This window comes from Brevibacterium album DSM 18261 (genome assembly GCF_000426445.1).
Classification (GTDB): Bacteria; Actinomycetota; Actinomycetes; order Actinomycetales; family Brevibacteriaceae; genus Brevibacterium; species Brevibacterium album.
Map to the genome: position 1 here is coordinate 1 of NZ_AUFJ01000012.1, position 115,343 is coordinate 115,343.

Here is a 115,343-nt window from a genome sequence, read left to right on the forward strand (position 1 = left end):
CTGATCGAGGAACCCACACCCTGGGCCTGGCACAACCGCCACGCCGTTCTGACAGCCATCGGGAAGCCCGCCTCAGCGGCCTCATCGGCCAGATAGCGGTACCCGAATTCCGGATCCTCGGCATGCGCGTCGATAAGCGCGTTGATCCGATACGCCTCTTGCACCTCGGAATCAGTGATGGGGTGGGCCAGCCACCTGTAGTAGGGCTGGCGAGCGATCTTGAGAACCCTGCACGTCACCGTCACGGGGATACCCGCGGCGGCGAGATCGGCCACGAGCGGGTACGTCATTTTGACTGGATCTGAGCCTGTCCGAAGTAGGCAGCGGCCCGGCGCATCACTTCCAGTTCCTGTTCCAGGACGCGGTTGCGGCGGCGGAGTTCACGCAGCTCGGTCTTCTCATCCGTGCTCGGTCCCGGGGTCCGGTCGGTGGGATTGCCGGCATCGAGATCGGCTTGGCGCAGCCATTTGCGGATGGTCGTGCAGGCCGAAGTCCTTCGCGACCTGGGCCAGTGTGGTGTGGGAGTCCCGGTTGCGAGCGACGTTGATCACGTCATCGCGGAACTCTTTGGGGTAGGGCTTGGGCATGTGACTATCCTTCCAGGCCCGCCACTGGCGAGCCAGATCAGTTGTCACCCCCTATTGCATCAGCCCCCTGGTCCGGGACGGCCAGAACACGGAACGGTCGTCGAGTCGACGTAATCGCTCGTGCTGTGGCAAGCCTTCGAACGCGTCTACACGTACCTGGGGTTCGACGCTGTTGGTGATGAGCACTTTAAGAACCTCGTCCTTGCCCGGATCGTCGAACCGACATCGAAGACGGAAGCGATCCGCGTGATGGAAGACCTTGGTATCACTGCGCCGAGTCTGCGCACGATCACCCGTACCCTTCAACGCATCGAGGCCAACGGCGTCCGTGACCTGGTGTCCCAGGCCTGTTTCGACTACGCAGCAGCCACCGGCGGACTCGCGCTCGTGCTCTACGACGTGACGACCTTGTACTTCGAAGCAGATGACGAGGACGGGCTGCGGAAAGCCGGGATGAGCAAGGAACGGAAAGTCGACCCCCAGGTCACCATGGGCCTGCTGGTCGACCGGTCGGGGTCCCCGCTGGAAATCCAGTGCTTCGAGGGCAACAAAGCTGAAACGAAGACTCTGGTCCCAGTGGTGACCGCGTTCATGGAGCGACACAGCATTGATGACCTCGTCATCGTCGCTGATGTCGGGATGCTCTCAGCTGCGAATCTGCTGGCGTTGGAAGACGCAGGGCAGAGGTTCATCGTCGGGTCCCGCATCACGAAAGCGCCGTATGACCTAGCGGACCGGTTCGAGAAGAAGGGCACCTACTTCGAAGACGGCGAGATCGCTGAGTCGACCCGTGTGATGGGCACCGGCGCGCAAGCCCGGTCCCGCAGGATCGTGTATCAGTACTCGTTCACGCGGGCGAAGCGGGATGACCGGAACATCAACAAGATGATCGAGAAGGCCGAGAAAACCGCCTCGGGGCAGCGGCCGATGAAGAAGGACCGGTTCGTGTCGCTGAAAGGCAAGCAGCCCTCGGTGGACTGGGCGCTGGTCGAGCGAGCCCGGCAGTTGACGGGGATCAAGGGCTACGTCACGAACATTCCGCTGTCGCTGATGAGTGGTCACGCGGTCGTGGCGGCTTATCACGATCTGTGGACGGTAGAGCAGTCATTTCTAATATCGAAGTTAGATCTGAAAGCGCGTCCGATCTTTCACCGCACGCGGGACTCGATCGAGGCGCACCTGGCGATCGTGTTCGCTGCCCTGGCGGTATCCCGCGTGGTTCAGGCGCGGACGGGAGTGAGCATCAAGAAGTTCCGGACGAGGCTGGCGCCTCTGCGATCGGTGGTGTTGCGTACCGGCGAGCAGCGGCACACGATCCATCCAGTCATTCCCGACGAAGCCACCGAGATGCTACAGAACCTCCCTGGGGAGGGTGTGCACTAAAGTGGCGCAACTCAGGTCCGCGAACCTATCGACAACCTCACGTCCTCATGCAGCTAGATCGAACGCTGGGTGCGGGACCTGTCTGGACCCTCATCCAGTAACATACAGACATGCCGTTCAGTAATCGCGCCCGCGTCTGGAGCACCCTCGCAACGTCAATTCCGGCCCTCCCAGGTGGATCTCAAGCGCAGTTTCCAACTTTACTTAATCTACTCACTCAAGTGCGTGATGGTACGGACGTTGACCTGATCCAGAATCCTGGAGACGCGGATAAATTACAGAAGCAAATCGGGACACTGAAATTCACTAAACGCGAGGGTGAACGTCTTGTGCTCACCGAAAGTGGGAGTTCGTGGCTTCGCGATGCATCTAGAGAGAAACTCGCGAATGTTTTTCACGAGAAGTATACATTCTTCGGGGAAGTGGTTGATTTTCTTGCAAGGGGAGCTGCTGGAGCGGAGGCGCTTCGCGCGTACGCTGCTGACGAATTCTATGCTGGGTGGACGTCACTCGATCAAGTCCGCCGTCGACTTGCTTGGCTGAGGTCATTTGCTCTGGTCGAGGAGGGTGCGCATCGCACGTATTTCGCTACGAAGTTGGGCGTCGCCTGGTTGAAGGAAATTGAGGTGCTTTCCCATGCCCCGAATATGGTGAGCGATGTCGAATTTATTGAAGCCCCACCCCTTCTTTCTGCGGCCATGATGAGCCTATCCCATGAGCGCAGAGTGTTGTCATGGGATTATCTTCCGAAAAGCCCGGTCGAAGCCGTATCTACCTTACTTGTCGTGATCGATAAACCTCGGAATAAGAATGATGTCATCGCTACTGTCGCTAGGGAACTCGAGATTTCAGACAGTTCCGCAAAGATGTTTATTGACGGTGTGGGCCGCTTGGGCTTGTTTGAGTATGTTAGCAAGCTTGAAATCCGTGTGACGCCGCTAGGAACTGAATGGTTGGCTTCTGGGTCCCCACTCAATCTCGTTCGGCTTCTGCACTGTCGTTTCTTGGGGCTTGGTGAATCGCTATCCGTAATCGACGACGAACCGCGTACGGTCGGCGAGATACATCGCGACCTCTATCAAGGGGTCGAGAACTCGCCGAATCAGAGCCGCACCACTTCGATTTTCAGGCTGTTTAACGAAGCAGGAGCTGTCGCGCGCGTTGGGCCAACCCGCTATGTGCGCACCGACCTCGGGCGTGCTCTCGCCGACGAGTTGCCTATGTCCATGTTTGGTGGTTCGGCGTCCAGCGGGGCCAATCATGCTTCGACGGAAAAACAACAGACAGGTTCCGTTGATGCTGTAGTCCAAGAGCTAGTCGCTGCCTCTCGCGACGCCTCGAACCCGGCGCGTTTCGAGGCGGCGTGCGCCAGTGCATTCGAATTGCTCGACGTGTCAGCAGAACATCTCGGCGGGCGGGGGCGAACGGATGTTCTGGTGACAATCTGGTCGAACCTTCAGCTCGTAGGGCGAGCGATCGTGGATGCGAAGGCAGCTTCAGGGCAGCTGAATGAGCGATCTGTAAATTTCGAGGCACTCAAGGAGCACGCCCACAAGGCAAAAGCAGACCTAATAGCGGTGGTGGCGCCGACATATGACGGCACTGGCCGTATTCGTGAGTGGGCGGCCTCAAATGGAGTTGTATTACTTACTGCTGACGAGCTGGGTAGACTTATTCAAAGTCATCAGACTTATCCGTTCTCGGCCATTGACATCCGTGATTTACTTACTGTGGACGGTCACGCCGACGCGGTTGCTCGTCAAGAGTCGAATATGGCGTATCTCGAGCTCATTGCCAGCGTCGTGGGTGAGCTCGTGCAGGAAGAAGATGAACCTGTCTCCGCGCGTGACATCGCACGCCTCCTCCGGCGTGGAGGACAGAGTGTGACTGATGGCGACGTGTCGGTGATCCTCGAGTTTCTCGCTCTGCCGCAGGTCTCTGCTGTCGAAGGCGGGCGGCAGAAGGGTTACACTCTGCCCTCGTCACTTGGTGTGGCTGCGAAGAAACTTCGTGCGGTAGCGAACGTACTCGACGAGGCTTCGCAGTGACACGCCAGACGGTGGATATGTAGGTCATCAGCGGAACCGCTTCATGGGCACCGCGGAGCGCGAAGTTCTACGGAATGCTGACTTCACGGCTTGGCAAGTTGTCAATATCTGGGTTGCTGGAGCTCCTTCGTTTGTGGTCCCGGCCGTGGTGCAGCGACTGCTCGTATTGAGGCACATGCAGGTGAGATGAACGCACTCGTGCTCAGCTAATGCAGTAAGGGAAGTAGGGATTTGGCCTCGCCTTACAGGCTCATTAGAGACCCACATAGGTTACTCACCAAGATCCGCCGTCAGCCCCTACTCTCGTACCAAATGAACCGCCCGGTTCCCTGTAAACACAAGGGAATCCGCGAGTTCCCGAGACGATCGACGGAGACCGGCAATCGGCCGGATCCTCCAAGGGGTCGTAGGTTCAGATCCTGTGAGCCTGACCGATGTGGTGTAGCGCGACATGGTTCCGGCTGTGTCGTGCGGCGGGTTCCCACCGTCATCCTCAGACAGCAAGCATGAATCTCATCTGCGGTAACGAGAACTGGTTGACGCATCCTGATGTCACACACACCACTCGTGCTCTCCCCCCACCCCTCTCGCCAGTGCCTCTCACGTCCGCCCCACGCGATACCCTGAGAGCCGCGTCGAGAGCGAGTGGGTGAGTCCGGACAGACCTCACGAGAGACCTCTCGACAGGACGACACCTGCGTGCACAAGGGAGGGACCACCGGTTGAGCGAGTCAGGTCAGTGGCAGAAGTCCGATGCGGGTCTGCGGACGCCGCCGCAGGACGTTGAGGCCGAGCAGAGCGTGCTGGGCGGGATGCTGCTGTCCAAGGACGCCATCGCGGACGTCGTGGAGACCCTCAAGCCCGAGGACTTCTACAAGCCCGCCCATGAGACCATCTACTCCGCCATCCTCGACCTCTACTCCAAGGGCGAGCCCGCGGATGCGGTGACGGCCTCGGCGGCGCTGCAGAAGTCCGGTGACCTGGCCCGGGTGGGCGGTGCGCCCTATCTCCACACCCTCATCGCCTCCGTGCCCACTGCCGCCAACGCCGGCTTCTACGCCCGCATCGTCGCGGAGACCGCCCTCCTGCGGAAGCTCGTCGAGGCCGGCACCCGCATCGTGCAGATGGGCTTCGACGCGGAGGGCGATGCTGAGGAGATCGTCAACACCGCCCAGGCCGAGATCTTCCAGGTCACCGAGCGCCGCACCACCGAGGACTACGAGCAGCTCTCCGTCGTCGTCGACCGCGTGGTGGACAATATCGAGAAGCTCAGCGATCAGGCCGACGGCCCCGCCGGCATCCCCACCGGCTTCGCCGAGTTCGACTACCTCACCAACGGCCTTCACCCCGGCCAGATGATCGTCATCGCTGCCCGCCCCGGCATGGGCAAGTCCACGCTCGCGCTCGACTTCGTCCGCTCCGCCGCCATCCAGAGCAACCGCGCCACCGTCTTCTTCTCCCTCGAGATGAGCGCGGACGAACTCGCCATGCGCCTGCTCAGCGCCGAGACCGGCATCCCCCTCCAGAGCCTCCGCCGAGGCGAGCTCTCCTCCCCGGACTGGACCACCGTGGCCTCCACGATGGGCCGCATCCACGAGGCCCCGCTGTTCCTCGACGACTCGCCCAACATGGCGCTCACCGAGATCCGCGCGAAGTGCCGCCGCCTCAAGCAGCAGCACAACCTGCAGATGGTGGTCGTCGACTACCTCCAGCTCATGTCCTCGGGCAAGCGCGTCGAGTCCCGCCAGCAGGAGGTCTCCGAGTTCTCGCGCTCCCTCAAGCTCCTGGCCAAGGAGCTCGAGGTGCCCGTCATCGCCCTCTCGCAGCTCAACCGCTCCTCCGAGCAGCGCACGGACAAGCGCCCCATGATCTCCGACCTCCGCGAGTCCGGCTCCATCGAGCAGGACGCGGACATGGTCCTCCTCATCCACCGCGAGGACATGTACGACAAGGAGCATCCGCGCGCCGGCGAGGCCGACATCATCGTCGCCAAGCACCGCGCCGGCCCCACCGGCGACATCCCCGTCGCCTTCCAGGGCGCCAAGTCCCGCTTCGTCGACATGCCGAGGTGAGCGCGCTCAGCCCTCGCGGCTGAGGCGCCGCCACATCGTCCCGGCCTCCACCACAGCGCTCGCAGCGTGGCCGGAATGCGCTGCGCCAGAGCATCAGCGCATACGGCGGGGCGGTCCTCTCACCAAGGAAGTGCCTGAGCCCCGGTGTTCCTGCGTGTGTCGCTCCTGCGACAGCGCGCTTACCTCGGCCGGCGCGCTCAGAGGAACGGGATCGCGATGCGCGGGTGGAAGACGCGTCCGCTCGCAGCCCTCACTGCCCCGAGGATCATGAAGACCAGCGTGGTGATCCCTCCCCCGATCACGCCCACACCGAGCAGAATCCCCGAGGTGATGGGCACCCAGACCAGCGGATCCTCCGCACGGATGACGCCGCCGTCCCCGGTCAGCGCGAACAGAAGCCCGAAATGCAGCGCGATGGTGACCACACAGATGAGCCCCCACGTCAGCAGCCAGTTGAGCGCATGCCTGCTGTTGGCCTCGGCGGGGCCGCCGATACGTCTGGCCGAGCCGCGGAGCGAGAACTCGACGATGACGACGGCCGCCCAGCTGAGCACGGGAACGGGCACGCACAGGATGAGGTACATGAGCCAGTACTTCGCCCCCGTGTCCGGTCTGGGGAAGGGCGCTCCGTGGCCGGGTCGTGGCGGCATTTGCGGATGAGGCGCAGGCCCCCTCCGATGCGGAGGCGGCACAGGACCGGAACCGGACGCATTGCTCACACCGCACACCCTAACGCCCGCCTCTCACACCCGCCCCGCCCGCAGGCGAGCCCCGCCCCCACACCCGCCGCGTCCTCACGCGAGCCCCACACCGCCCCCGGCCCTCATTTCATCCCCGACCGCACGAACGCCGCCACCACGTGCTTCTGCAGGAAGATGTACAGCAGGAACACCGGCAGACACGCCATACCGGCGGCCGCCATCACCGCGCCCCAGTTGTTCCCCTCGGCCGTGAGGAACGATCGGATGCCCACCTGGATGAGCGCATCCGACTGCCTGAGGATCAGCGACGGCCACAGGTAGTCGTTCCACGCTGAGATGAACAGCATGATCGACAGCGCCGAGAGCGCCGGCTTCATGTTCGGGACCACCACGCTCCACAGCGCCTGCCAGGAGTTCCGGCCGTCGATCTGCGCCGCGTCCAGCAGCTCGGACGGGAACGCCCGCATGTGCTGCAGCAGGAGCAACACCCCGAACGCGGACACGAGATTGGGCACCACCACTCCCGCCACCGTGTTGAGCAGACCCAGCTGCGAGACCATGAGGTAGTTGGGGATCATCGTGATCTGGAACGGCACCAGCCACGAGCCCACGAACAGGAACGACGCCACTGACTTCCCGGGGAAGTCGAACCGCGCGAACGCATAGCTCGCGACGATCGACGTCAGCAGCTGGAACACCGTGAGCAGGAACGCCATCACCAGGGTGTTCCACATCATCGCGAGGATCGGGATCTGCTCCGTCACGTCGATGAAGTTCTGCACGCTCAGCGGCCACGGGAAGGGACTCTGCGACAGCTGGTCCTCCGGCCGGCGGAACGCCGTGGCGAACAGCCAGTAGACCGGGAAGACCGAGCACACCGCCGCGACCGTGAGCACCACATGGCCTAGCGCGATCCCACCGGAGCGCCGCGCCCCCACCGGCAGATCCGAGTCGGCCCGTCTGCGGCGGGGTGTGCCTCCTCCCGATCCGGCAGAGCCCGCGCCCGAGGCCTCGGCCGGGTCCTCGGAGGAGCACGGACCCAGCACGGACGGCCGCGAATGGGTGCGCGCGGTGGCCCGGGAATCGGACGGGACGGAGGCATCGATGACGAACGCCATGGCTGTTCCTTTCGTGGCGGCCCGGAGCGCAGCGCGCTGCGCTCCGGGCTCGTGTGCGGCGGGAATTCTCGTGGACGTAGCCGTCCTGGAACCTCAGTCGTCGTAGAAGCTGAAGCGCTCGGTCAGACGCAGATAGAGCACGGCGATCGCACCGAACGCGAGGAAGAACAGCACCCCCGCCGCCGAGGACAGCCCGGCATCGAAGTTCTGGAAGCCGAACTGATAGAGCAGGTAGTAGATGTTCGTCGTGCTGTTCGACGGCCCGCCCTGCGTGAGGACGTCGATGAGGGGATACGTCCACTGCGCGGCCAGCAGCACCGTCATCAGGCCCAGGAACACGAGAGTGGGCGAGAGCAGCGGCAACGTGATCCGCCGGACCACCGTCAGCGCGCCGGCGCCGTCTAGCCCTGCCGCCTGTCCGTACTCCGGGCTGATCCCTGCGATCCCCGCGGACACCACGAGCACCCCGAAGCCGAGCATCTGCCAGCCCACCATCGCGATGATCGCCCAGATCGCGAGGTCCGGGTCGCGGAAGACGTTGCCCAGCTCGATCCCGGCCAGGCTCGCGACCTCCGGGACGGCCCCTCCGGTGGGTGCGAACAGCCAGCGCCACACCGCCGCCGTCGCAACGGGGGTGAAGAGGAACGGCACGAAGATCAGCGCCTGGTAGAAGGTCTTCCATCGTCCCCGCACCTGCTGCGACAGCAGCGCGATCAGCACCGGCAGCACGAGCGAGAACACCGCGAACGCCGCCGTGTACACCACCGTGTTCCACACCGCCCGCTGCATCTCCGGCAGCGTGACGACGTCCCTGAAGTTGTCCAGGCCCACGAACTCCCGCGGCGAGGTGGGCAGCATGTTCCAGTCGTACACGGAGAGCTCGAAGGTCTGCGCCAGCGGCCAGTACGTCCACATCACCAGCATCGAGAGGGCGGGGAGGAGATACAGATAGGGCGCCGACCGCTGCAGCGGAGACCTCCGCGAGCGGTGGGCGAGTCCGGCCTCGGTCCTGCGCGTGAGCCGCGAGCGCGTCTTCCCCGCACCTTTCGCCGCCGAGGCGCCCGCCGGCGTGGCGGCGGGCGCCTCGGCGGCGGAGCGCACGGGCCCCGCCACGGTCACGAACATCAGCGTCCGGCCCCTGCGAGAGCCTCGGCGTCCTCAGTGCGGTTGGCGGTCTCGACCATCGCAGCCTGCTCCGCCGCTGACTTCTCCATGAACGACTGCAGGATCTCCGGAGTCATCTCGTACACCGTCGGATAGGCACCGATCGGGACGACGGTGTGGAGCACGCGGTCGGGGTAGACGCTCACGAGGTTGTAGCCCTGCGCCCCGTCCATTCCGCGGGCGGCCGGGTGCCTCACCTGGATGTCCTGGGTGTAGCAGGTCGCCGAGGCGACGGAGACCGGGATGCCGCCGGCGAAGGTCGAGGTCGTGCTGTAGTGGAGATGGCCGCCCAGGACGCCCCGGACGTCGGTGCCCTCGATCACCTCCGCCAGGCGGTGCTGCTCCTTGAGCTCGACGAGGGGGAGCAGGCCCAGCATGCTGGGCACCGGCGGGTGGTGCAGACCGATGAGGGTGCCGTGCTCCGCGGGGGAGGCGAGCTCCTCGGCCAGCCACTCGAGCTGCGCGTCGGTGAGCTCCCCGTGGTGGCGACCAGGCACCGTCGAGTCCAGCGCGATGACGCGCAGACCGGCCACGTCGAAGACCCGGTCCACCGGTTCCTGCGTGGGATCGAGGTCGAGGAGGCCCGAGCGGAACTCCGGACGCGCGTCGTGGTTGCCCATGATCCAGATGAGCTCCGCTCCGTAGTCGGCGCACACCGGCTCCACGAGTGCGCGCAGGCGGCGGTAGGCATCGGGCTGACCCGCGTCCGCGAGATCGCCGGTGAAGACGAGAGCGTCCGGTGCGATGGAGGACTTCCTCAGCCCGTCGAACAGCCGCGCCAGATTGGCATCCGAATCGACCTTGTCATGGAGGAGCGCATCGTCCTCGACGAAGTGCGTGTCGGAGATGTGCAGGATCGTGTGGCTGGGCTCGGGGTGCTGCGGGGTGTGCTGGTCGAACATGGCGGTGACTCCCGTTCTGCTGTGGTGAAGGATGGTGACAGTGGGCGCGATCAGTGCACGAGCGCGCCGCGCGCGGCGTCGAGGGCCTCCGGGCCGAACCCGTGCGTCTCCAGATAACCGGCCGCACCGCCGAACTCCTCGTCGATGCGGTCGAGCAGCGAGGCGATGAGGGCGCCGGGCTCTGCGTCGCGATCCCCACGATGTCCACGCCCGCGGCCTCGGCCGCTGCGATGTCCCGGCCCGCGAGCGCCTGCTGCGCCCACGCGCCGGCGAGATTGGCCGCAGTGGCCGCGTAGTCGGCGACCACGGCCTCCCTCCGCACTCCGACCGCGTCGAGGAGGAGGGCGGCGAGGACGCCGGTGCGATCCTTGCCCGCGGTGCAGTGGAAGACCACGGGACCGGGGGAGAGGACCACGTGGCCGGCGGCGAGGGCGAGCTGGGTGCCGCGGGTCTCGATCATCATCCGGTAGATTTCCGCGAGATCGAGCGTCGCGTCGGGCGCCAGCTGGGCCTCGACCGCAGCGGCGGCGAACACGGGCGCGTGGACGACCTCGACCTCGGCGCGGTCGAGGGCGCTGGGCATCTGCGCGAGCTCCCCGTCGTGGCGGAGATCGACGATCCGCCGGACCCCGAGGGCGCGCAGATGCGCCCGCCCCGCATCGTCGAGCAGGTGAAGGGCATCGGAGCGGAACACGCGGCCGGTGCGCACGGTGCCTCCGCCGGTGAGCGGCAGTCCGCCCAGATCGCGGAAGTTGTGCGTGCCCACGACAGGCAGCGGCGGACGGGTGCCGAGAGCGGTGTCTGCAGTCATGTCCGATCTCATTCCTCGATGAGCGCCTGGGAGCGCTCGGCGGCCTCGGGCAGCGTGGTCCCGGCGTCCTCGCCCTGGAAGACGGCGTCCTGGATCGCGGTGTCCAGCAGCCGGTCGACCTCCTGGAACTGCTCTCCCGGATACGCCTTCGCGGGAACGAGCCTGTCCAGCTGCTCGAGGTTGGGGGTGACGAGCGGGTTCTCCTCGACCCACGAGTGGAGGGGGCCGCCGGCCTCGGTCATGGTGGACCTCAGCGGGAGGTAGCCGATCTCGGTGGTGATCACCTCGTAGGCGCGCGGTGAGGTCATGAACTGCATGAACTCCCAGGCGGCCGCCTGCTTCTCGGGCTCCTGGGCGAGGATGACGAGCGCCGAGCCGGAATTGGTGGGTGCGGTCTCCTGCTCCCCGAACTGCGGCATGTGATCCGTGCCCAGCGTCCAGCCGCCCGCCTCGGCGCCCTGCATGAACGTGGACTGGAGCGCCGAGGTCGTCAGCTGGAATGCCGCGGTCCCTCCGCGGCCGAAGGTGTCGTACTGGCTCATCTCGTCCTCATTGCTGAGGACGCCCGCCTTGTACATGTCCTGGAAGACCTCGACGGTCTCCACGGCCTCGGGCGAGCCGAACTCGATCTCCGAGCGGTCCTCGGAGATGACGTCCGCGCCGTTGGAGAAGAACAGCCCCTGCATGCACCAGCTGCCGCCTGTGACGACGCAGGGGACGTTGAGCGCGGGCTCGCCGGTCTCCTCGGAGACCTGCTCCGCGAGCGCTGCGACGGAGTCCCAGGTGGAGTAGTCGGCCGCGGCCGGATCGATGCCGGCCTCCTCCAACACGGTCTCGTTGATCCACAGCACGGGCGTCGAGAAGACATAGGGCATACCGGTCGTCCGCCCGTCGATGTCCGCGAGGACGCGAGCGCGTTCGTGGAAGGGGTATTCGCCGCCGAAGTGCTCTGCGAGCGCCTCCTCGCCCACGAGCTCGGTGAGATTCGCCGCCTGGAGGCCGGACTGGGCGAAGTCCAGCTGCCCGAAGCCGAACTGGCCCACATCGGGCGGTGAGCCGGCGAGCAGTTGCTGCTGGGCGGACGACACGATGTTCGCGACCTCGACGCCCTGGCCGGTGACGCTGATGTGAGGGTGTTCGGCCTCGAACTCCTCGATGAGGCCGGTGATGGCGTCGTCCCACATGCCGCCGCCGTTGAGGTTGTACGACTCGAAGACGATCTCGATCTGCTCGTCCCCGGAGAGCTCGGGGAGCGTGCCGCTCGCCGAGGTCTCGCCCCCGGTGTCCGCGGCGCCGGCGGTGACGCAGGCGGAGAGCAGGAGCGCCGAGGCGGCGGCGAGGGAGGCTGCGGGGGCGAGACGGCCGGGGCCGGGAAGGCGGCGGGGACTGCAGCGGCGGATGAGGGGGATGTGCATGCGCGGTTCCTCTGGGTGACGTGACGAAGGAGAGGGAGGGGATGAGGGGGTGCGATCAGGCGACGGGCGCCTCGGCCCCGGCGCGGGCCGGCAGCGCGGCGCCCTCGCCCCGAGCCGGCAGCGCGGCCGATGGGGCGGGGTCTGCGACGGTCTCCGGGTCCGGGGAGTCGGGGATCCACTCCATGCGGCGGCCGGTCTCGCGGTCGAAGACGTGCAGATGACGGAGGTCGAGCCCCAGCTGCACCGTGTCGCCGGGTTCGACGCCTGCACACCTGCTGCGGCGGACGCAGACCTCTGCGCCGGGGGTGTGGCCGTAGACGATGGTCTCGTGGCCCAGCTGCTCCGCATTGGACACCTGGAGCGGGAACGACACGGCGGGTGCCGCCTCTCCCGGCTCGAGGATGCGCAGGTGCTCGGGACGGGCGCCCAGGAGCACATCCGCGTCCGGCGTGGATCCGGGCCAGAGGTCCGCGGAGAAGCTGCCGCCGTGGGCGCGGACCGCACCGTCCGCCGTCGTGATCTGGGCGGGCAGGAGGTTCATGGCTGGCGAGCCGATGAACGTGGCCACGAACGTGGACGCGGGCGTGTCGTAGACCTCGAGCGGCGTTCCCGCCTGCTCTATCGCGCCGTTGTTGAGGACGACGATCCTGGTCGCCATCGTCATCGCCTCGACCTGGTCGTGCGTGACGTAGACGAAGGTGGAGCCGAGCCGCCGGTGGAGCCCGGTGAGCTCCTGCCGGGTCTGCGTCCGCAGGGCGGCATCGAGGTTGGACAGCGGCTCGTCCATGAGGAAGGCCTTGGGCTCGCGCACCAGTGCCCGGCCCACGGCCACGCGCTGGCGCTGACCGCCGGAGAGCTCCTTGGGCCTGCGTTCGAGCAGATGGTCGATCTCGAGTGAGGCCGCGACCTCGCGGATGCGGGCTCGCGACTCCTCCCTGCTCGGTCGGCTGCCGTCGGCCCTGCGCGCCTGGCTCAGCGGGAACTCGAGGTTCCGGTGCACGGTGAGGTGCGGGTACAGGGCGTAGCTCTGGAACACCATCGCGATGTCGCGCTTCTTGGACGCGAGGTCGGTGATGTCCTTCCCGTCGAGCTCGATCGTGCCGGAGGTCGGCTCCAGGAGACCCGCGATCATCCGCAGGAGAGTCGTCTTGCCGCAGCCCGAAGGCCCCAGCAGGACGCAGAAGTCGCCGTCGGCGATCTCGAGGTCGATGCCCCTCACCGCCAGCGAGCCCTTGAAGGCCCTGGTCAGATTCGTGATGGAGATGGCTGCCACGATTCACCTCAGTCCGCGGAATGGCATTACACGGAAGATTGTGAAGGTGAAACGTTAATCCACAGCGACGGCGGGGCGAACAGGACGATGGGCCGAGGCGAACCCGAGGGGAGCTCGGCCCTCAGCCGCCGGTGAGCCCGCCTGCGTCGCCGAACTGCTCATCCGTCATGGCCGCGACCGTCTCGATCATGCGATCGGAGACGGCGGTGTTGCCCTGGACCCGCTCCATGACTGCGGTGTGCAGCGCTCCCAGGAGGACGATCTGGACGATGTTGCTGCCCACGCGGTCCTCCTTCCACTGTCCGTAGGTGGCGCCGGTCACGAGGGCGATGTCCGCGACCTCGGCGAGCGGGGTCCGGGCGTACGCGGTCAGGCCCACCACGGCGGCGCCGGCGTCCCTGGCGCCGCGCGCGATCGTCAGTGTGAGGGCGTTCGACCCGCTCTCGCTGATGACGAGGCACGCATCGCCGGGGCGCAGGCCGTTGGCGGCGAGCAGCTGGAGCATGGCGTCCGCGGGAGCCTCGCAGACCCGCTCCGAGGCGAGGAACCGCACCGCGAGTCCCTGGGCGACGGGGCCGGAGCCGCCGGTGCCGGCGATGAGCAGGCGCCGCGCGCCCGACAGCGCCGTGACGGCCTGGTCGAAGGCGTCGAAGTCGACGGTGCCGTAGGCCTCCGCGAGCGCCTGGGCGGCATTGTCGAACGCGGACCGGACAGTCCCGCGGTCGCCCGCCTCCGTCTGGGAGCGCTGGTCGGACGAGCGGGATCCCATCTCGCGCGCCAGGAGGAGCCGGAGGTGCTGATAGCCCCGGAACCCCAGGTTCTGACACGTGCGGCTCACTGTCGCCGCAGAGGTGCCGGCACGTGCCGCCATCGCCGCCGTCGAGGCGTCGAGCACGGATTCCGGGCTGTTCACGAACTCTGCGGCGACCCGCTGTTCGCTGGGGATGAGCGAGGGGAGGATGGATCTGATGTGGCCGAGCGTGCCGCCGCTCGCCTGCCCGTGCGGAATCGTCATGCGGCGGTTCTACCATGCCCAGGTTGCGTGCAGTGGCTTCGCGCACCTCTCGTCCCTCCGGGTTCCCCTCGCAATCCCCGCGCCTCCCGCCCCTACCGAACCTACAGGGTCGCAATATATGCGCTGACGCTTATCCTGGGAGGACAGGTGGGTGTGCCGCAGAGCACAGCCGTGTGTGAGAACGGAAGGACCGCATGCCGATCTACGAGTTCCGCTGCGAGAACGCGCATCGCCACGACCACACCCTTCCCATGAGCCGCTCGGACAGCACCCTCGCGTGCCCGGAGTGCGGGGCGGAGTCCCGCCGCCTCATGAGCGCGCCCCGCTTGGGCAGGCTCGGCTCCGCCGAGGCGAAGCTCATCGCCCGCACGGAGTCCACGGCCCAGACTCCCGGCGTCGTCAGCAGCGTCCCCGGCGCGGGGAGCCGCAGGCCCACCACGACCACCCGCGATCCGCGCCACGCGAAGCTTCCGCGTCCCTGACGCGGAACCCCGGCGGTCCCGCGCAGAGGGGCCGCCTCTCATGTGAGGAGAGAAGATGCCCCAGAACGTATTTCCCCTCGATTCCTCCGCCCCCTTCACCGAGCAGCAGATCCTCGGCCACAACCGCTGGCACCCGGACATCCCGCCGGCGGTCACCGTGAAGCCCGGCGACACCTTCCGCGTGGACTGCCGCGAATGGTTCGACGGCTACATCAGGAACGACGATTCGGCCGAGGACATCGCCACGGCACCCCTGCACACCGTCCACACCCTCTCCGGTCCGTTCCGCATCGAGGGTGCGCAGCCCGGGGACCTCCTCGTCGTGGACATCCTCGACGTCGGCCCCATCCCGCAGGAAGACTCGGGCCCGCTGGCCGGCCAGGGCTGGGGCTACACCGGCATCTTCGCCAAGCGCAACGGCGGCAGCTTCCTCACCGATCAGTTCCCGGACGCCTACAAGGCCGTGTGGGACTTCAGCGGGGACAGGGCCACCTCCCGCCACGTGCCCGGCGTCGAATTCACCGGCATGATCCACCCCGGCCTCATGGGCACCGCCCCTTCGCCGGAGCTGCTGAAGAAGTGGAACGCGCGCGAGGCCGCTCTCATCGCGACGGACCCGCACCGCGTGCCCGCGCTCGCCCTGCCGCCGGAGCCCGAGGGCGCCATTCTCGGAGGCGTGCCCGAGGCCGAGGCCGCCCGCGTGGCAGGAGAGGCCGCCCGCACCGCGCCTCCGCGGGAGAACGGCGGCAATCAGGACATCAAGAACCTCACGAAGGGCACCCGCGTCTTCTACCCCGTGTTCGTGGAAGGGGCGAACTTCTCCGTGGGCGACCTCCACTTCTCCCAGGGCGACGGCGAGATCACCTTCTGCGGCGGCATCGAGATGGGCGGCTTCATCGACTTCCACGTGGACGTCATCAAGGGCGGCATGGAGAAGTACAACGTCACGGAGAACGCGATCTTCATGCCGGGCAACACCGCGCCCCAGCACAGCCAGTGGCTCTCGTTCTCCGGCACCTCGGTCACCCTCGACGGCGAACAGCGCTATCTCGACTCGCACCTCGCCTACCAGCGCGCATGCCTCCACGCCATCGACTACCTCTCGACCTTCGGCTGGTCTAAGGAGCAGGCCTACCTGCTGCTGGGCGCGGCACCCGTCGAGGGCCGCTTCTCCGGCGTGGTGGACATCCCCAACGCCTGCGCGACCGTCTACCTCCCGCTCGACATCTTCGACATCGACATCCGGCCGGGCGCGGGCGAGGTGCCGCGCATCGACCCGGGCATCGGCGCGCCTCGGGCGAGTGTGAGCTGAGCGGCGCGGACGGAATTCGGCCTCGGCGCGAACCGGCTGGGTGCTGAACCCACGGGGAGCCCGAGGCCGGCGCGCGCGGCCTGAGCGGCGCGGGCCGCTGAGCGGCGGGACGCACCCGCCGCTCAGCCGCTCCCTGCCACCCTGTCGTCTCGTGCTGCTCCCCGCCCTTCCGCCGCACTCCTGTTAGTCTGCGACTGAGTGAACGATTGATAGGTGCCGGTGCCGCGAGCCCCTCCACCGCGCAGCGCCGGTCCTGCACGTATGCAACGAAGGAGTTGTCGTGGACCTCGAATTCCGCCTCGCCCGCACCCATCTGCCCATCGCGGGCCTCTTCCGCCATGCCCACGAGGTGCCCGACGCCCTGGCGCTCACGGACGATCGCCTCACCGCCGACGGCTCGCCGGCACCGGATGCGCAGCGCCTCACCTACGGCGAGCTCCTGGAGCGGGTGAAGGCGGCAGCAGGACGTTTGGCACAGGCCGGGGTGGAGCGCGGCGACCGCGTGGCTCTCGTGGCCGGCAACTGCGTCGAGTACCCGATCATCACGAACGCCGCCAACTACCTCGGCGCCATCATCGTGCCCGTGAACTTCCGGCTCGCGGCCGGGGAGATCGCCTACATCCTCGGCCACAGCGATCCGAAGGCCGTCGTGGTCGACGAGGAGCGCGAGGCGGTGACCCGCGAGTCGACGGAGTCCCTCGATGTCGCCGTCCTGGGGCTCGCGCAGACCGCGGCACCGGCGGAGGACGGTGCCGCCTTCCCCGATCCCGTCCTCTGCTCGCTCGAGGACGACCAGGCCATCATGTACACCTCGGGGACGACCGGCCGCCCCAAGGGCGCCGTCCTCACCTACTCGAACTTCCTCTCGACCACCATGCGCTCCTCGGCATCCTGGGCGTACCACCCCGAGCGCGACAGCGTGCTCGTGGCCTCGCCGATGTTCCACATCGCCGCATTCAACGTCATGACGACCACGCTCGCGAACGCCTGCACGTGCGTCATCGTGCCCTCGACGGGCTTCGACGCCGGCCACCTCCTCGACGTCATGGCCGCCCACGGCGTCTCGCGGACCTTCATGGTCCCCGCGCAGTGGCAGCTCATGGCCGATGAGCAGCGGAGGTCCCCGCGGGACGTCGACCTCCGGTTCTGGTCGTGGGGCGCGGCACCCGCCACCGAATCGCTGCTCACCCTGCTGCGCGAGACCTTCCCCGAGGCCGGCAGCCAGGCCGCCTTCGGCCAGACGGAGACGACCGCCTCCGGGGTCTCGCTGGGGCACGAGGACTCCCTGCGCAAGCTCGGCTCTGTGGGCCGGCCCGACCGCTCCTACTCCATCCGGGTGGTCGACGCGAAGATGAACGACGTGGCACCCGGCGAGGTCGGGGAGATCGTGTACCGCGGGCCGGGCGTCATGGACCGCTTCTGGAACGACGAGGCCGCCACGGAGGAGGCCTTCCGCGGCGGCTGGTTCCACTCCGGGGACCTGGTGCGCCGGGACGAGGAGGGCTTCATCTACGTGGTGGACCGGGTCAAGGACATGATCATCTCCGGCGGCGAGAACATCTACTGCGCCGAGGTGGAGAACGTCCTCGCCTGGCATCCGCAGGTCGCCGAGGTGGCGGTGGTCGGCCGCAAGGATCCCCAGTGGGGCGAGGTCCCCGTGGCGATCGTCGTGCCGGCGTCCGACGAGGAGCCGCCCACGCTCGAGGACCTGCGCGCGTTCGCCGACGGGAAGCTCGCCCGCTACAAGCTGCCCAAGGCGATCAGAGTCGTCGACGCCTTCCCGCGCTCCGGCACCGGCAAGGTGCAGAAGACGGTCCTGCGCGAGACCGTCTGAGCCGAGGGCCCTGAGCGGGGAGCCTCGCGGCTCCCCGCCGCCGTCAGCTGCTGGTCGAGTAGACGGTGCGCGAGCCGCTCACGGCGCGGTCGCTGCGGCGCCTGCGGGTCTCGGCGCTCGTGCCGCGCGCATCCGCGCGGCCGCGGCCGCCCTGAGAGCCGCGGCTGCTCTGGGAGCTCCGGCTGCCCTGACCTGCGCGGGTGCTCTGGTCCGTACGACCGCCCTCACCGCTGCGGCTGCTGCGGGCGGGCTGGGCGCCGCGTGCGCCTCGGCCGGAGTTCCCCTGACCGCCCTGAGCGCGTCCGCCCTGAGCCCGGTCACCCTGCACCTGACCGCCACGGCCTCCGCGGCCGCCTCGGCGCGAGCGGCTCCGGCCGGAGGACTGGCCGCCCTGGCCCCGGCTGCCTGCCTGACTGCGGCCCGCCTGGCCGCGGCCGGACTGCTGCTGCGGCTCCTCCTTGGGCGCCGGCTCCACGTACGGCGCGATATCGCCCACGAGGTCCACGACCGCCGCGGACTCGGCCGTCACCGTCACAGGTGAGGCCTTGATGGCGGCCTTCCGGAGCAGCACCTGCGTGTCCTTGCGCTGCTCGGGCAGCATGACGGTGACGACGTCGCCGGAGCTGCCGGCGCGGGCGGTGCGCCCGGAGCGGTGGAGGTAGGCCTTGTGCTCGGCGGGCGGGTCGACGTGGACCACCAGCTCGACGCCGTCCACGTGCACACCGCGCGCGGCGACGTCCGTCGCGACCAGCACGCGCACGTCGCCGCCGCTGAAGGCCGCGAGGTTGCGGTCGCGCTGTGCCTGCGAGAGGTTCCCCTGCAGGTCCACGGCCGGGACGCCCTGCGCCGTGAGCTGGCGCGCGAAGCGCTTGGCCTGGTGCTTGGTGCGCGTGAACAGGATGCGGCGCCCCGTGCCGGAGGCGAGCCGGTGCACGAGGTCCTTCTTGTCCTCGTCGCGCACCTCGAACACGTGGTGGGTCATCGCCGCGACATGGGACGTGGGATCGTCCACGGAGTGGAGCACCTCGTTGTGGAGGAAGCGGCGCACCAGCTTGTCCACGCCGTTGTCCAGCGTCGCGGAGAAGAACATGCGCTGGCCGCCGGCCGGGGTCTTCTGCAGGATGCGGGTGACGCCGGGCAGGAAGCCCAGATCGGCCATGTGATCAGCCTCGTCGAGCACCGTGACCTCGATGCCGTCGAGCGTGAGCAGGCCCTGCTGGAGCAGGTCCTCGAGCCGGCCGGGGCAGGCGACGACGATGTCGACGCCCGCGTTGAGCGCGTTCTCCTGGCGCTTCTGGTTCACGCCGCCGTAGATCGTCGTGGTGCGCATGCCGCAGGCCTCGGCCAGCGGGGTGACGACGTTCGCGATCTGGGTGGCGAGCTCGCGGGTGGGCGCGAGCACGAGGGCGCGGGGCCGCCTGGGCTGCCGCGCTCCGGACTCTGCGGATTCGTCCAGCCGCGCGACGAGGGGGATGGAGAAGGCCAGCGTCTTGCCCGAGCCGGTCTTCCCCCGGCCCAGCACATCGCGGCCGGAGAGGGTGTCGGGCAGGGTGTCCTGCTGGATGGGGAAGGCCTCGGTCTTGCCGTCGGCACGCAGGGTCTCTGCGAGGACGGCGGGGACGCCGAGGGCTGCGAACGTGGTCGGTGCAGTCTGTGAGGGTGCTATGGGAGAGCCTTTCAACGTGCCGGAGCACGGACTCGCACAGCGTTGCGCAATGAGCGCCGCGCGGCGGGAGAGCCGTTTCCCGGCAGGGGGCGGGGGCACCGGGCGGCGCCCTCGATCGCCGAGAGGAAATGGCTTCGGAAACATGAACCGGGAGTCGACACGGTTGCTGAGACGAGGCGTCCTGACGACGCAGGGAACCCGTCGCCGGGTTCGCAAGTGGGTCCAGTCTACAGGCTGTGCGGCTCAGACCCCGAACGCGGGCGGATAGGCGATCGCACCGCGGGGTGCGGGCCGGTCCGGGTGCAGGAGCAGGGCCATGAACGCCTCGTCCGGGACCTCGAACGGCGCCGTGACCCCCAGGCCCGAGGCGGGCCGGAACCCGAACCGCGGATAGTACTCCGCATGCCCCAGGACCACCACGAGGTTCTCGCCCTGCTCCGCCGCCGCGGCCAGTCCCGCGCGGATCGCAGCGCTGCCTGCCCCCGATCGCTGGCGCTCCGGCAGGACGGCGCAGGGCGCCAGGGCCAGCGCCGGCTCCCCGCCCACGGTGCAGCGGGTGAGGAGCGCGTGCCCCGCGACGGCCCCGGTCTTGTCCAGCGCGACGGTCGAGAGGCCCTCGATCCACGCCGAGGCGTCGGCCCGGAGCGCGTCCACGAGGTCCGCCTCCTCCGCGGAGGGGAAGGCGGCGAGGTTCACCGCGCGCACGGCGGCGATGTCGTCCGGCGTCTCGGTTCGGGTGGTCCAGGTGCTCATGCTGATGCGTCCTCTCCACGGGGCGGGTCGTCGGCGTCCCGTGCCTCGGCACGCACTGCTCCCAGCGCCTCGTGCTCTTTGCTCCGCGCCTCGGCGCGCACTGTGCTCAGCTCTCCGTCCAGTGCAGTCTGCCAGGCGCGCAGGATGCGCTCCATCTCCGCACGGTCCCCCGCGGAGAGCGCGCTGATGAGTTCCGCCTCGTTGTCCATGTGCGCCGTGAACGCCGCGTCGATGAGTTCACGGCCCGCGGGGGTGAGGCGGGCGATCTTCGCCCGCCCGTCCTCGGCGGAGACCTCCCGCACCACGAGCCCCCTGCGCTCGAGGGCATCGAGCCGCTTGGTCAGACCGCCGGTGGTGACGACGGTGGCGCGCGCAAGCTCTGCGGGCTGGCGCGCATAGGGCGTCCCGGCCCGCCGCAGCGCGCAGAGCACGTCGAACTCCCCCTCGCTCAGGCTGTGCCGCCGATAGACCTCGACCAGACGCGCCGTGAGCGTGTTCGCGACACGGTGCAGGCGGGCGATGGCGGCCTGGGGCGCGAGGTCCACATCCGGCCGCTCGCGGCGCCATTCCGCCTGGATCCGGTCGACATGGTCCTCGCCGGCAGGACCGCCGGCAGAAGGGCCGGAGCTGGTGTCGGAGCTGTGGGAGGAGGCCATGGTCACAGAATATTCGCTTTCCCGGAAGCGCAAAAAGCTTCCAGGGAAGCTAATATCGCTTCTATGGAAGCTAAATACATGAGGGACGTGCTCCTCACGTCCCTCGCCCCGGTGGCGTGGGGCTCCACCTACTTCGTCACCCGGCACTGGCTGCCGGCGGACATGCCGCTGACGGGATCCGCACTCCGGGCTCTGCCTGCCGGTCTCCTCCTCCTGCTGTGCGTGCGCCAGCTGCCTCGGGGGTCGTGGTGGTGGCGCACCGCGGTGATCTCGACGCTCTCGATCGGGGGCTTCTTCGTCCTGGTCTACGTCGCAGGCACCCGCCTGCCCTCCGGGGTCGCGGCGACCCTCATGGCCTGCTCCGCGCTCGCGACGACGGCACTGGCCCGTCTCCTGCTGGGGGGAGCGGACCTCGGCCATGCGCTGGGCGGGCGCGCTGCTGGGTCTGCTCGGCGTGGCGCTCCTGGTCAACGGTGCTGCGGGTGGTCTCGACACCGGGGGTGTGGTCGCGTCCCTCCTGGCGATGGCCTCGTCCTCGCTGGGGTTCGTCCTCACCAAGCGCTGGCGGCCGCCCGTCTCCCCCTTCGTCTTCACCTCCTGGCAGTTGAGCGCAGCCGGACTCCTCCTCGTGCCTGCAGCCCTCCTGGTGGAGGGCGTGCCGAGGCCACTCGCCGACACCGAGCTGGCCGCCTTCGCCTATGTGGGGCTCATCGCCACCGCGATGGCCTACATCGCCTGGTTCAGCGGGCTCGCACGCCTGCCGGCGGGCACCGTGGGCATCGTGGGGCTGCTCAACCCGCTCACCGGCGCGCTGCTCGGACTCGCGGCGGCGGGTGAGAGGCTGAGCGCACCGCAGTGGGCAGGAGCGCTGCTCATCGTCGGCGGAGTCGCGCTCGGGCTCGTGGTGCAACGGCCGTCCGCCGAGGGAGGCTCCGCGAGCCGGGCACGCGTGTGAGCCGCAAGGGCCCGCGAACTGCGTATTCTCGCACCGCCCTGCGCCCGTGTCGTCACCCGTACGGAGTATCTCCGAGCGGAACGACGACAGGGGCGCGAGCCTGTATAACGCTCTCATTGCTTTTCTGCCCGGAAATGCTGTGAACAGGGGAAATGCCGGAATCGGCGAGGAGCCCGGCCCTACTATGAGCTGAGCTCGGCCGCCGTCCGCTCCATGCGTCCGGCGGTCCTGTGAGCCCGAGGTGCGGTGACCTGCTCTCCTCACCCGGCTCCCGATGGCTCCGGCCGATTCCGGTTTCCGTCGGTTCTGGCAGTCCTTCAGCTCCACCCGACCGCCGGCTCTGCGTGACCGTGAGCCACTGATGACTCTCGCACCCGATGAAAGGGGCCCGCACGTGCAGACTTTCCGCCGGGTGATCCTGCCGATCGCCTACCTCCTCGTCCTCGTGGTCATCGCGGTGTCGCTCGCCTGGCTCGCATTCAGGCCGAGCGCCGATCCGAGCGCTTCCGAGGAGTTCCCCACCGGGGAGCTCCTGGGGACGGAGACGATGGTGGAGAGGGGCACCATCGAGTCCCGGCTCACGGCCTCCGGAACCATCGCCGTCGTCGACCCCGTGCCGGTGAAGGCCACCCACTCCGGGACCGTCAACCACATCTGGGCCACCCCGGGCCAGGAGGTCCTCCAGGGGGCCCAGCTGTTCCAGATCCGGGTGGAGGGCGAGGAGGCGGAGCCATCGGCCGAGGGTTCGGCAGGGGGAGGACCCGGCGCGGGCGGGGCCGAGGAGGGCGCGGAGGCAGCGGATGCGGCACCGGTGCCTCGGGCGCGGCCCAGCTACCACACGGTCGTGGCGCCGGCCGACGGCACCGTGGACTCCTTCTCCCTCGAGGTGGGCGACGAGGTCGCCAAGGGCGACGAGGCCCTCACCCTCTCCAAGCGCGACTACAGCGCGGTGGCGGACATCCCGCCGGTGGATCTCTACCGCCTGGAGACGATCCCGGAGGAGGCCGAGATCACCATCACCGGCGGTCCTGCGCCCTTCGACTGCACAGGCCTGCGCCTCGTGGAGGCCGGTGCCTCGCCCGCGGGCGGAGGCGGAGGCGGGAACCAGGGCGAGGTCGATCCCTTCACGGGAGAGGCGTCGGCACCCGAGTCCGCGGGCAGCACGCAGCTGCGGTGCGCCGTGCCGGAGAAGGTGAAGGTCTACAACGGCCTGGACATGACGCTGAGCGTGGATTCCGGCACCGTCGAGGACGTGCTGGTGGTGCCCGTGACCGCGGTCCGCGGTCTGGGCGAGGACGCCGTCGTCTGGACGCTCGACGAGAACGGGGAGCCGCAGGAGCGCGAGGTGACGATGGGCCTCAGTGACGGTGTGCAGGCCGAGGTGCGCGAGGGCCTGGAGGAAGGCGAGATGATCCTCGAGTACGTGCCGGGCACCGAGCCGGAGGAGGACATGGGCTTCGGGGAAGAGGAGATGATGTGGTGAGTGCTCCGCTCCTCCGCCTCGAGGGCGTGGCGCGCCATGTGACGCTGCCGGACGGTGGTGACCTGCAGATCCTCCGCAGCGTGGATCTCACGGTCGAGGAGGGCGACCACGTGGGGATCGTGGGCCGCTCCGGCACCGGCAAGTCCACCCTGCTGAACATCCTGGGGCTGCTCGACCGGCCCACCGCGGGCACCGTGGAGCTCGACGGGGTCTCGGCAGCCACGCTCTCCGCCCGCCGTGCCGCCCAGGTGCGGGGGAGGCAGATCGGGTTCGTGTTCCAGCAGTTCAACCTGCTGCCCGGGCGCACCGCCCTGGAGAACGTGGCCCATCCGCTGCTCTACGGCACGGCCGCCGAGGTCCGCACCCGCAAGCGCCGCGCGCTCGAGGTGCTCGAGCGCCTGGGGCTGGCCCACCGCGCGGCGCAGCTGCCGGGGCGGTTGTCCGGCGGTGAGCAGCAGCGCGTCGCGATCGCCCGTGCCCTGGTGCGCAGGCCGCGGCTGCTGCTGGCCGATGAGCCCACCGGTGCGCTCGATGTGGAGACCGGTGCCGTGGTCATGGACCTCCTCGCGGAGACCGCAGCGGAGTCCTCCGCCGCGCTCATCACCATCACCCACGATGCCGCCATCGCCTCCCGCGCGAACCGGCGCTTCACGCTGGAAGGCGGTGAGCTCCGATGACGGGTGCTCTCCTGGGGTCGCTCATCGAGGCGTGGCAGGAGCTGCGGATCCACAAGCTGCGCGTCCTGCTCTCGCTCGTGGGCGTGGCAGTGGCCGTCGCCTCGCTGACGATGGTGGTGGCCATGTCCACCCTGGTGCAGGACAACTTCCGGGTGAACTACGAGCAGATGGGCGGGCGCGACGCCACCCTGCAGCTCCAGCCCACGGGCGGCGACCTCGGCACGGACCCGCGGAAGCTGCGCGAGGCGGCGGATCCGGTGCTCGAGGAGTTCGGGATCGGTCACTCGTCCGTGCGCGGAATCCTCGATGCGACGATGGAATCGGAGACGGGCAGGCAGTACGTCAGCGGTTCGCTGGTCGAGCGGGACTGGCAGACCATCCACAGCGTGGGGCTGGTGGCCGGTCGCTGGTTCTCCCCCGGTGAGGAGCAGAACCTCGCCCCCTCCGCCGTCGTCAACGAGAACGTCCTCGAGTGGGCGGGGAGGACGCGAGCGGATCTGCCGTTCTCCCTGAGCCTCAGCCCTGACGGCGGAGACGACCCCGTGACGGTGACCGTGGTGGGCGTGACTCCCGGGAACGACTACGACAGCGGCGAGGCCTACATGCTGGCGGGCTCGCCGTCCCTGCTGCAGCTCTCGGATCCGGGGCTGGGACTCGTCATGGAGGCATGGGTGCCGTCCGAGATCTCCGAGGAGCTCAGCACTCAGCTCGGCAGTCGCCTGTCGACGGCGACGGGTGAGAGCTGGGACGTGTGGCGAGTGGACATGTTCCAGGAGGGCGGGGACCCGCTCGTGACTCTGCGCCTGGCACTGCTGGGCATCGCGGGGCTCATCCTCTTCCTGGGGGTGCTGGGGCTGGTGAACATCGCCCTCGTGACGGTGCAGCAGCGGGTGCGCGAGATCGGCATCCGCCGCAGCTTCGGCGCCACCGGTGCACGCGTGTTCTTCTCCGTGCTCATGGAGTCCGTGGTCGCCACCAGCATCGCCGGTGTCGTGGGCATCGCGGTGTCCGTGCTCGCCCTGCGCTCGCCCCAGGTCCTCTCCTTCGTCTCCGAGGGCATGAATGTGACGCCCAGCTTCCCGGTCTCCGCCGCCCTGGTGGGCTTCCTCGTGGCGGTGCTCTCCGGCGCCCTCGCGGGGTTCGTCCCGGCGCTCATCGCCACCCGCGCCCGGATCGTCGACGCGATCCGGACGTAGGGGCTGGCCCCCGGGGGGCAGGGGTGCTCCGGGGCTGTGGCGGCAGGGGTGCGCTGGAGCAGGGGCGCCGTGGAGCAGGGGCGCCCCAGGCTTCAGCTCAGGGAGTCGAGCGCGGTGTTGGCACCGCACAGCACTGCGCACACACGGTCTTCCGGGCCGATCCCGGTGCCTGTGACCTCAGTGGCCCGGCGTGTGCTCTCAGCAGTGAGCCATGCGCTCCCAGCGGCCCGGCCTGCGCCTCCCGCGGCGATCCCCGCCAGCGCTGTCGCAGCGGCGTGTTCGACCACCACACGGTGCTCGGTCCAGAGCGCGCGGCGTGCCGCGATGATCGAGGCATCGTCCACGAGGACGGAGACTGCGTGCGGCTGCTGGGCCTCGGCCAGTGCGGCCGCGGCGATGCGGCGCGCCCCGAGTGAGTCCGCGGCCACGGAGTCCACCGTCACGTCGACCGGAGCCCCGGCCGCGAGCGCGGCATTCAGCGCGCGGCAGTTCTCCGGCTCCACTGCGACGACCCGCAGCCCCCGCCGGCGTGCGGCGGCCGAGACTCCTGCGAACAGGCCTCCACCGCCCACCGACACGGCTATCACCGTGGTGTCCGGGCGCGCTTCCAGGATCTCCTCGACGAGCGTGCCCGCTCCCGCCTGGATGAGGGGGTGATCGTAGGCGTGGGACATGAGAGCGCCCGAGTCCTCCGCGAAGACTGCGCAGGCCTGTGCCGCGTCCGCGTATTCCGTGCCCTGCAGGCGGACCTCGGCACCGTACGCCCGCAGCCGCTCCACCTTGGGTGCGGGTGCTGTCTCCGGGAGGAACACGGTGGCCCGCGCGCCCACACGCTGCGCCGCCCATGCGCAGGCCACCCCCGCATTGCCGCCGGAGGCGATCGTGACACCGGAATCCGGCAGACTGCCGGAGTCGATGTGCGCGCCGAGGAAGTTGAGCGCGCCCCGCGCCTTGAATGTGCCCGTGTGCTGCATGAATTCCAGTGCGAAGGACACGGTGGCGCCATCGGGCGTCGTGAGCGCATCGCCGGTCACGGACACTCTGCGCGTCTGTCCGGTGAGGCGCTGCCGTGCCTGATCGATGAGCGCCGGGTCGAGAAGACCCGGGAGCGCCGGGACCGGCTGCGTGAGCGCTGCGTCTGATCGTGTGGGGTCTGCGTCGCCTGCCATGAGGCCTCACACTGCCGCTGTCTCGCCTGCTTGTCCAGTGGTGTCTCGGATGGCTGTCCAGGGCTCTCCCGTGTGCCTGTCCGGCGGTGCCGGCCCGGTGAGGGTCTGCCGTTCGAGGGTCGCGGTTCCCGATGCTCTGCGTGCGGGCATGCGCGGCCGTCATAGCGGTGTTCATCGTCATCACGACGCCCATCAGAACGGCGGGCGCTCCGGTGGCAGCCCGGGAGCGGGCGATCCCAGCGGAGGGTTCCACGGCGGCGGCAGCTCCCGTGACGCCGGCCATGCGTCTGCGGGCCTGGCTCGCGGCTTCTCCTCTGCGACGAGCGCAAGGATGTGGTCGGCCACGGGTGCGGGCGGCAGCCCCGCGGTGCGGCCCCACACCGTGAGCAGCGCGAGATAGCGCTCGTAGTCCGCAGCATTCGGCGGGGAGAGCGGGAAGCGGATGCGGTCGGCCTCCGGAGTGGTCGGGGACCAGCCCGATGCCCACGAGAGCTCTTCGCTCAGGTCGGGTTCGTATTCCGCCCCGCAGGCATACGCGGCCTCCCGTCGCGCGTCCTCCTGCCGGAGCAGCCGCTCGCGCGTCTCGCGGTCGATCCGGTTCGCGTGGTCCGCCAGCCATCTGGCGATCCGACTGTCCAGCACGGGAGTCACGATCCGGGCGCCCTCCGCCTCCGTGGCGAAGTTCAGCCACTTCGTGAAGAACGACGGGCCGAGGCCCCGGATGTGCCCGCATGGCTCCTCCGGGTCAGAGTGATGGTGGCACTGCGTCATCTGGACGAATCCCGCGGCCGGACCGTCCTCCACCGCGACTCGCACCGATTCCCGCAGTCGGTCCTCGACGAGCGGATCCACGGCATCACGGCCGAGCCTCTCCTGCGCTGTGACGATCATGAGCGCCCGGTGAGGTCCGTAGCCGGGCTTCGGGCCGTACGCCCACACGAGCATGACGACGAATGCGCCGAGGGCATCATGGGGCCACAGATGCGCGAACCGATCGAGAGCGGACTTCCGGTCGATCCGCTCGGGGAGTTCCGTGACCACCCGGCTCAGCCAGGGGATGCCGCTGAGCTTCCGCCGCCACTGCGTGCGCGGGACGCTGAAGTCCCGCTGCGGCGGGAGCGGTCCGTGCATGTGCTCCGTGAGCTCCACTGGCGGCGCGGGGAACTCGGCAGAGACCCCGCCTTCCGCTTCATCTGCGAGGCAGGCGGCCTCATCCGAGGGCGAGCCTGCTGTGTTCGTGAGCTGATGCGACATGATGAGTCCCTCCCGCGCCCCGTGACCCTCGCAGAGCTCCGGGACTGCATCGTCCCTGTCTCCACTGCCGCAGATGCGCAGATGCGATATGGATGTTCGCCTGTGTTATAGGGAATCTATGGACATGAGGGGCGAGTGTCCATAGGCTTTCGCCGTTTGTGACGCACAGTGGTCAGATGCGATGCTCGGTGCCGGTCTGTGACATATCGCGGTCGGGCCCAGGCCGGCAGATGCCGCGCCCAGCCTCCATCGGCGACCCGCGCACGCAGGGCCCATGCATGCTGCGGTCAGGGGCGGGTCAGCGGACCTCGATGCCGCGACCGCGCAGCTCGTCGGGGGTCCTGGGGGTGAGCAGCCAGTCCCGGAACTCGGCCTGCGGCTCGATCCGATCGCGTGCCTCCAGCCAGGACTCGCCCACCGCGTAGAAGCGCATGCCGTGAGGAGCGAGCTGCCGTTCCAGGGTCTCCGCACGGGCTCCGGGCAGCACCTCGCAGAGGATGTCGGGGGCGAACCGCGTGAGGAACTCCTGCCCGTATCCGAACACGTCCGTCTCCCCGCCCTCCACGTCGATCTTCATGACGATGCCGCCGGCTGCCTTGTCGCCTGCGGCCTCGCCACCGGCCGGCTCGCCGGCGGTTCCCGTGGCACCGATCGCCCCCTTGGCGGAACTGCTCGCATCAGCAGGCACGGGACCGGAGTGCGCCTCGGCGGCGCCTGTCACCTCCGCGGCCTCGCCCGTGAGCGAATCGAGCGAGACGAACCCCACGTCCACGCCGTTGTCGAAGTCCATCTCCTGCGAGTAGAAGGAGGGCAGCGCCGGCCCCCGATCCGCGGCCGGCATGCGCATGGTGGCATCCGGATCGCCCACGCCCGTCCCGCGCACCTGGACGCGTCCCTGGAGGCCGTTGCGCACCACGTTCGCCTCCAGCATCCGCACCACCGGCGGGACGATGTCGAAGGCGAGCACCCGCAGGCGAGGATTCGCCGCTGCCGCCGCCAGGCTGAACACGCCCGTGTACGCCCCGATGTCCAGCAGCAGGCGCGCGTCCTGGGCCAGACGCGTCACCAGCTCCAGGGCGAAGCTGTCGCGCGGATCGGGCCGCGTTCCCCCGCCCCAGTACAGCTCCTTGGCGACCTCGCAGCGGTCGGGGCGGAGCATGGTGAACTCGGCTCCGGCGGCGCGTCCCCGCACCTCGCGCAGTCCGCTCGGGGCGGGCAGGCGGCGGACGGAGAGCCCCAGGACCCTCGGTGCGAACGCCCGCATGAGCCCGTGCAGCGGCGGCAGGCTCAGGGCGATCTTGACGTGCTTCTTCGCGCCGTACCAGCCCTGCCTGCGCAGTCGCCGGGTCTGTTCGGAGACGGTCACGGGGGAGTCCCTTCTCGGGGCCGCTGTGTCCCGCACCACCCTAGCGGGAGGGGCGGGGCGGAGTCGGGGGTGGGTGCGGTGCTGCGCGTTCGCAGCCGAGGCCCGCACACGCTAGATTGCTTGCTGAACCGGCAAAGCCGGACGCAGAGGAGGGGCGGCGTGACGGAGCAGGAGCAGTCGGCGGCCGCCTCGGTCCAGGCACGCGACCCCTCGGAAACCGCCGCCGAGGTGCTGGCCGGCGCGGGCTCCGCGCTCCGGGGGCACCGGCGCAGGCTCGGGCTCAGCCTCACACAGGTCTCCCTGTCCACGGGGATCTCCGTCAGCACGCTCTCCCGCCTGGAGACCGGGGAGCGGACGCCGGGGCTGAACCATCTGGTGACGCTCGCCTCGGTCTATGGCACCGGACTCGACGAGCTCGTCGGTGCGCGGCTCTCGCACGATCCGCGTCTCCGGTTCGACCTGGTGGAGAAGCACGGCCGCACGATCATGCCGCTGTCGCAGACTCCGGGCGGGCTCTCCGCGGCGAAGACCCTCATCCACCCGCTGCCGGGCGGCCCGCCCGAACCCCTCCCGCACACCCACGGAGAGGAGCCGGGTGACCGCTCCTGGGAGTACGAGTCCGAGATGATGCGCAGGCACCGAGGGTACGTCTGGGTGCTCGTGCTCTCCGGCAGGCTCCGGCTGCTGCTGGGCAGCCACGACCTCGTGCTGCGACCCGGTGAAGCCGCCGAGTTCGACACCCGAGTGGCCCATTGGCTGGGACCTGCCGATGCCGCCCCGGTCGAGACCCTCACCGTCCACGGCGATGAAGGTCAGCGGATCCGTGTGCGAGCACGTCCGCGGGAGCGGTGAGGCGGCGGTTCTGTGAGCTCAGCGGCGCTGTGGGCCCGCTCGCCCGGCGCAGCTTGTCGCCCGCCCCCGCAGCTCCTCGCCTGCCCGGCCCAGCCCCTCGCATCCTCCCCGTCATTCCTCCGCGAAGCGCAGATAGCCCCGGTCGATCTGCCGCTGGGCACGAGCGATCGTGTGGGAGCCGTAGGTGCCGGCGGAGCGGACCTCGCTCAGGGCGTCCTGCTGAGCCTCGAGGATGAGCTGTTCGAGCTCGCGGACCTGCTGCAGATAGGTGCTGCGCTCCTCGGCGTGCTCGGTGTCGGTGAGCGAGCTGTGCAGGCGTTCGCGCATCCTCGCCGTCTTCTCGATGACGGCCGGGTCGAAGGGCGTGCCGTCGTGCCGGCGGACGTCCGGGTTGTCCAGCACCTGTTCTGCGGCCGCATCGCCGAGTTCGCTCATGAGCAGGGCGAGTTCGCGCTTCGCGTGCTCCGCGTCCGTGCCGCGGATGCCCAGGAGCCGAATGAGCGCGGGCAGCGTGCCGCCCTGGCCCACGAGCGTCACGAGTGCCACGACGAAGGCGATGAGGATGAGCTGCGTGCGGTAGGGGAAGGTGAGGGGCAGTGACTGCGCCGCGGCGAGGGTGACGACGCCGCGCATGCCGGACCAGGCGAGGACGGCCCCGCCCTTCCAGCCGAGCCCCTGCGAGGCGTAGAACCGGGCATCGGCGTGCCGGCGCCGCAGGCGGCGGAGTTCGCGCTGTGTGCGGGCGTCGGTCTGACTGGGCGTCCCTGTCTGACTGCGCGTTCCCGTCTGTGTGCGGTTCCCGGCCGCCTGCTCGCGGGAGCCCTCGTCTGCGGCGCTGTCGAGGAGCTGGCCGAACTGCTCCTTCCGCGCCTTCCCCGCCCGCTGCTGCCTCCGCGCGGCGAGCACCACTGGCACGACGAAGGCAGTGCGGACGGCGATGAGCACAGCTGTCACCAGCAGGCCCACCCAGATCGCGGTCCAGACGGACAGGCCCACATCCTCCACGTCCGTGACCAGGTGCATGAGCTGCAGGCCCATGAGGAGGAAGACGCCGTTCTCCAGGAGCATCTGCACCGTCAGCCAGTTGGTGCGTTCGGAGTTCCTGTCCTGGGCGGTGAACTTCCGGGCGCTCTTGGCCCCTGTGATGAGACCCGCCGCGACGACGGCGATGACGCCGGAGGCGCCCAGCTCCTCGGAGGGGAGGAAAGCGATGAACGGCACGGCGAAGGAGATCGCGGTGGTGAGCGCCGGCTGATTGATCCTGGACCGGACCCAGACGGAGACCAGGCCCACAGCGGCACCCACGAGGATCGCGACGACGACGGCATAGGCGAAATCGCCCAGCGCGTGCCAGAACGAGAAGGTCCCCGCCGTCGCCGCGACCGCGGTCCGGAGCAGCACGAGCGCGGTGGCGTCGTTGACGAGTCCCTCGCCCTCGAGCAGGGTCAGCAGGCGAGGCGGCAGGCCGAGCTTCTTGCCGATCGCGGTGGCGGCCACCGCATCGGGCGGGCTCACCACCGCTCCGACCGCCACGGCCGCGGCGAAGCTCAGCTGCGGGAAGACCCACCACAGGAGCAGCCCGGCCCCGAACGCGGAGACGAGCACGAGCACCACCGACAGCGCGCTGATGGTGCCGAGATCGCGCCGGAAGTCCATCACCGGCATGTTCACCGCCGCGGAGTACAGCAGCGGCGGCAGGATCACCGTGAGGATGAGCTCGGGCGCCGGCTTGACGGCCGGGATGCCCGGGATCATGCTGAGCACGAGTCCCACCACGACCAGCAGGATGGGTGCGGCCACCCCGAGCTTCTGCGCGAAGTAGGACACCCCCACGATGACGAGCACCGCCGCGATCGCCAGCAGCTCCAGTTCCTCAAGTCCCATGGCTCGCCCCGTCCGTGTCTCGATGCTCCGTGCGCGTTGTCCTGGGTTCCGATTATCCGCCGAGGCGGGGGTCGGTTGCGATCAGGTGGGGCGGCGCTCGGGAGGAGGTTGGGACCGGCGGCGCTCGGGAGAGGGCTCGTCCCCGGGGCCAGGCCTCGTCCCCAGGGCACCGGTGCGCTGCCGAGCTTTCGGTTCGCCATCGAGGTCCGGACCTGCTGCCGAAGTCGTCCGTCGCAGAGGCCTCAGTCCGCTGTCCCGAGGCCTTTGCCGAGGCCTCTGCCGAGGTCCCTGGCGCGGTCCCCGTCGAGGTCTGTGAGGGGTTCGCCGTCACGCCTTCCGCCGAGGCTGCGCGGCAGGCCCATGAGCGCTGCGCGGAAGCGCGAGTGGAAGACGGGTTTCCGGGAGCGGTCGATGTGTGCCGGTGGCGTCCATGCAGGCAGGCCGCGGATGAGCTGACCCGTCCAGCCGGAGCGTTCGAACCAGCGGTGGTGGAAAGGACAGATGAGGGTGAGGTTGCCGATCTCCGTCGGGCCGCCCTCGGAGTAGCGCACGATGTGGTGGGCCTCGCACCACGCGGCCGGAGCGTCGCAGTCGGGGAAGGTGCAGCCCTGGTCGCGCGCGGTGAGGATCGCGATCTGGCTGCGGGTGGCGAACCGGCCCCGGGACCGGACCGCGACCGTGCGGCCGCGGCCGTCGGTGATGTGCGCGAACATCTGGATCGCGTCCGACCAGCCGCTCAGCTGCGCAGGGGTCGTGGTGCCGCCGGTCTGGGTGGAGAGGGGCTGATGAGGACGCGCGAGCTCCTGTGCGGTGGCGGAGACGACGAGCGCGTGGTCGGCGCCGTGCAGCACCCGCTCACGACCGAGGCAGCGGAGGAGGAACCCCAGCCGGTCGTGGCGCTGCCTTCCGGGGGAATGCGAATCGGGCTCCGGTGTGACTGTGCTGCGTGTGCCGTCCTCGCGCACGCCGGGATTGCGGCTGCCCACGACGACAGGCTGGGTGGCGACCTCCTCCGGTGGACACGGCGGCATCCCGTCCGGTGGGAGCGTGGTGTGCGGAGGCGCAGGCCCACCACGCGGGGCTTCCGCTCCCGCTGTGAGTTCCGGCCCCGGGTTCGGTGGGAGATCGGCGTCCGGTGGAGGACCCGTGCGCGGTGGCGGGGTGAACACTGTCGGTGGGGTCGGTGAAGCCGGTGAATTTGGGGGAGCCGGTGAAGCCGATGAATCCGGGGGTGGCTCCGGTCCGGCGTCGTGATCCGCGGCCGCGCGGCCCACCGTCTTCTCCCAGAGCACGGTGGAGGCGGAGCCGGAGGTGCTGGACCGGGCCTCCGCGAGAAGCTCGAATGCCGCGTCCGAGATGCGCGCGCTGATGGGAACCGGCCATCCGTCGTCGCCCATGAGGTAGAGGCGGTCGTCCTCCATGAGCGTGCCCTCGCCCGTGGCGGCACCGCTCACCACCGTGCGGCCCTCGGAGTCGACCGTCACCCGGGTGCGCTCCCAGACGGCCTCGCTGATGCGGGGCAGAGCATCTGCGTGTTCGGGGCTCGGCTGGACAGGCATGTCCTGGTCCGGGGCCTTCTGGGCGGAGGATCCGCCGGTCGGTGAGGCGCCCGTGTTCGCCGTCGGATCGGCAGAGCCGGCACCGAGACAATCCGGGGAGCCCTCGAGCCCGGTTGCGCTCCCTTCCGGAGCGGCAGCATCTCCCGAGGCGGCGGTATGCGGCCTGATCCGCACCTCGGCGTCGGTGTCCCGCATGCGGGCGTACAGCAGCGAGTACAGGGTGGTGCCGGTGGGGCAGTCGAGGAGGCCGGAGAGCCTCCAGTCGCCGTTCACCTTCTGGTTGAGGGTGATGTGGTGCTTGTGCGGCTCCGGTGTGAACTGCGGCGGTGTTCCGTCCGGGTCGATGGTCTGGACGATCCGACCTGCGAGCTTGGGGATGTCCCTGAGGCGCAGCGTCGGGGCCAGTTCGACGAGGGTGGCCTCCACCCGGCCCCCGTACTCGGCTCTGATCTGCGGCGGGAGATCCTCCACCGCATCGCAGAGGACCCGGGCCTCATCGGCGGAGATGCGTGCGGCCGCCAGGTTCTCGGCGATGAGGGGGCGCACGGGCACCTGTCGCTCCCCGAGGAGCGTGGCCCTCTCGCCCAGGAGCCGGCCGAGGCGGACCCGTCTGCGCGCCTCGTGCACCGTGATGCGGAACTCGCCCTGGAGCAGCTGCTCCGTGGTCCGGTAGCCGTGATCGGTGGCGGTGCCGGAGCGGTCGAAGGCGGCGATGAGGTCGGTGCTGAGGGCGTCGATGTGCCGCCGCGCGGCCTCCAGCGCACGGAGGGACGACAGCTGCTCCTGTGGGGCCAGGGCGCCCGCGTCGAGGCGGTCCCCGGCGGACTCGGCCATGTCCAGGAGGGTGAGTGCGGGACTGTCGCAGGCCTCCAGCGCCTCACGGTCGTGCTGTGCGAAGGGAACCTTGAAAGCGGGCTCCTCGCACCCTTCGGGCGGCGGGTCTGAGGGCGGGAGTTCGACTGTCACTGCATTCACCTCCCTGTGCGACGGTGCACTCGGAGTGGATGTTCTGCTGCTGCATATAGTATATGTGTTCTAATGTTAGAACGCAAGATTGGACCGTGTGATGAATTTTCACGGGTCTTGAACGTTTTGATGAAGAAACCTGCATGATGCTGTGCTTCGGTGCAAACCCTGGTCCCGCCCCGACAGCTCAGCTCAGGCCCAGCACCACCGTGGCGATCGTGAAGTAGATGATGAGGCCGGTGGCATCGCAGAAGGTGGAGATGAAGGGGTTGGAGAAGACGGCGGGGTCCGCGCCCACCTTCTTCGCGATGATGGGCATGAGGCCGCCCACGCAGGCGGCCATGACGCAGATGGACAGCAGCGTCAGCCCCATGACCGTGCCTATGGCCCAGCCGTAGACCAGTCCCGCGACCGTGAGGCCGAGGACTCCCAGCACGGAGCCCAGCACCAGACCCACCCGCAGCTCCCGCCAGATGACCTTGCCGAGATCGCGCACCCGCACCTCACCCACGGCGAGGGCCCGGGTGACGGTCGTCGCCGCCTGGTTGCCGGTGTTGCCGCCGGTGCCGGTGAGCAGCGGGATGAAGAGGGCGAGCACCACCACCTGGTCGAGCTTGGACTCGAAGATCTCGAGCACCTGGACGGTGAGGATCGCGGAGACCGCGAGGACGAGCAGCCACACGATGCGGCTGCGCACGATCCGCAGGATGGAGCTCGAGAGATAGGACCGGTCGAGGGGTTCGGCGCCGCCGGAGCGCGCGGCGTCCTCGGCGTCCTCCTCGTCGATGATGTCGAGCACATCGTCCATCGTGAGGATGCCCAGCAGCCGCTCCTCATCGTCCGTCACGGGCATGGCGATGAGGCGGTGTGACAGGAAGTCGCGCGAGGCGACCTCCCGGTCCGTGAGCGCGTGCGTGCTCGTGGCCTCGCGGGTGAGCTCGGCGAGGGGACGGTCCGGAGCCGCCGCGAGGAGCGAGCGCAGGGAGACGACCCCCTCGAGGACGCGGCCGGGGCCCACGACCGGCAGCAGGTAGACCGTCTCCGGCTCGTCGATGTGCGCGCGCACGGTCTCCAGTGCGGTGCGGGCGTCCCAGTCGCGGTGGAGGCTGAGCACCTCCGGCGACATGTAGCGGCCGATCGAGTCCTTCGGATAGCCGAGGACGGTGGCCGTCATCTCCCGTTCGGCGGGATCGAGGCCCAGCATGAGCTTCTTCACGAGGGAGGCGGGCAGCTCGCCGAACACCTCGGCGCGGTCGTCCGGGTCGAGCGCGTCGATGATGTGGGCGACCTCCGCCCCGCGCAGCGTGTGCAGGAGCTCTGCCTGGTAGCTGGGGGTCAGTGCCTCGAAGACGGCCAGCGCGGTGTCCTTGCCGAGTGCGCGGAAGAGGACGGCGGCCCGCACCGGGGGAATCGCGCCGACCATGCGGGTGAGCTCGGGGCGCGGGGTCTCCTCCGCGAGGTGTGCGATCTCGTCGAGCGCGCGTGCGTCCAGCGTGCCCGCGAGCAGGTCCTCGAGCCTGACGGTGGGCGCGCTGGTCTGCGTGTCCTCGGCCATGGCCGATGCCTCCTCGGTTCCCGCGGACGTCCCCGCCGAGCCTATCCCGCGCGCTCGGGCTGCGGGTTCGCGGGCGTGCAGGCAGCCGGGCAGTCGGGCAGCTGCGTGGGTGCGCTGGCAGCCGGCCTGGCGGGGCCGTTGCGCTCTCAGCCGCTCCGATCCACGCCGTGCCCGCGGCCGGGCTCACCGCCGAGGCCAGCCTCGGGCGCAGACTCCGCTCCGGTCCCTGGTTGAGCTCCGGCTCCGGCCCCACCCCCGGCTTCTGCCACGCGCTCGCCCTGTGCCCCGGCCTCCGTCAGATCCTGGCGCGTGCTGCCGTAGTAGGCGGACAGGCCGCGGTACTGGGGTGAGACGAACGCCAGCAGGACCACGAGCAGCATGATGAGGCCGGCGCCCATGAACATCAGCGCCATGCCGCGTGCGGAGCCCTCGCCCAGCAGCCAGCCCAGCGCCTCCCGGCCCGCCTCCGAATCGACCCAGGGGATGACCGTCTGCTGGGCGATGATGCCCACGAAGAAGGCGCTCACCGGGCTGGCGGCCGTCTCGACGCTCTGCGCGAGGCCGAACACGCGACCCTGCCGGTGGAAGGGGACGACGCGCTGGAGGATGGTCTGCTCGGAGGCCTCGGCGGCGGGCATGAGCGCCATGAAGACGAACATCCCCACGGCGAACAGCCACCACCACTCGCGGATCGTGAAGCCCATCCCGATGCCCGCGACCAGCAGGTTCACGAAGAGGAGCGTTCGGACGGGGTTGGCTCCCAGGCCGGTCCTCGCGACGATGCCGCCGCCCACCACGAAGCCCAGGCTCGTCACCCCCAGCACGATGCCCCACAGCTGCGGGGAGAACAGCTCGAGCCCGTACGGGTCCATGAGCGCCATGAACGTGCCGCCGATGAAGTTGTTGAAGCACGCGAACAGGATGAGCGCCGTCAGGCCCGGGATCGCCCGGATCGTCCGGATCGAGCCGGCGAGGTCCAGCTTGGAGACCCGCCCGGGTGCGGCTGCGGGGCCGGGGAGGGGTGCGGCGGTGGCCTCGGAGGCAGTGAGGGGAGCGGGCACGGGCACCGCCGAGGCGGACTCTCCCATGGCGCCCTTCCTCCCCGCGGCAGTCTCTGCCTCTCCAAGTGCCGCAGTGCCCTCTGCAGATGCCGCAGCGCGCTCTCCAAGTGCTGCTGCACCCGCGCCGCCGATGGCGCCTGCGGAGCCGTCCTCAGGGGAGCCTGCCTCAGCACCTCCGCCCACTGCGGCGCTCGCCTCGGTGCGCCCCGCGGCACTCGCCCCGGTGTCCGCCCCGGTGCCCACTGCCGTGCCCGCCCCGGCGTGCCCCTCGGCGCCCGCCCCGGTGTCCTCACCCATGCCCTCCTCCCCACCCGCCTCGGCGGCGATGGCCTCCTGCACCTCGGCGGCGGTGACGATCCTCTCCTCCGGGATGCGGATGGGCAGGAGGTGGATGAGGGCGACGGCGGTGAGCGCGGTCGCGATGCCCAGCGTGGGGCCCATGCCCAGGTAGCCGATGCTGAGTCCGGAGAACACGCTCGTGATGAAGAAGGCGAGGCCCTGGACCATCCCCACGAGGCCGTTGGCCTTGTCGCGCTCGCCCTCCGGGACCAGGAGGGTGACGGTGGTGGAGAGGGCGATGTTGCGCATCTGCTCCACGACGGAGCCGCCCAGGATGATCATCGCGAACAGCCAGAAGGAGGGACTCGTGAGGCTGACGAGCGCGCCGTGGTCGGAGACGAGCCAGACGCCGCACGCCAGCAGGTAGGCCAGCAGGGTGATGACCGCGGCGAGCAGCATGACCCGCTTCTTGCGGTTGTGGTCGACGATCATGCCGAACACCAGCGAGAACACGGACACGAGACCCATGTAGCCGGCCCCGATCACGGCGGAGACCGCTACGTTCCGCGTCTCGAGGTAGACCCAGAAGGTGAGTGCGAACCACAGATAGGAGGTGGTCATGTTCGCGAGCGCGGTGTTCGCGACGACGTGGTGGAACGGCTTCACGGAGCGTCCTTCGGCCGGGCGCGTCTCCGTCCGGCGGGTGCCGGTCGGCGCGGTCGGCGCTCATCGGTGCCGGAACGGATCGCTGAGCGGGGACGGCGCAGGCTGGACGGAGCCCGAGGCGGGAGCGGGGTGACGCGGTGATCATGCCCCCGCGCGGAGTTCGCGCGGGGGTGGAAGACGATCATAACCGCAGCGAGGGCGGTTCCGGGAGGGGTGCGGGCGGGTCAGCCGCTGCCGGCCCGCGGCTCGGACTACGCCGAACCCGCCTCTGCGGTCTCCTGCTGCGCCAGCTTCGCACGGCGGTTGCCGAAGCTGATGAGGAACGAGCCGATGATCGCGGCGATGAACGATCCTGCGAGCACGCCGATCTTCACGTGCTCGTCGGCCACGCTCGCGGAGCCGTAGGCGAGTTCGCCCACGAGCAGGGACACGGTGAAGCCGATGCCGGCGATGAAGGACATGCCGGTGAGGTCCGCCCAGCGCAGCTCCGGGTCCAGGCGCATGGCGGGGAGGCGGCTGAGCAGGAAGGTCGTGCCGAGGATGCCGATCGGCTTGCCCAGCACCAGGCCGGCGACGATGCCCAGCGTGATGGGATCGGCGAAGGCGTTGCGGAGGCCCTCCAGCCCGCCGACCGTCACACCCGCGGAGAAGAACGCGAAGACGGGGACGGCGAAGGCCACGGACACGATGCCGCACTTGTCCGCGAAGTGTCCGGCCATGCCCTCGTAGACGGGTACGCCGTCGGAGTCCGTCGAGACGTGCACGCGCGTGCGGGGCGTGGGGTGCACCGGCACGGTGAAGCCCAGCAGCACACCGGCGACGGTCGCGTGGATGCCGGCGGCGTGCACGAGCGCCCAGGTGAGGACGGCGAGCGGGATGAGGATCCACCAGGAGCGGACGCCGCGCTGCACGAGGACGGCGAAGGCCGCCAGCGGGATGAGCGCGAGCGCGAAGAAGACGAGGTCGAGGTCGGCGGTGTAGAAGACGGCGATGATCGTGATCGCGATGAGGTCGTCGACGATCGCGAGGGTGAGCAGGAAGACGCGCAGCGCCGGCGGCAGGAACCGGCCGACCACGGCGAGGACCGCGACGGCGAAGGCGATGTCCGTCGCGGTGGGGATGGCCCAGCCGTGGAGGGCATCGGGCCCCGCGTTCATGTTCACGAGGGCGAAGATGACCGCCGGGACGGCCACGCCGCCCACCGCTGCGGCGATGGGCAGGGCCGCGCGCCGCGGATTGCGCAGGCGGCCGGCGACGAACTCCTCCTTGAGCTCGAGGCCCACCACGAAGAAGAAGATCGCGAGGAGGCCGTCGGCCGCCCATGCCCCGATCGAGAGGTCGAGGTAGAGCGAGGAGGGGCCGATGACGGAGTCGCGGACGGTGGTGTACCAGTCGGCAAGGGGCGTGTTCGCGAGGATGAGGGCTGCGGCCGTTGCCGCGAGCAGCAGTGCGCCGCCGAAGGCGTCCGAGTGCAGAGTCTTCCGGATGCCCAGCCACATCTGGGGAGGCACGCGGCGCGCACGCGGGGAGCGCGTGGGGGAGTGGGGCGGGAAGCCCTGGACCGCCTCGGGCGCGGCTGCCTCGGTGCCGACCGAGGAGGAGGCGGCTGCCGAGGAGGCGGGATTCTGCTGGTGAGACGACGGGTTCGACACGATGGGAGCCTTCAGGGGGAGGGGACGGCTGGGAGCGGCTGCGCATCCGGGGGTCCGTGCGCTCGCGGCATCTGTCTGCGATGCGGGCGATCTGCGGAGGGCCGGTGCGCCTCAGGCCGTTAGCGGCGGGCAGCCGGCGATCTCCCCGTGCGCATTGGTGCCCCACGAGCTGATCCACCCGTTGGTGCCCGGGTGCCGGTTCTGCAGCAGCGGGCGCATGGCCGCGGCGGAGACCAGCCGGCGCGGACGGCGCGCACGGGCATGAGGGTGGGAGGGCATGGAGCGATTCTAGGTGACCGGCGTCTCGATCGCGAAGCGGCGCGGGTCCGGGGCCGGACTCAGCCGGGTGCGCCCAGCCGGAGCTCCCGGTCAGCGAGCTCCTCGACCTCGGCGGGGTCATGGCTCACCAGCACGCATGTGCGGTCCGCGAGGTGGGCGGCCAGCAGCGCGCGGATCGCGGGGGCCGAGTCCCGGTCGAGTGCGGCGCTCGGCTCGTCGAGGAGGATCGCCTCCGGGTCCGAGGCGAGCGCCCGGGCCAGCGCCACCCGCGCCCGCTGCCCGCCGGAGAGCGCGGTGGGGTGGGTGCGCGCGAGGCGGCCGATGCCGAGGTCGGCGAGCATCGCATGTGCCCGGTCTCTGGCCTCGGCGCCGGTGATGCCCGCGCTCCGGAGGCCGAAGGCCACATTGCTCGCCGCCGTGAGATGGGGGAAGAGATGCGGTTCCTGGAGCAGGAGCGCGATGCCTCGGCGGTGGGGCGGGACGTCGACGTCGGTGGTGGACGCGTGCTCGCCCGTGGCCGTGAGCACGCGCTCGCCCAGTTCCACCCGGGCGTGGGCGGGGACGAGCAGGCCTGCGAGCACGGCGAGCGTCGTGGACTTCCCGGAGCCGTTGGGGCCGGTGAGAGCCAGGGTCTCGCCGCGGCGGACCTCCAGGGAGACGGAGACTCCGCGTTCCGGGACGCGGAAGCGCGCACTGAGCTGCACGGGCGGCGGGGGCATGGGCGCGCCTCCCGGGGGTGTGCCTGGCCCGGTGCCTCGGGAGACGCTGCGCCCGCTGGTTCGCCACGCAGCCCGGTGGGAGGCTCCGCCCGGTGGCTCGCACCGCTGCCCGGGGGCGACCGTGTCCGGAGGCTCGCCCGGCGTCATGCCTGGTGACATGCCTCGCGCCTCGAGCGCGGCCTCATCGGGCACCTCGCGCGGCGCTCCATCCGAAGCCCTGTTCGGCATCCCATGCGCGCCGACGCCCCCTCGGAGCAGCGCGGCGGAGGGGCGGGGCGCATGGGCCCGGCTGCGGGGCAGGGAGTAGACGGCGACGACCACGAGGAGCGCGATCGCGACGAGCAGCATCGAGACGGCGACGGCGGCCTCGGGGTCCGTCTCCCGGGCCAGATAGATCTCCAGCGGCAGAGTGCGGGTGGTGCCGGCGAGCGAGCCGGCGAAGGTGAGCGTGGCACCGAACTCACCCAGCGCTCTGGCGAAGGCCAGCACGGCCGCCGAGGCGATCGCGGGCGCCAGCAGCGGCAGGGTGACGGTGGCGAAGGTGCGGGCGGGGCCGGCGCCCAGCGCTGCGGCGGCCGTCTCGACGCCCGTCCCGTGTGTGCGCGTGGCGGCCTCGACGCCCATGACCACGAAGGGGAGGGAGACGAAGGTCTGGGCGCACACGACGGCCGCGGTGGTGAACGCGATGTCGATGCCCGTGGCTGCGAGGGGTGCGGCGAGCAGTCCCGTGCGACCGAAGGTCGCGAGCAGCGCGAGGCCGCCCACGACCGGCGGCAGGACGACCGGCAGCAGGACGAGGGCCCTGAGGACCCGCCGTCCGGGAAATGTGCGGCGGGCGAGCAGCATCCCGAGCGGTACGCCCAGCAGGACGCAGATCGCGGTGGCCGCGAGTGCGGTCCGGACCGAGAGGCTCAGGGCGGTGAGCGAGTCCTCGCCGGTGACGAGGTCGAGGAAGTCCGTCCACGGCACGCGGGCGGCGAGGCCCGCGAGGGGGAGGAGCACCACGAGCGCGCCGAGGCCGGCGAGCGGCAGGAGGAGGGCGGGGACGCCCGGCTTCCGCTCACGTGTGCGAGGTGTGCCCATGCCGGTGCTCCTCTCTCCGGTCTTTCCGGTGCGGGGTGGCGTGCAGTGGTTCTGAGGCTCTGAGGTTCTGACGTGCGGGAGGTCTGACGTCCGGCGGACGGGGCGTGTCCCCGTGCGCGTCAGGGCGTGGTGAATCCGGCCTCCTCGAAGACCTCCCGGTTCTCCTCCGCGAGCACGAAGTCCGTGAACGTCGCCGCGAGCTGCGGTGAGGCGGCCTCGGCGACGGGGGCGATGGGATAGGTGTTGACGGCCTCCTGGGCCTCGGGGAAGGCGATGCCCTCGACGGCCTCGGAGCCGGCGGCGTCCGTGCGGTAGACGAGACCGGCGTCGGCCTGGGCGCTGGCCACCTTGCCCAGCACGTCTGTGACCTGGGGCTCCTCGCTCACCGGAGTGAGTTCGACGCCTGCGGCCGCCGCGACTCTCTCCGCGGCGGCCCCGCACGGCACCTGGGGTGCGCAGACGACGACGTCGAACTCGGGGTCGCCGAGGTCCTGCAGGGATGTGATGCCCTGCGGGTTGCCCGCGGGCACCGCGATCTCGAGGACATTGGCGACGAATGGGACGGGCTCCCCCTCGACGAGGGCCTCGTCGACGAGGCGCTGCATCGTGCGCTCGTCCGCAGTGGCGATGACATCGGCCGGGGCGCCCTCCGCGATCTGGGTGACGAGATCGGAGGAGCCCGCGAAGCTGAGCCGCACCTCCACCCCCTCGTGCTGCTCCGCGAAGGCGTCTGCGAGCTGCTCGAAGGTGTCGGTCAGCGAGGCGGCGGCGAAGACCGTGAGGGTCGTCTCCTCCTGGCCGTCCGCTCCCGAGGGGTCGTCCGCGCCGCTGTCCGTCCCGCTGCCCGTGGCATCCCCGCAGGCCGCGAGCATGAGGGATGCGGAGATTCCTGCGGCCAGCACGGCGGCTGGGCGGTGACGGAGCATGGCGGGTCCTCGGTGTCGGGGCCGGTGGTCGGGGCCTGTGCGCACGAGCCTACTGGGCCGGGAGGGCGAGGACTGAGACACCGGAGGGGCGAGGGGCTGAGGAGGGAGAGCCGAAGGAGGTTGGGGAGGCGGGGGCTCCGCGCGAGGGGCGGGCCCGCCGTCTGAGCGGCCGCCTCACCATTCCAGCGGCAGGAAGGGAACCCGCTCACCCGCCCGGACGGCCCGCGAGGGGAGGACGATCCACCCCTCCGCGCACGTGAGCCCGCGCATCATATTGGGTCCGGCGTGGGTGCACGGCTCCCAGGCGGGCTCATCCTGTGCAGACCTGCAACCGAGTGAGCGCTTTCCGTCGCTTTCGGCACCGGAATCCGACACGAAGTGCTCACTTCGCGGATTGTCCGGGACTGCCGGCACGAGGCGCTCGGCCTTCTGCGCTGGGGAGTCGACGCCGAGCGGGACGGTGAGCAGCACCTCGGGCGGCAGACCTCGCATTCCCCGGAGCAGCGCCCGTCCGGCCACGCGCATCGCGGCCATGGCCGCCAGCGGATTGCCGGGGAGGCCGAGAGCGGGCACGAGGCGCCCTTCTGCTGTGCGCAGTGCGGCGAGGAGGGTGGGGTGTCCGGGGCGCATGTCGAGCTCCGGGAACACGATGCGGCCTCCCGTCTCCTGTGCGAGGGCGGTGAGCTCTGCGCGGATGTGGTCGGCCGCGGATCTGCCGGTCCCTCCCGTCGTGACGATCATGTCCGTGCCGGATGCGAGCATGTGGCTGAGGGCGTCTCGTGTGGTCGCGGCATCGTCGCCGATCCGCACCGCGTCGAGGATGTCCGCCCCTGCGAGGGAGAGGAGGTGGGGCAGCTGGACGGAGAAGGCATCGCGCACGGTGCCGCGCACGGGCAGGCCCGAGGCGACCACCTCGTCCCCCGTGTACAGGAGCGAGACGCGGGGAGGTGAGGCGACGAGGACGGAATCGCGTCCGCAGATCGCCGCCATCGCGAGGAGCGGGGGTGTGAGGGCGGTTCCGGCGGGGGCGATGAGAGCGCCGGAAGGGGCTTCGCCTCCGGCGGGTCGGATGTGCCTGCCGGGTTCGAGCTCGGAGAGTGGGGCTCCGGGAGCGAGCGCAAGGGTCCGGTCTGGGGCTGAGTCGCCTGCCGTGGGCGTGGGACCGGTGTGCGCCGAATCGCTCACCTGTGCGTATTCGCTGCGGATGATGCCGGTTGCGCCATGGGGTACGGCGCGACCGGTCACGACGGGACAGGCGCGTCCGGGGGCGAGGGAGTGCTCGCTGCCGGTCCAGTCCTCGAGGACCCATTCCCCCGGGGTCGGTTCTCCCGATGCGGCCTCTCGCGTGGTGGGAGGAGTGCCCGCGGGCTCATGTGCGGCATAGGCGAAGCCGTCCATCGCTGACGAGGGGTAATGGGGAACAGGGAGGGGCGTGCGAAGCTCCTCCGCGAGGATGCAGCCGGCGGCCTCATCCAGCGGCACGGCCTCGTGCGGAGCGGGCCCGGCAGCCTCACGGCCGAGGGCGTAGGACAGCGCCATCGCCGTGCACCAGTCGGGCAGGCGTCCGTGACTGTGCGCGCGGGACCGGCCGGACGGATGACCGGGCGCGCGGCCGGCCTCGTTGCTCATTCCCTCATCCGCCCGCGAACGGCGGGAGCACGTCCACCCGCATGCCGCCGCGCACGAGGTCGTCCTCCGCGACGAGCGCGGTGCCGTCGGCGAGCAGAGTGCTCTGGGCGAGGACGCGCTCGAGATCGGGCTCGCCGGCCGGCGGCTGGGGGTGGAGCGAGACGAGGAGCGCGGCGAACTGCTCGCGTGTGAGCTCGTCGAAGGGCAGCGGCACGTTCTCCGCCTTCACATGCCCCGCGGCCGCGCGCGCCGCCGCGAAATAGCGGACCTCGACGGTGGCTCCGGTGCTGCCTCCCGCAGCGGACGTACGACTCATGCCCCACTCTCTCCTTCCTGTTCGCTCACACAGTCTCATCGCCCGCACAGCGCTCGCTCCCGGGATGCAGCCGCCGTCCGGCCCCAGGCGCGCCCGGGATCAGCCGCCTATCGCGCTCATGCTCCGGTCCGGCTGCACATAGTCCTCGCTGTCGAGCCCCACGTGATCCATGCCGTGGGCCTTGGGCTTGAGCCACATCGCCTGCTGCCAGAGCCTGCCCACCTCCTCGTCATCGGCGCCCGAGCGCATGGCGGCGGAGAGGTCGAACTCCTCGTGCGAGAAGAGGCAGGACCTCACCTTGCCCTCCGCCGTGACGCGGGTGCGCGTGCAGGCGGAGCAGAACGGCTCCGTCACGGAGGCGATGACGCCCACTCGGCCCAGCACCGGGGGCTCCGAGCCTGCGCTGGTGCAGGTGGATGCGGGTGCAGCAGCCTCGTCATCGGTCGAGACATCCTTGCCATCGGTCGAGCCGGCATCGCCAGCATCCGTTCCGGCAGGGGCAGTGCCGTGGGGCAGCACGCGCCAGCGCTCGGCCGGCGCTCCGGCCCGGGGCAGGTCGTCTGGGACGAGGTCCCAGTGCTCCGCGAGCTGTGCGCGCACCTCGGCGGCGGTGACCATGCCCTCACGGGTCCAGCCGTGGTCGCCGTCCAGGGGCATCTGCTCGATGAAGCGCAGCTCGAGGCCCCGCTCCAGACAGAAGGCGAGCAGCTCGGGGGCCTGGTCGTCATTGGCCCCGCGCATGAGCACGGCGTTGATCTTCACCGGCCGCAGGCCTGCGGCGAGGGCAGCGTCGATGCCCGCGAGCACACCGGCGAGGCGGTCGCGGCGGGCGAGGGCGGCGAAGGTCTCCGCGTCGATGGTGTCGAGCGAGACGTTGATGCGAGTCAGCCCGGCGTCCCTGAGCGCCTGCGCCCGGCGGTCGAGGCCGATCCCGTTGGTGGTGAGCGCGATGGGGAGCTCGGGGTGCCGTGCGCGCACGCCGGCGATGATCTCCTCGAGGTCGCGCCGGATGAGCGGCTCCCCGCCCGTGAGGCGCAGATCGCGGACGCCGTGCACCCGGACGGCGATGCCGACCAGGCGGATCACCTCGTCCGCGGTGAGGAGGGAGGACTGCGGCATCCAGTCCATCCCCTCGGCGGGCATGCAGTAGGTGCAGCGCAGATTGCACTTGTCCGTGAGCGAGATGCGCAGATCCGTGCCCAGCCGCCCGAATCGGTCGCGGAGCCCGGGCGCTGCCGGCGCATCGGCGGCACGGCGATCGAGCTCTGCCTGCGTGTCCGCCGCGGAGCGCGCGTACGCGGCCGCAGCCGTCTCCGGGCTCTCGCCGTGCGGAGCCCGGAGGGTGGGCATACCGAGACGTATCTGCATCGTCACCAGTCTAGGCCAGGGGGTGCGGCGTCCGCTTCCTGCCCGCCCCGTGCCGAAGACCCCTCTTCGAGGGTCGCGCGGAGTCGTGCGAGGTCCTCGGGGGTGTCGATATCCGCGAGTCGGCCCGGCTCCGCGGCGACGGCTACGGGCGCGGCGCCCTCCCACAGCAGCCGCACGGGGCGGTCGGCCGTCTCACCGACGCTCCGGACGCGATCCCGCAGCAGCCGCGCCGGCCAGGCCGCGCACAGATGCTGGAAGCGTCCCCACTCGTCGCAGCTGACGGCGGGCGCACCCGCGGCCGCGCTCGCAGCCGCCAGTGCCCGCAGGTGCGCGGGGTCGAGGAGGGGGATGTCGCCGGCGAGGACGAACACGGTGTCTGCCTCGCTCGCCTGCGCCTCTGCGGCCTGCGCACCCGTTGCCTGCGCTTCTGCGGCCTGCGGCTCCTGCGCCTCTGCGGCCTCCATCTCCGCGACGGCGGCGGCCAGTCCTGCCAGCGGGCCGCCGAAGCGCGGAGATTCGACCGCCACGTGCACCGTCGCGCGCTCTGCGGGGGAGAGCCCCTCCGGCGAACCGGCCACCCAGACCTCGGCCTGCGCGCTGACGGCGCGGACGGCGGCGAGGATGCGCGAGACCACGGAGACCCCGGCGAGCTCGACGGCTGGTTTGTGGATGCCGCCCAGCCGGCGCGACCGTCCTCCCGTGAGGATCACGGCGCTGATTCCCATGCCCCGATGGTAGCTCCCGGACGCGCAGCCTCCGGTGGGATCCCGTGCGCGGCGGAATGCGAGCCTGCGGGACACGGCGGGCTCGCCAGGCCCGGCCGAGTCCAGCCCGGCCGAGTCCAGCCCGGCCGAGTCCGGTCCGCGAGGATCCGCTCGGACTGTGACCGGTGTGACAAACAGGTGCGGCGGCCGTATGGTCGAGCCCGCCCCTGTCCCCTCGCAGAACTGCTGGCTATGGATCTGACCTTCAAGCTCATCGCCGTCGCGGTCTACTTCGCGGCCATGATCGGCATCGGCCTCTACGCCTATCGCAAAACGACCGACGGCGACGATTACATGCTCGGCGGGAGGCAGCTCCACCCCTTCACCGCGGCACTGTCCGCAGGCGCCTCGGACATGTCCGGCTGGCTCATGATGGGCCTGCCCGGGGCGCTCTACCTCTCCGGCCTCGTCGAGGCGTGGATGGCGATCGGGCTGACGGTGGGTGCGGCCGTCAACTGGTGGCTCGTGGCACCGCGCCTGCGGCAGTACACGCAGGTGGCGCAGAACTCGATCACCGTCCCCAGCTTCTTCGAGAACCGCCTGTTCGACCGCACGCGCATGCTGCGGATCGCCGCCGGCATCGTGATCCTCGTGTTCTTCACGTTCTACGTGTCCTCCGGGATGGTCGCGGGCGGCGTGTTCTTCCAGTCCACCTTCGGCGGCTCCTATGTCGTCGGCATGCTGCTGGTGGGCGGCGTGACGGTGCTCTACACGCTGTTCGGCGGGTTCCTCGGCGCGAGCTACACGGATGTGGTGCAGGGGCTCATCATGCTGGTGTCCCTGCTGCTGGTGCCCGTCATCGCCTGCCTCGCGGTGGGCGGACCGGCGGAGATGTTCGCGACCGTCGCGCAGGTGAATCCGGACTTCGCGAGCATGACCTCGGGCACGAGCGCCATCGCGATCGTCTCCGGCCTGGCCTGGGGCGTGGGCTACTTCGGTCAGCCCCACATCATCGTGCGCTTCATGGCGCTGCGGTCGGCGCGCGACGCGAAGTACGGCATGGGCGTGGGTGTGGCCTGGATGGCGCTGTGCGTGGTGGGCGCGATCTTCACCGCCATCGCGGGCGTCGCGTACTTCCGGCAGAACCCGGACATGACGCTCACAGACCCCGAGGCCGTCTTCCTCGACCTCTCCCAGATCCTGTTCCACCCGCTGCTGGGCGGGTTCGTCCTCGCCGCGGTCCTGGCCGCCATCATGTCGACGGTGTCCTCGCAGCTCATCGTCACGAGCTCCGCGCTCGTCGAGGACCTGCTGGGCGTCTCCGGGAAGAAGCGGAGCGCGCGGAGCGAGCTGTGGCTCGGGCGGATCGGCGTGCTCGTCGTCGCGGTGATCGCGGGCGCGCTCGCGGTGCAGCGCAACGACACGATCCTCGATCTCGTGGGCTTCGCGTGGGCGGGCTTCGGCGCGGCCTTCGGGCCCATCGTCCTGCTGTCGCTGTTCTGGCGCCGTCTCACGGCGATGGGCGCGCTCGCGGGCATGGTGAGCGGCGCGGTCGTCGCCTTCGTCTGGGGCCAGTGGCAGCCCGATGTGGCTCTCGGCCTCCTGCCCGAGCACCTCTACGAGATCGTCCCCGGCTTCCTCGTCTGCCTGATCCTCGCGGTGGTCGTGAGCTTCGTGACGCCGCAGCCTCCGGCGCAGGCGAAGGAGGAGTTCGAGGAGACCGTCCGCGCGGTGAAGACCGGCTGAGCGTGCACCTCCCCGCCGCTCTTCGTCCCCTCCCTCACCACCCTCCCCACTCCTCGAGTGAGCGGTTTCTGTTGGATTTCGAGTGTGAATCCGACAGAAGTCGCTCACTCGGCGATCTGTGGGGCGGAGGCGCGGCTGGGCCTGGGAGACGGGCCCGAGGCCGCGAGCGGGATGCGGGATGCTCAGCAGTGCGGCCGGCAGTGCTCAGTAGAGTGGCCGGCATGACGACCGGCGATCCGCACCCCGCCCCGCAGCAGTCCGAGGACCGTGCCGCGCCTGCGATCACCGGCGGGCACGAGGCTCCCAGCGACCGGTGGCAGGCTCCCGCCTGCGAGCGCGAGGCCCTCAGTGACCGGCACGAAGCCTTCGCCGACTGGCGCGAGGCCAGGAGCATGGATGAGCACATCGCGGAGATCGTGCGAGTGCTGTCCGTGCGCGAGCTCGGCACCGAGACGATTCCGGCGGAGCGGGCGGGCGGGCGCGTCCTCGCCGCCGAACTCCTCGCCCCGCTCAGCCTGCCGCCCTTCGACAATTCCCAGATGGACGGCTTCGCGGTGCGTGCCGCGGACACGCCGGGGCGCTTCGCGGTCGAGGGGATGATCGCCGCGGGCCACCCCGGCTCATATGGTGAGGGCGGTTCGGCAGCACGGGCGTCGGGCGGGGGGCCTGGGTGCGATGCAGGCAGCGAGGCCCGGCCGGACCTGCCCCTCGCCACCCCGATCATGACGGGGGCTCCCGTGCCTCCTGATGCGGACGCGGTGGTGCCGGTCGAGGAGACGGAGGGCTTCGGTGCGCCCGTGATCACGGTGGGCGAGGTGGAACCGGGTCGCTTCGTGCGGCCGGCAGGCAGCGACATCGCCGCGGGCGAGGTCGCCCTGGAGGCAGGCGCTGTGCTCCACCCCGCGGCCCTCGGGCTGCTGTCGGCCCTGGGGCTGACGGAGGTCGTGGTGCGCCGCAGGCCCCGCGTCCTGCTGGTGGCCGGCGGCGATGAGGTTGCAGCTCCCGGCGAGCCGCTGCGGCCCGGGCAGATCTACGACGCGAACACCGCGCTCATGCGCGTTGTGGTGGAGGAGGCCGGGGCGGAGACGGCGGGCGCGCTCACTGTCGACGACACCGTGGACGATTTCCGCGCCGCCCTCACCCGCGCCGTCCGGACGCTCGCGCCGGACCTCGTCGTCACCAGCGGCGGGATCAGTGCGGGGGAGTTCGAGGTGGTGAGGCTGGCGCTGGCCTCGGGAGCGGAGCTGGGGGAGGGGATCGTCGCCGAGGCCGGCTTCGGGTCGGTCCGCATGCAGCCGGGCGGCCCCCAGGGCCTCGGGGTGCTGCGTGTGGGGCCGGTCGAGCGCCGCAGGGGCGACGCCCGGAGTGCGGGCGGCGCGGCGGAGGCGGAAGGTGCCGGGAGTGCGCACGGCGCGGAGGACCGCAGTGAGGCTGCCTGCCGCGTCCCTGTCGTGTGCTTCCCGGGCAATCCGGTGAGCACGTGGACGAGCGCGCAGCTGCTCCTGCGCGAGGCCATGGCGACCGCATGGGGTGTGGGCCGGCCGCTGTCGCGCGTGGCCGCCGTGCTGGAGGAGGATGTGCCCTCCCTGTCGTCCAAGACTCAGGTGCGCCGCGCGATGGTGACGCAGGGCGGGGCTGCTCCGGCCGCCCCGGCGGCCGAGCTCCGCGTGCGCGCACTGCCCGGCTCGAGCTCCCACCTGCTGGCCCGTGCCGTCGAGGCGAACGCCTTCCTCGTGGTTCCCGCAGGGGGCGGTGTGGTTCCGGCAGGCTCGGTGCTCGAAGCCGTGCTGCTCACGGCACTCTGAGCCCCGGGGCCCGCCGCCCTCGCCGGGTCCCATCACGCCCTCCGGACGTCGCCGCCCTCGCCTGGCCCCGACGACGACGCCCACTTCTCTCTCATACGCCCAGCCATTCCGCAGAACTGCTGGGCGTATGAGAGAGGAGTGGGCGTCATGAGCGGCTCGGATGGGTGTGCGCGGGAAGCGGGGACGAAACCCGCGCCCCCAGCACACTCACCCCGTGAAGAGGCCCGCCGCCGTCGTGGCGGTCGTGATGACGCCATAGGCCAGTGCGGCGGCGACGATCACCGCGAGCACGCAGGCGACGACGGTGTGGACGCCGCCGGAGGTCGCCTTCACGTGGCCGTTCTCGCGCGCATCGGAGGCCTCGGAGGCGGATTCGCGGTCGGCCTTCGCGGTGGCGGCGACGACCTCGGGATCCTCGTGGTGCCTCTCGTCGACCTTCCTGATGAGGAGGTTGGAGACGAGGCCCACCGCGAGCACGCCCACCATGATGAAGAGGGAGAGGCGGTAGAGCTCGAAGCCCTCCTGGCCTGCCGCGCGCTGGGACTCGACGACGGAGTTCACGATGAGCGGTCCGGCCACGCCGGCCGCGGACCACGCCGTGAGGAGGCGGCCGTGGATGGCGCCCACCTGGTACACGCCGAAGAGGTCCTTGAGATAGGCGGGCACGGTGGCGAAGCCGCCGCCGTAGAAGGAGAGGATGACGAGCGCGGAGATCACGAACAGCGCCAGCGACTGCGAGCCCAGGGTCGCGAGCAGGAGGTAGAGCAGCAGGCCCACGCCCAGGTAGAGGATGTAGGTGTTCTTGCGGCCGATGTAGTCCGAGACCGAGGACCACACGAAGCGGCCGCCCATGTTGAAGATCGAGAGCAGGCCCACGAAGCCGCCCGCGGCCACCGCGGTGATCGCGAAGGAGGACTGGATCATGGGGGAGGCGGACTCGAGGATGCCGATGCCGGCCGTGACGTTGGTGAAGAGGACGACCCAGAGCAGCCAGAACTGCGGGGTGCGGACCGCGGACCGCACGGAGACATCGCCCTCGGTCTGCATGGGCTTGGTCTTCGCCGTGCTCGGATCGTAGCCCGCGGGCTTCCAGTCCGGATGGGGCAGGCGGATGACGAAGGCGCCCAGCGCGATGATCACGAGGTAGATGACGGCCAGCGTGAGGAAGGTCTGCGAGACGCCGTCGGCCAGGTTCTCGTCACCGCCGCCGAAGAACGACATGAGGGCGTTCGAGGCCGGGCTCGCGATGAGCGCACCGCCGCCGAAGCCCATGATCGCGAGGCCGGTGGCGAGGCCGGGGCGGTCCGGGAACCACTTCATGAGGGTGGACACCGGCGAGATGTAGCCGATCCCGAGGCCGATCCCGCCGATGAACCCGTAGCCCACGTAGACGAGCCAGAGCTGCCCCGTGGAGATGCCGAGCGTGGCGACGAAGAAGCCCACGACCCAGAAGCCGCCGGCGACGACCATGGACTTCCGGGGGCCGGCCTTCTCCACCCAGGAGCCTGCGACCGCCGACGAGATGCCGAGCATGGCGATGGCCAGCGAGAAGATCCAGCCGATGGCGACATCGCCGCCCTCGCCCATCTCGAAGTGCTCGGCCAGCGGGTTCTTGAACACCGAGAAGGCGTAGGCCTGCCCGATGCTGAGGTGGATCGCCAGGGCCGCGGGCGGAATGAGCCAGCGGTTGAACTTCACCGGCGCGATGATCGCGTCACGGTCGAGGACTGACATCGAGGAGGGCTCCTTCGGGGGTGGTTCGGGAGATCAGGGCGGCGCTGAAACGACAGGTTGACTTGTCTCATAGGGCCTCAGGGACCGATGCCGCTTTCGGCGCAGACTCTACCGCCCGCCTGGGCATATGCATAGAAGTGGCTGGTAGTCTGTGGGCATGGCGAGGTTCAGTCCTTTGGAGTGGCCGGTGTTCCGGCAGCTCCGCTCTGGTGATGTCACGGGTCGCGGCCCCTCGGTGACCTCCGCGAAGACGCGTGCGGTCACCCCGCGGACCTCCACGGCCGACCGCGTGGTCCAGTCGGTGTGCCCCTACTGCGCCGTGGGCTGCGGTCAGCGGGTCTTCGTCAAGGACGAGAAGGTCGTGCAGATCGAGGGCGATCCCGATTCGCCCATCTCGCGCGGTCGCCTCTGCCCCAAGGGTGCGGCGAGCGAGCAGCTGGTGAACGCCGCCGGCCGCGTGACCGAGGTGCTCTATCGCGCGCCGAAGGCCAAGGACTGGCAGAAGCTCGACCTGAGCACCGCCCTCGACATGATCGCGGAGCGCTTCATCGAGGCCCGGCGCAACCACTGGGAGGACGCGGACGAGGAGGGCCGCCCCCTGCGGCGGACGATGGGCATCGCCAGCCTGGGCGGTGCGACCATCGACAACGAGGAGAACTACCTCGCGAAGAAGCTCTTCACGGCGGCCGGGGCCATACAGATCGAGAACCAGGCCCGCATTTGACACTCCGCCACGGTTCCCAGTCTGGGAACCTCGTTCGGGCGCGGCGGCGCCACACAGCCGGTCCAGGACATGGCGAATGCGGACTGCATCGTCATCCAGGGATCGAACATGGCCGAGTGCCATCCCGTGGGCTTCCAGTGGGTCACTGAGGCCAAGGCGCGGGGTGCCAGGGTCATCCATGTCGACCCCCGCTTCACCCGCACCACCGCGGTGGCGGACAAGCACGTCCCGATCCGGGCGGGCTCCGACATCGTGCTCCTGGGCGCGCTCATCAACCGGATCCTGAGCGAGGGGCTGCACTTCGCCGAGTACGTGCGCGCCTACACGAACGCCGCGAACCTCATCTGCGAGGAGTACATCGACGCCGAGGACCTCGAGGGGCTCTTCTCCGGCTACGACCCGACCACGAACGCCTATGACAACTCGACCTGGTCCTACCGGACGGACGAGGACGGGCGGCCGCTGACGGACCCCACGCTGGAGGATCCCGGCTGCGTCTTCCAGATCCTCAAGCGGCACTACGCCCGCTACACCCCGGAGCTCGTCGAGGAGAGCTGCGGGATCAGCCCGGAGGACTTCGAGTACCTGCTCCGCTCCGTCACGGAGAACTCCGGCCGCGAGCGGACCACGTGCTTCGCCTATGCGGTGGGCTGGACACAGCACACGCTGGGTGCGCAGTTCATCCGCACGGCCTCGATCCTTCAGCTGCTCCTGGGGAACATGGGGCGTCCGGGCGGCGGCATCATGGCACTGCGGGGGCACGCGACCATCCAGGGCTCCACGGACATCCCGACCCTGTTCAACCTGCTGCCCGGCTACCTCCCCATGCCCAAGGCCGGGACGCACGACACGCTCGACGACTTCATCGCCGCGGTGGGCACCCCGGAGACGCACAAGGGCTTCTGGGCCAAGGGCCGCGCCTATGCCGTGAGCCTCCTCAAGGCGTGGTGGGGCGAGGCTGCCACGGAGGAGAACGACTGGGCGTACGACTACCTGCCGAGGCTCACGGGTGCCCACGGCACGTACCAGACGGCTGTGCGGATGCTCGACGGCGGTGTGGACGGCTACTTCCTCCTGGGGCAGAACCCCGCGGTGGGATCGGCCAACGGGCGCATGCAGCGGATGGCGATGAGCCACCTCAAATGGCTCGTCGTCCGGGACTTCAGCCTCATCGAGTCCGCCACGTGGTGGAAGAGCGGCCCGGAGATCGAGACCGGCGAGCTGCGGACCGAGGACATCGACACCGAGGTGTTCTTCCTGCCCGCGGCCAACCACACGGAGAAGGCGGGCAGCTTCACGCAGACCCAGCGCCTCGTCCAGTGGCGGCACAAGGCGGTGAACCCTCCGGGTGAGGCGCAGAGCGAGCTCGAGTTCTTCTTCGAGCTGGGCAATCGCGTGCGCGAGCTGCTGCGGGACTCCGACGATCCGCGCGACCGCCCGTTACTGGACCTCACGTGGGACTACCCCCTCGACGAGGACGGCGAGATCGACGCCGAGGCGGTGCTGAAGGAGATCAACGGCTTCCACGTGGGCGGCGGGCGGGACGGCGAGCCCCTCTCGGCCTTCACGGAGATGGCCGATGACGGCACCACCGCCGGCGGCTGCTGGATCTATGCCGGCGTCTATGCGGGCAGCCGGAACATGGCCGCCCGCAGGAAGCCCGGCCGTGAGCAGGACGAGACCGCCGCCGAATGGGCATGGGCCTGGCCGGCCAACCGCCGGATCCTCTACAACCGGGCCTCGGCCGATCCGGACGGGCGTCCGTGGTCCGAGCGCAAGAAGCTGGTCTGGTGGGACGAGGAGGCCGGTCGCTGGGTCGGCGGCGACGTGCCGGACTTCCCGGTCGACCGCGCTCCCTCCTCGCGCTCGGCCACGGTCTTCGGCGGGCCCGCGCATCTGGACGGGGACGACCCATTCATCATGCAGGCCGACGGCAAGGGCTGGCTGTTCGCGCCCAGCGGCATGGTCGACGGCCCGCTGCCCACCCACTACGAGCCGCAGGAGTCCACCTTCCCGAACCCGCTCTACGCGCAGCAGAACAGCCCTTCGCGGCTCACGCTGCCGCGGGAGGACAATCTGTCGGCGGCCGGGGCCGGCTCTCCGGGCTCGGACGCGTACCCGTACGTCTTCACGACCTACCGCCTCACCGAGCACCACACTGCCGGCGGCATGTCGCGGTGGCTGCCGTACCTCTCCGAGCTCCAGCCGGAGATGTTCTGCGAGGTGTCGCCGGAGCTCGCCGAGGAGGTGGGCCTCGAGCCCTACGGCTGGGCGACGCTCGTGTCGCCTCGTGCTGCGATCGAGGCCCGTGTGCTCGTGACCCGGCGGATGACCCCGCTGACCATCGGGGGCAGGACCGTGCACCAGATCGGCCTGCCCTACCACTGGGGGGTGGGCGGCGATGCGGCCGTGGTGGAAGGCGATTCCGCGAACGACCTGCTCGGGATCACGATGGATCCCAATGTGAACATCCAGGCGAGCAAGTACGTCGCGGGCACAGTGCTGCCGGGGCGCCGTCCGCGCGGTGCGGAGCTCGTGGACTTCGTCGAGAAGCACCAGCGCAACGCCGGTCTCACGGTGGACTCCGGCAACCAGCACGAGACGGTGTCGGCCGAGGCCGTCGAGAGGTCCTTCGCCGTCGGCATCGCCACGGCGGAGAGCAAGCACGGCGGTCGTGCGGGCGATTCGGCCGTCGGCGCCACGCCGGGGCGCGCGGAGTCGGGGCGCGGGGAGACCGCGGATGCCGGATCCTCGGGGGCCCTGCCCACGGAGGTGCAGGCCTCCGAGGCCCCGCCCTCCGAGGGCTCGGCGGAGACCCCCGAGGAGCTCGAGCGGGCGCACGATCGCGCGCAGCCGCTCACCGGCCCGGGGGTGCCCAGCGCCGAGGACATGACCGGGGAGAACCCGGAGGCCTCGGAGCCCAGCGGCGCGGACAAGGGCGGAAGGGACGAGAACCGGGACCGTCCGGCCCCCGAGGAGCCCAACCGCGGGACCGGCAGCGAGGAGCGGACCGAGGGAGAGAGCGGCGAGCAGGCGGACGGCGCCGGGGGATCCGGAGCCGACAAGCAGGAGGACGGGACCGATCGCATGGACGAGGAGGACTGATGTCGACACCGACCATCGGCGGCGATCGCATTGCTGACACACCTGCCGCGGACGAGTCCTTCCGGGGTCTGCACTGGGGTGCGCAGGAACGGGACCGCAAGGGCTTCTTCACGGACACCTCGATCTGCATCGGCTGCAAGGCCTGCGAGGTCGCGTGCAAGGAGTGGAACCGGAACCCCCAGGACGGCACGTTCGAGCTGCTGGGCTCCTCCTACGACAACACCGGCGGGCTGGGTGCCAACACCTGGCGCCACGTCGCATTCATCGAGCAGGACGGGGAGCGGATCGAGCGCGCCCGCGAGTCCGGGCGGAGGCTCGTGAGCCTGGGGATGCCCTCCATCCGCACACGGGAGCCCGAGGCGACCCTCGCCTCGGGCGCGGGCTGCGGCACCGGGGCCTGCGGCGCGGGTGCTGCGGGCTCAGGCGGATGCGGTGGGGGCTGCGGCTGCGCCTCCAGCGACTCGCCTCCGCGGGGCGAGGGCATACCGCCCACGACCGCGACTGTGGGCGGGGAGGCCGACACCGGCCTCGGCGGCCCGCTGGGCGGTCTGCTGGAAGGGGGCGGCTCGGGTCCCGTGGGGCTGGCGGGATCGCTCGCCTCCACCGGCCTGGCCGAGCCCTCCGATCTCAGCGGAGCCGATACGGCCCCGCCGGACACCCCCGACTTCCGCTGGCTCATGTCTTCGGACGTGTGCAAGCACTGCACGCACGCCGGCTGCCTGGACGTGTGTCCCACGGGTGCGCTGTTCCGCACGGAGTTCGGCACCGTGGTGGTGCAGGAGGACGTGTGCAACGGCTGCGGCACGTGTGTGGCCGGGTGTCCGTTCGGCGTGATCGAGCGGCGCGATGACGGCACCATCAACACGCCCACGCAGCGTGACCGCAAGGCCGCGGAGATGGACGTGCCCAACCGCGGCACCGCGAACAAGTGCACGCTCTGCTACGACCGCCTGGTCGAGGGGCAGACGCCCGCGTGCGCGCAGACGTGCCCCACGACGTCGATCAAGTTCGGCGGCCGTGAGGAGATGGTGGACACCGCCCGGGCGCGGGTGAGGGAGCTCCACGCGAAGGGGCTCACCGAGGCGCGCCTCTACGGGGCCAATCCGGAGGACGGCGTGGGCGGCACGGGCTCCGTGTTCCTGCTCCTGGACGAGCCGGAGGTCTACGGGCTGCCGCCGGATCCGCGCGTCGCCACGAAGGACCTTCCGGGGATGTTCGCCACCGCCGGCATCGCCGCCCTCGGCATGGTCGCGGCGGCCGGACTCGCGTTCCTGGGAGGCCGTCGCTGATGAGCGTGTCCGAGTTCGATTCCTACCGTCCGCCCGAGCCCGCAGGTGGCAGGAAGAAGCGTCGCCGAGGCGGGGGCGCGTCCTCCGGGGCCGGCAGTGCCGCGGGTGCGCAGGGCGGTGCCGATGCGCAGGCGGGCGGCCAGCGCTCTGCGGGCGGGCGCGGCCGCGGCTGGGCGAACCGCGGTGCCGAGGGCAACCGCGAGATGCCGATGGTCGAGGACGTCGAGTTCACCTCGTACTACGGCCGCCCGATCGTCAAGGCGCCGCCGTGGGGCGATGAGATCTCCGCGTACCTCTTCCTGGGCGGTCTGGCCGGCGGTTCCACGCTGCTGGCGCTGGGCGCGCATCTCACCGACCGTCCCGTCATGCGCATGACTGCGCGCTTCACGGCGCTGGGGGCCACGGCCCTCGGCGGTCTGGCCCTCATCGAGGACCTGGGCAGGCCCGAGCGCTTCCTCAACATGATGCGGACGGTGAAGGTGACCTCGCCCATGAGCCTGGGCACGTGGATCCTGTCCGGCTTCGGCGCGGGTGCGGGCACGACCGCGGTCATCGAGGTCGACAGGCTCACGGGTGAGCGGCTGCCGCTGGGGCCGCTGCGGCGCGTGCTGCACGCGCTGGAGACCCCGGCGGCGATCGAGTCCGCGCTCTTCGCGGCGCCGCTGGCCGCGTACACGGGCGTGCTGCTGGGCGCGACGGCGGTCCCCACCTGGAACGCGGCCGGGCGGAACGGGCTGCCGCTCGTGTTCGTCTCCTCGGCCTCGGTCGCCGCGGGAGGGGCGGCGATGATGACCGCTCCCGTGCGCGAGGCCGGCCCGGCCCGGCTCATGGCGCTCGCCGGGGCGGCGGGCGATGTCGTGGCGATGGGCGCGATGAAGAAGCGGATGCACCCCGTCGAGGTCGAGCCCATGGAGACGGGGGAGCCCGGGCGCAAGCTCCACCGCGCGGAGCGGCTGCTGCTCGCCGGAGCCGTGGGTGCGGCCGCCGTCGAGGTGGGCGCCCGGCTGCTGCGGCGGAAGCTGGACGGCGCAGGCGGCACGTCTGCGGCGAGCACGTCTGCGGCGGGGGCGGGCGCTGCCGCCGCCGCGCATGCGGTGGCCGGAGCTGCCGCGTCAGCCGTGTCGAAGGGGGCGGGTGCAGGCCGCCTCGGAGGGCTCCTGCGGCCGGGCTGGAAGACGCGGACGGTGCTGCGCGCGGCCTCCGTGGTGAGCGGAGCGGCGCTCGCGGCGGCATCGGCGTACACGCGCTTCGGCGTGTTGGAGGCGGGCATCGAGTCGACGAAGGATCCGCGCCACGTGGTCGAACCGCAGCGGGCCCGGCTCGAGGCCCGCAGGGCCCGGGGCATCACGCACGACTCGATCACGACCGCCGGCTGAGGGACTTCCTCTCCCCCTTCTCGAGTGAGCGGTTTCTGCGGTTCCGCCAGCGGTGGAACACCAGAGACCGCTCACTCGAGGGGCGGGTGCTCAGCGCCGTGCGCCGTCCCCGGTGTACTCACCCGCACGGGCGACCGTCCTGCCCGCCTTGAATACCTGCCAGCGCTCCGGCACCTTCGCGAGGGCTTCGGCCACCGAGCGCGCCTCCACGAGTGTGAGGTCCGCCGGCCGTCCTGCCTCCAGGCCGTAGTCGTCGAGACCCAACACCCGGGCGGCGTTCGTCGTGACGGCGTCGAGCGCGAGTGCGAGCTCGCTGTCCGCACGGCCCTCGTTGCGGTAGGCCAGCAGCATCGCACGCCGCAGCATGTCCCCGTCCCCGAAGGGCCCCCAGAGGTCGTTGATCCCGTCGGTGCCCGCGGCGACGAGCACCCCGGCCTCGGCGCAGGCCCGCAGAGGCGGGACGGGGGAGTCGTAGACGGCTGCGTTGACGAGTGCGATGCCGGCCTCGGCGAACCTCTCGAGCAGCCTGGCCTGCGTGGGCGGATGGGCGATGCCGAACGCGTGCGAGATCACCACCCTGCCGTGGAGGTCGAAGTCCTCCGTCATGTCTGCGATGAGGCTCATCTCCCACGCGCCGAGGGTCCCATCGTCGTGGAGGTGGATGTCCACCCTGGTGCCGGTGGAGGCCGCGAGGTCGAAGATCGCTGCGAGGTGGGCATTGGGCGCGTCGTCGAAGCCGGCGGGGTCCAAGCCGCCCACGGCGGCCGCACCGGCTGCCACGGCGTCGCGGAGCAGGTCTAGAGTGCCGGGATTGGTGATGAGGCCGCCCTGAGGGAAGGCCACCTGCTCGATGTCGACGGCATGGGCGTATCTCTCGGCCACCTCGGCGACGGCGGCGATGCCGCGGATGCCCACGCCCGGATCGACATCGGTGTGAGTGCGGATGTGCGCCGTCCCCGCCGCGACCATGGTCTCCACGAGGGCGGAGATGTACTGCGTCGAGGGCAGGCCCAGCGCGTCGCGCTCACGGCGTTCGTGGGCGATCCGCTCGGCGACGGACTCGGCCTGGATCGCGGAGACCCATGGGCCCCCGAAGAGCGTCTTGTCGATGTGCGCATGGGCGTTGACGAGCCCCGGGAGCACGAGCCGCCCCCCGGCATCGACGATCTCGTCGGCGGACGGGCCCGTGGCGGACTGCGCCGCGTCCGATCCCTCCTCCAGCGCGGCGATCCTGCCGTTCTCCAGCACGAGTGTGACGGGTGCTGCCCTGCCCGGCAGGACTGCATTGGTGATCCTCGTCCGCATGGGGTCCTCGTTCCTCCTGATCGGGTTCTCCGGGTCCGGTGGTCGGGCCCTTCGGGTGCACAGTGCGCGGTTCACATGTCGATGAAGATCTCGGCGAGCGAGGCTGCCGCGACGATGGTGCAGGTGAAGGTCAGCACTGCGGCGATGACGATCTTCCAGCTGAGCTGTGTGAACGCCTTGCGGTCTCTGCCCATGTTCATGCCGATGATGGCCAGCTGGGGCAGGCCGACCAGAAGGACGTCGAGGCCCTGGACCAGATGGGCGATCCCGCCGGCGACAGGGGAGATCGGAGTGGTGACGATCGTTGCGAGGGTGAGCACCCAGACGGTGGCGGGGATGGCGCGGACCCTCTTGGAGAGGAGGATCGCGATCCATGTCATGGCCAGCAGCACGATCATGCCGCCCGCGTCGCGCATGTGGAAGCTGCCTGTGCCGAGCCAGTTGAGCAGGAGACCGGCGACGCCGGCGAAGAGGTATGCGGTGACGGCCGGGCGCCAGCCCTGCGGTGTGGGAGGATCCTGCGGCGCGTCGGCATCCGGCTCGGCGGCGCCGATCCTGTCCTGCTTCTCCGCGAGCTTCACCCGCACGGAGGCGTCGCCTTCGGGAACGAGCCCCTTCGCCACCAGGCGCGCCTCTTCCACCTCGGCGGCCGGACGGCGGAAGACCCGGCACCAGAAGAGATAGAGCCTGCGGGCGACGGGAAGTCCGATGAAGACTCCGGCGTAGAAGCCCACGATGTTCGTCACGAGGTTCGACAGCGCCGCCAGGGCCATGATCTCCGAGGCCATATCGGGGTAGAGGAGGCTCAGGGCCCCCACGCCGCCGAGCATCATCGACGTCGAGCCGACGCCGAGTGCGAGCGCCAGTGACAGGGGGTGGTACCAGTCCATGCCGCCGAGCAGGCCGGTGATGAGGGACATGAAGACCGCGCCGAACATCGAGCCGATGAGCCACACGCCGAAGACGCCCCGGTACTCGGGTGCCGAGGTCCCGAAGCGGTCGATCGCATAGGCGAGGTAGGACTCGCGGTCGATGGCCCACGTGGCGCCGATGGCAGCACGCCCCATGCCCATGAGGACGGCGATGGGCAGGGCGAGGATGATCGTGCCGAAGAGCTGGCCGACCTCCTGCATCAGCAGTGCGGGGCCGACCTCCTCGACCATCCCGAGCGACGGTCCGATCCCCGTGCCCAGGAGCGCGAGGAAGAGGACCATGCCGACGGGAACCAGGGCCTCCCCCGCCGAGCGGGTGCTGCCGCGGAGGGGGAACCACTTCTGCAGGCCGACGAAGGCTCCCAGGACCACCACCCAGACGATGGGGAAGAGGACGATGGCGGCGGGGCCGACGCGGAAGGAGTGCTCGCCGATCGCGACGGCGATGCCGCTCACGAGGGTGCTGACCAGGATCGTGACGATCCAGTCCCGCGGGCTGATCGCGGCCGGGGACTTCGCGCTGGGTTCGGCCGAGGGGGCTGTTTCGCTCATCTGGGATACCAATCCGTGATCTTGAACACTATTCGAGGAACAGTAGGGTTCGGGGATGGAGGGTGTCAAGGCGTATATCAACAGGCGAATGGTGGACTGGATGTGATTCCCGGCACTCCCACTCCGGCGGTTCGTGGTATACAAGTTCGTATGCAGAGAGCAGTGAGAGCAAGATTCGTCCTGGCGCACGAGGCAGGCGCCCACCACTGGATCGAGAACGGCTGGGTCGCCTTCTCCGGCAGCGTCATCACGCAGGTCGGCAGCGGTGAGCCTCCCGCAGGTGCGCAGGTGCTGGATCTCGGCGATTCGGTCCTCACCCCCGGTCTCATCGACCTGGACGCGCTCGTGGACATCGATCACCTGATCCTCGACGCGCACCACGATCCGGCACATGCGCGCGAGCTCGTGGGTTCGGTCGAGTACTGGGGCGGAAGCCCGCGTGACGTGCTGGACGCGGAGCAGCGTCACACCCTCCGGAAGTTCGGACTCGCCGAGCTCGCACTGCACGGCATCACGACCTACATGCCCATCGCCTCCGAGATCCACCTGGGCTGGAACGAGTCGGCCGACGAGATGCGCGCGCTGGCCGAGCTCACGGAGGAATGGGGGCTGCGCGGATACCTGGGCCCCTCCTACCGGTCTGCCGTGGGGGCCGTGGCGGACGGCGAGCGCACCTTCGTCGAGCGTCCAGAGGAAGGCGAGAGAGGACTGGACCAGGCCCTTGCGTTCGCGGACGAGATGCTCGCACGAGACAGCGATCTGGTCCGCCCGGTGCTGCTGCCCTGCCGCATCGAGACCATCACCCCGGCGCTCATGGAGCGCACTGCCGAGGAGTCCGCGCGGCGCGGACTCCTCGTGCGCCTCCATTCCCTGCAGCAGCCGTGGGAGCGCGCGGTGATCCTCGAACGCCACGGCATCACGCCCCTGGATCTCATCGAACGCACAGGTCTGCTCAACGAGAGGCTCCTCGTTCCGCACGCGCTGTGGACGGACCGGCATCCCCAGCTCTCCGGTGAGGAGGGGGTCGACCTGGGGCGCCTGGCCGCCGCCGGCGTCAGCGTGGTCCACTGCCCGCTGACAACCTTCAGGTACGGCGATGTGCTCACGACCTTCAACGACCTGCGCGATGCGGGCATCACCATGGCGCTGGGAACGGACTCGTTCCCTCCGGACCTCATCCGAGGGATGGATGTGGGGCTCCACTCGGCCCGGGTGTGCCACGGCCACGGCGCCGCCGAGCTCAGCGGTTACATGGAGGCCGCGACGACCGGCGGTGCCGCCGCTCTCAGGCGGCCGGACCTCGGTCGGCTCGAGGAGGGCGCTGCTGCGGACATGACCGCATTCTCGCTGCAGGACTTCCGCGACGGCGTGATCGAGGATCCGCTGCGCACCCTCGTGCTGAACGGCACCGCGCGGAACGCCACGGACACCTTCGTCGGGGGTCGCCACGTCGTGCAGGACGGTAGGATCCCGGGAGTGGACCTCGACGCTCTCCGCCAGGAGGCGCAGGAGGTCTTCGCCCTCCTGCGGGCGGGGTACACGAGACGGGATGCCCGGGGCCGTCGGCAGGACGTGCTCTTCCCGCCCACCTTCCCCGTCCGGCGGGGCGAGGCGTTCGGGGGCGCCTGAGTGCGCGGCAGAGACCTGAGGCGCGGGCGCGACGCCCGGACTGAGAGGACGAATCGGCATGGCGCCTGAGACCGGCAGGGCGACGCCGCTGGCGCACGCGACCGAGGCCGCGATCCGCGAGGGCATCATCCAGGGCAGGTACGCGCCGGGAGCCCGGCTGCGTGAACGCGAGCTCTCGGAGGAGCTGGGAGTCTCCCGTCTGCCCGTGCGCGAGGCCCTGCGGAACCTCCGCTACGACGGGTTCATCACGACCACTGCGCACAAGGGCGCCACGGTCAGGACGATGTCCGCCGAGGCCGTCGACGAGCTGTTCGATCTCCGGGTCCGCCTGGAGCCCTTCGCCGCGGAGGAGGCCGCTCGCCGGCACGCCGAGGGTCTCGTCCACGAGGGCCTGGCAGAGGCGATCGCGGGGGCTGATGCGGCGACCCAGGAGGGATCGCTCGAAGGCATCCTCCTGAGCACGGCGCACTTCCACGCACAGATCATCGATGCGGCACGCCATGAGCTCCTCGCTGAGCTCATGGCGCCGATCCTGGGACGCACGCGCTGGCTGTTCGCCATGACGACCTTCCGAGACCCCCACCCGGAGCTCCAGGCGCACTACGAGATCTACCACGCCATCTGCGACGGCGAACCTGCACTCGCGGGGATGAGGATGGCGGCGCACATCGAGGCGGGACGCAGACCGTCTCTGCGGGCGGTGCAGGGTTCTGCCGCCGCCCGCGCTGTGCCGCAGGCGCCGAAGGACGGCCCTGCACCAGACGGAGGAGACCGGGAGAGATGACCGATTTCGCACAGACCCTCACGCACGAACTCGACGGCCTGCTCCGGAGCGACGATCTCCTGCTGGAGCGCAGGTACCCCGGCGGTGCTCCTGCGCGGCAGCCGCTCCACACCGTCTACGTGCCGGCGGACGAATACACGCGCGACCTCCCGGAGCGCTGGGGCGCCCGGGCGCTCGATGCCCTCGACGCGCACGGCAGCGACCTCGGGCGGCTGGCGCGCCTCCTCGACCTCGACGCCGGCACCCTTGAAGAGCTCATGCCGCGGGTGCGCCGCAAGCTGGAGGCGGACCCGATCGAGGACCTCAGGATCGACTTCGAGGACGGCTACGGGAACCGCTCGGACGCGGAGGAGGACGCAGCCGTGGACTCCGCCGCCGCGGAGCTCCTGGCCGCGGTCGAGGGCCCGGGCCCGGGGCCGGGGTCCTTCGGCATCCGCTTCAAGAGCCTCGAGCGCCCCACCCGCGCACGGGGGATCCGCACTCTCGTGCGCTGGGCCGACCGGCTCGCCGGCACGCAGGCGGGCGGCCGCGGGCTGCTCGTGACGCTGCCCAAGGTGCTCTCCGTGGCGCAGGTGGAGGCCATGGTCAGGGCGTGCGAGGCCTTGGAGTCCAAGCACGGGACCGCCCTGGGGCCCATTCGGTTCGAGGTGCAGGTCGAGACGCCCCAGTCCGTGCTCGGCGCGGACGGCACCGCACTCGTCGCGCGGATGATCCACGCCTCCGAGGGCAGGTGCACGGGCCTGCACTTCGGCACCTACGACTACTCCGCGGCGTGCGGCATCGCCGCTGAGCACCAGTCGATGGACCACCCCGCGGCGGACCATGCGAAGGCGGTCATGCAGGCGGCTGCGGCCGGAACGGGCGTGCTGCTGTCCGACGGTTCGACCAACATCGTGCCCGCGGGGTCCGAGGAGCAGGTGCACCGCGCCTGGGCGGTCCACGCGAGACTGGTCCGGCGCGCGTTCGAGCGCGGCTACTCCCAGGGGTGGGATCTGCACCCGGCCCAGCTGCCCACGCGCTATCTGATGGCCCATTCCTTCCACCGGAAGGAGTTCGCCGCTGCGGCAGGCCGCCTCTCGTCCTACCTGGGGCGGGCCGCGACTGCGGACCGGATGGAGGAGCCGGCAACGGCACGGGCGCTCGCGGGCTGCGTGCTGCGCGGCGTGCAGTGCGGGGCGGTGGACCCGGAGGAGGTGCACGCGGAGATCGGCATCGGCATCGAAGAGCTCACATCTCTTGCCCACCGCCCCGGCCCACCCTCCTGACGGGGGCGGTGTCCGCGGGCAGCGCTGCGCATGTCCGCGGCGAGCGCGACACCGCTGCGGACATGCGCTTCCCTCCCGTCCGGGGCTGTCCGCGGCGGGCTTCAGAGATCGAGTGCCGCGTGGCGGTTGACGTCCTTGTAGAGCAGATAGCTGAAGGGGCCGGGGCCGCCCGCGTAGCAGGCCTGCGGGCAGAAGGCGCGCAGCCACATGAAGTCGCCCTCCGCGACCTCGACCCAGTCCCGGTTGAGCAGGTAGACGGCCTTGCCCTCGAGGACGAACAGCCCGTGCTCCATCACGTGCGTCTCGGGGAAGGGGATCGATGCTCCCGGCTGCAGTGTCACGATGTTCACGTGCATGTCGTGGCGCAGATCGTCCGGGTCCGCGAACCGCCGAGTGGTCCATGCTCCGTCCGTGCCGGGCATGGAGACCGGCTCGACCTCCTCGGCGGAGGTGACGAAGGACTCCGGCACGCCGATGCCGTCCGCGGGCCGATACCGTCGGCGGATCCAGTGAAACGAAGCCGGCCCGTCGCTTTCGTTGCGCAGGGTCCACTCCGCGCCGGGTGCGAGGAAGGCGTAGCCTCCCGGTGCCAGTGAGTGCTCGGCGCCGTCGAGAGTGAGGGTGAGGCGGCCTCCCACCGCGAACAGCACGCCCTCTGCCCCTGCGTCGGGTTCAGGGGCGGTGCTGCCGCCGCCCGGCCCGACCTCGACGAGATACTGGGCGAACGTCTCCGCGAACCCGGACAGCGGCCGGGCGAGGACCCAGGCACGCGTGCCCTTCCACTGCGGCAGCAGACTCGCGGTGATGTCGCTCATGGTGCGTGCGGGGAGCACAGCGTAGGCGTCCGTGAAGACGGCGCGGTCCGTCGTCAGCTCGGACTGGGCCGGCAGGCCCCCGCGCGGGGTGTGGTAGCTCATGGCTCTCCTCTCCACAGGAGCCGGCCGGCCGGCCGGCTGAAGTCGATCTCCTCCCCGGCGAGCAGGGTCCGGCGCACCGCACCGTGCAGGGTGCTGCCTGCGTACGGGGTGACGGGGTGGCGGTGCTCGAGGCGAGCCGGATCGACCGTGAGCGCGGCATCGGGCGAGAAGATCACCAGGTCCGCGGCACCGCCCACCCGGATCCGCCCCTTCTCGCTCAGCCCGGCCACGTCCGCCGGACCGGCGGTCATCCAGGAGACGACCGTCTCGAGCGGCACCCCGCGGCGCCGCGCCTCCGTCCAGACGACGGGCAGGCCCAGCTGCAGGGAGGCGACCCCGCCCCAGGCGGCCCCGAAATCCCCGGACTCCACGTGCTTGAGTTCGGCCGTCGAGGGGGAGTGGTCCGTGACCACGCAGTCGATCACACCCTCGAGCAGGCCCTGCCACAGCCGGTCCTGGTTGGAGCGGTCGCGGATGGGCGGGCAGCACTTGTGGGAGGTGGCGCCCTCGGGCACGGCGTCCGCGGACAGCGTCAGGTAGTGCGGACACGTCTCCACCGTGAGCCGTATGCCTTCCGCTCGCGCCGCCGCGATGAGAGGCAGGGAGTCGGCGGCGGACAGGTGGAGGATGTGGACCCGGGCGCCGGTCTCGCGCGCTGCGTCGATCACCTGGGCGACGGCGCGGGTCTCGGCTTCCGGCGGGCGGGAGGCGAGGAATCCTTCGTAGCCGCGGCCGGAGGGTGCACCGGAGACGGAGCCGGGGTCCTCGGCATGGACGATCATGAGTCCGTCGAAGGAGGCGACCTCCGCCAGGGCGGTTCTGAGCTCGCCCGCGCCGAGGGGCGGGAACTCGTCCACGCCGGAGGGGAGGGTGAAGCACTTGAAGCCGAACACCCTTGCTGCGTGCAGTTCCCGCAGGTCGCCGAGATTGTCCGGGACGGCGCCGCCCCAGAACCCGATGTCCACATATCTGCTCCCCGTGGAGGCTGCGACCTTCGCGGACAGGCCGGAGACGCTCGTCGTGGGCGGGATCGAGTTCAGAGGCATGTCGATCACGGTGGTGACACCTCCGCGCGCCGCTGCCCGCGTGGCGGTGTCGAAGCCCTCCCACTCGGTGCGCCCCGGGTCGTTGATGTGCACATGGGAGTCGACAAGACCCGGGAGGAGCACCTCGTCCTGGTCCAGCTCGATCTCGCGCGCTCCGGTGAGACCGGCGCCCAGGGGCGCCACCGCGGCGATGCGTCCGCCGCTCACCCCCACCTCGGCCGGATCGAACCCCTGAGGGCCGTGCACCCGCTGGCCGCGCAGCACGAGGTCGTGGTCGGGGGTCATCGGTTCCTCCAGGCTGCCGAGCGGCTCTTCGGTATCATTTCTACCAGACGTCATACCTTTCGCCTCGGTGTGGATGCCCCTCTGCGGGGCGACGGGGCGCTGCAGTCAGGAGCTGATGACGGTGCCACAGGTCTCTGCGGTGCAGCGTGCGATCGATGCCATCCGCGAGCGGATCGGGTCGGGGGAATGGGCCACGGGCACGCGACTTCCCTCGGAGACCGAACTCTCCTCCCTGCTGGGAATCAGCAGGTCGCCTCTGCGTGAAGCGGTGCGGGCGCTCGTCCACACGGGCCTCCTGTCAGTGCGTCGCGGAGACGGCACCTATGTGACCGCGACGGACGAGATCTCCGCGGTACTCACCCATCGGGCTCTGGACAGCCGCGTCGCCGACGTCATCGAGGTGAGGGCGGGGCTGGACGCGGTGTGCGCGGGATTGGCGGCACAGCGGCGCACCGCAGGTGATCTCGAAGCGCTCGCCGGGGCGCTCGCACAGCGCAGGGCAGCCGCGGAGGACGGAGACCGCGGGGCCTTCGCGGAGGCGGACGCCCGGTTCCATCTGCTGGTGGCCCAGGCGGCGCACAATCCGCTGCTCAGCGCCGTGTACAGCGGTCTCGTGGGGGCCCTCGTCCGCTCGGTCGACAGTGAGCTGTCCCTCGAACACGCGGTGAGGGACCGCGGTCAGGACCACGATGCCCTGCTGAATGCCATCGAGGCCTGCGACGCGGCGAGGGCCGAGGTCGTGGCGCTGGAGATCCTCCGCGACCAGGGGAGGGCTGCGGAAAGCCCGGAGTGAGACGGCCGCCCTCGGGGTGTCTGGGGTGCGGCGCACGACTCGATCACGACTGCCGGCTGACGGGGTGCGGCAGAGCCGATGATCGGCCGACGGGGTTCGTCCATCGCGATGGTTCTCCGTTATGGGCTGGGCTGTTGTGCACGCGGTTTCGGCGTGGCGGGGCAGAGGCTCGGCCGGTGACGTCCGCCGTGTGTGGGAAACGAGAGGGTCCTTCCCCTGAGTGCCCTGCAGACCGAGTGCCCCTCCTCCGAGGACTTGAAGAAAAACTAGGGCCCCTGGTTTTCTTCCTGACTCGTGGATGCCCCACTGCCTCCAGCGACCGGCCGCCCCTGGTGATCGACTGCCTTCGACGACCGGCGATGCCCGGAGAGCGCAGTCTGCTCCGCCGGCTGCGTGCTCCACATATGCTTGGAGGCCCGGACGTGGAAGTCCGCGCCTCCACCCGAGCACCCGAGTGAGAAGAGAGTGCGTATGCCTGTGGACGATCGGTGGTCAACTGACGTTTCACGGGTGTCCGGCGAGCTCGGGGCCTTCGAGGTGCGGGCGGGCAGGCGGATGTCGGGCACCTGGATGTTCCGGGTTCCCGCAGTGCTCGTGCCCCAGCCGGAGGAGCCGCTCACCGATTCCGAGGGTGCGATCTGCGAGCTGGACGCTCCGTGCGGCAGCTGGGCGGGGCCTCGCGCAGACGATGATCACTGTGTGCCCGCCTGGGGGTTCGTCAGGAGGGCAGTGCAGATCGAATCGGCCGCTCGTCATCTGGTCGGGAGCGCCACCGGGATCCCCGAGGAGGAGATCAGCATCCGGCTGCAGTTCGATCTCCCAGACCGCATGGCCGACGCACTGCAGGCGGCCACGGTGCTGGAGAGCGAGGGCCGGGAGCTGCTGGCCGAATCCGCACGTCTGCGCCGAGAGTGCGCGGGGGAGATGTGCCGCGACGGTCTCACTCATGCTGAGATCGGGCTGATGATGGGCATATCCGCGCAGCGCGTGCAGCAGCTGACCCCGTCGAAGCGCGCGCTCGCCGAGGAGCAGGCCCGTGAACGCGCACGGCTCGAACGCGTTCGCGTGGACGCCGCGCGGCGGAACTGGGCGGCCTCGCGGAGGAGGTCGCGCGACGGCGGAGCGGAGTTCCGCCCTGGGACTTCCGGCTCCGCGGCGCTCGGCTGACCGCGTTCAGCGCACCGTGATGCCGCTGCCGGCGACTGTCTCGCCGATCACGGGATGGCCGGGCACCTCGCCCACCACCAGCAGGCCGCCGGAGGTCTGAGCATCGGCGAGGAAGAGAAGATCGTCCTCCGTGATGCCGGTTCCCGCGGTGAGATGCGGCCGCACCCAGTCGAGGTTGCGGCGGGTGCCGCCGGAGACGAAGCCGTCGCGCAGCGCTTCGGCTGCGCCCTCGACCATGGGCACTGCCGCACGGTCGATCACCGCTCCCACGCCCGAGGCGCGCATCATCTTGTGGAGGTGGCCCAGCAGCCCGAAGCCGGTGACGTCCGTGGCCGCGCGCGCTCCGGCCTCCAGCGCGGCGTGCGAGGCCGCGCGGTTGAGCTGCGTCATCGTCGCGACAGCGGACTCGAACACCTCACCGGTCGCTTTGTGGCGGTTGTTGAGCAGGCCCACGCCGAGGGGTTTCGTGAGGGTGAGGGGGAGCCCTGCCTCGGCGGAGTCGTTGCGCAGCAGGCGCGCGGGGTCGGCGGTGCCGGTCACGGCCATGCCGTACTTGGGCTCGGGATCGTCCACCGAGTGCCCGCCGATCACGGGGCAGCCGGCCTCCTGCGCCACCTCGAGGCCGCCGCGCAGCACCTCGCTCAGCAGCTCCATGGGCAGCACCTCGCGGGGCCAGCCCACGAGGTTGATCGCGACGACGGGAGTGCCGCCCATCGCGTACACATCGGACAGTGCATTGGCCGCTGCGATGCGTCCCCAGTCGAAGGCGCTGTCGACGACGGGGGTGAAGAAGTCGGCGGTGGAGAGCACGGCGAGATCGTTCCGCACCTGGACGGCGGCCGCATCGTCGCCGTCGTCCAGGCCCACCAGGACGGAGCCGAAGCTCTGCCCGGCGAGCGCCGCGACGGCGTCCTCGAGTTCGCCCGGCGGGATCTTGCAGGCGCAGCCGCCGCCGTGCGCCATGGCGGTGAGGCGCGGCGCGGGGGCCGAGGCCGCGGGAGAGCCTGCAGATGTCGGAGGCGTGGCGCTGGGGATGCCGGAGGTGCTCATGCCGCCGAGTCTAGGGCCCGGGGCAAGCGGCGTTCCGGGGCACCGCTCTGCCACCCCTTGTGCGGCCGGCCGGCCCGTCGTACGGGAACGGGCAGCGGCACAAGGGGTGGGAAACGTGTCAGTTGCGCAGCCCCGATCTGCACAGTCCCGTCACCTCCGCGGACCCAGCTCCTCCGTGAAGCACTCCGCGAGGGTGGGATGGGCGAATTCGAAGCCGGCATCCAGCAGTGCGGCGGGGACCGCGTGCTGACCGGCGAATGCGAGCTCATCCGCGCCCTCATCGCCCAGCAGCAGCGCCGGGCCGGCCTTCGGCACGGGCAGGACGGCGGGCCGGTGCAGATGGCGGCCCAGCTCCTCGGCCCACTCCCTCTGGCGGACGATGCCCGGAGCCACGGCGTTGACGGGGCCTGCGAGCGCGGCATCGGTGAGGGCGCGAGCATAGACGCGGACGAGGTCGTCGTGGCTGATCCAGGGGAACCACTGCTCGCCCGAGCCGAGGGGACCGCCCGCGGCCGCCAGGTAGAGGGGCAGCTGCATCCTCAGCAGGCCGCCCAGGCTGCTCATCACCAGACCCGTGCGGACGGACACTCTCCGCACTCCCAGGCCTTCGACGCGGGCGGCCTCGGCCTCCCAGTCCGCGCAGACCTCGGCGAGGAAGCCCTGACCCGGTGCGGCGTCCTCCGCGACGGGCTCGCGCCGATCCGCTCCGTACCAGCCGACCGCCGAGGCGCAGACGAACGCCTCGGGCCGTTCCTCTGCGGGCAGACCCGCGATCGTGTCGACCAGCAGGCGGGTCGAATCGATGCGTGAGGAGCGGATCTCCCGCTTCGCGGTCTCCGTGAGCCTGCCGCCGATGCTCCGGCCCGCGAGGTGCACCACGACGTCCGCCCAGATCAGATCCTCGCTCTGCACGAGTCCCAGGGAGGGCTCCCAGGTGGATTCGGTGAGGGGGAGGGCGTCGAAGGCGGGAGCGTCGGAGTGCTGTGGGGCACTCGATGCTCCGGTCCCGCCGTCCGTGCCCGAGGCTCCGGCCGGGCCGTCGTCGGTGTCATGGCCGCCGTCGTCGCCGCGGGCGTCCTCCCGGCCCAGTCCGGTGCGCGGAGGCCTGCGCACGAGGGCCCGCACACGGTGACCGCCGGCTGTGAGAAGCGCGCTCAGCTGGGTTCCGACGAGGCCCGAGGCGCCGGTGATCAGCACATTCAGCGTGCGGGTGCCGCCCGTGACGGGGGCGTCGATGCTGCGGAGGAACGCGAACTCCTGCTCCAGACGCCGGGTTCGGGCCGCGAAGGTCTGCTCCAGAGTGGTGCGGACGCGGTCCTCCACTCCGCCGCTCACCGACTGCGCGGTCCGGGAGAGCCCGGGGATGCGGGAGGCGAAGCGCTCGAGGCCGGCCGCGAGATCGGAGCCGAAGGCACGGGCGTCGAAGCTGCGAAGGTCGTCGAAGACATCGGTCCAATGAGCGCCACGGGAATCCCGCCCGGCGCCCGGACCCGTGCCGGGGGCGTCTGCCGCGCCCGGGCTGCCGGCGGAATCAGAGCCCGCAGGACGCTTCCCATAGGTGCGGGGGACGTCGAGGACTGTGACCTCGGTGTCGTCGGTCGCGGATCCGTCGCTCGCAGATGCATCCGCAGGTGCGCCTGAGGCCCGGTCCTCCGCACCCGCACTGCCGCGGAGGGAGAAGTCGAGGGTGTCCTCGATCTCCGTGCGCTGTATTGCGTCGTTCCCGTCTCCGAGCGTGCCGTCCGGGCTGTCAGCAGGCGCGGGGGCGTCGGCAACCCCGGCGGGGGTGTCCGCAATCCCGGCGGTGCCGTCAGCAGCTCCGGCGGTGTCGTCTGCAATCCTGGCGGTGCCAGCAATCCCGGCGGTGCCCTCCGTGGCCGGGACGGCGCGGAACACGTGACGGTGCTCGAAGGCGGAGAAGGGGCTCAGTGCGGAAGGGACCATGCGGTCGCCGAACCCGGCCTCGGCGCCCGCGGAGGCGTGTGCCCGGGACCGGTCCTGCGCCTCGGCGGGTCGAGTGACGGCGGAGTCTCCGTGGCCGGCAGCAGTCTGCCCGTCGGACGGTGCCGCGGACTGTGCGAAGGGCGGGAGGCCCGGCAGTGCGAAGTGCTCCGCTGTCCAGGGCACCCGCACCGCGCCCGAGGTGCCGGGAGCGCTGATCCGCATCTCGGCGCGGCTGCCCGGGCGGGTGGGATCGCCCTCCCGCACGACCTCCTGCGCCCAGTGCGGGGAGAGGCGGGTGAGCGCGCCGGGCAGACTGTGCCAGCGCACCACCTGGTCGAGGGGAGCGTCGATGGTCTCACGGTTGTGGAAGCGGGCCATGTGTGCCTCCGGGGAATCGGTGTCGGACGGACCGGGACTCCTGCTGGGTGGTGCTCCGCTCACACTATTCGCCCGTCCTGTGAGGTGTCTGCTCCGAGAAGGCTGCTCCGTGGGGGGCACTGGGCTTGTGAGAGCTGAGCCTGTGAGGGCTGAGCCGTGTTCCCCACCCGCATCGTTGCTGGTAGATTCTGCCGCGGAGGCGTCCGGGTCCTGGTGGGCCCCCCGGTCTTCAAAACCGGTGAAGCCCAGCATCTGGGCTTGGCGGGTTCGATTCCCGTCCGCCTCCGCCACCAGCTGTGCAGGGCCGCGAAGTGAGCGCTTTCTGCTGATCCGAAGAGGTCAGAACGGCAGAAAGCGCTCACTTCGCGTCTGGATGGCAGAGTGTGCTCACCGGGTCATGCAGTGCGCGGGAGCACCTGCGCCGCCGTCCCGCCCGAGCACACTGCCCTCCCGTCCCATCGCCGCCCCGTCCGCGCAGGAGGAACCATGGATCCCCGCCGCCGCATCCCGCGCACCGATGCGCTGCTCGCACGTCCCCGCGTGGCCGCGGCCGCGGAGGCGCTGGGGGCGGGCGTGGTGAAGGGCCTCGTCCGCGCCGTGCAGGATCGCGCCCGCAGTGGTGAGATCGCGCCCGAGGCCGTCGAGGCGGAGCTCCTCACCGCGCTGGACGCCCGGCGGCCGGCCTCGCTCACGCCCGTCATCAATGCCACCGGCGTCATCGTGCACACCAATCTGGGCCGCGCGTCGCTGTCCGAGGCCGCCCGCGCCGCCGTCGCGGAGGCCTCCGGGTACACGGACCTCGAGTTCGACCTCGCCACGGGCAAGCGCGGACGCCGGGGGACGGGCGTGCGCGCCGCGCTCCTCGAGGCGTGCCCCGAGGCTGAGGACGCACTCGTCGTCAACAACGGCGCCGCGGCGCTCCTGCTCGCGGTCACCGCCCTCGCGGGCCGGGCCGCAGACACCCGTTTCTCCGCGCAGACGCCCAGGGCCACTCCGCCGTACGGCTCACCCGCCCCGCGCTCGCACGGTTCGCCCAGTCCCCGTTCCGAACCGAGCGAGGTCCTCCTCTCGCGGGGGGAGTTCGTGGAGATCGGCGCGGGCTTCCGGCTGAGCGACCTCATGGAGTCCGCCGGCGCCCGGCTGCGCGAGGTGGGCACCACCAACCGCACGCACGTGGACGACTACGCCCGCGCCCTGAGCCCTGCCACCGGCTGCGTCCTCAAGGTCCACACCTCGAACTTCCGCGTGGAGGGCTTCACCGCCGAGGCCGATCTCGCCGAGCTCAGCGCGCTCGCCCACGCGCACGGCGTCCCCCTCGTGGTGGATCTGGGCAGCGGGCTGCTCGAGCCCGAAGCCGTGCTGCCCGGTGAACCCGATGCCGCAACGGCCCTGGCCGCCGGTGCGGACCTCGTGATCGCCTCGGGCGACAAGCTCCTGGGCGGTCCCCAGGCGGGCATTCTGCTCGGCCGCGCCGAGGTGGTCGCCGCCCTCGGCCGGCACCCTCTGGCCCGCGCGCTGCGGGCCGACAAACTCGCGCTCGCCGCCCTCGAAGCCACCGTCACCGCAGGTGAAGCTCCTGTCACCCGGGCTCTGCGCGCGGATCCCGAACTCCTCCGCGAGCGGACCCTGGCGCTGGCGCGGGAGCTCGCCGCCGCGGTGCCCGCAGCGCCCCAGCAGTCCTCCATCGTCGTCCCCCATGACGGCCGGGTGGGCGGCGGAGGCGGCACCGGAGTGCCGCTGCCGGGCTGGGCGCTGGCCCTGCCCGAGGCCGTCGCCGGTCCTCTGCGCACCGGCACCCCCGCAGTGGTCGGCCGCATGCACGAGGGCAGGTGCCTCATCGACCTCCGCTGCGTCCCGGAATCGCAGGACGGCGAACTGCTCCGCGCACTCATCGCGGCCCTCGACGCGACGGGCTCCGCAGGAGGTCTGCGATGACCCCGGGCACGGCTGCGGGCCGCACCGCCCCGCGCACGCCCGCCTCCCACGTCATCGCCACGGCGGGACACGTGGACCACGGCAAGTCCACGCTGGTGCGAGCGCTCACCGGCATCGAGCCCGACCGCTGGGACGAGGAGAAGCGCCGCGGGCTCACCATCGACCTCGGCTTCGCCTGGACGACGCTGCCCTCCGGCCGGGAGATCAGCTTCGTGGACGTGCCGGGCCACGAGCGGTTCCTCGGCAACATGCTCGCGGGGCTGGGGCCTGCCCCCGTCGTCCTCTTCGTCATCGCGGCGGACGAGGGGTGGATGCCGCAGTCCTCGGACCATCGTGACGCCGTCGCCGCGCTCGGCATCCAGCACGGCCTCATCGTCGTCACCCGCACGGATGCCGCGCCCGAGGCCGTACCGGCAGTCGTCGAGCGCGCACGTGCGGAGTTCGCCGGCACCGGCCTGGCTCACGCCCCTGCAGTGGCCGTCTCCGCGCTGGCGAACGAGGCGCAGCAGGACCCAGCACAGCGAGACACCGCAGCACAGGACACAGCGCAGCCTGAAGCGGGACGGATCAGCTTCGGCCTGGCCGCGCTGCGGGAGCAGCTCGATGCCGTTCTCGCTGACATGCCGGTGCCGGACCCCGGCGCGAGAGTGCGCCTCTGGGCAGACCGTGCGTTCTCCGTCGCCGGATCCGGCACCGTCGTCACCGGCACCCTCGACCAGGGCTCGCTGCGCGTGGGAGGGGAGCTTGAGCTGGCCTCGGCTGCGCAGGCGCGCACCGGCGGGGCAGGCACGGGGAGTTCCGGCAGGACAGGCGGCGCGGCGAGCGGCGGCGCGGGCGGACGCGACGGCGCGGGAGCCGGGCCGCGCGTGGGCATCCGCGGACTGCAGACCCACAACGACGGCGTCGAGGCGCTGCGACCGGTCACCCGGGCGGCCGTCAACCTCCGCGGGGTCGCCGCCGAGGACGTCCACCGGGGGGACGCGCTCGTGACTCCCGGTGCCTGGGTGCTCGCTGAGACGGTCGACGTCCGCCGGCGCACCGGCGAGGCGCTCGATGCCGCACCGCTGCACCTCACCGTCCACCTGGGGACCGCCGCGGTGCAGGCCCGGCTGCGGCCGTTCGATGCAGAGCACGGCCGTCTCGTCCTCGACCGTCCGCTGCCGTTGGCGGTGGGTGACCGCATGCTGCTGCGCTCCACGGGAGAGCGGTCGGTGCTGGGCGGGGTCGACGTCCTCGACGTGGATCCGCCCGAGCTGCACAGGCGCGGGGCGGCGCGAAGGCGTGCGGCTCAGCTGGCACGGCTGGATCCGGCCGGCGACGTCGCCGTGGAGGTCCGCCGCCGAGGCGCCGTCGACGAACCCGTGCTCCTCGCCATGGGCATCGAAGTGCCGGAGGAGCTGCCGGCCGGGATCGTGCGACTGGGCGAGGCGCTGCTCGCGGACGAGGCCCGAATCCGCACGTGGGCGCAGATGCTCATCGAGGTGGTCGAACGGGAGCATGCGAAGGATGCGCTGAGCCGCGGCGTGACCGGGAAGGCGGCGGCGGATGCGCTCGACCTGCCGGACCTCGGCGCCGCGCGGTCCCTCCTCTTGGGGGCCGTGGTGCGCGCGGCGGACCTGGCGGTGACGGAGGGGCGGATCCGCGCGCGCGGTGCTGCCGCGGGTCTGGGAGCCGCTGAGGGCGCCATGCAGAAGCTCGAGGCCGGGTGGCGGCAGCGTCCGTTCCACGCGCCCGAGGCCCACGAGCTGCGTGCGCTGGGGCTCGGAACCCGGGAGCTCGCAGCGGCGGAGCAGCGGGGCAGGCTCCTGCGTCTGGGGGGACCGGCCGGTCGCGGTGGGGCCGGGACGAGCGGCGGAACCGCGAAGGAGGGCGAGGGCATCGTGCTCGGGCCCACCGCTCCTGCGCAGGCGATGCGGCTGCTCGCAGGTCTGGAGCAGCCCTTCACCACCTCGCAGGCCAGGCAGGCGCTCGACACCACACGGCGGACGGTGATCCCGCTGCTCGAACACCTGGACGCGCGGGGCTGGACCCGCCGCCTGGACGCCGGCCACCGTGAGGTGGTGCGCTAGGACTGAGCCCCGGAGCGGCGGGGCACCTTCGGCGGCCGGTTCAGCTTGCACGGTCGGTTCGGTGTGCATGGCGAGGCACAGCCTGTCCTTGCGGATGCCGCGCATCGTAGAGTTCGCGTATGAGCTACGCGCCGCAGGGGAATCCGTCCTACGAGGAGGCCCGCCGGGGTCCTCTCCCCCCGATGCAGCGGCCGGGGATGCCTGCGCCGTACGGCCGAGCCGCATACGCGGCCGGGCCGTCACAACGAGGTCGTACAGGCGTCGCCGTGGGGCTCTTCTACGCGACGTTCCTGCTGAGCCTGCTGGTGGTCGTCTTCCAGCAGTTCTTCGCGCTGCGGCTGATGGCGCCGTCCTCACCGGAGACCTTCGGGCTCCTGATGATCTTCGTGCAGGTGAGCGCTGCCGCGGTCCATCTGGCGCTCACCCTCACCGCGGTCTGGCTGCTGCCCGCGGCCTCAGGGGGCGGGGGCGCTCACAGGCGCCGGCAGTGGATTGCCACCGCGATGATCGTCGGCGGCAGCGCGGTGCGCCTGGTGTACGGGACCGTCGGTACGAGCCTGGTGATGTCCCTCGTCTCCACCGTGGAGGTCGAGATCCTCATGGCGATCAGCAGCTCGCTCGCTGTGCTCGTCGACTTCGCCGTCACGGCTCTGCTGCTGGCCGCGTGGCTGCTCGTCCGGAACCGCACACGCGGGGGATACATCCTCATGGGGGCCGGGCTCGTGTTCTTCCTCCTCGTGAGGATCGTGGTGATATGGACGACGGGATCGCCGGCCGAGAGCCCAGCCCTGCAGTGGGTCGGCCGTGGGCTGGCGCTCGTCCTCCCCCTGTTCACCGCCGGGCTCCTGGCGCTGAGCGAGCTGCTGGGCAGGCGCCGTCAGGAGGGGCCCACGGCGCCGGGCTTCCCTGCGCCGGGGCAGAGTACGATGCCGGGACAGGTTCTGACGCAGACACAGGCCCCAGCACCGGCGCAGGGCGCGGGGCATCGGCCGGCACCGGCCAGCGGGCAGGGGCCGACGGGCCGGACCGGGCCGCCCTCATCCGGTCCTGGCGGCACACCGAACCCGAACTGGGCCGACCCGACCTGGCGGCCGTGAACCGCAGAGACGCAGCGGCGGGAGCGCCTCGCGGCTGACCGGGCCCCGCAGCCGATCGGACCCCGCAGAGGTCGGCTGCTCGAAGCGCCGTCCTGGGCATGCTGCCCCTCACTCGCCGCCCGCTCACCCGCCGCTGCCGGCGAGGAACCCGCGGAGCAGAGCCGCGGATCCGTGCGCGTGCGCCCGCGCCTGAGCAGCTGCCCCGTCCGCGTCACCGTGCAGGATCGCCTCGACCAGCTGCGTGTGCTGTTCGTTCGCGTGCGCGATGTTCGCGCTCATCATGGGGATGCGGTCGAGCAGCGCGTTCACCCGTGCTCGGTTCTCGGCGAGGGCCGCCGTCAGGCTCGGGATCCCGGCGAGTTCGCTGATCGCGAGATGCAATCGCGAGTCATAGGCTCTGTATTGATCCATTGGCGCATTCGAGCATGAGTGGAGAAGCTCGGCGACGCGCCGTCGGTCCTCCGCGCTGAGCGTGGCCTGCGCGGCCAGCCGCGCTGCCTCGGGCTCCAGCAGTTCGCGGAACCGCAGGACGTCCTCCAGCTCCGCTGCCGGCACCGGGTCGTCGCGGGAGCCGTGCTCGGCAGGCAGGCGGAGCACTTCGGTGCCGCCGTAGCGGCCCCGCGTGACCCGGACGATCCCGGCATCGCGCAGCTCGTTCAGCGCGGTGCGCAGCGTCGCGCGGGAGACGCCGAGCTCCGCTGCCAGCTCGCGCTCCGGAGGCAGCTTGTCGCCCACGAGGTACGTGCCCAGCCCCAGCTCGCGCAGCAGTCTGGCCAGCGTGTCCTCGAAGGCGTTCCCAGCTCCGCCCTCGCGCACGGGCGCCCCGTCCTCGGGCTCGGGCGCACCAGCTTCACGCGGGGGTTCCCCGCCCTCGGGCCCGGGTTCCCCAGCCTCGCGTGCGGTGCCGCCGCGCCCGGTTTCGGCGGATCTGCTCTCCACCCCTTGACCCTCCATGTGCGCCAGGTTACATTTGCGATACTCAATGGTCCATTCTGGCACCATTGACTGAGCGTGGAGGAGCTCTCATGGCCCGGACGTCCAGAGTCGAGTACAGCGAGGTGAGCGAGGACTTCCTCGCGCGCCGCTCGCTTCGCAAGGGGGCGGCGGGCTGGATCCTGCTGGCCGGCCTCGGCGTGGCCTATGTGATCAGCGGAGACTTCTCCGGGTGGAACCTGGGCCTGGCCCAGGGCGGCTGGGGAGGCCTGCTCATCGCCTTCCTGCTCATGGGGCTCATGTACGTGTGCATGACCCTGGGCCTGGCGGAGATGTCCTCGACCCTGCCGACCGCCGGGGCCGGCTACGGCTTCGCCCGCCGCGGCCTCGGCCCGCTGGGCGGCTTCACCACGGGAATGGCGATCCTCATCGAGTACTCGATGGCGCCCGCGGCCATCTCCACCTTCATCGCGGGATACGTCCAGGCCCTCGGCATCCTGCCGGAGGGCGTCCCCGCCTGGACGATCTACCTCCTCGCCTATCTGATCTTCGTCGGCATCCACATCTGGGGTGTGGGCGAGGCGCTGCGCGTCATGTTCGTCATCACCGCGATCGCGGTCGTGGCGATCCTCGCCTTCGTCTTCGGCATGATCGGTCACTTCGAGGCCTCCAACCTGTTCGACATCGCGCCGGTGGCCGAACGCATGGGCTCCTCGGAGTTCCTGCCCTTCGGCGTCTCCGGTCTGCTCGCCAGCCTGGTGTTCGGCATCTGGTTCTTCCTCGCGATCGAGGGCGTGCCGCTGGCCGCGGAGGAGTCCGCGGACCCCAAGCGGGACATGCCCCGCGGCATCATGACGGCGATGTTCGTGCTGCTCGTGTTCGGCGCCCTCATGCTCGTCCTGGTCCCGGGCACTGCGGGAGCCCAGGCGATGAGCGTCTCCGACAATCCGCTCCCGGAGGCCGTGCGCCACGTCTACGGGGACTCCTCGCTGCTCGCCGCCTTCGTGAACTGGGCGGGCCTGGCGGGCCTGGTGGCGAGCTTCTTCTCCATCATCTTCGCCTATTCCCGGCAGCTCTTCGCCCTCTCCCGCGCGGGGTACCTGCCCAAGTGGCTCTCGCTCACGGGCAGGCGCAAGACCCCCTATCTCGCCCTCATCTTCCCCGGCACCATCGGCTTCGTCCTTGCCGTCGCCACCGGCGGGGAGGGCGGCATCCTGCTCAACGTCGCCGTGTTCGGCGCCACCGTCTCCTATGTGCTCCTCAACCTCTCCCACATCATGCTCCGCCTCAAGGAGCCGGAGCTGGAGCGCGGCTACCGCACCCCGGGAGGCATCGCCACGACCTCGATCGCGCTGGTGCTGGCCTCGGTCGCCGTGGTCGCGACCTTCGTCGTCGACGTGCTGGCCGCCGGGATCGCGGCCGGCGTCCTCCTGCTCGCGATCGCCTACTTCTGGTTCTACTCCCGCCACCGCCTCGTGGCGAGCGCCCCGGAGGAGGAGTTCGCACAGCTCAAGGCCGCCGAGGACCAGCTCAAGTGAGAGGCACAGCCCCCTCCGTCCGCTCCCAGCCCCATAAGGAATCGCGCTCATGACCCGCACCCACTCCGCTACCGCCGCTGTCCTCGCTCCGGCCGCTCCCGGCGTCCCCCTCTCGCCCACCAGCACGCAGCGGGTGGCGACGGGGGTCAACCAGGCTCCCGCGCTCACCGTCGAAGGTCTGCGCGCCCTGGTGGACAGCGGCGAGGTGGACACCGTCGTCATGGCGGCGACGGACATCCAAGGGCGCCTGCAGGGCAAACGGCAGAGCGCGCGCTTCTTCCTCGACGAGCTCATGGAGCACGGGACGGAGGGCTGCAACTACCTGCTGGCCGTGGACGTCGACATGAACACCGTCGACGGCTACGACATGTCCTCGTGGGAGACCGGCTACGGTGACCTCGTCTTCTCGCCGGACCTGTCCACGCTGCGCCGCCTGCCGTGGCAGCCGGGGTCCGTGCTCGTCACCTGCGACCTGCTGTGGCCGGACGGAAGTCCGGTGCCGGCCTCGCCCCGGCAGATCCTGGCCCGGCAGGTGGAGCGGCTGCGGGAGCTGGGACTGGAGGCGTTCGCCGGCACGGAGCTGGAATTCATCGCGTTCGACACCAGCTATGAGGACGCGCAGCGCTCCGACTACCGCGAGGTGCGGCCCTCCAACCTCTACAACGTGGACTACTCGCTGCTGGGCACGGCGCGCGTGGAGCCGCTGCTGCGGGACATCCGCAACTCCATGGCCGGTGCGGGCATGTACGTCGAGGGCGCCAAGGGCGAATGCAACCTGGGCCAGCACGAGATCACGTTCCGGTACGCGGACGTCCTCACCACCTGCGACAACCATTCGATCTACAAGAACGGCGCCAAGGAGATCGCGGCCCAGCACGGCAAGTCGATCACCTTCATGGCGAAGTACAACCAGCGCGAGGGCAGCTCCTGCCACGTGCACCTGAGCCTGCGCGGCGCGGAGGGCGGTGCCGTGCTCCCCGGCGACGGCGAGCACGGGTTCTCCCCGATCATGGAGCGCTTCATCGCCGGTCAGCTTGCGTGCCTGGAGGACTTCACCTACTTCTTCGCCCCCAACATCAACTCCTACAAGAGGTTCGTGGAGGGTTCGTTCGCCCCCACCGCCCTGGCCTGGGGATTCGACAACCGCACCTGCGCGCTGCGGGTGGTGGGCGAGGGTCCCTCCCTGCGCGTGGAGACGCGGGTGGGCGGCGCGGACCTCAACCCCTATCTGGCGACGGCGGCCATCATCGCAGCGGGCATCCACGGCATGGAGAACGAGCTGGAGCTCCCGCCGGTCACGGAGGGCAGCGCCTATGCCGGTGACGCCCCGCGGCTGCCGACCACCCTGCGCGCGGCCCGGGAGAGGCTCGCCGCCTCGGAGGCTGCGCGCGCGGCCTTCGGGGACGAGGTGGTCCGCCACTATGTGAACGCCGCGGACGTGGAGCTCGCCGACTACGAATCCACTGTGACCGATTGGGAGCGCCGACGTGGCTTCGAGCGGCTCTGAGGCGGGACCGGGCGCAGCCGCCGCTGCCATCCCGGTCGCAAGCGGCACCACCGCCCGCCGCCCTCTCATGGGACTCACCACCTACATGCAGCAGGGGGCATGGGGTGTGTGGGACACGGAGGCCGTGATCCTGCCCGCCGAATACGTCCACATGGTGGTGGCGGCCGGCGGCGTGCCGGTGCTCCTCCCGCCCCACGGCACGGACGCCTCCGTGCTGGACGGCCTCGACGGGCTGGTTCTCACGGGTGGTGCGGACGTGGGGCCCGAGCGCTACGGCGCCGTTCCCCACGAGCGCACGCAGGCGCAGCCCTGGCGCGACGACCACGAGTTCACCCTCCTGGCCGCTGCGCGCGAGCGCGGCATGCCGGTGCTCGGCATCTGCCGCGGCCTGCAGGTCATCAACGCGGCCCTCGGCGGCACGCTCCACCAGCACGTCCCGGAGGTGGTGGGCCACTCCGACTGTCAGCCCGAACCCGGCGTCTACGGCGAGGTCACGGCCCGGGTGGAGCCCGGCTCCCGGCTGGCGCGTGCGGTGGGGGAGCAGGTGAGCGCACCGTGCTACCACCACCAGTCCGTCGCCGAGGTGGGGGCGGGGCTCGTCGTCACGGCCCGGGCCGAGGACGGCACTGTGGAGGCGCTGGAGACCGCCTCACCTTCGGCAGGCGAGTCTGGTACAAGCGAGTCTGCTGCTGGTGAGCCTGCTGCAGGTGAGGCCGGGGGAAGCGACTCCGCCGAGCCCTGGCTGCTGGCCGTCCAGTGGCATCCCGAGCACAACGTCCAGGATGTGCGCGTCGTCACGGCGGCCGTGGACGCCGCCCGCGTCTACGCTGAGCAGCGCGCACGAGCGGCACGGCCACCGGGTCCGCAGACGGTTCCGGCGGTGTCGAGTTGGGCGGAACCGCCGGGCCGGCCGGCGCGCACCGCACCGCAGCCGGCACGCACCGCACCGAACCCGCAGACCCACAGCAGACAGGAAGGGGGCGCCACGTGAGCGTCAGCACAGTCCTCAATCCGGCCACCGGCGAGGCCATCGCCCGGATCGAGCGGACCGCACTGCCCGAGGTCGACTCGGCGATCGCACGCGCGCAGACCGCGTTCGAGGCGTGGCGGAGGGTGGCGCCGGGCGACAGGGCCCGGCTGCTGCGCCGGTTCGCCGCCGTCATCGACGCGCACGTGGACGAGCTCGCGCAGCTGGAGGTCGCCAACGCCGGGCACACGATCGGCAACGCCACGTGGGAGGCCGGCAACGTGCGCGATGTCGTCGAGTACTACGCGGCCGCTCCGGAACGCAGCTTCGGGAAGCAGATCCCCGTGCCCGGCGGCGTGGACATCACCTTCAAGGAGCCGCTGGGCGTGGTGGGCGTCATCGTGCCCTGGAACTTTCCCATGCCGATCGCCGGCTGGGGGTTCGCTCCCGCGCTCGCCGCCGGCAACACGGTGGTGCTCAAACCGGCGGAGCTCACCCCGCTCACTGCGATCCGGATCGGGGAGCTCGCGCTCGAGGCGGGTCTGCCCGAGGGTGTGCTCACGGTGATCCCGGGGAAGGGATCCGTGGTGGGCGAGCGGTTCGTCACCCATCCGCTCGTGCGCAAGGTGGTCTTCACAGGCTCCACCGAGGTGGGCCGGGGGATCATGCGCGGCTGCGCGGAGCAGATCAAGAACGTCACGCTGGAGCTGGGCGGGAAGAACGCGAACATCGTGTTCGCGGACGCGGACCTGGAGAAGGCCGCCGCCGAGGCGCCGGGCGGGGTGTTCGACAACGCGGGCCAGGACTGCTGTTCGCGGTCGCGGCTGCTGGTCCAGTCGAGCGTGTACGACGACTTCATGGCGCGGCTGGAGACCGCAGTGAAGTCCTTCGTCGTCGCGGACCCCGCCGACCCGGCCGCGGACATGGGGCCGCTCATCTCCGCGGCGCATCGTGACTCCGTGGCCGCCTACGCGGATTCCGGCGAGGTCGCCTTCTCCGGGAGCGCGCCCGAGGGGCCGGGCTTCTGGTTCCCGCCCACGGTCATCACCCCCGGTGACCTCACCGCCCGGGACTTCTCCGAGGAGATCTTCGGCCCGGTGCTGTCCGTGGTGCGGTTCGATACGGAGGCCGAAGCCGTGAAGATCGCCAACAGCACGGAGTACGGCCTCTCCGGTTCGATCTACACGGAGAACCTGAGCCGCGCCATGCGGGTGGCCCGTGCTGTGGAAGCCGGGAACCTGTCCGTGAACTCGCACTCCTCCGTGCGGTACTGGACGCCGTTCGGCGGATACAAGCAGTCCGGGCTGGGCCGTGAGCTCGGCCCGGATGCGCTCGACTCATTCACCGAGACGAAGAACGTGTTCTTCGCGACCGACGACTGATCGGCGCCGCGCAGCGGGGAGGGCATCATCCTCCTGGCGAGCGCGCCTGCCCCACACGACCGTCGGCACCGGCCTCGGCGGCACCCCCACCAGAAGCGAAGGAAAGCAGCAGATGACAGAGAACAAGTCGCTCGTCCCCGGTCGGTTCGCCGGGAAGACCTGCGTGATCACGGGAGGTGCGTCCGGGATCGGGCTGGCCACCGGACGCAGGCTCGCGGCGGAAGGCGCGAACGTCGTCGTGGGCGACCTCGACGAGGTGCGCGGGCCGGCCGCCGCGCAGGAGCTGGACGGCCTCTTCGTCCGCGTGAACGTGGCCGACGAGGCAGAGGTCAAGAACCTCTTCCAGCAGGCGAAGGACGCCTACGGCAGCGTGGACGTGGCGTTCAACAACGCCGGCATCAACCCCACCGACGACGCCTCGATCCTGGACACCGGACTCGAGGCCTGGCAGCGCGTCCAGACCGTCAACCTCACCTCCGTCTACCTGTGCAGCAAGTACGCGCTCGAGCACATGGTGGAGCAGCGGTCCGGCTCCATCATCAACACCGCCTCCTTCGTGGCGCTCATGGGCGCGGCGACCTCGCAGATCTCCTACTCCGCGTCGAAGGGCGGGGTGCTCTCCATGAGCCGGGAGCTGGGCGTGCAGTTCGCCAAGGACGGCATCCGCGTGAACGCACTGTGCCCCGGGCCGGTGAACACCCCGCTGCTGCAGGAGCTGTTCGCCTCCGATCCGGTGCAGGCGCAGCGTCGGCTGGTCCACGTGCCGGGCGGGCGGTTCGCGGAGCCGGAGGAGATCGCGGCGGCCGTGGCGTTCCTCGCCAGTGACGACGCCTCCTTCGTCAACGCGACCGCGTTCACGGTGGACGGCGGCATCAGCGCAGCCTATGTGACCCCGGAGTGAGTGGTGTGAGCACAGAGGCCGGAGCCGAGTCCGCGCAGGGTTCTGCCGAGCCCGGATCTGGCGTGTCCGAGTGCCGGAGGGGTGCGGCAGTCCGCCTCGCCGTCATCGAGCACGAGGCGGGCACGGACGCGCGCAGGCTGGGGGAGTGGCTCGAGTCCGCCGGGGCGCAGCTCACGGTGTTTCGCCCATATCTCCCCAAGGGGCCGGAGAGGTGCGTAGGGCAGCAGGGAGGTGCAGGTGCTGCAGGCGGTTCGGAGCCGGACCACTCCCCGCAGATGCAGGGCGCCGGCACTGCGGCCTCGGTGCCGGGGCGCCTGCCCGGTCCCGAGGAGTTCGACGGGCTGGTGGTGCTGGGCGGCTCCATGGGGCCCGCGGATGACGAGGACCACCCCTGGATGCCGGGAACCCGCGAGCTGCTCGCGGCCTCGGCGGCGGGTGCCTTCCCCGCCCTCGCGGTGTGCCTGGGCGGGGAGCAGCTGTGCCTGGCCGCCGGCGCGCGGGTGCGCGAGAGGGAGGTGCCGCAGATCGGGGTGGGCTCTGCGGTGACGAGGCCCGAGGCCCGCACGGATCCGCTCTTCTCCCACCTCCCCGCGAAGTTCCCCGTCATCCTCTGGCACGGCATCGAGATGACGCTGCCGGACGGTGCCGTGCACCTGGTCGAGGGCACTGCGGCCCCGGTGCAGGCGTTCCGGTGCGGCGAGGCCTGGGGCACCCAGTTCCATCCAGAGTCCACGGGCGAGCAGCTGCGGGTGTGGGGGACGCTCGGCGGCGATGCGTCGTACCCGGGCGGGCGGAGCCTCGAGGATGTTGTGGCCGAGGTGGTCCCGGCGCAGGAGGCTGTCGCGGAGGCGATGGAACCGCTGGCACGCGCATTCGTCTCCTACGTGCGCGGATTCGACCGGACGTGCCTCGATTCGACCGGGACGCGATGAACCTGTCCGCCGGGCGGAGCTGAGCAGGTGAGCCTCAGCCGGTGAGCCTGGGTCGGCGGCACCTGGGTCGGCGGCACCGCGCGGCCGCGACTGCGTGCTGATGCTGTGTCGCAGCACTCTCACAGCAGATGAGACGCCCTGTCATTCCCCGTCAATATATGGAATAGTGAATTCCTATAAGTGGGGATGCGTCTGCGCTGCGTCCGTATGCGGTCGTGCGGCGGATGCGTCCCGCCGACTGTGAGGAGGAGACAGCATGAAGCTCTGGACATCGGGACCGCAGGGAGACGAGACGCCGGTCGTCACGGTCGACGGCAGGGACTACGACGCCTCGTCGGTGACCGGCGAGTTCGGACCGGCGTTCTTCGCTGCGGGCGGGCTCGAGACGCTGCGCGAGAAGGCCCTCGCCGGTGAGCTGCCGGAGTTCGCCCCGGAGACCGGCGCGCGCCTCGGCTCGCCGCTGGGCCGCCCGCAGGCGCTCATCTGCATCGGTCAGAACTATGCGGCGCACGCGGCGGAATCGGGTTCGGAGCCGCCCGAGCGGCCCATCATCTTCTTCAAGCACCCCAATACGGTCGCCGGCCCCGATGACACCGCATTCATCCCGCGGGGCTCGGAGAAGACGGACTGGGAGGTGGAGCTGGGCCTCGTCATCGGCAGACCCGCCTCCTACCTCTCCAGCCGGGAGGAGGCCGCCGAGGCGATCGCGGGCTACGTCGTCGCCAACGACCTCTCGGAGCGCACCTTCCAGATCGAGCACTCCGGAGGCCAGTGGTCCAAGGGCAAGGTCGCTCCGGGCTTCTCCCCGCTGGGTCCGTACTTCGTGACGGCCGACGAGTTCGATCCCCACAATGCGAATCTGCGCAGCTGGGTCAACGGCGAGCCCCGCCAGGACTCGAACACGGCGGACATGATCTTCTCCGTCGAGGACATTGTCCTGGACCTCAGCCAGTACATGCAGCTGGAGCCCGGAGACATCGTCCTCACCGGCACCCCCGAGGGCGTCGCGCTCTCCGGCCGCTTCCCGTATCTCCGGGCCGGCGATGTCGTCGAGATCGAGATCGAGGGGCTCGGCCGGCAGCGTCAGGAGTTCGTCCAGGCCTGAGCCCTCCAGATCCGAGTCGTCCAGGCCCGGGTCCGTCTCTTCCCACCCCAGTCTCCAAGGAGTACAGCTTTGGCATCTGCATCTGCATCTGAACCGACTGGCGAGCTCTCCGGCCTGGTCGCCGTCGTCACCGGCGGGGCCTCGGGGATCGGCGAGGCCACGGCGGCCCTGCTGGCCCGTCGCGGGGCCGAGGTCGCCGTCCTGGACCTCGACGTCGGCTCCGTCACCAGGCACTTCGCTCAGCAGGTGGACATCGGCGACGACGCCTCGGTCCGTGCCGGCATCGAGGCGGTTGCGGAGAGGTTCGGCCGCATCGACATCCTCGTGAACAACGCCGGGATCGGCGCACAGGGCACGGTGGCCGACAACTCCGATGAGGAGTGGCACCGCGTCCTGAACGTCAACGTCGTGGGCATCGCCCGCGTCACCCGTGCGGCGCTGCCGCACCTGCGGCGGTCCGAGAGCGCGGCCGTTGTCAACACCTGCTCGATCGCCGCGACCGCGGGTCTGCCGGACCGTGTCCTCTACTCCGCCTCGAAGGGCGCCGTCCAGTCGATGACGCTCGCGATGGCTGCCGACCACCTCCGCGAGGGCATCCGGGTCAACTGCGTGAACCCGGGCACGGCAGACACCCCGTGGGTGGGCCGGCTGCTCGACGCGGCCGAGGATCCGGCGCATGAGCGCGCGCAGCTCAGCGCTCGTCAGCCCTCCGGCAGGCTCGTCTCCGCGGACGAGGTCGCCTCGGCGATCGCCTATCTGGCCTCGCCCGCGGCCTCGGCGATCTCCGGCACGGCGCTCGCCGTGGACGGGGGCATGCAGGGGCTCCGCCTCCGCTCGGAGTGAGCCCGCAACTCCGCCCGGAATGAGCCGGCCGCGGTCCGAATGAGCCGGCCGCGGTCCGGCGGCGCTGCCCTCCCGTCCGCTCCTCCCGGAGAGCCCATCCGCACCTTCCAGAGAGCCACACCTCCCAGAGAGACAGAGAATTGAGCATCATCACCGATATCGCCGTCTTCGACGTGCGCTTCCCCACCTCGCGCGAACTCGACGGCTCCGATGCGATGAACCCGGATCCCGACTATTCGGCCGCCTATCTGGTGGTTCGCACGGATGCCGGCGACGGGCACGAGGGGCACGGCTTCGTCTTCACGATCGGGCGGGGCAACGACATCGAGTCTGCTGCGATCGAGGCCCTTGCCGGACGCCTCCGCGGGTGCGATGCCGAGGCGATCCTCGATGACATGGGAGCCTTCTGGCGCGAGCTCGTCCACGATTCGCAGCTGCGCTGGCTGGGGCCGGAGAAGGGCGTCATGCACATGGCCATCGGTGCGGTGGTCAACGCGTTCTGGGATCTCAAGGCCAAGCGCGCGGGGCTTCCGCTGTGGGAGCTGCTCTCGCGCATGAGCCCGGAGGAGATCCTCGACCTCACGGATCTGCGCTATCTCAGCGACGTCATGACGCGGGAGGATGCGCTGGCGATCCTGCGGCGGTCCGCGGAGGGGCGGGAGGAGCGTGTGGCCCGGCTGAAGGCCGAGGGCTACGGCGCCTACACGACCACGCCCGGCTGGCTGGGGTACAGCGACGAGAAGCTCGCCCGGTTGTGCCGTGAGGCGATCGCGGAGGGGTTCGGGCAGATCAAGCTCAAGGTCGGCGCTGACCGCGCCGACGACCTCCGCCGTCTCCGGATCGCCCGGGAGGTGTGCGGTGAGGGCTTTCCCATCGCCGTCGACGCGAATCAGCGCTGGGACGTCGCCGAGGCGATCGACTGGATCGGTGAGCTCGCGCAGTTCGATCTGTGCTGGGTCGAGGAACCGACAAGCCCGGACGATGTGCTGGGCCATGCGAAGATCCAGCGCGGCATCGACCCCGTGCCCGTGGCGACGGGAGAGCACTGCCAGAACCGCATCGTCTTCAAGCAGATGCTGGACGCGGATGCGCTGCGCGTCCTCCAGCTCGACGCCTGCCGCGTGGCCGGGGTGAACGAGAACATCGCGATCCTGCTGCTCGCGGCTCACAAGGGCGTGCCGGTGTGCCCGCACGCCGGGGGAGTGGGGCTGTGCGAGATCGTCCAGCACCTGTCGATGTTCGACTTCGTCGCGGTCTCCGGGGAGATGGAGGGGCGCGTCATCGAGTTCGTCGATCATCTGCACGAGCACTTCGCGGAGCCCGTGGACGTGCGCGAGGGCCGCTACTGGCCGCCGCAGCTGCCCGGCTCAGGTGCGCAGATGCACCAGACGAGCATTGATGAGCACCTGTACCCGACCGGCCCCGTGTGGGCGGCGGAGGCCGCGGCTCGCTGAGCTGGCGCGGCTGCGCGGTGATCGGCTCGGAGCTGGCCGGCTCGGCGCGCTCGGGCAGCGGGTGCTGGGCGAGGTGGGACATGGGTGGTCCGCGCGCTGGCAGAAAAACCAGGGGCCCTGGTTTTTCTGCCAATGCGCGATGAGGCATGGTGTCGTCCGGCAGCTTCCGGAGACGCCGGACCGTCGTATCGCGGGGTCGCGGATTCGGACGTTTCGGCCGGAACGGCTCCACGTGTCCTGCCGGGGAAGGGTGCAGTGCGCTGCTTCGTGTCAGATGAGGGGGATCGCAATCTGACACCGAACTGCCATGCGGGCGCTCTGTGTCAGATTCAGAAGGTCTGAACCGGCGTCGAGGCGGCGAACCCCCGTATCCGTGCTGCGAACTTCTGCGGATTCTGCAGATGCGGGTAGTGCGTGGGAGGCTCCCACACCTCGTGTACTGCCTGCGGGATCCGTGCGCGCAGCGCATCGAGCCGGGCGGTCTGCGCAGGGTCCAGATCCCCATACATCTGCGCGAACAGTCCGAGGATGAACTCGCGGAAACCGTCGCCGCGCAGAGCTTTCTCCGCAGTGCGGACGTGCTCCTGAAGCCCTCGCAACGCCAGGGGCTGATCGACGTTGACGATGCCGGAGGCGGGGAACCGCGCGCCATAGGCGGTGGCGATGAGCCCGCCCATCGAATGCCCCACCACCAGCGGCCGGGCGCCGGGGCGCAGCGCTTCGACCGTGTCGTGGACGTCCGCCGCCAGCGTCGCGGGATCGTAGGCGTCGCCGGCCGGTGAATCTCCATGGCCGCGTGCGTCCACGCGCAGCACGGTGAAGGCCGTCGTGAGGTCGATGGGGTCCCAGCTGCTCCGGTTCTCCGTGATCCCGTGGATGAGGACGAGGAGGGGACCGTCTCCGGTCAGGTCGTGGGCGAGGATCATGAGGATCGCCTGCTTTCCGCTGTCAGCGCCGACCCCGCCGTCACAGTCCGGTCGCACATCGGGACCCGGAGCGCACACAGCGCCCAGAGGTGCTCCTGCACGTGATCCTATATGCATCGAGGGCGCGGAACGGGGAGCGACGGCTGCCGTTCCGGCGCGCCGGCGTTCGTGTGAGGAAGGGCCTGCGCGGGTCGATGAATGAGACGGGAGGTTCTGACGGTCCGGGCAGGGTGCAGGGTGCCGGCACCGTCGAAAACTCCCCGACCGTGAATGGGCGGACTGCCTCAGTTGAGGGCGTCGACGAGAGCTGTGACGTTCCCGGCCTCTCCCGCGGGAAGGGAGGGCGTGGTCGTGATGAGGGAGAGCGTGACATTGCCCCTGCTCAGCTCGGCGAGGTCGCCGCTCTCCGGTGCGTCTTCCGCATAGCCCAGGCTCACCTCGTAGGTGTCTCCATCCTGGCGCTCGTAGGTGGTGACGTAGCCCGAACCCTGTGCGGTCTCCGCATAGACGACTTGGGGGTCCTCCGGGGCCTCGGCGGGATCCGGGTAGTTCATGTTGAGGACGTACCCGGCCTCGAGCGAGCCGGCCGCCTGGTCGATGATGTCGAGGAGGAGCTGCGCGGCGGCCTCGTAGTCGGCCTGGTCCTCGGAGGAGGCGTCGAGGCTCGTGGCGATCGCGGGGACCCCGTAGGAGCCGGAGGCGATCGAAGCGGCGCCGAACGTGCCGGAGGAGCGGATGTCGGTCCCGGCGTTGGCGCCTGCGTTGATTCCGGAGACCACGAGATCGGGGGCTTCCTCCATGACCTCCTTGAGCCCGAAAGAGGCCGCCGTGGCGGGAGTCCCGCCTACGGAATGGATCTGCGGATCGTCCGTGGGCTGGGTGACCTCGAGGGTGCCGGAGATGTCCACAGCCCCGCCCTTGCCGCTCTGGTTCTCTGCCGGTGCCACAAGGGTGACGGAGTGGCCGGCGCCGGTGAGAGCCTCATAGGCGGCGGTGATGCCCGGGGCGTCCCAGCCGTCGTCGTTGGTGAGCATGATGTCGAGGGGCTCTCCGGAGCCTGCTGCATCCGTGTCGGCCGTCTCCTGGGCGTTCGCCGCAGCGGCCTCGGCGCTGTCTGTCGCAGCGTCGGAGCAGCCGGTGAGGAACAGGCCGGATGCTGCGATGACGCCGGCGGTGCGGAGAAGGGCGGATGTCCTGAGGGTGCGCATGCGGGATCCTTCGTGACAGGGAGGCTGAGCGGTTGGTCGCCCACGCACGCAGATGCTCGACGGTGAGCGGTCCACGAAAACTGAACGAACACTTGAAAGAATATGAGGTAGGTCTCAATTCCGTAAGAGTGAAGTGCGGGAGGTCTGCTGACGAACGACATGGGAGGTTCTGACGCTCCCGGCGGGGCGCAGGGTGCCCACGCCGTCGAAAACTCCCTGACAGTGAGAGAGCGGACCCGCGCCCAGCTCAGCTCAAGCTCAGCCAGTTGCGGCGGGTGAGCTCTGCCGCGCGGTCTGCGTCGCAGGCCTCCAGCGCCTCGATGATCGCCTCGTGCTGTGCGGCCGAGGCTTCGACCGTCGCGGCGTCGAAGTGCAGATACTCCGCCCGCATGAGCATGGGCACCAGCAGCTCCAGCTGCGTGCCGATGAGCGGATTGCCGGAGAGCTCGACCACGACGTCGTGGAACTCCGCATCCGCGCGGATCGCAGCTTCGGGCTCCCCGGAAGAAGCGCGCAGCCGCGCGTTCGCCTCACGGAGACCCTCGAGGCCGACCTCACTGGATGGCCGAGCCCGGCCTGCCTCGCCGGCGGCCGGCAGTACCGCCATCGCCTGTGCCTTGACCGCCAGCGCCTGCGCCGCAAGTCGTGCCGCCAGGGCGTGCAGCTCGGCCGCGATCGTGCGCGCGTGCGCCAGTGCGATCGGATCCTCCGGCGCAACCAGGGTCACCTTGCCGGGGCGCGCCCGGACGAGGCCGGCCTCGGCGAGCCGGAGCAGTGCCTCGCGCACCGGCGTCCGGGAGACCCCCAGCCATTCGCCCAGTTCGCCGTCGCGCAGCTGCTCGCCCGGCATCAGCTGTCCCCGCACGATCGCATCCCGGATCGCGGCGTACACGTTGTCCCGCAGCAGGGTGCGTGCAGTGGGCGCGTGGCCGGCGGGAACGGGCATGCGGCAAGCCTCCGAGGCGTAGGCGGGCAGGTGCGGCTTCGGCAGATGCCCTGGCGTGCGGTAGCGCAGGCCGTTTCGAAGCCGTGGAGCGGGACGGCCTGGACATACGGGCGGACCATGTGTGATTCTATGATCTGCACCACGCAATATACTGCATATCGCTGCCCATCGGGAAGTCCATGTCACGGTGCTTCCCGCTCACTCATGAGAGGCCCCGCACATGGCGACCGCCGACCTCCCCCGTCACCCGCTCACCTTCGGACCCAGCCCCATCCACGAACTGCCGCGGCTGGCCGCGCACGTGGGCGGCGAGGACGGCCCGCGCATCTTCGCCAAGCGCGAGGATGTGAATTCCGGCCTGGCCTTCGGCGGCAACAAGACCCGCAAGCTCGAGTACATCGTCCCGGACATCCTGGAGTCCGGAGCGGACACCCTCGTCTCCATCGGCGGCTACCAGTCCAACCACACCCGCCAGGTCGCCGCGGTCGCCGCGCACCTGGGACTCAAAGCCCGCCTCGTGCAGGAGCGCTGGGTCGACTGGGACGACCCGGTCAACGACAAGGTCGGCAACATCGAGCTCTCCCGCATCATGGGCGCGGACGTCCGCCTCGACGCGAGCGGCTTCGACATCGGCATCCGCGATTCCTGGAAGCAGGCGCTGGAAGAGGTCGAGGCCGCAGGCGGCAAGCCCTATCCGATCCCCGCCGGTGCCTCCGAGCACCCGCTGGGCGGCGTGGGCTTCGCCAACTGGGCGCACGAGGTCGTGGCCCAGGAGGAGGAGATGGGCGTCTTCTTCGACACCATCGTCGTCTGCGTCGTCACGGGCTCCACGCAGGCGGGCATGATCGCCGGCTTCGCGGAGATCGAGGACGCAGGCGGCCGCAAGCGCCGCGTCATCGGCATCGACGCCTCCGCGACGCTGGACAAGACCGTCGACCAGGTCACGCGGATCGCCAACACGACCGCGGAGAAGATCGGGCTGGGTCGCGAGATCCGCCCCGAGGAGGTCATCATCCGTGCAGGCTGGGAGGGGCCGGCCTACGGCATCCCGGACGAGTCCACCATCGAGGCGATCCGCACCACGGGTGAGCAGGAGGGCGTCATCCTCGACCCCGTCTACGAGGGCAAGTCCATGGCCGGCCTCTTCGGCCTCATCCGCTCCGGCGAGCTCACGAGCGAGAACACCGTCCTCTACGCGCACCTGGGCGGGCAGCTCGCGCTCAACGCCTACAGCGCGATCTTCGAGGACTGAGCAGGCGCGAGAACTGCGCAGGCCGGAGTCGCTGGGCGGCACCGGCGGACTGCGCAGGACGGGGTGCCGGCCGGTCCGGCGCCCCGCAGCACGACCACCGGCGGCAGGCAGAGCGAGAGGGAGACACCCGCATGACGCAGTTCGAGGATGCGCGCGAGCACGAGAACCGCGAGGAGCACGAGATCCACGAGGAGCACGTCCAGTTCGAGACGAGCACGCAGCTCGACCCGCCGACCGCCAACGACCGCCCCCTGCGGGCCTCGGCGGACGCCGAGGTGCTCGATGAGATCGCCCAGCGCGTGCTGTGGCTGGCCACCTCGATCATCGACGCCGCCAACCGGGGCAGGGAGAACCCCGACGGCGTGAAGGTGGGCGGCCACCAGGCGTCCTCGGCCTCGATGGCCGGCATCATGACGGCGCTGTGGCTCACCCAGCTGCGCGCCGAGGACCGCGTCTCCGTCAAGCCCCACGCCTCGCCCGTGCTGCACGCCCTCAACTACCTCCTCGGCGATCTGGGCGAGGAGCACCTCACCCGCCTGCGCGCCAAGGGCGGGCTCCAGCCCTACCCCTCCCGGACCAAGGACCCGGACACCGTGGACTTCTCCACCGGTTCCGTGGGGATCGGGGCGACGGCGCCGGTGTGGGCCGCGCTCTCGCACCGCTACCTCTCCGACCGCTTCCCGGAGACCACACCGCCCGCCGGCCGCTTCTACTCGCTGCTGGGCGATGCGGAGCTCGACGAGGGCGCGGTATGGGAGGCGATCATCGACCCCGAGGTTCGCGGCCTCGGCGAGGTCGTGTGGATCGTGGACCTCAACCGGCAGTCGCTCGACCGGGTCATCCCGGACGTGCAGATCCAGCGCCTCCAGGGCATGTTCGCCGCCGCCGACTGGCAGGTCCTCACCCTGACCTGGGGCACGCGGCTCTCCGCCCTGTTCGCCGCGCACGGCGGCGAGGTCTTCGAGCGCCGCATGCGCGAGATGCCCAACGAGGAGTACCAGCGACTGCTGCGCTCCCACCCGGACGAGGTGCGCGAGCGCCTGCTCGCAGGCACGGGCGGCGCCGAACGCGAGGCCCTCGCGGCCCTCCTGCAGCCGTACACGAACGTGGAGCTCGCAGAGCTCGTCCGCGATCTCGGCGGCCACGACCTCTCCCGTCTCGTGGATGCCTTCGGGCAGATCGACGACACCCGTCCCACCGTCGTCTTCGCCTACACCATCAAGGGCCGCGGACTCGCGACCGAGGGCCACCCCGGCAACCACGCCGCGCAGCTGACGGGCGAGCAGATGGAGGATCTGGCGCGTGCCTCGGGCATGGACACCGCCGATCCGTGGCAGCGGTTCGGTCCGGAGACGCCTGCGGGCCGGGCGCTCGCCGAGGCCGCGACCCGGCTGCGCCGCGAGCCGATCCCGCAGGAGCCCGGCCCGCGGATCCCTGACGAGCTGGGCTACTCGCCCAAGGCCACCACCTCGACGCAGGCCGCGCTCGGCCGGTTCCTCTCCGATCTGCACCGGGCGCAGCCCGAGGTCGCCGCTCACGTCGTGACCGTGAGCCCGGACGTCGCGACCTCGACGAACCTGGGCGGCTGGATCAACAAGACCGGCGTGTGGTCGATCGCCGGGCGCGCGGACTGGTTCGCGGACGACCGTGAGAGGGTCATGCGCTGGCGGGAGACGGAGAAGGGGCAGCACATCGAGCTCGGCATCGCCGAGGTCAACCTCGTCTCGCTCGCCGGTGAGCTCGGCTCCACGGGCTCGCGCTGGGGTCGGACGCTGCTGCCCATCGCCGCGCTCTACGACCCCTTCATCAACCGCGCGCTGGAGCCGTGGACGTTCAGCCTCTACGCCGGCGGCCGCTCGATCGTGATCGGCACGCCCTCCGGCGTGACTCTGGCACCGGAGGGCGGCGCCCACCAGTCGTTCAACACCCCCTCCGTCACGCTGGAGATCCCGGGGCTCACGAGCTGGGAGCCCGCGTTCGCGCAGGATCTCGAATGGGCGATGCTCGACGCGATGCGAAGGCTGGGGCTGCCCGAGGCCGAGGGCGGGGAGGCCGCGTACTTCCGGCTCACCACCCGTCCCGTGGACCAGGCGCTCGCCCGGGTGCCGAGCGACCCCGTGCTGCGGGAGCGCCGGCGCGAGCAGGTGCTCGCGGGCGGCTACCGGCTCAGCGTGCACCCGGCGGAGCAGGACGCCGTCACCCTCGTGGGCGCGGGCGCGATCATGACCGAGGTGCTGGCCGCCGCCGAGCGGCTGGAGTCGCTGGGCGTGCGCGCCGGAGTGGTGTGCGTGACGAGCCCGGCCCGGCTGTTCCGCTCGCTGCAGGACCGCTCACAGGTGGGGGAGTCACGGCGCAGCGCGATCGTCGATCAGCTGTTCCCGGCGGCGCACCCCGCGCCCCTCGTCACGGTCATGGACGGGCACCCGCACACGCTGGCCTTCCTCGCCGGTGTGCGCGGGGACCGGACGCGGAACCTGGGCGTCACCCAGTTCGGGCAGGCCTCGGGCGTGAGCGAGGCCTACCGCATCCACGGCATCGACGAGGACTCCATCGTGCGCGCGGGGCTCGACCTGACGGGGAGGTGAGGAGCGGCCTCACCGAGACCAGCCCCGCAGAGCGGCCTCACTCGCGGGTGAGGGGTCGGGCGCGGCCTGCTCCGGCCTCGGCGAGGAGCTCCTCGCACGACTGCTGATCGCGGTATGTCCGCCAGCGGATCTGTCCGGCCTCCTCGCGATGCGCGAGGACGCGGATGCGGGGCAGCGCGTTGTAGCCGAAGTGCGTCGAGAAGCTGTACGCGCCGGTGTCGTGCACCGCGAGGAGGTCGCCGGTCTCGATGCGGGGCAGCAGCCGGCCGCGGGCGAGGAGGTCGCCGGCGAAGCAGGCGGGCCCGGCCACGTCCTGCGGGACGGCGGGGGCGATCCGCTCCGTGCCGTCGGGTGCGAGGACCGTGAGGCGCAGCGGCCAGGCCTCCGGGGCGAACACGGTGCGGGTGGCGACCTGCACACCGGCATGGGTGACGGCGATGCGCCGCCCGCCCGTCGACTTCGTGTACTCGACACGGGTGAGCAGCGTGCCGGCCTTGGCCAGGAGGGAGCGCCCGAACTCGGTGACGATCTCACGGCGGCCGGAGAACAGGGCAGGGGCGACCTCCTCGAGGACCGCTCGGTACTCGGCATAGGCGGGCGCATCGTCCTCGCCGGAGAAGTTCGTCGTGAGACCGCCGCCGATGTCCACGCGGGTGACCTGGTGCCGGCCCGCGCGGGAATCGATCTCCTCGGCGAGCTCCACGGCGTCCCGGATCCCCAGCGCCATCTGCTCCATCGCCATGCCCTGCGAGCCGCTGTGCACGTGGAGCTGGGTGAGCCACGGCCGGGATGCGAACACCTCGACGAGGGCCTCCCGCGCCCCGGGATCGCGCAGGCCGACCCCGAACTTGGACGTCTCCGTCGCGGTGCTCATCGCGCTGATGGCTCCGGCGCCGCGCTGAGGGTTCACGCGCACTCCGATGCGGGAGGCCGTGCCCGAGGTGCCGGCGGCATCCGCTCCTGTGACCGCGCTTGCCGTGCCGGCAGCAGCTCCGTGCCCGATCTCCTCGTCGATCCGGTCGAGCTCCTGCCAGCCGTCGACGTTGAGGGAGATGCCGCGTGCGAGCGCGAACCGGATGTCGGAGCGCGTCTTCGCGGGAGCGTCGAACACGATCCGCTCCGGCGGGACGCCCGCGCGGAGAGCGAGCGCGATCTCCCCGCGGCTCGCGGCCTCGCAGCCCAGCCCGGCATCGCCGAGGAGCTCGAGGAGGGGCACGAGCGGGGCGGCTTTGACCGCGACGGTGTGTAGGTCTGCGGGCATGCCCGGTGCCGCACTCCCGGCCCCTTCCGGGCGGGAGAACGCGCTGCAAAGCTCCGCAGCGCGCGCACGGACCCGGTCCTCGTCGACGATCCCGAGCAGCGGAGTCTCATCCGTGAGCAGACCCCGCCGGGCGACGTCCCTCAGCGCCGCAGCGCGTCGGTCGGCGTGGCGGCTTCGCGGTGCCGTGCCGCGTGCGGGAGAGGTGCCGTGCCCGGGGCCCGCGCACATCCCCTCCTCACTCCTTCCTCGCGAAGGCGAGCTCCGTCGTCGGGCTCTCCCGGAACCGGCGCGCGAGCGTGCGCTCGAGCGGGTGGAGCATGCGGCCGGCCAGTCCGCCGGTGGCCTCTGTGAGCGTCGCGGCCCGCAGCGCTCCGCCCCAGGCCTTCCGCCACAGCCACGGGGCGTCCACCTGCGCGTTCATGAGCACCAGGTGGGGTGTGCGGTGCTCGAGGCGCAGGCCGGCCTCGGCGAGGGCGTCCTCGATCCAGGCGAGGCTCCGGTTGGTCTGGTGCGCCCGGTGCTCGTGGGCCGCGGCGCCCTGTGCTGCGGCGTCCTCTGTCGCGGTGCCGTCTGCCGTGGTGTCCGCAGACTCCGCGGGCACCCGGGCCGCCGGCCGGTGCACGAAGTTCTCCGTGAGCACGAAGGTGCCGCCGGGCCTCAGCAGCGCCGCGATGTTCCGCAGGGCCGCGCGATAGGCCTCGTCGTCCGTGATGTGGAAGAGCACGTCCATGCAGGAGACGACGTCGAAGGAGCCCGGCTCGAACGGGCCCGTGCCGGACGTGATGTCGAGCTGCTCGAAGCGGTTCTCCGGGAAGCGCTCGCGGAGGTTGCGCACCGCCGCGGTCGTGAGATCGCTGCCGGAGACCTCCGCGGGCAGCATGCGCGACCACCATCGGATGTAGAGGCCGGTGCCCGAGCCGATGTCCAGAACGCGCGTGCCCCGCCCGACCCCCGCACGCCCGGCCTCGCGCATGAAGACCTCCTCGCGGGCCCGGTACATCCACGAGTTGAAGGCCAGGCCGAGGGCCTGATAGCCGACCCCGCGCTCGGTCCAGTCGGCGTCGAGGCTCTCCTCCCAGAACCCGCTGTGGTCGTGCTCGGCGGGCTGGGCGCCCGTCTTCGGGTGTTCGCCGGTCATCGCGGTCCTCTCCCTCCGGAGCGGTGCAGGTGCGGTGCGTGCAGAGTGTGCGCTCACCCACACTATCGTGGGGCATGACGCACTGTCCGTTCGCCACGCACCGCAGAGCACGCACCCGCAGAAGGAGCTCCTATGACGCAGTCGAGCACGACCGCAGCCCCGGCTCACCCGGCCCCGACCGCCCAGGCCTCGGACCCCCGCCTCCACAGCCCCGCGCTCCCGCTCGTGCTGGGGTGCAACACCTTCGGATGGACGAGCGACCGGGCGCAGTCGTTCGCGGTCCTCGACGCGTTCACGGCCGCCGGCGGCCAGCACGTCGACACCGCGGACTCCTATTCCCAGTGGATCGAGGGCAACTCCGGTGGGGAGTCGGAGACGATCCTCGGGGAGTGGTTCGCGGCCACGGGCCGCCGCGACGAGGTCTTCCTCGCCACCAAGGTGGGGGCGCTGGACGAGCGCAAGGGCCTGAGCAGGGAGAACGTCGAGGCTGCGGTCCAGGACTCCCTCAGCCGCCTGCAGACGGATGCCATCGACCTCTACTACGCCCACTTCGACGACGAGACCCAGACGCCGGAGCAGCTCGCGCGCACCTTCGACGGCCTCGTCCGTGCGGGTGCGGTCCGCCACATCGGCATCTCCAACCTCAGCCCCGAGCGCCAGCGCGCCTGGATCGCCGCGGCACGAGCAGAGGGGCTCACCGTGCCCGCCGCCATCCAGCCCCACTACTCGCTCGCCCACCGCGGCGATGTCGAGGGCGAGGACGGCTACGGGGCGCTCGCACGCGAGCACGGCCTCGCCGTGTTCAGCTACTTCTCGCTCGCCGCCGGTCTGCTGAGCGGCAAGTACCGGACGCCGGACGCCTTCGCGGGCGCACCCCGTGCGCACTTCCTCGGCCAGTTCGGCGAGGGCCAGGCGGTGGAGCTCGTCGAGACCCTCGTCTCCATCGCCGAGGCCGTCTCGGCCCGCCCTGCCTCCGTCGCCCTCGCGTGGCTCCTGGCCAAGGGCGTCACCGCCCCGATCGCCTCGGCGCGCACGCCCGAGCAGCTCGACGCCCTCATCGCGGCGGCGTCCGTGCGGCTGAGCGAGGAGCAGATCGCCCGGCTCGACGCGGCCTCGGCCCGGTTCGCCTGAGCGCAGCCGCAGGCAGGTTTCTGCCGTGCCCGGCGACGCGCCGGCTGCGCGTATGTGGTCTTTGCGCCCTGAGCGGCCGCAGCGTGAAGAGCGCACATACGTACCGGAATGCGCCCGGAGGTTCCGGCGGGGTGTATGTGGTCTCTGCGCGCGCAGAGTCGCAGAAGCGCAGAAGCTGCATACGTGCAGTCGCCGATGGGCACGCGCCGCAGCCGCCTGCCGCGTGCGCAGGGCCTGCCGCAGCCTCAGGCCGGTGAGAGGCCCGGGCCCGTGTCGAAGCGCGCGGCCACCTGGTTCCGGAGCGAGCGGGCCTGCGCCTGCCTGCGGTGCTCGGCCAGCGCCTCGGCCCCGGGCCGCTCCGGTCCTTCCGCCTCCCCGGCCGCGACCGCCCGCGCGAGCTCCCGGAACGTCTCCCGCACGCGATCGGCGGGGATCGCAGGGCCCGAGGCGAAGGCCGGCCGCGATTCCCCGTTCGCCTCGCCGGCGGTGTCGGCGTAGGCGGGAGTGGCGCGCGCCGTGCGGATGAGCGCCGAGGAGGGCGCGGCCGTCCGCCGGCCCGCCGCATCGCCGAGGCCCCATGCGAGGACCGCGTCGATCTCGAGGCCCAGCAGCACCGCCTCGTCCTCCTCCCCCAGGCGGAGGCGCCGGGGGAGCGTAGTGCTGAAGGCGGCGTGTGCCTCGGGGTCCGTGGGGCCGTACTCCCACGCCTCGAAGCGGCCGGCGACCACGGGCTCCTCGTGCCAGGCCTCCAGCCAGCCGGCGGTGAAGTAGAGCAGGAGGAGGGCGCTCGTCTTGTCGATGCCGGGCTGGACGAACCGGATGTGGGCGATGATCTGCTGGGCGGTGAGGGCGGGGTCTGACATGCCCCCATTGTCGACCCGCGCGCCCCTCCTGCGTATTCGAGCGCGGTGGCGAGGCGGCCACTACGCATATCTACGCGGCTGGACCAAGCAGGGGACCAAGCGCGGGCGGTGCGCCTGCTCACGGGCATCCGCCCTCTGCCGCAGCGGTCCTCCCCGCCCGCTCCCGCCGGTGCGGTGACCTCGGTGCGCCGATGAGCCGAAACCCGGACTCCTTTCGGGCGGAGCGTCGGGCGCAACCGCTTTCAACCTGCTGTTTGCTGGTGTTCCGCACTGTTTGCGAGCGCCCGCATCGCCTGTGCGGGACGAGGCGCGGATGCCGGGCGGAGCGTCGGGCTGCGCACCTCGACGCATCGGTGCCGGCATCGGACCGGCACCGCGCTTCGCCTCCCGCCCCCGGCATGCGGTTTCGCGCATGTTGAATGCGGCACGGCATGGGACTACACAGAGGACCATCGCAGCGAGCGCAGGACGGCCTGGGGGCGAAACCGCACCGGCACCGGCTCGACGAGAGTGCGGGCACCGGCGCCCGCACCTGCAGCATGAGCACCAGTACCAGCACAAGCACCAGTACGAGTATCAGCCAGCAGCGCGGCGGTGCACCCGACCGCCGTCGTCCGCGCACTCCGCGAGGAGCCGCGGTTTCGTTCCGGAGGAACCTGAGAATGCAGTCGGACAGCAGAAGCCAGGAGCACGACCGCCTGTGCTCCATGATCGATCAGGGGCTCAACGTCGCAGTCGTGGGCCGCCACGGGATGGGGAAGACGGAGCTCCTGAGCAGGATCGTGAGGGAGTCCCGGGGGCCGGTGGTGCAGATCGTCTGCAACCCCGCGGAGTCCGCCGTGCGGCTCTCCGGGATGGACATCGTCCTCGCTGCTCTGCGGGTGCTCCGGATGCCGGAGACCCTCGAGGACCTGGAGCAGATCCTGGCCTCGGGTGCACCTGCGGCGGCCATGGCCGATTCCCTCGTCGCGCGCATCCGCCGATCCGCGGAGCTCCCGCGCGCTCTCGTCGTCATCGACGACGTCGACCAGATGGACGGGGTCTCGCAGGAGATCCTGGGACATCTGCTGCGGCGGCTCACCGGGCTTCCGCTGCGCACGGTGGTGGTGGCGAGGCGGATCGGCCAGGACAGTCCGCTGGCGGGCATCCCCGCCGTCGAGCTCCTGCCGCTGGACCGCACGGCGTCCGTGGCACTCGCCCACACCCTGGTCCCGGAGCCGCTGTGCGAGGATGCGGCGCTCACGGCGGCGACGGCGGCCGGCGGCAGCCCCCTCGCCCTGCGGCACGTGCTCCAGATGATGACGGAGCGGCAGCGTCGCGGGGACGCGCCGTTCCCTCAGCCGCTGCGCACCTCGGAGGTGGGCGGGGAGTTCGCCCGGGAGGTGCTCGACGGCATCGGCGCCGAGGCGCGAGAGGTCCTCAGCACTCTCGCGCTCGCGCCGCTCACCTCGGTGGTCTCGCTGCGACGGCGGCATCCGGCGCTGAAGGAGGAGCTCTTCGACCTCCAGTCCAGCGGTCTCGTCGAACGGGTGGGGCCCTGCCTGCGCATCTCCGACGCGCTGGTGCGCTCCCACCTCTACTGGGCCCTGTCACCCACAGCCCGCAGGGAGGGGCGGGCGGCCGCGGTGTCCGCCGAGGCCGGCGAGACCCCCATGTGCCTCTGGCACCGGTCGTTCTCCGACTTCGACGAGGACACCGCCGCCGGGCTGCTCCGCGCGGCGCGGACGCTGCTGCGGCAGGGGCATCGGGAAGCGGCGCTGGAGTTCGCCGAGCGCGCCCTCATGCTCGCCCCGGACCCGGCAGAGCTGGCCGCACCCCTCCTCGACCTCGCGGAGCTGCTGTCCCTGTGCGGCGACTCCGTCCTCTCGGACCGCTATGTGCGCTTCGCCCGGACCTCGGACGCGCCGGCCGTGCAGCTGTGCGCCCTGCGGATCTCCGTCCAGACCGACTACCACCGCAGGCAGGCGGTCCCCTCCGGGGGAGCGCGCTTCTGGGGTCCGCGTGAGATCGCCGAGGCCCCCGACGAGGTCGCGGCGGTGCAGACGGTCCTCGCGCTGTGCCATGTGGAGCGATACGAGCTCACGGAGGCGGAGGAGCTGCTGACGGCGGCGGGCGAACTCGCAGAGAGCTTCTCGCCCGTGACGCGGACGACGCACGAGTGCGTATGGATGATGCTCGAGGCCTACCGCGGCGACAGTGCCCGGACCCTGGCGCAGTTCCACACCCTGTCCGGCCTCGATCAGTCGGTGGGCTCCGCCTTCGCAGCGGTCGCCACGGCGCGTGCGCTGATCGTCACAGAGCACTATGCCGAGGCGCGTTCGGTGCTCGAGCTCCTCGAGCACCGCCTCCCCGACGCCTCGATGTGGCTGAAGCTCCTGCCGGTCCTGCGTGCGGACCTGGAGGTCCGCGCCGGCCAGTTCCAGCTGGTGCAGCCCTATGCCGAGGAGGCGCGGCGCAGGCAGGGGCCGGACGAGCCGCTTCGGGAGGACCAGCTCCTCCTGCTGGAGTGCAGGCTGCTGCTGATGCGAGGGCGCGCGGGCGATGCGGATGCACTCGAGCAGACGCTGATGCGCCGTGCGGGCACCACCCGCAACCGCAGCGTGCTCGCCCAGCTCTCCGCACTGCAGGGGTCCTATCTGCTGCAGGCCGGACTGCCTGCGGAGGCGCTGTGGCACCTGCAGCGCTGCGAGGAGCTCGCTTCCGGCGGGCTGGCCCCCAACGTCCTCCGCCACGAACCCGAGCTCATCGAGGCGCTGCTGCGGCTGGGACGCCGGGAGCACGCACTCCTCCTCCTGCAGAGGTTCCGCAAGCGGCTGGACCGCTTCCCCTCGCGCTGGGGCGAGCTCGCGGCACAGCGCTGCGAGGCGCTCCTGGAGACGGGGGAGCGCTCGCTGGAGCTCCTCCGCCGCTCGCTGCGGGCGATGCGACCGGCGGACTCCGACCACGAGAGGGCGCGGACGGTGGCCGCCTACGCCCAGCGCCTCCGGGAACTCGGCGCGCCCGGCGAGGCCGCTGAGCAGCGTGCCGCCGCGACCGCGCTGTTCCACAGCACGGGAGACCTGCTGCGTGCCCAGGCGCTGGCGCCTGCTGCGGACCCGGAGCCCCGTCAGGCACCGGCCGAGCACCCGCTCCTGGCCAAACTCACCGAGGACGAGCGCACCGTGGTCGAGCTGGTCCGCGAGGGCTGCCGCAACCGCGATATCGCGGAGCGCATCTACGTGTCGCTGCGGACGGTCGAGATCAGACTCACGAGCGTCTACCGCAGATTCGGGGTGCGCTCCCGGACCGAGCTGCTCGCCAAGCTCGCGAGCGCACCCGAGTCGCTCCCGGCGTAGCCGGGCCCTGCCCCGCTGCACGGCCGGTCCCTCCGGCGCGAGACGGCCGCCTGATCCCTCCCCGCTCCCTTCCCGGTCCTTCGCGGTCCCGCGGGCCCTGCCGGTGCGGCGCGGCTTGCCGCAGGGCGGCTGTGGGGCCCCGCAGACGGGCCCCGCAGGCCGGCCGGAACCCGCACTGCCCTGTCTAGCGTTGCCCTCATCCACTCGATGCAGCGCGTTCGAGCACGCCGCTGGCGATGGGGCCGCGGCGCGGGACATCGGGCACCGACCGGACTGTGGGGGACGATCATGACGGACAATCAGGGCGCACTGCCCGCATCAGGAGCGCGAGCCCTGCTCGGAGCCCTGCCCGGGGTGGGTGCGGCGGTCATCCGGATCGGTGGGGATCGCAACGGCAGCATCCCGAGGGCCGAGGGCGCCGGGACCAGACTGGCCGACCGGCTGTGGTCCGGGCGGCACGGCATGCAGGCCCTCCTCGACATCGCGGCGTGGACGGCGGCCCTGCTGGGCACCTGGGCTCTTCCCGACGAGCCGGTGCCCCCTGCGACCGCGGTGCTCATGATCGGCGTCGCGATCCTGGTCCAGACGGTGCTGGGGCGGGCGATGGGCCTCTACCGCAGCCGCTACGTCTATGCGAGCTTCTCGGAGACGGGGAGCATGGGGGCCGTCGCCCTCGTGACGGGCCTCGTGCTGGTGGGTGCGACCCTGAGCCGGCCGGTCCCCGCGCTCGCCGCCACGTTCGCGGCGATCGTGATGATGTCCGGCAGCCGATATCTCATGCGACTGGCTCATGACAGGATGATGCGTCCGGACGGCGCCGAGCCGGTGGTGGTCGTGGGTGCGGGGGACGCCGGGCTCGCGATCATCCGCCAGATGATCACCGACCGGGAGAGCCCGTACATCCCGGTGGGGATCGTCGACGACGACCCCGGCAAGCGGTTCCTGCGCATCTCCGGCGTGCGGGTGTTCGGCACCACCGCGGATCTGGCCGGGGTCGTGAGGCGCGTGGGCGCGCGCGGCGTCGTCGTGGCCATCGCGGGCACGGACTCGGAGTTCCTGTGCGAGTGCCGGGAGCGCCTCGCACCCACCGGCGCGTGGCTGCGCACCATCCCCTCGATCGCTGAGCTCGTGAACAGGCGGGTCGAGCTCGACGACATCAGGAGCCTCGACGTCGAGGACCTCATCGGCCGCAGACCCTCGGACATCGACCTGGACGAGATCGGCCGCACCATCGCCGGCAGACGCGTGCTCGTCACGGGCGCCGGCGGTTCGATCGGCAGCGAGCTGTGCCGGCAGCTGCACGGCTTCGGGCCGGCCTCGCTCGTGATGCTCGACCGGGACGAGACCGCCCTGCACGGGGTGGAGCTCTCCATCCGCGGCTCCGCGCTGCTGACCTCGCAGGACACCGTGCTCGCGGACATCCGCGACCGTGCGGCCCTCGACCGGATCTTCGCCGCGGCCCGTCCGGAGGTCGTGTTCCACGCCGCCGCACTCAAGCACCTGCCGATGCTGCAGCGGTTCCCGCTCGAGGGCTGGAAGACGAACGTCCACGGCACCCTCAACGTGCTCGCCGCAGCGCGGGCGGCAGGTGTGAGCACCTTCGTCAACATCTCGACCGACAAGGCCGCGGATCCCACGAGCGAGCTGGGCCGGAGCAAGCGGATGGGGGAGCGGCTCGTCGCGGACTTCGCCCGCACCTCGCCGGGCACGTACCTGTCCGTGCGGTTCGGCAACGTCCTGGGCTCCCGCGGCTCGGTGCTGCTCTCGTTCCGGGAGCAGCTGCACCACGGGGGGCCGCTCACCGTGACGCACCCGGAGGTCACCCGGTACTTCATGACCATCCCCGAGGCCTGTCAGCTGGTCCTCCAGGCCCAGGCGATGGGGGAGGACGGGTGCGTCATGGTCCTCGACATGGGCGAGCCGGTGAGGATCGTCGACATCGCGAAGAAGCTCATCGCCCTGTCCGGTTCGAACGCGGAGATCGTGTTCACCGGACTGCGGCCGGGGGAGAAGCTCGACGAGGCGCTGTTCGGGGACCGGGAGTGCGCGGACGTGCAGGTGCACGAGCGGATCTCCCGTGTGCGCGTGCCCGCCCTCGACCCCGCGCAGCTGCCTCCGCCCCATGCGCCCGAGGACGGGGTGGGGGAGTTCGTCGACGCCGCCTGCGCGGTCCGCGGGCCGAGCGCGCAGGCGGACCGGGTCCCGGCGCTCCCCGCCTCGGCACTCCCCGCCTCGGCGAAGGCGCAGGCCGCTCCTGCGGCATTCCCCGCCGCCCCCGCCCTGCCCGCCGCCCTGCCTGCCGAAGCGCTCACCGGGGAGGTCGCCGAGCATGTCGCCTGAGCAGGGAGGATACTCGCTCGCGGTGCTGGACTCCCGCCGCCGGGAGGAGCGCGCCGAATGGGAGCATGCCTGGTGCGCCTTCGGCGGCGGTGACCTCTTCCGCCACCCGGCCTATCTCGAGCAGTTCGCAGGCCCGGGCGAGGTGGCGCGCTGCGCGCTGCTGACCGGGCCGGGCACGGAGCGGGTCCTGCACGCATTCCTGCACCGCCCCATCGAGGCCGATGCGTGCGGGAACCCCGTGGAACCGGGGCTGTGGGACATCAGCACCGCGCTGCTCTACGGCGGGCCGCTGGCCACCCGCGACTCCGCCGCGCTGCTCTCCGCGTTCTGGTCGCGGTTCCGCGCGTGGGCGCGGGAGACCGGGACCGTCAGCGAGTTCATCCGGACGAGCCCGGTCGCCTTTCCCGCGGCGGATCCGCTGCTCGCCTACCCGGGCGAGGTGCGCGAACAGGCGCCGCACATCGTCCGCAGCCTGGACGCCGGCTCCGTGGAAGCGCTCATGGCGGACATGCACCCGAACGTGCGCCGCGGGGCGAGGAAGGCGCGGGCGGCGGGGCTGGACGTCGTCGCGGACACCACCGGCGAGAGGCTGGAGGCATTCCTGCGGATCTATGCGGAGACCATGGACCGGAGGCAGGCGGCGGAGCGCTTCCGGTTCCCCGCCCGCGCCTTCGCGGAGCTCAACGCCGCCTTCCCCGGACGCTTCGCGTACGTCTATGCCGTACAGGGAGCACGGCCCGTCGCGGTGGAGCTCATGCTCATGGACGACCGGACGGGATACTTCTTCCTGGGCGGAACCGAGACCGCAGCGCTGCCGCTGTACGCGAGCGTCCTGGTCCACTGCGAGGCGATCGCGCTCGCCTGGCGCCGCGGACTGCGCAGCTACGTGCTCACGGGCGGCGTCACCAACACCCCTGAGGACAGTCTGCTCCGCTTCAAACGGGGCTTCGCACCCCGGGGCGAGGCGAGCTACCGGACCGGTCAGCAGGTGTTCGACGAGGAGCGGTACCGGAAGCTGCTGTGCCGCGGTTCCGCCGGCGGTCCGGAGCCCGGTCCCGAGGCGGAGGGGTTCTTCCCCGCGTACCGCGCGCGCTCCGCCTGCGGCTGCGGAGCGCGGGCCGATGAGCGGGAGGGTGCGGCATGAGCCCGGGATTCCGCGTCCTCGATGCGCAGGTGCCCGCCCAGCGCGCGCACTGGATCCGGATGTGGGAGCGCTCGCCCATGCAGCTCCCGTTCGCGCATCCGGGGTACGGCGAGCTCGTGCTGCCCGCGGGCGGCCGGCTGCTGGCCGCCGCGTTCGAGGGGACCGAGGGCAGCGTGCTGTATCCCCTCGTGCTCCGGCGGATCGGGGGCACGGGGCTTCACGACCTCGCCTCCCCGTACGGGTACGGCGGCCCGCTCGCCTGGGGCGGTCCGGCCGCGGCAGGCGCCGAGGCGGAGCGCACACCCGCACCCGCCTCGACCGGCGCGCACGCGCCTCGGGCCGAGCTCGCCCGCCGATTCTGGACCGCGTTCGACGCATGGGCGGGAGACCGCGCCGTGGTGACCGAGTTCGTCCGGCTGTCCCTGTTCGACGACGTCCTGCCGTATCCCGCCCGGGTGCGGCCGCGCCTCGTCAACTACGTGCGCGAGCTGCCGGGCACCGCCGAGGAGCTCTGGGCGGGCATGGCCCCCAAGGTGAGGCAGAACGTCCGCCGGGCGCGGAGATGCGGGCTGAGCACCCGGGTGGACCGCACCGGCGCGATGCTCGACGACTTCCTGCGCATCTACCACGGGACGATGACCCGGCTGGGCAGCCAGCAGTGGTACCGGTTCGACCGGGAGTTCTTCGAACGCCTGCACCGTGCGCTGCCCGGCCGGCTGGCCTATGTCCATGCGATGCACGATGGGGTGCCCGTGTCCGTCGACCTCGTCGTGTTCGGTGCGGACACGGCGTACTACTTCCTCGGCGGCACGGACGCCGAGGCCTTCGGCCTCCGCCCCAACGAGCTGGTGAAGGTCCATGCGATGGAGCTCGCCCAGGAGCTGGGGTGCGCGCGCTTCGTGCTGGGCGGCGGTGTGCGCACCGGCGACGGCCTCGAGCGCTACAAGCGGGGCTTCGCGCCGGAGGGTGCGCAGATGTTCTGCTCCGGGGAAAGGGTCCTCGATCCGGGCGCGTACGTGCAGCTGACGGGCGCAGGCCGGGGGGAGGGCGCCGCCGAGGCCGAGGGCCCGGATGTCTTCTTCCCCGCCTACCGCAGTCCGGCGGGAGGGCTGCGGTCGCCCGCAGGAGTGGGCGCGGGCGCGGGCAAGGACGGGGCGGCGGACGTCTCAGCGCTGCGTGCAGGTGCGGTGGGCCATGAGAGGGAGGCGGTGTCATGAGCGCCGGGATCACGGAGCGGCGGACAGCGGCCGAAGCGGAGAGCCTCGTCCCGCCCGCGCCGGAAGTCCCCGGTGCGCCGGAGGTCCGCGGCCTCCGCCCCGGCCTGCGCACCTATCTGCGCGTGAAGCGCCTCCTCGACGCGCTCGCGGCGGGCACCGCTCTCGTGCTGCTGTCCCCGCTGCTCCTCGTGGTCTGGGTGCTCGTCCTGGTGATGCTCGGCAGGCCGGCCCTCTTCGTGCAGGAGCGCGTGACGCTGGGCGGACGGCGCTTCCCGCTGCGGAAGTTCCGCACCATGCGGCCGGAGGACCCGGCCCGCGGGTGGGTGAGCGAGGAGTCGAGGCTGACGGCCTTCGGCCGCGGTCTGCGCGCGAGCAGCCTGGACGAGCTGCCCAGCCTGTGGAACATCCTCGTGGGGGACATGAGCCTCATCGGCCCGCGTCCGCTGCCCAGCCGGTACCTGCCGCTCTACAGCCCGGAGCAGAGCGGGCGGCACCGCGTGCGGGCCGGGCTCACGGGACTCGCACAGGTGAGCGGGCGCAACGGCGTCCCCTGGGACGAACGGCTCGAGCTCGACCAGCGCTATGTGCTGCTGTGCGGACCGCTCCTCGACCTGTGGATCTTCCTCCGCACCTTCGCCACGGTGCTCAGCCGCGACGGCGTCACCGAGGCGGGGCATGCGACCTCCACCGACTACCCGGGCCCGATGCACACGCCTCGCCTGCGCCTCGTCCCCCGGCACGCCGCCGAGGCCGCTGCGGTGCTTCCCGCTCCGGGCGCCGAGTGGACCGCACTCACCCCGGAGGAGGAGCCGGTCGCCCGCTGCGGGCTCATGGTGCTCGGGGATGCGCCCGCGCGGGTGCTCCTCGAGCCCTCCGCGAACCTGCGGACGCTCGGAGGGGAACAGCGCAGTGCCCTCCTCGCCGAGGCCCTGGCCCTGGTGCTCAGCCGAGCGCGCGCCGCCGGCTGTGAGACGGCCGAGCTGAGGTTCGCCGCACGAACCTCCGATTCTCAGGGATGCGGACCGGCGGACCCCGCCCAGGACGAGCTCGAGGCTGTGCTCCTCCGCGCCGGGTTCCGCAGAGAAGCCGGGACGCCCGGAGACTCCACCGAAGGAGCTCTCTTCACCGCGGCCATCGGCTGCTCTGACACGCCCCTGCACGACACGCCTCGACCTGACACGTCACGCCCTGACTCGCCTCGGACCCGGACGGAGCCCTCCCATGAGCACCCGCACTGCTGAGCACCTCCCGCGCCCGGCGGCTGCCGCGGCGGCGCCACTCGCCCCGGCGCAGGCCGTGCCGCAGGAGCGCATCCTGCTCTCGGCTCCCGATGTCGGTCCCGTCGAGGAGGAGTACGTCCTCGCGGCGCTGCGCAGCGGCTGGATCGCCCCCGCCGGACCGGAGCTCGACGCCTTCGAGGCCGAGGCGGCCGCGCGCACGGGTGCTGCCCACGCCGTCGCGCTGTCCTCCGGCACGGCGGCGCTCCACCTGGGCCTGCTGTGCCTGGGGGTGAAGCCCGGCGATGCGGTCGTCACCTCGACGCTCACCTTCGCCGCCACCGCGAATGCGATCGTGTACTGCGGGGCCCGGCCCGTCTTCGCGGACGTCGAGGCCGACACCGGGAACCTCGACCCCCTCATGCTCACCCGGGCCCTGGACGAGCTGGAGGCGGCCGGTCAGCGGGTGGGCGCCGTCGTGCCCGTCGACATGCTCGGCCGGGCCGCGGACTACACGCGGCTCCTGCCGATCGCCCATGAGCACGGCGTGCCGGTCCTCGCCGATGCCGCCGAGTCGCTGGGGGCGGCACATGCGGGCAGGCCCGCCGGATCCTTCGGCGAGGCCGCCGCGCTCTCGTTCAACGGCAACAAGATCATGACCACCTCGGGCGGGGGCATGCTGCTCACCGATGACGCCGGCATCGCCGCCAGGGCCCGCCACCTCTCGACCCAGGCCCGGATGCCGGTGCCGCACTACGAGCACGAGGAGGTGGGCTTCAACTACCGGCTGAGCAGCCTCCTGGCCGCCCTCGGGAGGGCTCAGCTCACGCGCCTCGACGGGATGATCGCGCGGCGGCAGGCAGTGCGCGAACGCTACCGGCGGCTGTTCGCGGCCGTCCCCGGCACCCGGCTGCTGGGGCAGGGACAGGACGCCGAGGCGCCCGCTCAGGACAACGCCTGGCTCACCGCCGTCCTCGTGGACCCCGAGGCGACGGGCTGGGACAGCGGCGCCCTCGCCGGCCATCTGGCGCACATGGGGATCGAGACGCGGCCGGTGTGGAAGCCCATGCACCTGCAGCCGGTGTTCGCCGGCGCACAGGCGGTGGTCGACGGCACGGCGGAGAGCCTGTTCCGCAGGGGGCTGGCCCTGCCGAGCGGATCGGGGATGGGCGAGGCGGAGCTCCGCCGCGTCGAGGAGGCGATCACCGCGTTCCTCACGCGGGCGGGCTCCTGAGCCGGGCAGATGATCCGGGGGTCTCAGCCCGGCCCCTGCGCTGCCGGCCCGCCGGTCAGGCTCGACCCGCCGGCGTCCCGTCCGTGTCGGCGGGCACCTCTGCCCGCGCCGCGTCCGGCTCAGCGAGGGTGAGCGCCACGTCGACGAACTTGGCGGCCACGAGTCCGGGCGCATAGGACAGGCAGTCCTCGCGCACCGTGCGCCCGGCCAGGGCCTGCACATAGTGGAGCGGCACGTCCGCGCCTGCCATGTGCGAGAAGGCATAGCCCCCGCCGGACCGGGGATTCACATCGATGACGCTGTCCCGCCCGTCCGGGGTGCGGATGAGATCGACGTCGACGGGTCCGGTGGGACGCAGCGCCTCCGCGAGGGCGGCCGCCGTGTCCGCGAACTCCTCGCGCGCGACCGAGACGGCCCGGTAGGTCTCCCCCTCGCGCATGAGCAGCTTCCTGCGCGCGAGCACACCGCACGGACCGCTCCCATGCAGATCGCCCACGAGGTCGAGGCCGTACTCCTGTCCTCCGACCGCCGGCTGCACGACGATCCGCTCCAGCGGCTCCAGCGGCCTCACCGCACCTGTTCCTCCCGCCGCTCCCGCTCTGCGCACGGAACCCGTGCTCAGCGTCTGTGCGGAGAGTCCGATCGCGACGTCGACATCGGCCGCGGACACGATGTGCAGCCCGGAGGAGCCGCTGCCGTACCGGTCCTTGACCACCAGCCGGCCCCAGCGGCGTGCGAGAGCGCGCACCCCGGTGGCGTCCGAGGCCAGGACGGTCGGGGGAGTGGGCGCGCCCGCCGCGGTGAGCACCCCGGCCATGCGGGCCTTGTCCATCGCGGCGCCCGCGGCGCTTCCGGTCAGGCCCGGCACGAGCGTCCCGAGCCCGCGGATCTCCTCTCCCAGCCCGCCTGCGAGCGCATCGAGCTCGAAGTCGTTGACGGACAGGAGCAGGTGGGGGCGCAGGGTCCGCACGAGGTCCAGCATCGCCGCCTCGCTCACGGCGGCCCGACCGCGCTCAGCCGTCCGTGCGACCGAGACGCCGATGACCTGCGGCCGGACCCCGCCGCGCTCGCCCGCAGGGGTGTGGCAGCCGCCGGCGATGACGTGCGTGCGCAGGCCCCGTTCCGCATATCCCTCCTCTGCGGTGTGGAGCGTCTCCGCGAACAGCTTCGGGGCGACGATCTCCCAGCAGGCGCCGAGCGCGGCGAGCATGCGCAGGGCGGGGCCGTACGGTGCGCCCTCGTCGTGCAGCACGAGGTGGCAGCGCCGCCCGGAGCGGGCCGCCAGCAGCGCGAGGGTGCAGCAGTGGCTGGAGCCCGCAGCGCCGTTGGTGATGAAGACCTCGGCCCGCCGGGCCGCCCCCGGTCCGAGCTCCGCGGTGAGCTTGCGGGACTTGTTGCCGGGCAGCGGGAACAGGAGGAGGTCGTCGCGCTTGACGAACAGCTCACAGCCCAGATGCGCCCCCAGTGCGCGGAAGTGCTCGAGGGGGCTCTCGGGAATGCGGGGCGGAGTGCTCACGGACGGCTCCTTCCTCCGGCCGGGGGGCGTTCGCCCGGCGGCGCGGCGCCTGCGATCTCCCTGCCGTGGCAGGGCGCGGGCTGTGAGGTGACGGGCGTCGGAGCGGCGCGCTCCGACCTCCACATCGTGGCAGGGGCCTGGCCTGCGGTGCGCACTCCCGCAGGAGGTCTGCGGGGCACCTGTGGAGGAAGGGCGGCGCGTACCGCCGGGCCGGACGCGGCCTCCGGGCACGGAGCCCCCGGCGCTGACCCCCGGCACGGATGCCGGGGCAGCTCTCGTTCGCACCCGGGAGGGCCCTGCGCAGCTGCGGATGATCCCACTTGCGGACGGAGTGGAGGTTCGAAGTATGATGTATGTCATATTCTTCCCGGGTGCAGCGTGCTCGTCCGGCCGGAACCGGGGAGGGGGCGAGCGATGAGAAGGACCGATCACCGGCCGGATGCATGCGGCGATCCATCGGTGATCTGTGCGCCGGGGGCTGAGGACGGGATGCGGGAGACCGGCGGGCAGGGCGGGACCGAGGGCTTCACCCGCCGACAGCGCGAAGCTGTGGGGCACCTGCGCCTGGCAGATGCGCGCGTCCCGCGGGAGCACCTGCTGCGCAGGCTCGACGCGCTTCAGCCCCTCATCCAGGTGTGCGGCCCTCCGGGCAGCGGCAAGACCACCCTCCTGGCGGACTGGGCGCTCGAGCGGCTCGACGCCGGCGATGTCGTCATCTGGATCAGCGCTTCCGAGGCCCTCGACTCGCTCGACGCCTGTGCGCGCCGCATCTGCGAGATCGTCCGCGGCACCGCATCCGGTGCCGGGGCGTCCGGCGGCGCGGGCGCATCCGGCGGCACAGGCCTCCCCGGCACCGCCGAGGGGGACTCCGCAGATCCCGCGAGCGTCCTCGCACGGCTGTGCGCCGCCCATCCCCGCGTGATCCTCGTCATCGACGACTCCCACCTGTTCCGGGATCCTCGGCTCCGCCGCTGGCTGCTCGATGCGTGCGCGGCGCACCCCGGCCTGCACCTCGCCGGCGCCTCGCGCGAACTGCGCCCGCTGTGCCCGGACGTCGCGGCGACCGGGCTGCCCCTGACCGCGCTCACCGGCAGGCAGCTCATGGCGGCGGTGGAGGAGCTGCCGGAGTTCGCCGCGAGCTGGGGCCACCGGCTCGCGCTCGCCGAGGCCGTGCGCCTGCACGCGGAGTCCGGTGGCTGGCTCGCGCTCGCACGGGCGCTCCTCGACGATCCGGAGGCTTTCGCCGGGGTGGGCTCCGCAGAGACGGTGCAGCGGTTCCGCCGGAGTCATCTGCGCGCGGCCGGGGGTGAGCCGCTCCTGTTCGCGGCCTCCGCGGTCGCGGTGCTGGGGACCGTGAGCGCCGCGCTCCTCGACCATCTGTGCCGGACCCTGTCGCGCTGGCTGCCCGCCGGTGACGGAGTGGCGTTCCGCTCCGCGGCGGACGGACTGCTGGACAGCGGTCTGCTGCGGATCGAGCAGGACGGGGAGGGAGGCGATCCCGCGGACGCGACGGGGCGGGCCGGAGCGGACGAGCGGCGGCGCCTGCCGGAGACGCTGCGGGAGCCGCTCGCCCGCGAGTTCGCGTCCGCACACCCGGGGACGGACCTCCGCCTCCACGCGGAGGCGGCCCGCTACTACCGGAAGGCCGGGCGCGAGGCCGACCTCGGCCGGCTCATGATCCACGCGCGGCATGCCGAGGACTGGGACCTCCTCGCCCGGATCGCCGCTCGCCAGGGGTGGTTCGCGGGGGTGCGCTGGGCACGCGAGGCGCACGAGGCCTTCGGGACGGTGCCGGAGCAGATTCTGCGGGCCCGCCCCGTGCTGTTCATCACGAGCGCCCTCATCCGCGCACAGGCGGCTGCCGCGAGCGAGCCCGAACGGCGCTCGGCCCCCGTGCAGCGGGTGCTCTCCGGTGCGGGTGCCGCCCAGATCCGCAGGATCCTGGGAACGGGCGACCCGGACGAGCGCGCATTCCTGGGAACCGCGCTCGTCAACGGTCTGCGCCAGGCGGGAGAGGTCGAAGGCGCGCTGCGCCTGAGCGAGGAGCTGCGGACCTCGACGCTGCACCGGCGCGATGCCGTCACGCCCCTCAACCGGGCCATGTACTACCTGCAGGCGGGCTTCGCGGAGCTCTACGGCGGCGAGCTCGGGAGTGCGGTGCGGCGCTTCGGCCGTGCGTACGAGGAGCACACCTCGGCCCAGGCCGGCTTCGTGGCCTCCTCGGCGGCTGCGCACAGCGCTGCGGTCTTCGCCTACGAGGGCCGCCGGGACAACGCCCGGCAGTGGCTGCGCCGCGCCGAGGAGGGGATCGCGGAGCAGCCGTGGACCGCCTCGCTGCTCGCTCCCGCCCTCTCCCTGGCACAGGCGGATCTGGCCCTCGACGAGTTCGATGTGGAGGGCGCGAGGCGGCACCTCCAGCAGGTGGGAGAACCCACCGGGGTCTCGGAGCTGTGGCCGCTCGCGGTGCACACCCGGGCGCGCCTGGCCCTCCTCTTCGGGCACCCCGCCTCCGCGCTGGACACGATCGAGTACGCGCTCTCGCTGCGCGAGGACGCCCACGGGACCAGCACGTTCGCCACCGCGATGGTGACCCGGGCGCGCTGCGATCTGCTGGTGGCGGAGGGCGAGCTCAACCGGGCCCACGCTCTCATCGCAGAGGTGCTGGGACCCGATCCCTTCGTGCTGCAGGAGCCGGTGTGCTCGCTGGCGGTCCGTGCGCTGTCCGTCGCACACGCGCGCATCTGCCGCATC

The 115,343-nt window shown here is 71.1% G+C and carries 83 protein-coding genes, 1 tRNA gene and 4 pseudogenes (1 of these 88 running past the window's edge); 45 read left to right on the forward strand and 43 right to left on the reverse strand.

Going from position 1 to position 115,343, the window contains the following annotated elements; genetic code table 11:
- Together K318_RS24655 and K318_RS24660 are read right to left on the reverse strand one after the other, a co-directional pair.
- A pseudogene (locus tag K318_RS24655) lies at nt 1-290 on the reverse strand (IS3 family transposase); the annotation flags it as partial.
- Between the two features lie 108 nt (nt 291-398).
- On the reverse strand, nt 399-587 hold the full coding sequence (locus tag K318_RS24660; RefSeq protein WP_156913841.1) for a hypothetical protein: 189 nt from the start codon (nt 585-587) through the stop codon (nt 399-401).
- Between the two features lie 114 nt (nt 588-701).
- Between K318_RS24660 and K318_RS20560 the strand changes: the two are divergent.
- From K318_RS20560 to dnaB, 3 genes and pseudogenes are all read left to right on the forward strand, one after another.
- Nucleotides 702-1,970 (forward strand): annotated as a pseudogene (locus tag K318_RS20560) (IS1634 family transposase); the annotation flags it as partial.
- Between the two features lie 110 nt (nt 1,971-2,080).
- Nucleotides 2,081-4,018 (forward strand): restriction endonuclease, encoded by a 1,938-nt coding sequence (locus K318_RS24665; RefSeq protein WP_156913876.1) that lies wholly within the window; start codon nt 2,081-2,083, stop codon nt 4,016-4,018.
- A gap of 722 nt (nt 4,019-4,740) precedes the next feature.
- Complete coding sequence (gene dnaB / locus K318_RS0109070) at nt 4,741-6,090, forward strand: replicative DNA helicase (RefSeq protein ID WP_029089266.1); 1,350 nt, start codon at nt 4,741-4,743, stop codon at nt 6,088-6,090.
- A 197-nt stretch (nt 6,091-6,287) separates the two neighbouring features.
- Here dnaB and K318_RS0109075 read toward each other — a convergent pair whose 3' ends face one another.
- From K318_RS0109075 to K318_RS20585, 8 genes are all read right to left on the reverse strand, one after another.
- On the reverse strand, nt 6,288-6,740 hold the full coding sequence (locus tag K318_RS0109075; protein WP_156913878.1) for a DUF4870 domain-containing protein: 453 nt from the start codon (nt 6,738-6,740) through the stop codon (nt 6,288-6,290).
- Between the two features lie 173 nt (nt 6,741-6,913).
- Entirely contained in the window at nt 6,914-7,909 is a 996-nt protein-coding gene (locus K318_RS0109080) for a carbohydrate ABC transporter permease (RefSeq protein WP_029089268.1), read from the reverse strand.
- 93 nt (nt 7,910-8,002) lie between these two features.
- Entirely contained in the window at nt 8,003-9,034 is a 1,032-nt protein-coding gene (locus tag K318_RS0109085; protein WP_084499914.1) for a carbohydrate ABC transporter permease, read from the reverse strand.
- The gene (locus K318_RS20565; RefSeq protein ID WP_051297763.1) at nt 9,034-9,975 is read right to left on the reverse strand and encodes a phosphodiesterase; all 942 of its coding nucleotides are present in this window, start codon (nt 9,973-9,975) and stop codon (nt 9,034-9,036) included. Before K318_RS20565 ends, K318_RS0109085 begins: the two co-directional genes overlap by 1 nt.
- Nucleotides 9,878-10,786, reverse strand: coding sequence for a tyrosine-protein phosphatase (locus K318_RS23660; protein ID WP_051297764.1), 909 nt, complete (start codon nt 10,784-10,786; stop codon nt 9,878-9,880). Before K318_RS23660 ends, K318_RS20565 begins: the two co-directional genes overlap by 98 nt.
- A gap of 8 nt (nt 10,787-10,794) precedes the next feature.
- Nucleotides 10,795-12,201, reverse strand: coding sequence for an extracellular solute-binding protein (locus K318_RS20575; RefSeq protein WP_084499916.1), 1,407 nt, complete (start codon nt 12,199-12,201; stop codon nt 10,795-10,797).
- A gap of 55 nt (nt 12,202-12,256) precedes the next feature.
- On the reverse strand, nt 12,257-13,474 hold the full coding sequence (locus K318_RS20580) for an ABC transporter ATP-binding protein (protein ID WP_084499918.1): 1,218 nt from the start codon (nt 13,472-13,474) through the stop codon (nt 12,257-12,259).
- A gap of 121 nt (nt 13,475-13,595) precedes the next feature.
- Complete coding sequence (locus K318_RS20585; protein ID WP_051297765.1) at nt 13,596-14,489, reverse strand: MurR/RpiR family transcriptional regulator; 894 nt, start codon at nt 14,487-14,489, stop codon at nt 13,596-13,598.
- A 194-nt stretch (nt 14,490-14,683) separates the two neighbouring features.
- Here K318_RS20585 and K318_RS0109115 point away from each other — a divergent pair, with 194 nt between their 5' ends.
- From K318_RS0109115 to K318_RS20590, 3 genes are all read left to right on the forward strand, one after another.
- A complete protein-coding gene (locus K318_RS0109115; RefSeq protein WP_029089270.1) occupies nt 14,684-14,971 on the forward strand; it encodes an FmdB family zinc ribbon protein in 288 nt (95 codons plus the stop codon).
- A gap of 55 nt (nt 14,972-15,026) precedes the next feature.
- Nucleotides 15,027-16,283 carry a formamidase gene (fmdA, locus tag K318_RS0109120; protein WP_029089271.1) on the forward strand — a complete coding sequence of 419 codons (1,257 nt, stop codon included), beginning with the start codon at nt 15,027-15,029 and terminating at the stop codon, nt 16,281-16,283.
- A 280-nt stretch (nt 16,284-16,563) separates the two neighbouring features.
- Complete coding sequence (locus tag K318_RS20590) at nt 16,564-18,117, forward strand: AMP-binding protein (RefSeq protein ID WP_156913880.1); 1,554 nt, start codon at nt 16,564-16,566, stop codon at nt 18,115-18,117.
- A 43-nt stretch (nt 18,118-18,160) separates the two neighbouring features.
- Here K318_RS20590 and K318_RS0109130 read toward each other — a convergent pair whose 3' ends face one another.
- The 3 genes from K318_RS0109130 to K318_RS20595 form a co-directional block, all read right to left on the reverse strand.
- A complete protein-coding gene (locus tag K318_RS0109130) occupies nt 18,161-19,798 on the reverse strand; it encodes a DEAD/DEAH box helicase (RefSeq protein WP_029089272.1) in 1,638 nt (545 codons plus the stop codon).
- Between the two features lie 228 nt (nt 19,799-20,026).
- Complete coding sequence (locus K318_RS0109135) at nt 20,027-20,536, reverse strand: GNAT family N-acetyltransferase (RefSeq protein ID WP_029089273.1); 510 nt, start codon at nt 20,534-20,536, stop codon at nt 20,027-20,029.
- Complete coding sequence (locus K318_RS20595; protein ID WP_084499920.1) at nt 20,533-21,192, reverse strand: MarR family transcriptional regulator; 660 nt, start codon at nt 21,190-21,192, stop codon at nt 20,533-20,535. The genes K318_RS0109135 and K318_RS20595 overlap by 4 nt, the downstream gene beginning before the upstream one ends.
- Nucleotides 21,193-21,270: 78 nt before the next feature.
- On the opposite strand from K318_RS20595, the pseudogene K318_RS25825 reads away from it, so the two are divergent.
- From K318_RS25825 to K318_RS0109160, 5 genes and pseudogenes are all read left to right on the forward strand, one after another.
- Nucleotides 21,271-21,534, forward strand: a pseudogene (locus K318_RS25825) (EamA family transporter); the annotation flags it as partial.
- A gap of 76 nt (nt 21,535-21,610) precedes the next feature.
- Complete coding sequence (locus K318_RS25565; RefSeq protein WP_051297766.1) at nt 21,611-22,147, forward strand: DMT family transporter; 537 nt, start codon at nt 21,611-21,613, stop codon at nt 22,145-22,147.
- A gap of 394 nt (nt 22,148-22,541) precedes the next feature.
- Nucleotides 22,542-23,630, forward strand: a complete 1,089-nt coding sequence (locus K318_RS0109150) for an efflux RND transporter periplasmic adaptor subunit (RefSeq protein ID WP_156913882.1) — start codon at nt 22,542-22,544, stop codon at nt 23,628-23,630.
- On the forward strand, nt 23,627-24,307 hold the full coding sequence (locus K318_RS0109155; protein ID WP_342664205.1) for an ABC transporter ATP-binding protein: 681 nt from the start codon (nt 23,627-23,629) through the stop codon (nt 24,305-24,307). Before K318_RS0109150 ends, K318_RS0109155 begins: the two co-directional genes overlap by 4 nt.
- Entirely contained in the window at nt 24,304-25,503 is a 1,200-nt protein-coding gene (locus K318_RS0109160; RefSeq protein ID WP_029089276.1) for an ABC transporter permease, read from the forward strand. The genes K318_RS0109155 and K318_RS0109160 overlap by 4 nt, the downstream gene beginning before the upstream one ends.
- A gap of 92 nt (nt 25,504-25,595) precedes the next feature.
- On the opposite strand, the gene K318_RS0109165 is transcribed toward K318_RS0109160, so the two are convergent.
- From K318_RS0109165 to K318_RS24670, 3 genes are all read right to left on the reverse strand, one after another.
- Nucleotides 25,596-26,672 (reverse strand): pyridoxal-phosphate dependent enzyme, encoded by a 1,077-nt coding sequence (locus K318_RS0109165; RefSeq protein ID WP_084499922.1) that lies wholly within the window; start codon nt 26,670-26,672, stop codon nt 25,596-25,598.
- A gap of 192 nt (nt 26,673-26,864) precedes the next feature.
- Complete coding sequence (locus K318_RS0109170; protein ID WP_029089278.1) at nt 26,865-27,926, reverse strand: 8-oxoguanine DNA glycosylase OGG fold protein; 1,062 nt, start codon at nt 27,924-27,926, stop codon at nt 26,865-26,867.
- Nucleotides 27,927-28,224: 298 nt separating this feature from the next.
- A complete protein-coding gene (locus tag K318_RS24670; protein ID WP_029089279.1) occupies nt 28,225-29,292 on the reverse strand; it encodes an FkbM family methyltransferase in 1,068 nt (355 codons plus the stop codon).
- 159 nt (nt 29,293-29,451) lie between these two features.
- Between K318_RS24670 and K318_RS0109180 the strand changes: the two genes are divergently transcribed.
- On the forward strand, nt 29,452-30,144 hold the full coding sequence (locus tag K318_RS0109180) for a helix-turn-helix domain-containing protein (protein WP_029089280.1): 693 nt from the start codon (nt 29,452-29,454) through the stop codon (nt 30,142-30,144).
- Between the two features lie 111 nt (nt 30,145-30,255).
- Here the strand turns inward: K318_RS0109180 and K318_RS0109185 are convergent, their stop codons facing one another.
- The 12 genes from K318_RS0109185 to mobA all read right to left on the reverse strand — a co-directional run bounded on the left by K318_RS0109185 (nt 30,256) and on the right by mobA (nt 46,811).
- Nucleotides 30,256-32,028 carry a cation:proton antiporter gene (locus K318_RS0109185; RefSeq protein WP_029089281.1) on the reverse strand — a complete coding sequence of 591 codons (1,773 nt, stop codon included), beginning with the start codon at nt 32,026-32,028 and terminating at the stop codon, nt 30,256-30,258.
- 242 nt (nt 32,029-32,270) lie between these two features.
- Nucleotides 32,271-34,553, reverse strand: coding sequence for an HNH endonuclease signature motif containing protein (locus K318_RS0109190; RefSeq protein ID WP_029089282.1), 2,283 nt, complete (start codon nt 34,551-34,553; stop codon nt 32,271-32,273).
- A 187-nt stretch (nt 34,554-34,740) separates the two neighbouring features.
- Nucleotides 34,741-36,108 carry a magnesium transporter gene (gene mgtE / locus K318_RS0109195; RefSeq protein WP_029089283.1) on the reverse strand — a complete coding sequence of 456 codons (1,368 nt, stop codon included), beginning with the start codon at nt 36,106-36,108 and terminating at the stop codon, nt 34,741-34,743.
- A gap of 146 nt (nt 36,109-36,254) precedes the next feature.
- Nucleotides 36,255-38,114 carry an MFS transporter gene (locus K318_RS23670; RefSeq protein ID WP_051297767.1) on the reverse strand — a complete coding sequence of 620 codons (1,860 nt, stop codon included), beginning with the start codon at nt 38,112-38,114 and terminating at the stop codon, nt 36,255-36,257.
- Between the two features lie 251 nt (nt 38,115-38,365).
- Nucleotides 38,366-39,613: a Na+/H+ antiporter NhaA gene (gene nhaA, locus K318_RS0109205; RefSeq protein ID WP_084500008.1), complete on the reverse strand. Its 1,248-nt coding sequence runs from the start codon at nt 39,611-39,613 to the stop codon at nt 38,366-38,368.
- A gap of 264 nt (nt 39,614-39,877) precedes the next feature.
- Nucleotides 39,878-40,045, reverse strand: a complete 168-nt coding sequence (locus tag K318_RS24975; protein ID WP_169721455.1) for a hypothetical protein — start codon at nt 40,043-40,045, stop codon at nt 39,878-39,880.
- A 59-nt stretch (nt 40,046-40,104) separates the two neighbouring features.
- Entirely contained in the window at nt 40,105-41,847 is a 1,743-nt protein-coding gene (locus tag K318_RS25830; RefSeq protein ID WP_051297768.1) for an ABC transporter permease, read from the reverse strand.
- Nucleotides 41,848-41,966: 119 nt separating this feature from the next.
- Entirely contained in the window at nt 41,967-42,773 is an 807-nt protein-coding gene (modA, locus tag K318_RS0109215; protein ID WP_035281329.1) for a molybdate ABC transporter substrate-binding protein, read from the reverse strand.
- Between the two features lie 174 nt (nt 42,774-42,947).
- Nucleotides 42,948-44,402: a molybdopterin molybdotransferase MoeA gene (locus tag K318_RS0109220; RefSeq protein ID WP_051297769.1), complete on the reverse strand. Its 1,455-nt coding sequence runs from the start codon at nt 44,400-44,402 to the stop codon at nt 42,948-42,950.
- Nucleotides 44,403-44,406: 4 nt separating this feature from the next.
- Nucleotides 44,407-44,718, reverse strand: coding sequence for a ubiquitin family protein (locus K318_RS0109225; protein ID WP_029089287.1), 312 nt, complete (start codon nt 44,716-44,718; stop codon nt 44,407-44,409).
- Between the two features lie 99 nt (nt 44,719-44,817).
- The gene (locus K318_RS0109230) at nt 44,818-46,086 is read right to left on the reverse strand and encodes a GTP 3',8-cyclase MoaA (protein ID WP_029089288.1); all 1,269 of its coding nucleotides are present in this window, start codon (nt 46,084-46,086) and stop codon (nt 44,818-44,820) included.
- A gap of 2 nt (nt 46,087-46,088) precedes the next feature.
- The gene (mobA, locus tag K318_RS20615) at nt 46,089-46,811 is read right to left on the reverse strand and encodes a molybdenum cofactor guanylyltransferase (RefSeq protein ID WP_051297770.1); all 723 of its coding nucleotides are present in this window, start codon (nt 46,809-46,811) and stop codon (nt 46,089-46,091) included.
- Nucleotides 46,812-47,042: 231 nt separating this feature from the next.
- On the opposite strand from mobA, the gene putP reads away from it, so the two are divergent.
- Nucleotides 47,043-48,536 carry a sodium/proline symporter PutP gene (putP, locus tag K318_RS0109240; protein ID WP_029089289.1) on the forward strand — a complete coding sequence of 498 codons (1,494 nt, stop codon included), beginning with the start codon at nt 47,043-47,045 and terminating at the stop codon, nt 48,534-48,536.
- 221 nt (nt 48,537-48,757) lie between these two features.
- Nucleotides 48,758-50,341, forward strand: coding sequence for a molybdopterin molybdotransferase MoeA (locus K318_RS20620; protein ID WP_051297771.1), 1,584 nt, complete (start codon nt 48,758-48,760; stop codon nt 50,339-50,341).
- A gap of 207 nt (nt 50,342-50,548) precedes the next feature.
- Here K318_RS20620 and K318_RS0109250 read toward each other — a convergent pair whose 3' ends face one another.
- A complete protein-coding gene (locus K318_RS0109250; protein WP_029089290.1) occupies nt 50,549-52,075 on the reverse strand; it encodes an L-lactate MFS transporter in 1,527 nt (508 codons plus the stop codon).
- A 157-nt stretch (nt 52,076-52,232) separates the two neighbouring features.
- Here K318_RS0109250 and fdnG point away from each other — a divergent pair.
- The 3 genes and pseudogenes from fdnG to nrfD form a co-directional block, all read left to right on the forward strand.
- A pseudogene (gene fdnG / locus K318_RS20625) lies at nt 52,233-55,412 on the forward strand (formate dehydrogenase-N subunit alpha); the annotation flags it as partial.
- Between the two features lie 491 nt (nt 55,413-55,903).
- A complete protein-coding gene (locus K318_RS0109265) occupies nt 55,904-57,193 on the forward strand; it encodes a 4Fe-4S dicluster domain-containing protein (protein ID WP_029089292.1) in 1,290 nt (429 codons plus the stop codon).
- Nucleotides 57,193-58,569, forward strand: coding sequence for an NrfD/PsrC family molybdoenzyme membrane anchor subunit (nrfD, locus tag K318_RS0109270; protein WP_029089293.1), 1,377 nt, complete (start codon nt 57,193-57,195; stop codon nt 58,567-58,569). Before K318_RS0109265 ends, nrfD begins: the two co-directional genes overlap by 1 nt.
- A gap of 90 nt (nt 58,570-58,659) precedes the next feature.
- On the opposite strand, the gene K318_RS0109275 is transcribed toward nrfD, so the two are convergent.
- Both K318_RS0109275 and K318_RS0109280 read right to left on the reverse strand, forming a co-directional pair.
- Nucleotides 58,660-59,874 (reverse strand): amidohydrolase, encoded by a 1,215-nt coding sequence (locus tag K318_RS0109275; protein ID WP_035281332.1) that lies wholly within the window; start codon nt 59,872-59,874, stop codon nt 58,660-58,662.
- Between the two features lie 71 nt (nt 59,875-59,945).
- A complete protein-coding gene (locus tag K318_RS0109280) occupies nt 59,946-61,358 on the reverse strand; it encodes a DUF3100 domain-containing protein (RefSeq protein ID WP_051297772.1) in 1,413 nt (470 codons plus the stop codon).
- Between the two features lie 162 nt (nt 61,359-61,520).
- Here K318_RS0109280 and K318_RS0109285 point away from each other — a divergent pair, with 162 nt between their 5' ends.
- The 3 genes from K318_RS0109285 to K318_RS0109295 are packed head-to-tail and all read left to right on the forward strand — an operon-like array spanning nt 61,521 to nt 65,036.
- The gene (locus K318_RS0109285; protein ID WP_245579834.1) at nt 61,521-62,987 is read left to right on the forward strand and encodes a chlorohydrolase family protein; all 1,467 of its coding nucleotides are present in this window, start codon (nt 61,521-61,523) and stop codon (nt 62,985-62,987) included.
- Between the two features lie 58 nt (nt 62,988-63,045).
- Entirely contained in the window at nt 63,046-63,771 is a 726-nt protein-coding gene (locus tag K318_RS20630) for a GntR family transcriptional regulator (protein WP_084499923.1), read from the forward strand.
- Nucleotides 63,768-65,036, forward strand: coding sequence for a DUF6986 family protein (locus tag K318_RS0109295; RefSeq protein ID WP_029089297.1), 1,269 nt, complete (start codon nt 63,768-63,770; stop codon nt 65,034-65,036). The genes K318_RS20630 and K318_RS0109295 overlap by 4 nt, the downstream gene beginning before the upstream one ends.
- 101 nt (nt 65,037-65,137) lie before the next feature.
- On the opposite strand, the gene K318_RS0109300 is transcribed toward K318_RS0109295, so the two are convergent.
- Together K318_RS0109300 and allB are read right to left on the reverse strand one after the other, a co-directional pair.
- Complete coding sequence (locus tag K318_RS0109300; protein ID WP_029089298.1) at nt 65,138-65,953, reverse strand: bifunctional allantoicase/(S)-ureidoglycine aminohydrolase; 816 nt, start codon at nt 65,951-65,953, stop codon at nt 65,138-65,140.
- Entirely contained in the window at nt 65,950-67,284 is a 1,335-nt protein-coding gene (gene allB, locus K318_RS0109305) for an allantoinase AllB (RefSeq protein WP_029089299.1), read from the reverse strand. The genes K318_RS0109300 and allB overlap by 4 nt, the downstream gene beginning before the upstream one ends.
- A gap of 115 nt (nt 67,285-67,399) precedes the next feature.
- On the opposite strand from allB, the gene K318_RS0109310 reads away from it, so the two are divergent.
- Together K318_RS0109310 and K318_RS0109315 are read left to right on the forward strand one after the other, a co-directional pair.
- A complete protein-coding gene (locus K318_RS0109310; protein WP_035281334.1) occupies nt 67,400-68,077 on the forward strand; it encodes a FadR/GntR family transcriptional regulator in 678 nt (225 codons plus the stop codon).
- Nucleotides 68,078-68,587: 510 nt separating this feature from the next.
- A complete protein-coding gene (locus K318_RS0109315; protein ID WP_029089301.1) occupies nt 68,588-69,244 on the forward strand; it encodes a hypothetical protein in 657 nt (218 codons plus the stop codon).
- Nucleotides 69,245-69,250: 6 nt separating this feature from the next.
- On the opposite strand, the gene selD is transcribed toward K318_RS0109315, so the two are convergent.
- Entirely contained in the window at nt 69,251-70,294 is a 1,044-nt protein-coding gene (gene selD, locus K318_RS0109320) for a selenide, water dikinase SelD (RefSeq protein WP_084499925.1), read from the reverse strand.
- A gap of 150 nt (nt 70,295-70,444) precedes the next feature.
- Entirely contained in the window at nt 70,445-72,616 is a 2,172-nt protein-coding gene (locus K318_RS24675; protein WP_051297773.1) for a TIGR01777 family oxidoreductase, read from the reverse strand.
- Nucleotides 72,617-72,811: 195 nt separating this feature from the next.
- Between K318_RS24675 and K318_RS0109330 the strand changes: the two genes are divergently transcribed.
- The 4 genes from K318_RS0109330 to K318_RS0109345 all read left to right on the forward strand — a co-directional run bounded on the left by K318_RS0109330 (nt 72,812) and on the right by K318_RS0109345 (nt 77,717).
- A tRNA-Sec gene (locus K318_RS0109330) sits at nt 72,812-72,906 on the forward strand.
- Between the two features lie 196 nt (nt 72,907-73,102).
- Nucleotides 73,103-74,551: an L-seryl-tRNA(Sec) selenium transferase gene (gene selA / locus K318_RS0109335; protein WP_029089303.1), complete on the forward strand. Its 1,449-nt coding sequence runs from the start codon at nt 73,103-73,105 to the stop codon at nt 74,549-74,551.
- Complete coding sequence (gene selB / locus K318_RS0109340) at nt 74,548-76,620, forward strand: selenocysteine-specific translation elongation factor (protein ID WP_051297774.1); 2,073 nt, start codon at nt 74,548-74,550, stop codon at nt 76,618-76,620. Before selA ends, selB begins: the two co-directional genes overlap by 4 nt.
- 266 nt (nt 76,621-76,886) lie before the next feature.
- Entirely contained in the window at nt 76,887-77,717 is an 831-nt protein-coding gene (locus K318_RS0109345) for a hypothetical protein (RefSeq protein WP_029089305.1), read from the forward strand.
- Between the two features lie 123 nt (nt 77,718-77,840).
- Here K318_RS0109345 and K318_RS20640 read toward each other — a convergent pair whose 3' ends face one another.
- Nucleotides 77,841-78,656, reverse strand: a complete 816-nt coding sequence (locus K318_RS20640) for a FadR/GntR family transcriptional regulator (protein ID WP_245579835.1) — start codon at nt 78,654-78,656, stop codon at nt 77,841-77,843.
- A gap of 86 nt (nt 78,657-78,742) precedes the next feature.
- Here K318_RS20640 and eat point away from each other — a divergent pair, with 86 nt between their 5' ends.
- From eat to K318_RS0109400, 9 genes are all read left to right on the forward strand, one after another.
- Nucleotides 78,743-80,188: an ethanolamine permease gene (gene eat, locus K318_RS0109360; protein WP_029089307.1), complete on the forward strand. Its 1,446-nt coding sequence runs from the start codon at nt 78,743-78,745 to the stop codon at nt 80,186-80,188.
- 49 nt (nt 80,189-80,237) lie between these two features.
- Nucleotides 80,238-81,695, forward strand: coding sequence for a glutamine synthetase family protein (locus K318_RS0109365; RefSeq protein ID WP_084499929.1), 1,458 nt, complete (start codon nt 80,238-80,240; stop codon nt 81,693-81,695).
- A complete protein-coding gene (locus K318_RS20645) occupies nt 81,676-82,686 on the forward strand; it encodes a gamma-glutamyl-gamma-aminobutyrate hydrolase family protein (protein WP_245579836.1) in 1,011 nt (336 codons plus the stop codon). Before K318_RS0109365 ends, K318_RS20645 begins: the two co-directional genes overlap by 20 nt.
- Entirely contained in the window at nt 82,683-84,044 is a 1,362-nt protein-coding gene (locus tag K318_RS0109375) for an aldehyde dehydrogenase family protein (RefSeq protein ID WP_029089309.1), read from the forward strand. The genes K318_RS20645 and K318_RS0109375 overlap by 4 nt, the downstream gene beginning before the upstream one ends.
- 112 nt (nt 84,045-84,156) lie before the next feature.
- Nucleotides 84,157-84,945, forward strand: coding sequence for a 3-oxoacyl-ACP reductase (locus K318_RS0109380; protein WP_029089310.1), 789 nt, complete (start codon nt 84,157-84,159; stop codon nt 84,943-84,945).
- Between the two features lie 5 nt (nt 84,946-84,950).
- Nucleotides 84,951-85,877 carry a type 1 glutamine amidotransferase gene (locus tag K318_RS20650; protein WP_156913887.1) on the forward strand — a complete coding sequence of 309 codons (927 nt, stop codon included), beginning with the start codon at nt 84,951-84,953 and terminating at the stop codon, nt 85,875-85,877.
- A gap of 256 nt (nt 85,878-86,133) precedes the next feature.
- Nucleotides 86,134-86,982: a fumarylacetoacetate hydrolase family protein gene (locus tag K318_RS0109390; protein ID WP_029089311.1), complete on the forward strand. Its 849-nt coding sequence runs from the start codon at nt 86,134-86,136 to the stop codon at nt 86,980-86,982.
- Nucleotides 86,983-87,051: 69 nt separating this feature from the next.
- On the forward strand, nt 87,052-87,825 hold the full coding sequence (locus K318_RS0109395; protein ID WP_051297776.1) for an SDR family NAD(P)-dependent oxidoreductase: 774 nt from the start codon (nt 87,052-87,054) through the stop codon (nt 87,823-87,825).
- Between the two features lie 140 nt (nt 87,826-87,965).
- Entirely contained in the window at nt 87,966-89,279 is a 1,314-nt protein-coding gene (locus tag K318_RS0109400; protein ID WP_029089313.1) for an enolase C-terminal domain-like protein, read from the forward strand.
- 329 nt (nt 89,280-89,608) lie between these two features.
- On the opposite strand, the gene K318_RS23680 is transcribed toward K318_RS0109400, so the two are convergent.
- The 3 genes from K318_RS23680 to K318_RS0109415 form a co-directional block, all read right to left on the reverse strand.
- On the reverse strand, nt 89,609-90,205 hold the full coding sequence (locus tag K318_RS23680) for an alpha/beta fold hydrolase (RefSeq protein ID WP_051297777.1): 597 nt from the start codon (nt 90,203-90,205) through the stop codon (nt 89,609-89,611).
- 284 nt (nt 90,206-90,489) lie between these two features.
- Nucleotides 90,490-91,413: a 5'/3'-nucleotidase SurE gene (surE, locus tag K318_RS23685; RefSeq protein WP_051297778.1), complete on the reverse strand. Its 924-nt coding sequence runs from the start codon at nt 91,411-91,413 to the stop codon at nt 90,490-90,492.
- A 247-nt stretch (nt 91,414-91,660) separates the two neighbouring features.
- Nucleotides 91,661-92,359: a GntR family transcriptional regulator gene (locus K318_RS0109415; RefSeq protein WP_029089314.1), complete on the reverse strand. Its 699-nt coding sequence runs from the start codon at nt 92,357-92,359 to the stop codon at nt 91,661-91,663.
- 220 nt (nt 92,360-92,579) lie between these two features.
- Between K318_RS0109415 and K318_RS0109420 the strand changes: the two genes are divergently transcribed.
- Both K318_RS0109420 and K318_RS20665 read left to right on the forward strand, forming a co-directional pair.
- Nucleotides 92,580-93,611, forward strand: coding sequence for a 1-aminocyclopropane-1-carboxylate deaminase (locus K318_RS0109420; RefSeq protein WP_029089315.1), 1,032 nt, complete (start codon nt 92,580-92,582; stop codon nt 93,609-93,611).
- 131 nt (nt 93,612-93,742) lie between these two features.
- Nucleotides 93,743-96,196, forward strand: a complete 2,454-nt coding sequence (locus K318_RS20665; protein ID WP_084499932.1) for a transketolase-like TK C-terminal-containing protein — start codon at nt 93,743-93,745, stop codon at nt 96,194-96,196.
- Between the two features lie 37 nt (nt 96,197-96,233).
- Here the strand turns inward: K318_RS20665 and K318_RS20670 are convergent, their stop codons facing one another.
- Entirely contained in the window at nt 96,234-97,457 is a 1,224-nt protein-coding gene (locus tag K318_RS20670) for a type III PLP-dependent enzyme domain-containing protein (protein ID WP_211233315.1), read from the reverse strand.
- 235 nt (nt 97,458-97,692) lie between these two features.
- Entirely contained in the window at nt 97,693-98,595 is a 903-nt protein-coding gene (locus K318_RS20675) for a class I SAM-dependent methyltransferase (RefSeq protein WP_051297779.1), read from the reverse strand.
- A 132-nt stretch (nt 98,596-98,727) separates the two neighbouring features.
- Here K318_RS20675 and K318_RS20680 point away from each other — a divergent pair, with 132 nt between their 5' ends.
- A complete protein-coding gene (locus K318_RS20680) occupies nt 98,728-99,726 on the forward strand; it encodes an aldo/keto reductase (protein ID WP_084499935.1) in 999 nt (332 codons plus the stop codon).
- A 245-nt stretch (nt 99,727-99,971) separates the two neighbouring features.
- Here the strand turns inward: K318_RS20680 and K318_RS0109445 are convergent, their stop codons facing one another.
- Nucleotides 99,972-100,589: a Panacea domain-containing protein gene (locus tag K318_RS0109445; protein ID WP_029089316.1), complete on the reverse strand. Its 618-nt coding sequence runs from the start codon at nt 100,587-100,589 to the stop codon at nt 99,972-99,974.
- A gap of 662 nt (nt 100,590-101,251) precedes the next feature.
- On the opposite strand from K318_RS0109445, the gene K318_RS0109450 reads away from it, so the two are divergent.
- From K318_RS0109450 to K318_RS0109475, 6 genes are all read left to right on the forward strand, one after another.
- Complete coding sequence (locus tag K318_RS0109450; protein WP_029089317.1) at nt 101,252-103,924, forward strand: helix-turn-helix transcriptional regulator; 2,673 nt, start codon at nt 101,252-101,254, stop codon at nt 103,922-103,924.
- A gap of 288 nt (nt 103,925-104,212) precedes the next feature.
- On the forward strand, nt 104,213-106,264 hold the full coding sequence (locus K318_RS20685) for a nucleoside-diphosphate sugar epimerase/dehydratase (RefSeq protein WP_156913891.1): 2,052 nt from the start codon (nt 104,213-104,215) through the stop codon (nt 106,262-106,264).
- Nucleotides 106,254-107,408 carry a GNAT family N-acetyltransferase gene (locus tag K318_RS0109460; protein WP_029089318.1) on the forward strand — a complete coding sequence of 385 codons (1,155 nt, stop codon included), beginning with the start codon at nt 106,254-106,256 and terminating at the stop codon, nt 107,406-107,408. Before K318_RS20685 ends, K318_RS0109460 begins: the two co-directional genes overlap by 11 nt.
- Nucleotides 107,405-108,625, forward strand: coding sequence for a lipid II:glycine glycyltransferase FemX (locus tag K318_RS0109465; protein WP_029089319.1), 1,221 nt, complete (start codon nt 107,405-107,407; stop codon nt 108,623-108,625). Before K318_RS0109460 ends, K318_RS0109465 begins: the two co-directional genes overlap by 4 nt.
- Nucleotides 108,622-109,866 carry a sugar transferase gene (locus tag K318_RS24680; protein ID WP_156913895.1) on the forward strand — a complete coding sequence of 415 codons (1,245 nt, stop codon included), beginning with the start codon at nt 108,622-108,624 and terminating at the stop codon, nt 109,864-109,866. Before K318_RS0109465 ends, K318_RS24680 begins: the two co-directional genes overlap by 4 nt.
- Nucleotides 109,847-111,076 carry a DegT/DnrJ/EryC1/StrS family aminotransferase gene (locus K318_RS0109475; RefSeq protein WP_084499939.1) on the forward strand — a complete coding sequence of 410 codons (1,230 nt, stop codon included), beginning with the start codon at nt 109,847-109,849 and terminating at the stop codon, nt 111,074-111,076. The genes K318_RS24680 and K318_RS0109475 overlap by 20 nt, the downstream gene beginning before the upstream one ends.
- Before the next feature lie 55 nt (nt 111,077-111,131).
- Here the strand turns inward: K318_RS0109475 and K318_RS24980 are convergent, their stop codons facing one another.
- Complete coding sequence (locus K318_RS24980; RefSeq protein WP_029089321.1) at nt 111,132-112,592, reverse strand: ATP-grasp domain-containing protein; 1,461 nt, start codon at nt 112,590-112,592, stop codon at nt 111,132-111,134.
- A gap of 414 nt (nt 112,593-113,006) precedes the next feature.
- On the opposite strand from K318_RS24980, the gene K318_RS24985 reads away from it, so the two are divergent.
- Nucleotides 113,007-115,343 carry the 5' portion of a LuxR C-terminal-related transcriptional regulator gene (locus tag K318_RS24985; protein WP_169721456.1) on the forward strand. Its footprint extends 516 nt past the window's final position, so the window shows 2,337 of its 2,853 coding nt (coding positions 1-2,337); its start codon is at nt 113,007-113,009; its stop codon lies beyond the right edge, outside the window.

Excerpts from the sequence above, each read along its gene's own strand:
- selD (WP_084499925.1), bottom strand. The coding sequence starts at position 70,294 with ATGAGCACCTCCGGCATCCCCAGCGCCACGCCTCCGACATCTGCAGGC.
- K318_RS20585 (WP_051297765.1), bottom strand. The coding sequence starts at position 14,489 with ATGACGATTCCGCACGGGCAGGCGAGCGGCGGCACGCTCGGCCACATC.
- K318_RS0109275 (WP_035281332.1), bottom strand. The coding sequence starts at position 59,874 with ATGCGGACGAGGATCACCAATGCAGTCCTGCCGGGCAGGGCAGCACCC.
- eat (WP_029089307.1), top strand. The coding sequence starts at position 78,743 with ATGGCCCGGACGTCCAGAGTCGAGTACAGCGAGGTGAGCGAGGACTTC.
- K318_RS20680 (WP_084499935.1), top strand. The coding sequence starts at position 98,728 with ATGACGCAGTCGAGCACGACCGCAGCCCCGGCTCACCCGGCCCCGACC.
- K318_RS0109390 (WP_029089311.1), top strand. The coding sequence starts at position 86,134 with ATGAAGCTCTGGACATCGGGACCGCAGGGAGACGAGACGCCGGTCGTC.
- K318_RS0109280 (WP_051297772.1), bottom strand. The coding sequence starts at position 61,358 with ATGAGCGAAACAGCCCCCTCGGCCGAACCCAGCGCGAAGTCCCCGGCC.
- K318_RS20665 (WP_084499932.1), top strand. The coding sequence starts at position 93,743 with ATGACGCAGTTCGAGGATGCGCGCGAGCACGAGAACCGCGAGGAGCAC.
- K318_RS24665 (WP_156913876.1), top strand. The coding sequence starts at position 2,081 with ATGCCGTTCAGTAATCGCGCCCGCGTCTGGAGCACCCTCGCAACGTCA.
- K318_RS0109295 (WP_029089297.1), top strand. The coding sequence starts at position 63,768 with ATGACCGATTTCGCACAGACCCTCACGCACGAACTCGACGGCCTGCTC.
- K318_RS20620 (WP_051297771.1), top strand. The coding sequence starts at position 48,758 with ATGACGACCGGCGATCCGCACCCCGCCCCGCAGCAGTCCGAGGACCGT.
- K318_RS0109420 (WP_029089315.1), top strand. The coding sequence starts at position 92,580 with ATGGCGACCGCCGACCTCCCCCGTCACCCGCTCACCTTCGGACCCAGC.
- K318_RS0109475 (WP_084499939.1), top strand. The coding sequence starts at position 109,847 with ATGAGCACCCGCACTGCTGAGCACCTCCCGCGCCCGGCGGCTGCCGCG.
- K318_RS0109460 (WP_029089318.1), top strand. The coding sequence starts at position 106,254 with ATGTCGCCTGAGCAGGGAGGATACTCGCTCGCGGTGCTGGACTCCCGC.
- K318_RS0109230 (WP_029089288.1), bottom strand. The coding sequence starts at position 46,086 with ATGCAGATACGTCTCGGTATGCCCACCCTCCGGGCTCCGCACGGCGAG.
- K318_RS0109075 (WP_156913878.1), bottom strand. The coding sequence starts at position 6,740 with ATGCCGCCACGACCCGGCCACGGAGCGCCCTTCCCCAGACCGGACACG.
- surE (WP_051297778.1), bottom strand. The coding sequence starts at position 91,413 with ATGCGCACCCTCAGGACATCCGCCCTTCTCCGCACCGCCGGCGTCATC.
- K318_RS24660 (WP_156913841.1), bottom strand. The coding sequence starts at position 587 with ATGCCCAAGCCCTACCCCAAAGAGTTCCGCGATGACGTGATCAACGTC.
- K318_RS0109165 (WP_084499922.1), bottom strand. The coding sequence starts at position 26,672 with ATGGCAGGCGACGCAGACCCCACACGATCAGACGCAGCGCTCACGCAG.
- K318_RS24680 (WP_156913895.1), top strand. The coding sequence starts at position 108,622 with ATGAGCGCCGGGATCACGGAGCGGCGGACAGCGGCCGAAGCGGAGAGC.
- K318_RS0109220 (WP_051297769.1), bottom strand. The coding sequence starts at position 44,402 with ATGAGCAACGAGGCCGGCCGCGCGCCCGGTCATCCGTCCGGCCGGTCC.
- K318_RS20685 (WP_156913891.1), top strand. The coding sequence starts at position 104,213 with ATGACGGACAATCAGGGCGCACTGCCCGCATCAGGAGCGCGAGCCCTG.
- putP (WP_029089289.1), top strand. The coding sequence starts at position 47,043 with ATGGATCTGACCTTCAAGCTCATCGCCGTCGCGGTCTACTTCGCGGCC.
- K318_RS20595 (WP_084499920.1), bottom strand. The coding sequence starts at position 21,192 with ATGGCCTCCTCCCACAGCTCCGACACCAGCTCCGGCCCTTCTGCCGGC.
- nrfD (WP_029089293.1), top strand. The coding sequence starts at position 57,193 with ATGAGCGTGTCCGAGTTCGATTCCTACCGTCCGCCCGAGCCCGCAGGT.
- K318_RS0109415 (WP_029089314.1), bottom strand. The coding sequence starts at position 92,359 with ATGCCCGTTCCCGCCGGCCACGCGCCCACTGCACGCACCCTGCTGCGG.
- K318_RS0109445 (WP_029089316.1), bottom strand. The coding sequence starts at position 100,589 with ATGTCAGACCCCGCCCTCACCGCCCAGCAGATCATCGCCCACATCCGG.
- K318_RS0109135 (WP_029089273.1), bottom strand. The coding sequence starts at position 20,536 with ATGAGCACCTGGACCACCCGAACCGAGACGCCGGACGACATCGCCGCC.
- K318_RS0109115 (WP_029089270.1), top strand. The coding sequence starts at position 14,684 with ATGCCGATCTACGAGTTCCGCTGCGAGAACGCGCATCGCCACGACCAC.
- nhaA (WP_084500008.1), bottom strand. The coding sequence starts at position 39,613 with ATGTGGCTGGGCATCCGGAAGACTCTGCACTCGGACGCCTTCGGCGGC.
- K318_RS0109225 (WP_029089287.1), bottom strand. The coding sequence starts at position 44,718 with ATGAGTCGTACGTCCGCTGCGGGAGGCAGCACCGGAGCCACCGTCGAG.
- mgtE (WP_029089283.1), bottom strand. The coding sequence starts at position 36,108 with ATGGCCGAGGACACGCAGACCAGCGCGCCCACCGTCAGGCTCGAGGAC.
- mobA (WP_051297770.1), bottom strand. The coding sequence starts at position 46,811 with ATGGGAATCAGCGCCGTGATCCTCACGGGAGGACGGTCGCGCCGGCTG.
- K318_RS25830 (WP_051297768.1), bottom strand. The coding sequence starts at position 41,847 with ATGGGCACACCTCGCACACGTGAGCGGAAGCCGGGCGTCCCCGCCCTC.
- modA (WP_035281329.1), bottom strand. The coding sequence starts at position 42,773 with ATGCTCCGTCACCGCCCAGCCGCCGTGCTGGCCGCAGGAATCTCCGCA.
- K318_RS20630 (WP_084499923.1), top strand. The coding sequence starts at position 63,046 with ATGGCGCCTGAGACCGGCAGGGCGACGCCGCTGGCGCACGCGACCGAG.
- K318_RS0109310 (WP_035281334.1), top strand. The coding sequence starts at position 67,400 with ATGACGGTGCCACAGGTCTCTGCGGTGCAGCGTGCGATCGATGCCATC.
- K318_RS0109160 (WP_029089276.1), top strand. The coding sequence starts at position 24,304 with ATGACGGGTGCTCTCCTGGGGTCGCTCATCGAGGCGTGGCAGGAGCTG.
- K318_RS0109080 (WP_029089268.1), bottom strand. The coding sequence starts at position 7,909 with ATGGCGTTCGTCATCGATGCCTCCGTCCCGTCCGATTCCCGGGCCACC.
- K318_RS20575 (WP_084499916.1), bottom strand. The coding sequence starts at position 12,201 with ATGCACATCCCCCTCATCCGCCGCTGCAGTCCCCGCCGCCTTCCCGGC.
- K318_RS20670 (WP_211233315.1), bottom strand. The coding sequence starts at position 97,457 with ATGCCCGCAGACCTACACACCGTCGCGGTCAAAGCCGCCCCGCTCGTG.
- K318_RS0109250 (WP_029089290.1), bottom strand. The coding sequence starts at position 52,075 with ATGTCAGTCCTCGACCGTGACGCGATCATCGCGCCGGTGAAGTTCAAC.
- fmdA (WP_029089271.1), top strand. The coding sequence starts at position 15,027 with ATGCCCCAGAACGTATTTCCCCTCGATTCCTCCGCCCCCTTCACCGAG.
- K318_RS23680 (WP_051297777.1), bottom strand. The coding sequence starts at position 90,205 with ATGATCCTCGCCCACGACCTGACCGGAGACGGTCCCCTCCTCGTCCTC.
- K318_RS20565 (WP_051297763.1), bottom strand. The coding sequence starts at position 9,975 with ATGTTCGACCAGCACACCCCGCAGCACCCCGAGCCCAGCCACACGATC.
- K318_RS0109265 (WP_029089292.1), top strand. The coding sequence starts at position 55,904 with ATGTCGACACCGACCATCGGCGGCGATCGCATTGCTGACACACCTGCC.
- K318_RS0109380 (WP_029089310.1), top strand. The coding sequence starts at position 84,157 with ATGACAGAGAACAAGTCGCTCGTCCCCGGTCGGTTCGCCGGGAAGACC.
- K318_RS24675 (WP_051297773.1), bottom strand. The coding sequence starts at position 72,616 with ATGGCCCGCTTCCACAACCGTGAGACCATCGACGCTCCCCTCGACCAG.
- K318_RS25565 (WP_051297766.1), top strand. The coding sequence starts at position 21,611 with ATGCGCTGGGCGGGCGCGCTGCTGGGTCTGCTCGGCGTGGCGCTCCTG.
- selA (WP_029089303.1), top strand. The coding sequence starts at position 73,103 with ATGGATCCCCGCCGCCGCATCCCGCGCACCGATGCGCTGCTCGCACGT.
- K318_RS0109185 (WP_029089281.1), bottom strand. The coding sequence starts at position 32,028 with ATGGGACTTGAGGAACTGGAGCTGCTGGCGATCGCGGCGGTGCTCGTC.
- K318_RS0109170 (WP_029089278.1), bottom strand. The coding sequence starts at position 27,926 with ATGTCGCATCAGCTCACGAACACAGCAGGCTCGCCCTCGGATGAGGCC.
- K318_RS0109450 (WP_029089317.1), top strand. The coding sequence starts at position 101,252 with ATGCAGTCGGACAGCAGAAGCCAGGAGCACGACCGCCTGTGCTCCATG.
- K318_RS0109465 (WP_029089319.1), top strand. The coding sequence starts at position 107,405 with ATGAGCCCGGGATTCCGCGTCCTCGATGCGCAGGTGCCCGCCCAGCGC.
- K318_RS20675 (WP_051297779.1), bottom strand. The coding sequence starts at position 98,595 with ATGACCGGCGAACACCCGAAGACGGGCGCCCAGCCCGCCGAGCACGAC.
- allB (WP_029089299.1), bottom strand. The coding sequence starts at position 67,284 with ATGACCCCCGACCACGACCTCGTGCTGCGCGGCCAGCGGGTGCACGGC.
- selB (WP_051297774.1), top strand. The coding sequence starts at position 74,548 with ATGACCCCGGGCACGGCTGCGGGCCGCACCGCCCCGCGCACGCCCGCC.
- K318_RS0109365 (WP_084499929.1), top strand. The coding sequence starts at position 80,238 with ATGACCCGCACCCACTCCGCTACCGCCGCTGTCCTCGCTCCGGCCGCT.
- K318_RS24975 (WP_169721455.1), bottom strand. The coding sequence starts at position 40,045 with ATGCCCTCCCACCCTCATGCCCGTGCGCGCCGTCCGCGCCGGCTGGTC.
- K318_RS23660 (WP_051297764.1), bottom strand. The coding sequence starts at position 10,786 with ATGACTGCAGACACCGCTCTCGGCACCCGTCCGCCGCTGCCTGTCGTG.
- K318_RS0109085 (WP_084499914.1), bottom strand. The coding sequence starts at position 9,034 with ATGTTCGTGACCGTGGCGGGGCCCGTGCGCTCCGCCGCCGAGGCGCCC.
- K318_RS0109300 (WP_029089298.1), bottom strand. The coding sequence starts at position 65,953 with ATGAGCTACCACACCCCGCGCGGGGGCCTGCCGGCCCAGTCCGAGCTG.